General features: G+C 60.2%; 98 protein-coding genes and 2 pseudogenes (1 of these 100 cut by a window edge). 51 read left to right on the forward strand and 49 right to left on the reverse strand.

The genetic code is table 11. The features are described 5' to 3' along the window. The 4 genes from CUN63_RS10060 to putP form a co-directional block, all read right to left on the reverse strand. Positions 1–416 (reverse strand): hypothetical protein (locus CUN63_RS10060; RefSeq protein WP_165353312.1); only part of this gene is annotated, 416 nt, incomplete at its 3' end. Beyond that, positions 416–1,153 (reverse strand): DUF4123 domain-containing protein, encoded by a 738-nt coding sequence (locus tag CUN63_RS10065; protein ID WP_129439101.1) that lies wholly within the window; start codon positions 1,151–1,153, stop codon positions 416–418. The genes CUN63_RS10065 and CUN63_RS10060, both read right to left, overlap by 1 nt. Beyond that, positions 1,143–3,161 carry a type VI secretion system tip protein VgrG gene (locus CUN63_RS10070; protein WP_129439102.1) on the reverse strand — a complete coding sequence of 673 codons (2,019 nt, stop codon included), beginning with the start codon at positions 3,159–3,161 and terminating at the stop codon, positions 1,143–1,145. The genes CUN63_RS10065 and CUN63_RS10070 overlap by 11 nt, the downstream gene beginning before the upstream one ends. Before the next feature lie 380 nt (positions 3,162–3,541). After that, complete coding sequence (gene putP / locus CUN63_RS10075; RefSeq protein ID WP_129439103.1) at positions 3,542–5,026, reverse strand: sodium/proline symporter PutP; 1,485 nt, start codon at positions 5,024–5,026, stop codon at positions 3,542–3,544. Between the two features lie 464 nt (positions 5,027–5,490). Between putP and putA the strand changes: the two genes are divergently transcribed. After that, positions 5,491–9,444, forward strand: a complete 3,954-nt coding sequence (gene putA / locus CUN63_RS10080) for a trifunctional transcriptional regulator/proline dehydrogenase/L-glutamate gamma-semialdehyde dehydrogenase (RefSeq protein WP_129439104.1) — start codon at positions 5,491–5,493, stop codon at positions 9,442–9,444. A gap of 246 nt (positions 9,445–9,690) precedes the next feature. Next, positions 9,691–11,493 carry an acyl-CoA dehydrogenase gene (locus tag CUN63_RS10090; protein WP_129439106.1) on the forward strand — a complete coding sequence of 601 codons (1,803 nt, stop codon included), beginning with the start codon at positions 9,691–9,693 and terminating at the stop codon, positions 11,491–11,493. 132 nt (positions 11,494–11,625) lie between these two features. Here the strand turns inward: CUN63_RS10090 and CUN63_RS32700 are convergent, their stop codons facing one another. The 4 genes and pseudogenes from CUN63_RS32700 to CUN63_RS10105 all read right to left on the reverse strand — a co-directional run bounded on the left by CUN63_RS32700 (position 11,626) and on the right by CUN63_RS10105 (position 14,193). Continuing rightward, positions 11,626–12,471, reverse strand: a complete 846-nt coding sequence (locus CUN63_RS32700) for a methyl-accepting chemotaxis protein (protein ID WP_371928231.1) — start codon at positions 12,469–12,471, stop codon at positions 11,626–11,628. A gap of 21 nt (positions 12,472–12,492) precedes the next feature. After that, positions 12,493–13,563: pseudogene (locus tag CUN63_RS32705) on the reverse strand (cache domain-containing protein); the annotation flags it as partial. Between the two features lie 100 nt (positions 13,564–13,663). Continuing rightward, positions 13,664–13,966 carry a cell division protein ZapA gene (locus CUN63_RS10100; RefSeq protein WP_129439108.1) on the reverse strand — a complete coding sequence of 101 codons (303 nt, stop codon included), beginning with the start codon at positions 13,964–13,966 and terminating at the stop codon, positions 13,664–13,666. Next, positions 13,963–14,193 carry a hypothetical protein gene (locus tag CUN63_RS10105; RefSeq protein WP_008149645.1) on the reverse strand — a complete coding sequence of 77 codons (231 nt, stop codon included), beginning with the start codon at positions 14,191–14,193 and terminating at the stop codon, positions 13,963–13,965. The genes CUN63_RS10100 and CUN63_RS10105 overlap by 4 nt, the downstream gene beginning before the upstream one ends. A 275-nt stretch (positions 14,194–14,468) precedes the next feature. Between CUN63_RS10105 and CUN63_RS10110 the strand changes: the two genes are divergently transcribed. The 4 genes from CUN63_RS10110 to selO all read left to right on the forward strand — a co-directional run bounded on the left by CUN63_RS10110 (position 14,469) and on the right by selO (position 22,957). Next, positions 14,469–16,094 carry a methyl-accepting chemotaxis protein gene (locus tag CUN63_RS10110; protein ID WP_129439109.1) on the forward strand — a complete coding sequence of 542 codons (1,626 nt, stop codon included), beginning with the start codon at positions 14,469–14,471 and terminating at the stop codon, positions 16,092–16,094. Positions 16,095–16,317: 223 nt separating this feature from the next. Continuing rightward, the gene (locus CUN63_RS10115) at positions 16,318–18,060 is read left to right on the forward strand and encodes a potassium/proton antiporter (RefSeq protein WP_129439110.1); all 1,743 of its coding nucleotides are present in this window, start codon (positions 16,318–16,320) and stop codon (positions 18,058–18,060) included. A gap of 34 nt (positions 18,061–18,094) precedes the next feature. Further along, complete coding sequence (gene mscK / locus CUN63_RS10120; protein ID WP_129439111.1) at positions 18,095–21,445, forward strand: mechanosensitive channel MscK; 3,351 nt, start codon at positions 18,095–18,097, stop codon at positions 21,443–21,445. A 48-nt stretch (positions 21,446–21,493) separates the two neighbouring features. Beyond that, positions 21,494–22,957: a protein adenylyltransferase SelO gene (selO, locus tag CUN63_RS10125; RefSeq protein ID WP_129439112.1), complete on the forward strand. Its 1,464-nt coding sequence runs from the start codon at positions 21,494–21,496 to the stop codon at positions 22,955–22,957. A 19-nt stretch (positions 22,958–22,976) separates the two neighbouring features. On the opposite strand, the gene CUN63_RS10130 is transcribed toward selO, so the two are convergent. Continuing rightward, positions 22,977–23,198 (reverse strand): hypothetical protein, encoded by a 222-nt coding sequence (locus CUN63_RS10130; RefSeq protein ID WP_129439113.1) that lies wholly within the window; start codon positions 23,196–23,198, stop codon positions 22,977–22,979. 203 nt (positions 23,199–23,401) lie between these two features. Here CUN63_RS10130 and trxC point away from each other — a divergent pair, with 203 nt between their 5' ends. After that, positions 23,402–23,836, forward strand: a complete 435-nt coding sequence (gene trxC / locus CUN63_RS10135) for a thioredoxin TrxC (RefSeq protein ID WP_129439114.1) — start codon at positions 23,402–23,404, stop codon at positions 23,834–23,836. A 34-nt stretch (positions 23,837–23,870) separates the two neighbouring features. Here trxC and CUN63_RS10140 read toward each other — a convergent pair whose 3' ends face one another. Then, entirely contained in the window at positions 23,871–24,641 is a 771-nt protein-coding gene (locus CUN63_RS10140) for a ParA family protein (protein WP_129439115.1), read from the reverse strand. Positions 24,642–24,995: 354 nt separating this feature from the next. Between CUN63_RS10140 and CUN63_RS10145 the strand changes: the two genes are divergently transcribed. The 21 genes from CUN63_RS10145 to CUN63_RS10245 all read left to right on the forward strand — a co-directional run bounded on the left by CUN63_RS10145 (position 24,996) and on the right by CUN63_RS10245 (position 43,980). Beyond that, a complete protein-coding gene (locus CUN63_RS10145) occupies positions 24,996–25,721 on the forward strand; it encodes a beta-ketoacyl synthase chain length factor (RefSeq protein WP_129439116.1) in 726 nt (241 codons plus the stop codon). Beyond that, positions 25,697–26,509: a 1-acyl-sn-glycerol-3-phosphate acyltransferase gene (locus CUN63_RS10150; RefSeq protein ID WP_129439117.1), complete on the forward strand. Its 813-nt coding sequence runs from the start codon at positions 25,697–25,699 to the stop codon at positions 26,507–26,509. The genes CUN63_RS10145 and CUN63_RS10150 overlap by 25 nt, the downstream gene beginning before the upstream one ends. Continuing rightward, the gene (locus CUN63_RS10155; protein ID WP_129439118.1) at positions 26,487–26,762 is read left to right on the forward strand and encodes a phosphopantetheine-binding protein; all 276 of its coding nucleotides are present in this window, start codon (positions 26,487–26,489) and stop codon (positions 26,760–26,762) included. The genes CUN63_RS10150 and CUN63_RS10155 overlap by 23 nt, the downstream gene beginning before the upstream one ends. A gap of 9 nt (positions 26,763–26,771) precedes the next feature. Continuing rightward, complete coding sequence (locus CUN63_RS10160) at positions 26,772–27,026, forward strand: acyl carrier protein (RefSeq protein ID WP_007992314.1); 255 nt, start codon at positions 26,772–26,774, stop codon at positions 27,024–27,026. Then, positions 27,023–27,568 (forward strand): membrane protein, encoded by a 546-nt coding sequence (locus CUN63_RS10165; protein ID WP_046045640.1) that lies wholly within the window; start codon positions 27,023–27,025, stop codon positions 27,566–27,568. Before CUN63_RS10160 ends, CUN63_RS10165 begins: the two co-directional genes overlap by 4 nt. Further along, positions 27,565–29,247, forward strand: coding sequence for an acyl-CoA synthetase family protein (locus CUN63_RS10170; RefSeq protein WP_129439119.1), 1,683 nt, complete (start codon positions 27,565–27,567; stop codon positions 29,245–29,247). The genes CUN63_RS10165 and CUN63_RS10170 overlap by 4 nt, the downstream gene beginning before the upstream one ends. A gap of 131 nt (positions 29,248–29,378) precedes the next feature. Continuing rightward, positions 29,379–30,113, forward strand: a complete 735-nt coding sequence (locus CUN63_RS10175; protein ID WP_129439120.1) for a glycosyltransferase family 2 protein — start codon at positions 29,379–29,381, stop codon at positions 30,111–30,113. Beyond that, positions 30,110–31,057, forward strand: coding sequence for a glycosyl transferase (locus CUN63_RS10180; protein ID WP_129439121.1), 948 nt, complete (start codon positions 30,110–30,112; stop codon positions 31,055–31,057). Before CUN63_RS10175 ends, CUN63_RS10180 begins: the two co-directional genes overlap by 4 nt. Beyond that, positions 31,038–32,582 carry a histidine ammonia-lyase gene (hutH, locus tag CUN63_RS10185; RefSeq protein ID WP_129439122.1) on the forward strand — a complete coding sequence of 515 codons (1,545 nt, stop codon included), beginning with the start codon at positions 31,038–31,040 and terminating at the stop codon, positions 32,580–32,582. The genes CUN63_RS10180 and hutH (CUN63_RS10185) overlap by 20 nt, the downstream gene beginning before the upstream one ends. Further along, a complete protein-coding gene (locus CUN63_RS10190; RefSeq protein WP_129439124.1) occupies positions 32,575–33,000 on the forward strand; it encodes a thioesterase family protein in 426 nt (141 codons plus the stop codon). The genes hutH (CUN63_RS10185) and CUN63_RS10190 overlap by 8 nt, the downstream gene beginning before the upstream one ends. Beyond that, positions 32,997–33,737 carry an outer membrane lipoprotein carrier protein LolA gene (locus CUN63_RS10195; protein ID WP_256657687.1) on the forward strand — a complete coding sequence of 247 codons (741 nt, stop codon included), beginning with the start codon at positions 32,997–32,999 and terminating at the stop codon, positions 33,735–33,737. Before CUN63_RS10190 ends, CUN63_RS10195 begins: the two co-directional genes overlap by 4 nt. Further along, a complete protein-coding gene (locus CUN63_RS10200) occupies positions 33,727–36,060 on the forward strand; it encodes an MMPL family transporter (protein ID WP_129439126.1) in 2,334 nt (777 codons plus the stop codon). The genes CUN63_RS10195 and CUN63_RS10200 overlap by 11 nt, the downstream gene beginning before the upstream one ends. Next, positions 36,060–37,217: a sodium:proton antiporter gene (locus CUN63_RS10205; RefSeq protein WP_165353313.1), complete on the forward strand. Its 1,158-nt coding sequence runs from the start codon at positions 36,060–36,062 to the stop codon at positions 37,215–37,217. Before CUN63_RS10200 ends, CUN63_RS10205 begins: the two co-directional genes overlap by 1 nt. Continuing rightward, entirely contained in the window at positions 37,204–38,451 is a 1,248-nt protein-coding gene (locus CUN63_RS10210) for an NAD(P)/FAD-dependent oxidoreductase (protein WP_129439130.1), read from the forward strand. Before CUN63_RS10205 ends, CUN63_RS10210 begins: the two co-directional genes overlap by 14 nt. Next, positions 38,448–39,173, forward strand: a complete 726-nt coding sequence (locus tag CUN63_RS10215; protein ID WP_129439132.1) for a class I SAM-dependent methyltransferase — start codon at positions 38,448–38,450, stop codon at positions 39,171–39,173. The genes CUN63_RS10210 and CUN63_RS10215 overlap by 4 nt, the downstream gene beginning before the upstream one ends. After that, on the forward strand, positions 39,173–39,778 hold the full coding sequence (locus CUN63_RS10220; RefSeq protein WP_256657688.1) for a hypothetical protein: 606 nt from the start codon (positions 39,173–39,175) through the stop codon (positions 39,776–39,778). Before CUN63_RS10215 ends, CUN63_RS10220 begins: the two co-directional genes overlap by 1 nt. Then, the gene (locus tag CUN63_RS10225) at positions 39,775–40,971 is read left to right on the forward strand and encodes a beta-ketoacyl-[acyl-carrier-protein] synthase family protein (RefSeq protein WP_129439136.1); all 1,197 of its coding nucleotides are present in this window, start codon (positions 39,775–39,777) and stop codon (positions 40,969–40,971) included. The genes CUN63_RS10220 and CUN63_RS10225 overlap by 4 nt, the downstream gene beginning before the upstream one ends. Beyond that, on the forward strand, positions 40,968–41,429 hold the full coding sequence (locus CUN63_RS10230) for a hotdog family protein (protein ID WP_008149597.1): 462 nt from the start codon (positions 40,968–40,970) through the stop codon (positions 41,427–41,429). Before CUN63_RS10225 ends, CUN63_RS10230 begins: the two co-directional genes overlap by 4 nt. Then, the gene (fabG, locus tag CUN63_RS10235) at positions 41,426–42,154 is read left to right on the forward strand and encodes a 3-oxoacyl-ACP reductase FabG (RefSeq protein ID WP_046045628.1); all 729 of its coding nucleotides are present in this window, start codon (positions 41,426–41,428) and stop codon (positions 42,152–42,154) included. Before CUN63_RS10230 ends, fabG begins: the two co-directional genes overlap by 4 nt. Continuing rightward, positions 42,154–43,380: a beta-ketoacyl-ACP synthase gene (locus CUN63_RS10240; protein ID WP_129439138.1), complete on the forward strand. Its 1,227-nt coding sequence runs from the start codon at positions 42,154–42,156 to the stop codon at positions 43,378–43,380. Before fabG ends, CUN63_RS10240 begins: the two co-directional genes overlap by 1 nt. A gap of 162 nt (positions 43,381–43,542) precedes the next feature. Beyond that, complete coding sequence (locus tag CUN63_RS10245) at positions 43,543–43,980, forward strand: excinuclease (protein ID WP_129439140.1); 438 nt, start codon at positions 43,543–43,545, stop codon at positions 43,978–43,980. A gap of 43 nt (positions 43,981–44,023) precedes the next feature. On the opposite strand, the gene CUN63_RS10250 is transcribed toward CUN63_RS10245, so the two are convergent. From CUN63_RS10250 to CUN63_RS10260, 3 genes are all read right to left on the reverse strand, one after another. Beyond that, a complete protein-coding gene (locus CUN63_RS10250) occupies positions 44,024–44,467 on the reverse strand; it encodes a DUF2846 domain-containing protein (RefSeq protein ID WP_046053969.1) in 444 nt (147 codons plus the stop codon). Between the two features lie 121 nt (positions 44,468–44,588). After that, a complete protein-coding gene (locus CUN63_RS10255) occupies positions 44,589–44,855 on the reverse strand; it encodes a DUF6124 family protein (protein ID WP_129439142.1) in 267 nt (88 codons plus the stop codon). A gap of 346 nt (positions 44,856–45,201) precedes the next feature. Continuing rightward, on the reverse strand, positions 45,202–46,104 hold the full coding sequence (locus CUN63_RS10260; protein WP_129439144.1) for a LysR family transcriptional regulator: 903 nt from the start codon (positions 46,102–46,104) through the stop codon (positions 45,202–45,204). Positions 46,105–46,222: 118 nt separating this feature from the next. Here CUN63_RS10260 and CUN63_RS10265 point away from each other — a divergent pair, with 118 nt between their 5' ends. Beyond that, on the forward strand, positions 46,223–47,497 hold the full coding sequence (locus CUN63_RS10265) for an MFS transporter (protein ID WP_129439146.1): 1,275 nt from the start codon (positions 46,223–46,225) through the stop codon (positions 47,495–47,497). A gap of 179 nt (positions 47,498–47,676) precedes the next feature. On the opposite strand, the gene hemE is transcribed toward CUN63_RS10265, so the two are convergent. The 11 genes from hemE to CUN63_RS10325 all read right to left on the reverse strand — a co-directional run bounded on the left by hemE (position 47,677) and on the right by CUN63_RS10325 (position 63,493). Beyond that, complete coding sequence (gene hemE / locus CUN63_RS10270) at positions 47,677–48,744, reverse strand: uroporphyrinogen decarboxylase (RefSeq protein ID WP_129439148.1); 1,068 nt, start codon at positions 48,742–48,744, stop codon at positions 47,677–47,679. Positions 48,745–48,983: 239 nt separating this feature from the next. After that, on the reverse strand, positions 48,984–50,402 hold the full coding sequence (locus CUN63_RS10275) for an FAD-dependent oxidoreductase (RefSeq protein ID WP_008149580.1): 1,419 nt from the start codon (positions 50,400–50,402) through the stop codon (positions 48,984–48,986). Positions 50,403–50,435: 33 nt separating this feature from the next. Then, positions 50,436–54,881 (reverse strand): glutamate synthase large subunit, encoded by a 4,446-nt coding sequence (gene gltB, locus CUN63_RS10280; protein ID WP_129439150.1) that lies wholly within the window; start codon positions 54,879–54,881, stop codon positions 50,436–50,438. A 352-nt stretch (positions 54,882–55,233) separates the two neighbouring features. Continuing rightward, positions 55,234–56,829, reverse strand: a complete 1,596-nt coding sequence (locus CUN63_RS10290; protein WP_129439152.1) for an SPOR domain-containing protein — start codon at positions 56,827–56,829, stop codon at positions 55,234–55,236. 10 nt (positions 56,830–56,839) lie between these two features. Beyond that, positions 56,840–57,940 (reverse strand): 3-dehydroquinate synthase, encoded by a 1,101-nt coding sequence (gene aroB / locus CUN63_RS10295; protein ID WP_123366938.1) that lies wholly within the window; start codon positions 57,938–57,940, stop codon positions 56,840–56,842. Between the two features lie 151 nt (positions 57,941–58,091). Then, positions 58,092–58,610, reverse strand: a complete 519-nt coding sequence (gene aroK, locus CUN63_RS10300) for a shikimate kinase AroK (protein WP_010464421.1) — start codon at positions 58,608–58,610, stop codon at positions 58,092–58,094. A 4-nt stretch (positions 58,611–58,614) separates the two neighbouring features. Then, positions 58,615–60,705, reverse strand: a complete 2,091-nt coding sequence (pilQ, locus tag CUN63_RS10305) for a type IV pilus secretin PilQ (protein ID WP_129439154.1) — start codon at positions 60,703–60,705, stop codon at positions 58,615–58,617. A gap of 13 nt (positions 60,706–60,718) precedes the next feature. After that, positions 60,719–61,246, reverse strand: coding sequence for a pilus assembly protein PilP (locus CUN63_RS10310; protein ID WP_008149568.1), 528 nt, complete (start codon positions 61,244–61,246; stop codon positions 60,719–60,721). Then, on the reverse strand, positions 61,243–61,866 hold the full coding sequence (gene pilO / locus CUN63_RS10315) for a type 4a pilus biogenesis protein PilO (protein WP_129439156.1): 624 nt from the start codon (positions 61,864–61,866) through the stop codon (positions 61,243–61,245). The genes CUN63_RS10310 and pilO overlap by 4 nt, the downstream gene beginning before the upstream one ends. Beyond that, entirely contained in the window at positions 61,863–62,429 is a 567-nt protein-coding gene (locus CUN63_RS10320) for a PilN domain-containing protein (RefSeq protein ID WP_129439158.1), read from the reverse strand. Before CUN63_RS10320 ends, pilO begins: the two co-directional genes overlap by 4 nt. After that, positions 62,429–63,493, reverse strand: a complete 1,065-nt coding sequence (locus tag CUN63_RS10325) for a pilus assembly protein PilM (protein ID WP_129439160.1) — start codon at positions 63,491–63,493, stop codon at positions 62,429–62,431. Before CUN63_RS10325 ends, CUN63_RS10320 begins: the two co-directional genes overlap by 1 nt. 219 nt (positions 63,494–63,712) lie before the next feature. Here CUN63_RS10325 and CUN63_RS10330 point away from each other — a divergent pair, with 219 nt between their 5' ends. Continuing rightward, positions 63,713–66,154 carry a penicillin-binding protein 1A gene (locus CUN63_RS10330; protein WP_371927075.1) on the forward strand — a complete coding sequence of 814 codons (2,442 nt, stop codon included), beginning with the start codon at positions 63,713–63,715 and terminating at the stop codon, positions 66,152–66,154. 241 nt (positions 66,155–66,395) lie between these two features. Here the strand turns inward: CUN63_RS10330 and CUN63_RS10335 are convergent, their stop codons facing one another. The 3 genes from CUN63_RS10335 to rpmE all read right to left on the reverse strand — a co-directional run bounded on the left by CUN63_RS10335 (position 66,396) and on the right by rpmE (position 68,896). Continuing rightward, positions 66,396–67,664, reverse strand: coding sequence for a malic enzyme-like NAD(P)-binding protein (locus CUN63_RS10335; protein ID WP_033055361.1), 1,269 nt, complete (start codon positions 67,662–67,664; stop codon positions 66,396–66,398). A gap of 183 nt (positions 67,665–67,847) precedes the next feature. After that, positions 67,848–68,648, reverse strand: a complete 801-nt coding sequence (locus CUN63_RS10340; protein ID WP_129439165.1) for a thermonuclease family protein — start codon at positions 68,646–68,648, stop codon at positions 67,848–67,850. Between the two features lie 14 nt (positions 68,649–68,662). Beyond that, a complete protein-coding gene (rpmE, locus tag CUN63_RS10345; RefSeq protein WP_028621753.1) occupies positions 68,663–68,896 on the reverse strand; it encodes a 50S ribosomal protein L31 in 234 nt (77 codons plus the stop codon). Positions 68,897–69,186: 290 nt separating this feature from the next. Between rpmE and CUN63_RS10350 the strand changes: the two genes are divergently transcribed. From CUN63_RS10350 to CUN63_RS10395, 10 genes are all read left to right on the forward strand, one after another. Further along, a complete protein-coding gene (locus CUN63_RS10350) occupies positions 69,187–71,406 on the forward strand; it encodes a primosomal protein N' (protein ID WP_129439167.1) in 2,220 nt (739 codons plus the stop codon). A gap of 221 nt (positions 71,407–71,627) precedes the next feature. Beyond that, entirely contained in the window at positions 71,628–73,364 is a 1,737-nt protein-coding gene (gene argS, locus CUN63_RS10355; RefSeq protein WP_129439168.1) for an arginine--tRNA ligase, read from the forward strand. A 1-nt stretch (position 73,365) separates the two neighbouring features. Then, a complete protein-coding gene (locus tag CUN63_RS10360; protein WP_129439170.1) occupies positions 73,366–74,073 on the forward strand; it encodes an SPOR domain-containing protein in 708 nt (235 codons plus the stop codon). 253 nt (positions 74,074–74,326) lie between these two features. Continuing rightward, positions 74,327–74,857, forward strand: a complete 531-nt coding sequence (gene hslV, locus CUN63_RS10365) for an ATP-dependent protease subunit HslV (RefSeq protein ID WP_007899242.1) — start codon at positions 74,327–74,329, stop codon at positions 74,855–74,857. A gap of 55 nt (positions 74,858–74,912) precedes the next feature. Next, complete coding sequence (hslU, locus tag CUN63_RS10370) at positions 74,913–76,256, forward strand: ATP-dependent protease ATPase subunit HslU (protein ID WP_129439172.1); 1,344 nt, start codon at positions 74,913–74,915, stop codon at positions 76,254–76,256. Between the two features lie 158 nt (positions 76,257–76,414). Then, positions 76,415–76,792 (forward strand): gamma-butyrobetaine hydroxylase-like domain-containing protein, encoded by a 378-nt coding sequence (locus CUN63_RS10375; protein ID WP_008149540.1) that lies wholly within the window; start codon positions 76,415–76,417, stop codon positions 76,790–76,792. Positions 76,793–77,049: 257 nt separating this feature from the next. Further along, entirely contained in the window at positions 77,050–78,729 is a 1,680-nt protein-coding gene (gene phaC / locus CUN63_RS10380) for a class II poly(R)-hydroxyalkanoic acid synthase (protein WP_129439174.1), read from the forward strand. A gap of 155 nt (positions 78,730–78,884) precedes the next feature. Next, positions 78,885–79,739 (forward strand): poly(3-hydroxyalkanoate) depolymerase, encoded by an 855-nt coding sequence (phaZ, locus tag CUN63_RS10385; protein ID WP_129439177.1) that lies wholly within the window; start codon positions 78,885–78,887, stop codon positions 79,737–79,739. Between the two features lie 128 nt (positions 79,740–79,867). After that, positions 79,868–81,550 carry a class II poly(R)-hydroxyalkanoic acid synthase gene (phaC, locus tag CUN63_RS10390; protein WP_129439179.1) on the forward strand — a complete coding sequence of 561 codons (1,683 nt, stop codon included), beginning with the start codon at positions 79,868–79,870 and terminating at the stop codon, positions 81,548–81,550. A 27-nt stretch (positions 81,551–81,577) separates the two neighbouring features. Next, complete coding sequence (locus CUN63_RS10395; protein WP_033055348.1) at positions 81,578–82,198, forward strand: TetR/AcrR family transcriptional regulator; 621 nt, start codon at positions 81,578–81,580, stop codon at positions 82,196–82,198. 175 nt (positions 82,199–82,373) lie between these two features. Here CUN63_RS10395 and CUN63_RS10400 read toward each other — a convergent pair whose 3' ends face one another. From CUN63_RS10400 to CUN63_RS10410, 3 genes are all read right to left on the reverse strand, one after another. Then, complete coding sequence (locus CUN63_RS10400; protein WP_129439181.1) at positions 82,374–83,192, reverse strand: phasin family protein; 819 nt, start codon at positions 83,190–83,192, stop codon at positions 82,374–82,376. Positions 83,193–83,202: 10 nt separating this feature from the next. Next, entirely contained in the window at positions 83,203–83,625 is a 423-nt protein-coding gene (locus CUN63_RS10405; protein WP_129439183.1) for a phasin family protein, read from the reverse strand. 215 nt (positions 83,626–83,840) lie between these two features. Beyond that, positions 83,841–84,116 (reverse strand): polyhydroxyalkanoic acid system family protein, encoded by a 276-nt coding sequence (locus CUN63_RS10410; protein WP_129439185.1) that lies wholly within the window; start codon positions 84,114–84,116, stop codon positions 83,841–83,843. 155 nt (positions 84,117–84,271) lie between these two features. On the opposite strand from CUN63_RS10410, the gene ubiE reads away from it, so the two are divergent. The 11 genes and pseudogenes from ubiE to CUN63_RS32715 all read left to right on the forward strand — a co-directional run bounded on the left by ubiE (position 84,272) and on the right by CUN63_RS32715 (position 92,424). Then, the gene (gene ubiE / locus CUN63_RS10415; protein ID WP_007948968.1) at positions 84,272–85,042 is read left to right on the forward strand and encodes a bifunctional demethylmenaquinone methyltransferase/2-methoxy-6-polyprenyl-1,4-benzoquinol methylase UbiE; all 771 of its coding nucleotides are present in this window, start codon (positions 84,272–84,274) and stop codon (positions 85,040–85,042) included. Further along, entirely contained in the window at positions 85,042–85,665 is a 624-nt protein-coding gene (locus CUN63_RS10420; protein ID WP_129439187.1) for an SCP2 domain-containing protein, read from the forward strand. The genes ubiE and CUN63_RS10420 overlap by 1 nt, the downstream gene beginning before the upstream one ends. Next, positions 85,662–87,266 (forward strand): ubiquinone biosynthesis regulatory protein kinase UbiB, encoded by a 1,605-nt coding sequence (ubiB, locus tag CUN63_RS10425; protein ID WP_129439189.1) that lies wholly within the window; start codon positions 85,662–85,664, stop codon positions 87,264–87,266. The genes CUN63_RS10420 and ubiB overlap by 4 nt, the downstream gene beginning before the upstream one ends. Before the next feature lie 79 nt (positions 87,267–87,345). Beyond that, positions 87,346–87,747, forward strand: coding sequence for a phosphoribosyl-AMP cyclohydrolase (gene hisI / locus CUN63_RS10430; RefSeq protein ID WP_129439191.1), 402 nt, complete (start codon positions 87,346–87,348; stop codon positions 87,745–87,747). Beyond that, positions 87,740–88,072, forward strand: coding sequence for a phosphoribosyl-ATP diphosphatase (locus CUN63_RS10435; protein ID WP_007899279.1), 333 nt, complete (start codon positions 87,740–87,742; stop codon positions 88,070–88,072). Before hisI ends, CUN63_RS10435 begins: the two co-directional genes overlap by 8 nt. A 25-nt stretch (positions 88,073–88,097) precedes the next feature. Continuing rightward, positions 88,098–88,376 carry a twin-arginine translocase TatA/TatE family subunit gene (locus CUN63_RS10440; RefSeq protein ID WP_129439192.1) on the forward strand — a complete coding sequence of 93 codons (279 nt, stop codon included), beginning with the start codon at positions 88,098–88,100 and terminating at the stop codon, positions 88,374–88,376. Positions 88,377–88,386: 10 nt separating this feature from the next. After that, positions 88,387–88,836, forward strand: coding sequence for a Sec-independent protein translocase protein TatB (gene tatB / locus CUN63_RS10445; protein WP_129439194.1), 450 nt, complete (start codon positions 88,387–88,389; stop codon positions 88,834–88,836). Continuing rightward, the gene (gene tatC / locus CUN63_RS10450; protein WP_129439196.1) at positions 88,833–89,627 is read left to right on the forward strand and encodes a twin-arginine translocase subunit TatC; all 795 of its coding nucleotides are present in this window, start codon (positions 88,833–88,835) and stop codon (positions 89,625–89,627) included. The genes tatB and tatC overlap by 4 nt, the downstream gene beginning before the upstream one ends. Continuing rightward, on the forward strand, positions 89,624–90,331 hold the full coding sequence (locus tag CUN63_RS10455; protein WP_129439197.1) for a 16S rRNA (uracil(1498)-N(3))-methyltransferase: 708 nt from the start codon (positions 89,624–89,626) through the stop codon (positions 90,329–90,331). The genes tatC and CUN63_RS10455 overlap by 4 nt, the downstream gene beginning before the upstream one ends. A gap of 176 nt (positions 90,332–90,507) precedes the next feature. Then, positions 90,508–91,566, forward strand: a pseudogene (locus CUN63_RS32710) (methyl-accepting chemotaxis protein); the annotation flags it as partial. Between the two features lie 144 nt (positions 91,567–91,710). Next, positions 91,711–92,424 (forward strand): methyl-accepting chemotaxis protein, encoded by a 714-nt coding sequence (locus CUN63_RS32715; protein ID WP_371928232.1) that lies wholly within the window; start codon positions 91,711–91,713, stop codon positions 92,422–92,424. A 140-nt stretch (positions 92,425–92,564) separates the two neighbouring features. On the opposite strand, the gene CUN63_RS10465 is transcribed toward CUN63_RS32715, so the two are convergent. From CUN63_RS10465 to hutU, 19 genes are all read right to left on the reverse strand, one after another. Next, positions 92,565–93,299 (reverse strand): amino acid ABC transporter ATP-binding protein, encoded by a 735-nt coding sequence (locus tag CUN63_RS10465; protein ID WP_046045596.1) that lies wholly within the window; start codon positions 93,297–93,299, stop codon positions 92,565–92,567. After that, positions 93,292–94,251 (reverse strand): amino acid ABC transporter permease, encoded by a 960-nt coding sequence (locus CUN63_RS10470; protein WP_129439201.1) that lies wholly within the window; start codon positions 94,249–94,251, stop codon positions 93,292–93,294. The genes CUN63_RS10465 and CUN63_RS10470 overlap by 8 nt, the downstream gene beginning before the upstream one ends. Positions 94,252–94,424: 173 nt before the next feature. Beyond that, the gene (locus CUN63_RS10475; protein WP_129445083.1) at positions 94,425–95,222 is read right to left on the reverse strand and encodes a transporter substrate-binding domain-containing protein; all 798 of its coding nucleotides are present in this window, start codon (positions 95,220–95,222) and stop codon (positions 94,425–94,427) included. 287 nt (positions 95,223–95,509) lie between these two features. Beyond that, positions 95,510–98,080 (reverse strand): glucans biosynthesis glucosyltransferase MdoH, encoded by a 2,571-nt coding sequence (gene mdoH, locus CUN63_RS10480; protein WP_129439203.1) that lies wholly within the window; start codon positions 98,078–98,080, stop codon positions 95,510–95,512. Then, positions 98,073–99,902, reverse strand: a complete 1,830-nt coding sequence (locus tag CUN63_RS10485; protein WP_129439205.1) for a glucan biosynthesis protein G — start codon at positions 99,900–99,902, stop codon at positions 98,073–98,075. Before CUN63_RS10485 ends, mdoH begins: the two co-directional genes overlap by 8 nt. A gap of 321 nt (positions 99,903–100,223) precedes the next feature. Next, positions 100,224–100,661, reverse strand: a complete 438-nt coding sequence (gene dtd / locus CUN63_RS10490) for a D-aminoacyl-tRNA deacylase (protein WP_008149496.1) — start codon at positions 100,659–100,661, stop codon at positions 100,224–100,226. Then, on the reverse strand, positions 100,658–101,629 hold the full coding sequence (gene pip, locus CUN63_RS10495; RefSeq protein ID WP_056741134.1) for a prolyl aminopeptidase: 972 nt from the start codon (positions 101,627–101,629) through the stop codon (positions 100,658–100,660). Before pip ends, dtd begins: the two co-directional genes overlap by 4 nt. A gap of 113 nt (positions 101,630–101,742) precedes the next feature. Further along, a complete protein-coding gene (locus CUN63_RS10500; RefSeq protein ID WP_129439207.1) occupies positions 101,743–102,663 on the reverse strand; it encodes an alpha/beta hydrolase in 921 nt (306 codons plus the stop codon). Next, positions 102,663–103,610 (reverse strand): choline ABC transporter substrate-binding protein, encoded by a 948-nt coding sequence (locus CUN63_RS10505; protein ID WP_129439209.1) that lies wholly within the window; start codon positions 103,608–103,610, stop codon positions 102,663–102,665. Before CUN63_RS10505 ends, CUN63_RS10500 begins: the two co-directional genes overlap by 1 nt. A 235-nt stretch (positions 103,611–103,845) precedes the next feature. Then, a complete protein-coding gene (gene hutG, locus CUN63_RS10510; protein WP_129439211.1) occupies positions 103,846–104,649 on the reverse strand; it encodes an N-formylglutamate deformylase in 804 nt (267 codons plus the stop codon). A gap of 10 nt (positions 104,650–104,659) precedes the next feature. Beyond that, a complete protein-coding gene (hutI, locus tag CUN63_RS10515; RefSeq protein ID WP_129439213.1) occupies positions 104,660–105,865 on the reverse strand; it encodes an imidazolonepropionase in 1,206 nt (401 codons plus the stop codon). A gap of 17 nt (positions 105,866–105,882) precedes the next feature. Next, positions 105,883–107,292 carry an amino acid permease gene (locus CUN63_RS10520; protein WP_129439215.1) on the reverse strand — a complete coding sequence of 470 codons (1,410 nt, stop codon included), beginning with the start codon at positions 107,290–107,292 and terminating at the stop codon, positions 105,883–105,885. A 111-nt stretch (positions 107,293–107,403) separates the two neighbouring features. Then, positions 107,404–108,936 carry a histidine ammonia-lyase gene (gene hutH / locus CUN63_RS10525; RefSeq protein WP_129439217.1) on the reverse strand — a complete coding sequence of 511 codons (1,533 nt, stop codon included), beginning with the start codon at positions 108,934–108,936 and terminating at the stop codon, positions 107,404–107,406. A gap of 115 nt (positions 108,937–109,051) precedes the next feature. Beyond that, a complete protein-coding gene (gene hutH / locus CUN63_RS10530; RefSeq protein WP_129439219.1) occupies positions 109,052–110,575 on the reverse strand; it encodes a histidine ammonia-lyase in 1,524 nt (507 codons plus the stop codon). 141 nt (positions 110,576–110,716) lie between these two features. After that, positions 110,717–111,547 (reverse strand): glycine betaine/L-proline ABC transporter ATP-binding protein, encoded by an 831-nt coding sequence (locus CUN63_RS10535; protein ID WP_008149478.1) that lies wholly within the window; start codon positions 111,545–111,547, stop codon positions 110,717–110,719. Next, the gene (locus tag CUN63_RS10540) at positions 111,544–112,395 is read right to left on the reverse strand and encodes a proline/glycine betaine ABC transporter permease (RefSeq protein ID WP_129439221.1); all 852 of its coding nucleotides are present in this window, start codon (positions 112,393–112,395) and stop codon (positions 111,544–111,546) included. Before CUN63_RS10540 ends, CUN63_RS10535 begins: the two co-directional genes overlap by 4 nt. Before the next feature lie 70 nt (positions 112,396–112,465). Beyond that, the gene (locus CUN63_RS10545) at positions 112,466–113,434 is read right to left on the reverse strand and encodes an ABC transporter substrate-binding protein (RefSeq protein ID WP_129439223.1); all 969 of its coding nucleotides are present in this window, start codon (positions 113,432–113,434) and stop codon (positions 112,466–112,468) included. Positions 113,435–113,502: 68 nt separating this feature from the next. Beyond that, the gene (locus CUN63_RS10550; RefSeq protein WP_129439225.1) at positions 113,503–114,975 is read right to left on the reverse strand and encodes a cytosine permease; all 1,473 of its coding nucleotides are present in this window, start codon (positions 114,973–114,975) and stop codon (positions 113,503–113,505) included. A gap of 151 nt (positions 114,976–115,126) precedes the next feature. Next, positions 115,127–115,343: the final stretch of a urocanate hydratase gene (hutU, locus tag CUN63_RS10555; RefSeq protein WP_129439227.1), read on the reverse strand. The gene runs 1,472 nt beyond the window's last position; 217 of the gene's 1,689 nt are visible here — the last part of the coding sequence; the start codon falls outside the window, past its right edge; its stop codon occupies positions 115,127–115,129.

Genomic DNA, 115,343 nt, shown 5'->3' on the forward strand with positions numbered 1-115,343 from the left:
ACTTCGTGGTGAACGTGAACGCGGTAGAACTTGCCGGGTGTACCGGTGAACGTTCCCTTGCCGTTTTTATCGAGGGTGACCGACGTCTTTTCGCCGCTATCGCTGGCAATCACATCGACCTGAATATTCCCCACGGGAATGTCATAAACCGATTCAAACTTGCTCTCGATCTCTAGCTCTCCACCCTTCGGGCATTGCACCACGGAGGAGAAAAAATCGTCGTCGCCACTGCTCACCGCAGTGCTGGCATTGCCGAAACTTATGATTCGCTCCATACCCATCAACGAAGGCAAATCAGCGGCGTGACTGGCCTTGTCCGCCGCTTGGCTGAACCAGTGCTTGAGCTGTTCACGGTAGAGGGTGAGGGTGTCTTTGAAACCGTCGAGCTCCTGCTCGATCCGTATGATCTGATCCATCAGTTCAGCTCCGCCATCAGGTAGTCCACCAAAGCTGTTTTGGGTGCTTGAGGCAGGTCCGGTGTTTCAAGAAAGATCGCGACCTTGTGGCGCAAAACGCTGTCGGAAAACGCCTCAAAAAGATCAGGGCGCTCCTCGCTCAGCCACTTGAGCAAGTTGCTGATTCGGGTGGTTGCGAACTCGGTACCGAGGTGTTTGACCAGCGATTCGGAAACTTCCCACCACGGAAAAACCCGGGAGCTGCTCAGCGCTTGTCCACCGATTTCGAGCGATTGGCCGTTGATCAAACAGCGCCCGATCACCGGCATCAGCTGCGTAGCGTTAACCTCGGCCGACCGAAGAATCGGCAGCAAATAACGCCCATCCCAGAAGCGGAAAAACACCGCATTACCGTTGGGCAAAAGGACTTGAGTGAGGCTGCGAAGATGCTCGACCAGCACTTCTTGAGAGGCCGAAGAAACCGCCAGCCAACCCCAATCGCGAGACTCGGTGTTGGCGACCCACTCCAGAAACTCACTGCCTGCAGCGACGATTCCGACATAGGGCATCACCGGTTCCCACTCGGCGTAAGTGGTGTCGGCCCAGATCGGACTGGGTGCTTGAGCGGAGATCGAACGCTGCCACGCTTTGAACGGTTCAGCGCCGCTCGCATTGCTGAAAACCGCGAACAACTGCTCGGAAGGTTTGAGCGGTTGGCGATCCAGCCAGTTGTGGGGTGACAAGACATCAGGCTGCACAGACACCCTCCTTGCAGCGCTCACATTCCTCACAGAACGGCGCGTCGCTTTTCAGGCTCAGAATCTGTGCGGCACTTAGCAGCGCCGCCGGGGCGGCGACGAGTTTCAATGGGGTATCCGGCAAGGCTGGCGAAGCCGCCATGGCCGGCATTAACGCACCGCCAACCTGAATCGGCACACTGCTGAAGATGCCGCCGGGACCGATGTTGATCCACTGCCCGCCCGCCTGAATCGTCGCGCTGGCCCCGCCGTCGATCACCACTTGCTGGCCGGCGCTGACATGGAATTGCTGACTGGCATTCAGCGCCTGGCTGGTCACGCGAATGTGTCGGTCACCGACCACCACCAGGTGATCATCCAGTTTCACTTCGGTCTGGCGCTGGCCGTGGGTGATGCGTTGCTCGTCGGCCTTCAGCTCATGGCGAGCGGTGCCGGTGACGACAATGCTGCGGGCGTTATCAACCTGCACTTGTTGATCATTCAGCACGTGCTGAGTCCAGTTTCGCTGGGCGCGCAGGTAGATTTCCTCGGCGCCTTTGCGATCCTCGATGCGCAATTCGTTGTAACCGCCGCCACCGGGACTACTCTGGCTGCGGAAAATGCTGCGGGTTTTGTCAGCGGGAAGATCGAGCGGCACCGGGGTTGCGGCGTTTGGCAGGCAACCCATCACCAGCGGTTTGTCGGCATCGGCGTCGACGAATCCCACCAGCACTTCCATGCCGACTCGCGGGATCATCACGCTGCCATAACGGTCGTGCGCCCAGCCGGTGGCGACGCGCAGCCAGCAACTGGCGTGTTCATCGAGCTGACCGTCACGGTCCCAGGCCAGCTGAACCTTGACCCGACCGAACTCGTCGCAATGGATTTCGCTGTCGGCCGGGCCGGTCACCACGGCGGGTTGATAGCCGAGCATGCGTGGTTTTTCCGGCCCGAGCGGAGGGCGAAACGAAACGTCCCACGGTGTTGCCAGAAAGGTATTGCGATAGCCCTGGAAATCATCCGGATTGTCGCTGGTGACTGACTCTTCCAGCACTTGCGGCTGGCGGCCACGGTGCTCGATTTCGGTGATCAACCACAGGTCATTCCATGCCTGACGCGGATGCTCGGCCAGGTGTAGGAAGTGGCCACTGACCAACGCCGATTCGTCGCCACGACCTTCGGCCTGACGGAAGTCGGCGTTGTGGCGTTCGAGTGCTCGTTGGGCCAGATGCCTGCCGTGTTCGCGATCGGTGAATTGACCAGGAAAGTGGTAATCCTCGAGCACCGGTCGCAGCTCACTGTCGAGGCGGCTTTCAAGTTGCAGGCGAGGTTTCTGGAAGTCGTAGTCGCGACGGGTTACGGCTGTCGTCCGGGTTTCCAGTCGCACGTTGAAACGCTTGATGGCCGGCGCATCCGCCGCCATTCCGCTGCCCGGCAGGTATAGCGTCGGCTCGGGCAGACGAGGAAAAACCGTCTGATCATCACCAAATACCAGCAGGTGCCCGTCGATGCTGTGCTGAAAGTGGTAGTGAATGCCGATCTCGGCACACAGCCGCTGGATGAACGCCAGATCGCTTTCGGCGTATTGCACGCAGTACTCACGAGGGGAGTAGTCGCTGCCGAGCCGAAACTCGAAAGCATCGCGCTGGATGCCGTGGTCCTTGAGGATCTGCGCGATGATCGCCGGCACGCTTTTGTGCTGAAAGATCCGCTGATTGATGCGCTGACCGAGGTAAGCCAATCGCGGTACGAGACTGACTTGATAACCCGTCAGACGTTTCCCGGAATCACTTTGCCCGACCCGAAAAATCTGACCATGAATACCGGAACCTTGTGCATCGAAACTCAGAAACGCCTGACGATGCAGCAGGTTTTCGAGTTCGATGTCCGGTCGCTCGCTGACCAGTTCCAGGTCAAAACGGTAGGGTTGGCTGACGGCTTCCGAGCCCGAGAACTCAAGCACCTTGAGCTCATTCTGGACGCCGGCGATCGTCAGCGTGAAACGCGGTTGATTGGCTGGAGCGAACATCCGATGTGTCTCTGCAGAATGAAGGCGGGCGATTCTGCATGAGCAACAAGGGGTGTTGAGGTAGGGACAGGGAAATCAGATTTGCCCTACTTTTTTAGAGATTTATCCTTCAACAATTAGTGTGTTTGGCTACAGACAATTCCTTCAAAAGCACCACTAACCACTGTGGGAGCGAGCTTGCTCGCGATGGCGTCGGGTCAGTCGACCTAATTATTGAATGATCGACCGCTATCGTCGGAACGCCGCCCGGAGCAAGCTCGCTCCCACAGGGAATAGATAGGGATTCGAGATTTGCGTAAGCCAAAAAAAACGACCCGCCTCCAAAAGGAAGCGGGCCGTTTTCATGTTCGGCGAAAGGTCAGAGCATCAGCTCTTCCCCATCACTTATTCAGGCGGAAATCTGCCTCGGCAGCGGCGAAGCGATGAAGCATGCCGTGAGTCGGCTCACCCAGTTTGCTGACGATGTAGATCGCCAGGCTGGCGAAGATGAAACCAGGGATGATTTCGTACAGGCCCAGCAGCTCGAAGTGCTTCCAGACGATTACGGTGATCGCGCCAACCAGAATGCCGGCCAGTGCGCCGTTGCGAGTCATGTCTTTCCAGATCACGGAGATCAAGACCACCGGACCAAACGCTGCACCGAAACCGGCCCAGGCGTAGCTGACCAGACCCAAAACGCGGTTTTCCGGGTTAGCGGCAAGACCGATAGCGATCAGGGCAACCAGCAGCACCATGGCGCGGCCGACCCAGACCAGCTCAACCTGGGAAGCGGTTTTACGCAGGAAGGTTTTGTAGAAGTCTTCGGTCAGGGCGCTCGAGCACACCAGCAACTGGCAGCTCAGGGTGCTCATCACGGCAGCCAGAATGGCCGACAGCAGTACACCGGCAACCCAAGGATTGAAGAGGATTTTCGCCAGTTCGATAAACACGCGTTCGTGGTTTTCGGTCACCGGTGCGGCCAATTCAGGGTGCGCCGAGAAGTAAGCAATACCGAAGAAACCTACAGCGACGGTGCCGCCCAGGCACAGGATCATCCAGGTCATGGAGATGCGACGCGCTTTAGCGATCGACTTGACCGAATCCGCCGCCATGAAACGCGCCAGGATGTGCGGCTGGCCGAAGTAGCCCAGGCCCCAGCCCATCAGCGAAATCACGCCGATGAAGGTGGTGTTTTTCAGCATGTCGAAGTTGCTTGCGTCTTGCGCTTCGATGGCCAGGAACGTGGTGTCGACGCCGCCGGTGGCCAGCAGCACGATGATAGGCGTCAGCAACAGGGCGAAGATCATCAGGGTGGCTTGTACGGTGTCAGTCCAGCTCACGGCCAGGAAACCGCCAACAAAGGTGTAGGCAATCGTCGCCGCAGCACCGGCCCACAGCGCCGTCTCGTAGGACATGCCGAAGGTGCTTTCAAACAGACGGGCGCCAGCCACGATGCCGGAAGCGCAGTAGATGGTGAAGAACACCAGGATCACGACCGCGGAGATGATCCGCAGCAGACCGCTTTTGTCTTCGAAACGGCTGGAGAAGTAATCCGGCAGGGTCAGCGCATCGCCGTTGTGCTCGGTCTGCACGCGCAGACGGCCGGCGACGAACAGCCAGTTCAGGTAAGCACCGATGATCAGGCCGATGGCGATCCAGCTTTCGGACAGACCGGACATGTAGATAGCGCCCGGCAAGCCCATCAACAACCAGCCGCTCATGTCGGAGGCGCCGGCGGACAATGCAGTCACGACGCTGCCCAGGCTGCGACCGCCCAGAATGTAGTCAGAAAGATTGTTGGTGGAGCGATAGGCCATGAAGCCGATCAGCACCATTGCTGCGATGTAGATCACGAACGTGATCAGTGTTGGATTGCTTACGCTCATTAAGTGATGCCCTGGCTTTGTTTTTATGTAGCGGCAGAGTGTGAAACCGCCGACAAACGACAACGTTTGTTCAGACGATTTCGGGGCCCGCGCATTTATGACTGATGTTTCCCCAGGAAAGCCATCAGCCGGTGCACCTGTCTTTTTTGACCGGTTGCACCTTGGGCGCGAATGCTATTCAACAAAGCAAATAAGGTGCAACCAGTTTCGCGAGAATAAGTTGCACCCAGTCGGATTTATCCGGAAAAACCCTGTTTTTGCTCCCTTTTAGCGCAGTCCTGGCAGTTTACTAGAAGCAAAAGCACCAAGCAGGAGCGGTACGTTCGTACCGGAATTTATTTCCTGACGAGCTGCGTATTATTCCGACAAAAAAAGGGTTGCACCCGGTTGCACCTCGACGGTTGCACGGCTAATCTTGCCGCCAGCTGATGCCACGCGGTTGTGGCAAACATGAGGATAAAAATATGGCTACCACCACCCTTGGGGTCAAACTTGACGACCCGACCCGCGAGCGCCTCAAGGCTGCCGCGACCTCGATTGATCGCACGCCGCACTGGCTGATCAAGCAGGCAATTTTCAATTACCTGGAAAAACTCGAGGGTGGTGCAACCCTGACCGAGCTGAGCGGTTTGATCAGCAAAGACGCTGACGACGCCGGCGAAGTCCATGCCGACCACGCGCACCAGTGCTTCCTGGAATTCGCCGAAAGCATCCTGCCGCAATCGGTGCTGCGCGCTTCGATCACCGCCGCTTACCGTCGCCCGGAACCTGAAGTGGTGCCGATGCTGATCGAACAGGCTCGCCTGCCGGCAGCGATGGCCGAAGCCACCAACAAGCTCGCTTCCTCGATTGCCGAGAAGCTGCGCAATCAGAAGAGCGCTGGCGGCCGTGCCGGGATTGTTCAGGGCCTGTTGCAGGAATTTTCCCTGTCGTCCCAGGAAGGCGTGGCACTGATGTGCCTGGCCGAAGCGCTGCTGCGCATCCCGGACAAAGGCACCCGTGACGCGCTGATCCGCGACAAGATCAGCACCGGCAACTGGCACCCGCACTTGGGCAACAGCCCGTCACTGTTCGTCAACGCCGCCACCTGGGGCTTGTTGCTGACCGGCAAACTGGTCGCCACCCACAACGAAGCCGGCCTGACTTCGTCCTTGAGCCGCATCATCGGCAAGAGTGGCGAGCCGATGATCCGCAAGGGCGTCGACATGGCCATGCGCCTGATGGGCGAGCAGTTCGTGACCGGCGAAACCATCGCCGAAGCCCTGGCCAACGCCAGCAAGTTCGAAGCCAAAGGCTTCCGCTACTCCTACGACATGCTGGGTGAAGCCGCACTCACCGAGCACGACGCCCAGAAATACCTGGCCTCGTACGAACAAGCCATCCACTCGATCGGCAAAGCATCCCACGGTCGTGGGATTTATGAAGGCCCGGGCATTTCCATCAAGCTGTCGGCACTGCACCCGCGTTACAGCCGTGCGCAGTACGAGCGCGTGATGGACGAGTTGTACCCGCGCCTGCTGTCGCTGACCCTGCTGGCCAAGCAATACGACATCGGCCTGAACATCGACGCCGAAGAAGCCGACCGCCTCGAGCTGTCGCTGGATCTGCTGGAGCGCCTGTGCTTCGAGCCGCAACTGACCGGCTGGAACGGCATCGGTTTCGTGATCCAGGCTTATCAAAAGCGTTGCCCGTACGTAATCGACTACGTGATCGACCTGGCTCGTCGCAGCCGTCATCGCCTGATGATCCGCCTGGTGAAAGGCGCGTACTGGGACAGCGAAATCAAGCGCGCCCAGGTCGAAGGCCTGGAAGGCTATCCGGTCTACACCCGCAAGGTGTACACCGACGTGTCCTACATCGCCTGCGCCCGCAAACTGCTGTCGGTACCGGAAGTCATCTACCCGCAGTTCGCCACGCACAACGCCCACACCTTGTCGGCCATTTATCACATTGCCGGTCAGAACTATTACCCCGGCCAGTACGAGTTCCAGTGCCTGCACGGCATGGGCGAACCGTTGTACGAACAAGTTGTAGGTAAAGTTCCCGAAGGCAAGCTGAACCGTCCGTGCCGCGTGTACGCACCGGTCGGTACTCACGAAACACTGCTGGCGTACCTGGTACGTCGTCTGCTGGAAAACGGTGCGAACACCTCGTTCGTCAACCGCATCGCCGACCAATCTATTTCGATCCAGGAGCTGGTGGCCGATCCAGTGGCCAGCATCGAGCAGATGGCGACGCTGGAAGGCGGCTTCGGCCTGCCGCACCCGCGTATCCCACTGCCGCGTGATCTTTATGGTGCCGAGCGCGCCAACTCCAGCGGCATCGACATGGCCAACGAACATCGTCTGGCTTCCCTGTCCTGCGCCTTGCTGGCAACCGCTCATAACAACTGGAAAGCCGCGCCGATGCTCGGTTGCGCCTCCAGTACCGAAACACCTGCGCCAGTCCTGAACCCGTCCGATCTGCGTGACGTGGTCGGCCATGTGCAGGAAGCCACCGTCGAAGACGTCGACAACGCGATCCAGTGCGCCCTGAACGCTGCACCAATCTGGCAGGCCACGCCGCCCGCCGAACGTGCTGCGATTCTGGAACGTGCCGCCGATTTGATGGAAGGCGAGATCCAGCCGCTGATGGGCCTGCTGGCTCGCGAAGCCGGCAAGACCTTCGCCAACGCCATCGCCGAAGTACGTGAAGCTGTGGACTTCCTGCGTTATTACGCAGTGCAGGCTCGCAACGATTTCACCAACGACGCCCACCGTCCATTGGGTCCGGTGGTGTGCATCAGCCCGTGGAACTTCCCGCTGGCGATTTTCAGTGGCCAAGTCGCTGCTGCATTGGCCGCCGGTAACCCGGTACTGGCCAAGCCTGCGGAACAAACCCCGCTGGTGGCTGCTCAAGCCGTGCGCTTGCTGCTCGAAGCCGGGATTCCGGAAGGCGTGCTGCAACTGCTGCCGGGCCGTGGCGAAACCGTTGGCGCGCGTCTGGTCGGCGACGATCGGGTCAAAGGTGTGATGTTCACCGGTTCCACCGAAGTCGCTCGTTTGCTGCAACGCAACGTCGCGGGTCGTCTGGATGCTCAAGGTCGCCCGATTCCGCTGATCGCCGAAACCGGCGGCCAGAACGCGATGATCGTCGACTCCTCGGCACTGACTGAACAAGTTGTGATCGACGTGGTGTCTTCGGCCTTCGACAGCGCCGGTCAACGTTGCTCGGCGCTGCGTGTGCTGTGCCTGCAGGAAGATTCCGCTGACCGTGTCATCGAAATGCTTAAAGGTGCCATGGCTGAATGCCGACTCGGCAACCCTGAGCGGCTGTCCGTGGACATCGGCCCGGTGATCGACGCCGAAGCCAAGGCCGGCATCGAGAAGCACATCCAGGGCATGCGTGACAAAGGTCGCAGCGTGTATCAGGTAGCCATTGCCAACACCGAAGAAGTCAAACGCGGCACCTTCGTGATGCCGACGCTGATCGAACTGGAAAGCTTCGACGAGCTGCAACGGGAGATCTTCGGCCCGGTGCTGCACGTGGTTCGCTACAAGCGCAAAGAGATTGATCAGCTGATTGGTCAGATCAACGCTTCCGGCTACGGCCTGACCTTGGGCGTGCACACTCGCATCGACGAGACCATCGCCAAGGTGATCGACAACGTCAACGCCGGTAACGTCTACGTGAACCGCAACATTGTGGGTGCTGTGGTTGGCGTGCAGCCGTTCGGTGGCGAAGGTCTGTCGGGCACCGGTCCGAAGGCCGGTGGTCCGTTGTACTTGTACCGCCTGCTGTCGACGCGTCCTACCGATGCAATCGAACAATCCTTCGCTCGCGGTGATGCCATCGCGGCACCGGATGTTCGTCTGCGTGATGCCATGAGCAAACCGTTGAAGGCCCTGCAAGCCTGGGCTGACAGCAACAAGTTTGCCGACCTGAGCACCCTGTGCGTGCAGTTCGCGGCGCAATCGCAAAGCGGGATCACCCGTGTTCTGGCGGGCCCGACCGGCGAGCGCAACAGCTACGCCATCCTGCCGCGCGAACACGTGCTGTGCCTGGCGGAAGTCGAAGGTGATCTGCTGACGCAACTGGCGGCGGTATTGGCAGTCGGCGGTTCGGCGGTATGGCCGGAAGCTGAATTGACCAAGGCATTGTTCGCACGTCTGCCGAAGGAAGTTCAGGCGAAGATCAAGCTGGTTTCCGACTGGAGCAAGGACGAAGTACTGTTTGATGCGGTTCTGCATCACGGCCATTCCGATCAGTTGCGTGCGGTGTGCCAGCAAGTGGCCAAGCGTGCCGGTGCGATCGTTGGGGTTCATGGGTTGTCCCAGGGCGAGACCAACATTGCGCTGGAGCGTCTGGTGATTGAGCGGGCGTTGAGCGTTAACACTGCTGCGGCGGGTGGTAATGCGAGCTTGATGACTATCGGCTAAACCGCAACAAGACCGGGCGCCCGCTATGGACGCCTGGAATGCAAAACCCCTTGTGGGAGCGGGCTTGCTCGCGAAGGCGGTCGATCATTCAACATTGATGTTGAATGTAATGGCCTCTTCGCGAGCAAGCCCGCTCCCACATTTGATTAGCGGTGCCCGGACTCCACCATCACGCTCATCAATCATCCTGTTCAGCCTCTATTCCCACGCCTAGACTCGGCCCATTCCAAAAAAAGGTAGGCCGCCATGTCCGAGACGTTGCTCAGTTCCCGCAATCTGGCTTTCGAGCTGTATGAAGTCCTCGATGCCGAAGGCCTGACCCAGCGTGAGCGTTTCGCCGAGCACAACCGCGAGACCTTCGATGCTGCCATCGGCACCGCCCGCACCATCGCCGAGAAGTTCTTCGCGCCGCATAACCGCAAGGGCGACGAGAACGAACCGCGCTATGAGGACGGTCAGGCGATTCTGATTCCGGAAGTGAAACCGGCGGTGGATGCCTTCCTTGAAGCCGGTTTCCTCAACGCGGCACGCAGTTTCGATGCAGGCGGCATGCAACTTCCTACGCTGTTGTCCCAGGCCTGTTTTGCGCATTTCCAATCAGCCAACGCGGCGTCGACCTCTTATCCGTTCCTGACCATGGGCGCGGCGAATCTGATCGAGAGTTTCGGCACCGAAGAGCAGAAACAGCGCTTCCTGCAACCAATGATCGACGGACGCTTCTTCGGCACCATGGCGCTGACCGAACCGCATGCCGGCTCGTCGCTATCGGATATTCGTACCCGTGCAGAGCCGGCGTCTGACGGCACGTACCGACTCAAGGGCAACAAGATCTTTATCTCTGGCGGTGATCACCCGCTGTCGGAAAACATCGTGCACATGGTGCTGGCCAAGCTGCCGGATGCACCAGCTGGCGTGAAAGGGATTTCGCTGTTCATCGTGCCCAAGTTTCTGGTCAACGATGACGGCAGTCTGGGCAAACGTAACGACGTACTGCTGGCCGGGTTGTTCCACAAGATGGGCTGGCGCGGCACTACGTCCACCGCGCTGAACTTCGGCGATAACGGCGAGTGTGTCGGCTACCTCGTGGGCAAGCCTCATCATGGCTTGAGCTACATGTTCCAGATGATGAACGAGGCGCGAATCGGCGTCGGCATGGGCGCGGTGATGCTCGGTTACGCCGGTTATCTGTATTCCCTGGAGTACGCACGCGAGCGCCCGCAAGGTCGCGTGCCGGACAGCAAGGACCCGAATACCGCGCCAGTGGCGATCATTCAGCACGCCGACGTCAAACGCATGTTGCTGACCCAGAAAGCGTACGTCGAAGGCTCGTTCGACCTCGGGTTATACGCGGCGCGACTGTTTGACGACACCACGACGCTTGAGACTGAAGCTGAGCGCAAACAGGCCCATGAACTGCTGGATTTGCTGACGCCGATCGTCAAATCCTGGCCATCGGAGTTTTGCCTGAAGGCCAACGAACTGGCGATCCAGATACTCGGCGGCCACGGCTACACCCGCGAATACCCGGTGGAGCAGTATTACCGCGACAACCGTCTGAACCCGATCCACGAAGGGACTCACGGCATTCAATCGCTGGACTTGCTGGGCCGCAAACTGGCACAGAACGGTGGTGCGGGGCTCAAGCAATTGATCCGTCTGATTGCTGATACCGCCGAGCGCGCTCAAGCGTATGAATCGTTGACCGCGCTGCGTGAGCCGCTGGAAAAATTGGTGGCGCGTCTGCAAACCGTGACCATTGGTTTGCTGACGGATTTGGGGCAAGGCAAGGTTAATAGCAGCCTGGCGAACTCGGCGCTGTACCTGAAAGTGTTCGGGCATACGGTGATTGGCTGGCGCTGGCTGGAGCAGGCGATTCGCGCTGAGGAAGGGTTGGCCAAAGGGAATGTGGCGGATGTGAGCTTCTATAAAGGCAAGTTGCAGGCGGCGCGGTATTTTCTGACGTGGGAAGTGCCGGGTTGCCATCATGAATTGGCGATTCTTGAGGCTCGGGATGATGTGTGCCTTGGGATGCAGGATGAGTGGTTCTAACCAGAGCCCTTTTGTGCTGCTGAAATCCCTTCGCGAGCAAGCCCGCTCCCACAGTTGACCGCGTTGCCTGATGCATCGCGGATCAAATGTGGGAGCGGGCTTGCTCGCGAAGGGGCCCGCACTGACTACACATCAACTCAGCTTGAAACTGCCCATCTGCCGCGCCAAATCATCCGCCAACCGCTGCAACGTCTGACAGTCTTCACGGCAAGCCCTGACTTCCCCTGCCGTCGCCCGGGCCAAATCAGAAATCCCCTGCACGTTCCGGTTAATCTCTTCCGTCACCGCCGACTGCTCTTCCGTCGCCGCCGCCACCTGATGGTTCATGTCGCTGATGCGCTCGACCTGTCCGGTAATCGCCGTCAACGACGCCCCGGTGCGCTGGCTCGACTCAACCCCCGTGCCCGTCGCCGCTTGCCCGGAATGCATCGACGACACCGCGTTCTCCGCGCCTTGCTTGAGGCTGCCAATCATCTGCTGAATCTCATCAGTCGACGACTGCGTCCGCCGCGCCAACGTCCGCACTTCATCCGCGACTACCGCAAACCCACGCCCCATGTCCCCGGCCCGCGCCGCTTCGATGGCCGCGTTGAGCGCCAACAAGTTGGTCTGCTCGGAAATCCCGCGAATCACTGCCAGCACCTGATCGATGGATGCCACCTGATGGGCCAACTCGCCCACCGCACTGGCAGCGAGGCCGATTTCATCGGACATGCTTTCAATATGCCGGATCGACCCGCCCACCACTTCCCGCGCCTGCATCGCCTCATCCCGGGCGGTTTGCGAAGCCACGGCTGCATTACCGGCGTTCTGGGCGATTTCCTGTACGGTCAGGCCCATTTCGTGGACGGCGGTGGCGACCATGTCGGTCATTTCCTGCTGCCGGCCGGAACGCTCTGCGGTGTTGTCCACCACCCGCGCCACTTGGCCGACTGCCGTGCGTAAACGCTCGCTGGTGGTCAGCACTTCGCCGATCATGTCGCGCTGACTTTCCAGGAATCGATTGAAGCCACGCGCCAGGTCGCCCAGTTCATCGGCGCGACTGGAATCTAACCTGTGGGTCAAATCTCCCCCACCGCTACCGATGGCTACCAGCGCTGCTGTTACCTGACGGATCGGCCGCACCAATCCCCGGGCCAGCAACACCACCAGCAACAGGCACACCAGCGCCACCGCCAGGCCGATGCCGCTGCTCATCCACATGGCGCGACGGGCTTCAGCGTAGATTTGCGACTGTGGCACTTCGGCCACCAGCGTCCAGCCCAGATCACGCAACGGCAGGCTCAACGCCAGATAATCTTCGCCGTCGCGGACAAAGCTACTGTTGGTGGCAACTTTTTGACCCATCACCGCTTGTGCGGCAGTTGCACCAATTTGTTCGGCCAACGTGCGTTTGCCGCTGAATTGCGCCTCGGGATGAACCTGGATCAAACCGTCGGAACGCACGAGATAGACCTTGCCGCGCTCGCCGAAGTTGAAATTGTGGATCAGCTCCGACAGCTCTTTCATGCTCAGGCCAAGCCCGGCAACGCCCACGACTTTGCCGGCCTGCTCGACTTTGAGGTCGATGAACAGCGCCAATTCTCCAGTCGCGGTGTCATTGTCGATATTGAGGGTGCGCGGCTGGTTGCTGTCGAGGAACGAATAGAACCAGGCGTCTTTGGGGTTGGAGCGGCTGAGGGTCCGGTCCAGGCCTTTTTCGGTGAAGTAGTGGTTTGAAGCAGTGCCTATCATCAGCGCGGTAAAGGCTTTGTGCTCGGCACGGATGCCTTCCAGATAGGTAACGAAGGTGTTGGTCTGGGCACTGTTTTCACCCCCGGCCAACCAGTCGCGCACCATGCTATTGCTGGCGATGTCCTTGGCGGCGGTGAGGGGTTGAACGAGGATTCGCTCGATGTCGTTGCGCATCGCTTCGATGCTCGACGGCAGCGCTTGTTCGACCAGATAGCGCTCGGCGAGGCGGTTGACCACGAGGGTATAAATGCCAACCACGATCAGAATACTGACCAGCAGGGCGGTGCCCATGCTCAGGATCAACTGCCATTGAATACTGCGTCGCCAGAACTGCATGGAGCACCCCCAAAGAATAAGAGGCTGAAACACTGCAACAGCCGTGCCGATTGTATACAACGCAAACGACAATTTATTCTTTGGTTGTGCGCAAAGCCGATCAGGCCTGATTGATCGTCTTGGAGATCACTTCAACCGTGGCGCTGACTTGCTCTTGGTAACGGTCGAGTTCCTGCTTGTGCTGTTTCTGCATTTCGATCTGCTGGGAGCACAGATTCATTGCCGCCAGCACCAACAAGCGGTCACCGATCAGTGTCGGGTACTTCTTTTTGGTGTCAGCCAGGGCAGCCTTCAGCATTAACGCGGCGTCCAGCAGGGTTTGTTCTTCCCCGGCCGGCGCCTTGATCGAATAGTCCTCCCCCAGGATCGAGACGACTTTTACCCCTGCGGCGCCGTGATTCATGCGCTGACTGGGCCGGCGCTGACGCGCTCAACCAGGGCCTGGATGCGTGCAGCGGTGGCACCTTGTTTCTCTTCCTGTTCCATCAGGCTCAGCTGCAGGCTTTCGTTTTCATCCTTGGCCTGGGCCAGTTCTGCGCTCAGGGTTTGGTTAGTGCCGAGCAGGGTCTGGTTCTGTTGCACCAGGTCGCTGACCAGCTGTTCCAATTGGCTTAGGGATGCTTCCAACATTTTGATTTTCCAAGCATTTTCAAAGGGCGCGTACGATAAAGAAAAGTCACCACGGATGCCAGGGTTATTGGGGCGCAAGGCCTTGATTTTCCTGGCGGGTGACCTTCCTCGCGAACTTTAAAGACTGTGATTGGCGGATCTGGTTCCTGCACTTCGTCGCCGGAGCCTTTGTGCGACAAAAACGCGCAGGGCCTCAAGACTTTAGTCGTATGACCGATAAGTCACCCATACGTCAGTCTCAGCGCCGCACGGATGCGCTCTTTTCGGTAAACACCATGTCCCTTCGTAATATGAATATCGCGCCACGGGCGTTCCTCGGTTTTGCCCTGATTGGCGGTTTGATGCTGGTTTTGGGGGTATTTGCCTTGAACCAGATGAGCAAGATTCGCGACGCCGGTGAAGACATCGCCTCCATGAGTGTGCCGAGCATCAAGAGCCTCGACGAATTCACTCAGCTGACACTGCGCCTGCGGGTGCTGTCCTACCGTTTGCTGGTGAACCGCGAACCGGACGTGCAGCAGAAAACCTTCGAGCTGTTTGACTTGCGTAATCAGCAGATCCGCGACGCTCAACGAGTCTACGAACCGCTGATCGACGGCCCGCAGGAACGCGCTGCTTACGATCAATACGTGCAGTTGCTGGCGCAGTATCGCCAACTCGAAGATCGGATGAAGACGCTGTCGCGCAACAACCAGGTCGACGAACTGCGCACCATGCTCAACAGCGAATTGCTCTCCAACTCCGAAGCGGTCAACTCGGCCCTGGCAAAGTTGCTTGAGATCAACACCCGACAGATCGAAGCAACCGACACCCTTGCCGGTGAGCAATATTCGACGTCTCTCAATCTGGTGATCATTTTGCTGGTCATCGCCAGCGGCCTGACCCTGCTTTTCGCCTGGTTGCTGACCAACAGCATCACCAAGCCAATCGCCAACGCCCTGAGCGCTGCCGAAGAAATTGCTGAAGGCAACCTGACTCGCCCGATCACAGTAGACGGTGAGGACGAAGCCGGCCGCTTGCTGCTGGCCATGTCGAAGATGCAGGACAAGCTGCGCGACACCCTGCAACGGATTTCCGGTTCCGCCACGCAACTGGCGTCGGCCGCTGAAGAGCTCAACAGTGTCACTGACGAAAGCGCTCGTGGCCTGACCCAGCAGAACAACGAAATCGAACAGGCCGCCACCGCGGTCAACGAAATGACCAGCGCCGTGGAAGAAGTCGCGCGCAATGCCGTCAGCACGTCCGAAGCCTCGAAAAATGCCACCACTTCCGCCGGTGATGGTCGTGACCTGGTGCAGGAAACCGTCAGCGCCATCGAACGCATGAGCGCCGATGTGCAGAGCACCGCGACCCTGATTGGCGATCTGGCCAATGAGTCCCGTGACATCGGCAAAGTGCTGGACGTGATTCGCGGCCTGGCTGACCAGACCAACTTGCTGGCATTGAACGCAGCCATCGAAGCAGCCCGTGCCGGTGAGGCCGGTCGTGGTTTTGCCGTAGTAGCAGATGAGGTCCGTGCCCTGGCGCATCGCACCCAGCAGTCGACCAGCGAAATCGAACGCATGATCGGCAGTATCCAGAGCGGTACCGAACACGCGGTGGATTCGATGCGCAACAGCACCGAGCGTGCTGAATCGACCTTGAACATCGCCCGTGGTGCAGGCATGTCGCTGGACACTATTAATAGCGCGATCGTCGAAATCAACGAACGCAACCTGGTGATCGCCAGCGCCGCCGAAGAGCAGGCACAGGTGGCCCGCGAAGTGGATCGCAACCTGGTGAATATTCGTGATCTGTCGGTGCAGTCGGCGACCGGGGCTAACCAGACCAGTGCTGCGAGCAATGAGCTGTCGCGATTGGCGCTGGACCTGAACAACATGGTTGGGCGGTTTAGCCTCTAAACGAAGATCGCGTCACTGCCGAAAAGATCGCAGCCTCGTTTCACTCGACAGCTCCTACAGGTTTACGCGGATCCTTTGTAGGAGCTGTCGAGTGAAGCGAGGCTGCGATCTTTTGATCTGCAAAACCTTTTTGACAGCATCACATTTCAACAGGTTAGAATCGCTGGCACGCAGACTGCATGGTCAGTTTGCGCCCGCCTTTCAGCTTTCTGGAGTACTGCCTTTGAATGCGACGACCATCAACAGCCTGTTCTTGATCGGCGCGTTGCTGGTAGGTGCAAGCATTCTGGTGAGCTCACTTTCGTCGCGCCTCGGTATCCCGATTCTGGTGATCATCCTCGCGGTGGGCATGTCGGCCGGCGTCGATGGCGCCGGCATTATTTTCGATAACTACCCAACAGCTTATCTGGTCGGCAACCTCGCCCTGGCCGTCATCCTGCTCGACGGCGGCTTGCGCACCCGGGTTTCCAGCTTCCGCGTGGCGTTATGGCCGGCGCTGTCGCTGGCGACGGTCGGGGTGTTGATCACCACCGGGCTGACCGGCATGGCCGCCGCGTGGCTGTTCAACCTGAACCTGATCCAGGGCCTGCTGATCGGCGCTATCGTCGGCTCCACCGACGCCGCGGCGGTGTTCTCGCTGCTCGGCGGCAAAGGCCTGAACGAACGGGTCACCGCCAGCCTCGAGATCGAGTCGGGCAGCAACGACCCGATGGCGGTGTTCCTCACCGTGACCCTGATCGACATGCTCGCCAGCGGCCAGACCGGTCTGCATTGGAGCCTGCTCGGGCACTTGATGCGTGAGTTCGGTATCGGTGCCGTCATCGGCCTGGGCGGCGGCTGGGTCATGTTGCAGCTGGTCAACCGTATCCACTTGGCCACCGGCCTTTATCCGATTCTGGTCATTGCTGGCGGACTGGTCGTGTTTGCCCTGACCAACGCCTTGCACGGCAGCGGCTTTTTGGCGGTTTACCTGTGCGGCCTGGTCATCGGCAACCGCCCGGTGCGCAGCCGCCACGGCATTTTGCACATGCTCGATGGCATGGCCTGGCTGGCGCAAATCGGCATGTTCCTGGTACTGGGGTTGCTGGTGACGCCCCACGACTTGCTGCCGATTGCCCTGCCCGCTCTGGGCCTGGCGCTGTGGATGATTCTGTTTGCGCGGCCGTTGTCGGTGATCGTTGGCCTGCTGCCCTTCAGGGCGTTCCATGGGCGCGAGAAGGCGTTCATTTCCTGGGTCGGGTTACGTGGCGCGGTCCCGATCATTCTGGCGGTGTTCCCGCTGATGGCCGGCCTGCCCAACGCCCAGCTCTATTTCAACCTCGCGTTCTTTATCGTCTTGGTGTCACTGCTGGTGCAGGGCACGAGCCTGCCGTGGGTGGCGAAGCTTTTGAAAGTGACCGTTCCGCCGGAGCCTGCGCCGATCTCCCGCGCAGCTCTGGAAGTGCACGTCACCAGTGAGTGGGAGCTGTTCGTTTATCGCCTCGGTGCCGAGAAATGGTGCATCGGCTCGCCCCTTCGCGAGCTGAAAATGCCCGAAGGCACCCGGATTGCGGCACTGTTTCGTGGCCAGCAACTGCTCCATCCGTCGGGTAGTACGGTGCTCGAAGTCGACGATTTACTGTGCGTAATCGGCCATGAACACAACCTTCCGGCCCTCGGAAAACTCTTCAGTCAGGCACCGCAACGGGGCCTCGATTTGCGCTTCTTCGGCGACTTCGTACTCGAAGGAGACGCCCAGTTGGCCGCGGTTGCGGCGCTGTACGGGTTGAAAGTGGATGGCATCGATCCGGACATGTCGCTCGGCCACTTCATTGCCCATAAAGTGGGCGGTGCACCCGTAGTCGGCGACCAGGTGGAGTGGAACAACACCATTTGGACCGTCGCGGTCATGGAAGGGAACAAGATCGGTAAAGTGGGCGTCAGATTCCCCGAAGGAAGTCGCCCCGGTCCGGGCTTGTTCCTCTAAACTCCACACTTCGTCTCGTTTTCGATCGGTCTCTATGTCAACCCTGCGCACCTTTTTCATCATGGCCCTGCTGGGCTTGAGTCTTTCTGTCGGTACATTGCAAGCGGCCGAACCGCCGTCCAGCGAAGCCGTGCAGGCGAACCTGGACAAGATCGCCGACCGCAAACTGCCGGAAGTCGATCAGAAAGCCCTGCAGAGCATCCTGCAAAGCACGCTGACACAGCTCAACAACCAGCGTGATTACGAGCAGAAACTGGCCGATCTCAAGCAGCAACTGGCCAGCGCCCCGAAGCAAAACATCGAGAACCAGCGGGAACTGACCAAGCTCAAAGCCTCCAAAGTGCTGCCAGTACCGCAGCGCTATGCCAAAGAGCCTATTCAGCAACTGGAGCAAATGCTCACCGAGCGCTCCACCCAGCAAAGCGATCTGCAGAAAGCCTTGGCTGACGCCAACAGTCTGGTGATTACTGCCCAGACCCGCCCCGAGCGCGCACAGGCCGAAATTTCCACCAGCCAGACACGCATCCAGCAGATCAACAACATCCTCAAGGCCGGCAAGGACGCCGGCAAGACCTTGACCCCTGAGCAACGCGACCTGCTCAACGCCGAACTCGCGGCACTGAATGCCCTGATCCCGTTGCGTCGCCAGGAACTGGCTGGCAACAGCCAGTTGCAGGACTTGGGCAAAAGCCAACATGACTTGCTCTCGGAAAAATCCGATCGTCTGGATCAGGAAATCCAGGAGCTGCAAAACCTGATCAACCAGAAGCGCCTGGCCCAGTCCCAGGAAACGGTGACGCAGCAATCCATCGAAGCGCAGAAGTCCGGCGGCAGCAGCCTGCTGGCTACCGAAAGCGCGGCCAACCTGAAGCTTTCGGACTACCTGCTCAAAAGTACTGACCGCCTCAACGAAGTCACCCAGCAGAACCTGCAGACCAAGCAGCAACTGGACAACGTGACCCAGAGCGATTCGGCGCTGGACGAGCAGATCAACGTGCTCAAGGGCAGCCTGCTGCTCTCCAAGATTCTCTACAAACAGAAACAGGCCCTGCCACTCCTCAAGCTCGACCGCGACCTGGCCGACCAGATCGCCGACATTCGCCTCTATCAATTCGAAGTCAGCCAGCAACGGGAACTGCTCAGCAACCCGGCGACCTACGTCGACAACCTGCTGTCGACTCAGCCTCCCGAGCAAGTCACCCCGCAGCTGCGCAAGAGCCTGCTGGAACTGGCCACGACCCGCGCCGACCTGCTGGAGCGGCTGAACCGCGAACTCAGCGCGGTGCTCAACGAATCCATCACGTTGCAACTCAATCAGAAGCAACTGCTGAGCACCGCGCAAAGCCTGCGGGCGACCCTCGATGAGCAAATGTTCTGGATTCCCAGCAACAAGCCGCTGGACCTGGAATGGATGCGCGCCGTACCGGAGCGCCTGGAACGTCAGGTCACCACGCTGCCATGGGCTTCCAGCCTGAGCGAATTAAGTGACGGCCTGACCCAACGGCCTCTGCTGTTCCTGCCCTTGGCACTGTTGATCGGTGCCCTGCTGTGGCGGCGCAAAAGCCTGTATGCCCGACTGAGCAAGGTTCACCAGGACATCGGCCACTTCAAGCGCGACAGCCAGTGGCACACGCCGCAGGCAATCCTGATCAACATTCTGCTGGCGATGCCGGTCTCCCTGGGCCTGGCCTTGTGTGGCCTGGCCTTGCAAATCGACGCCCGCGGACAGAACGCGAACATGGGCGCGGCACTGTTGCAAATGGCCCAGGCCTGGCTAGTGTTCTACACCGCTTACCGGGTCCTCGCGCCGGGCGGCGTGGCCGAACTGCATTTCCGCTGGGAAAAACCTCAGGTCGAATTCCTGCAGGGCTGGGTCCGTCGACTCGGACTGGTGGTTATGGCGTTGGTCGCGGTGGTGGCAGTCGCCGAGCTGCAACCCGCGACCCTGGCCGATGACGTACTCGGCATGCCGGTGGTGCTGACCTGCTACGCGTTGATGGCCTGGCTGCTCAGCCGCCTGCTGATCAGCAGCCCGACTCACCAGAACGCTTCGCTGTTCCGCAAGGCCGTGGGGATCATGTTCACCATCCTGCCTGTCGCGCTGTTCGTGGCGGTGTGCTTTGGCTACTACTACACCGCGCTGAAGCTCAGCGACCGGTTGATCAACACCCTTTACCTGCTGATGTTCTGGCTGGTGATCGAGGCCACCTTCGTGCGCGGCCTCAGCGTTGCGGCACGACGCTTGGCCTACCAGCGCGCCCTGGCCAAACGCCAGGCCGCGAAAGAGGCCGGTGACGGTGAAGCGGTCATCGAAGAGCCAACCCTGGATATCGAGAAGGTCAACGAACAGTCCCTGCGCCTGATCCGCCTGGCACTGCTTGGTGGTTTCATCGCGGCGTTGTACTGGGTCTGGTCGGACCTGATCTCTGTGTTCTCGTACCTGGATAACGTCACCCTCTACGAATACACCAGCGGCACCGGCGCCAACATGAGCATGGTGCCGATCAGCATTGGCGACATGCTCGGCGCTCTGATCATCATCGGCATCACCTTCGCCCTCGCGCGCAACTTGCCGGGGTTGCTGGAAGTGTTGGTGCTGTCGAAGCTGAACCTGGCTCAGGGCAGTGCCTATGCCACCACCACCTTGCTGTCTTACGTGATCGCTGGCGTCGGTTTCGTCTCGACCCTGTCGACACTCGGCGTGAGTTGGGACAAGTTGCAATGGCTGGTGGCGGCGCTGTCGGTGGGGCTCGGCTTCGGGATGCAGGAAATCTTCGCGAACTTCATCTCCGGGATCATGATCCTGTTCGAACGTCCGGTGCGGATTGGCGACACCATCACCATCGGCAACCTGTCCGGCACCGTGAGCAAGATCCGCATCCGCGCCACGACCATCACCGACTTCGACCGCAAGGACATCATCGTCCCGAACAAGACGTTCATCACCGGGCAACTGATCAACTGGTCCCTGACCGACACCATCACCCGAGTGACCCTCAAGCTCGGTGTCGATTACGGCTCGGACCTGGACCTGGTCAAGGAGTTGCTGCTCAAGGCTGCCCGTGAAAACCCACGTGTGCTGAAGGATCCCGAGCCTCATGTGTACTTCCTGAACTTCGGCGAAAGCACCCTCGACCATGAGTTGCGCATGCATGTGCGCGACCTCGGCGACCGTAACCCGGTGCTTGATGAGGTCAACCGCTTCATCAACCGCGAGTTCAAGAAACATCACATCAACATCTCGTTCCGGCAGATGGAGGTTTACCTCAAGAACATCCAGGGTCAGGAATACAGGATGGTGCCCGTCGATCCGGAAGCCAAAACCATCGTGCCGCTGGTTGATGGCAAATCGCCGCAAGAGCCACCACCGGCCAAGCTCGACTAAGCGGCTTATCCCTAGCAGAATGCTCGGACATTCTGCTGGAGATGGCCCTTGAAAGCCCTCGACGAACTGACCTTCGATAATCGTTTCGCCCGCCTGGGCGATACGTTTTCCGCCCACGTGCTTCCCGAGCCGATCGACAACCCGCGCCTGGTGGTGGCCAGCCCCGCCGCCATGGCGCTGCTCGATCTCGACCCTACCGAGGCCGAAACCCCGGAGTTCGCCGAACTGTTCAGCGGCCATAAGCTCTGGGCTGACGCGATACCGAGGGCGATGGTCTACTCAGGTCATCAGTTCGGTTCCTACAACCCGCAGTTGGGCGATGGTCGCGGTCTGTTGCTGGGCGAGGTCTACAACGAGGCCGGCGAGCATTGGGACTTGCACCTCAAGGGTGCCGGCCAGACGCCCTTTTCGCGCATGGGTGATGGGCGGGCGGTGCTGCGGTCCTCGATCCGCGAATTTCTTGCCTCCGAAGCGCTGTATGCCCTGAACATCCCGACCACCCGCGCCCTATGCGTGATCGGCTCCGACACGCCGGTGTGGCGCGAGAAGCAGGAACGAGCGGCCATGGTCCTGCGCATGGCGCCGAGCCATGTGCGTTTCGGGCATTTCGAATATTTCTACTACACCAAACGTCCCGAGAAACAGAAAGAACTCGGCGACCACGTGCTGGCCATGCATTTCCCGGAATGCCTGGAACAGCCGGAACCGTACCTGGCGATGTTTCGCGAAATCGTCGAGCGCAATGCCGAGCTGATCGCCAAATGGCAGGCCTATGGTTTCTGCCACGGCGTGATGAACACCGACAACATGTCGATCCTCGGCATTACCTTCGATTACGGCCCGTTCGCCTTCCTCGACGACTTCGACGCCCACTTCATCTGCAACCACTCCGATGATCAGGGCCGTTACTCCTTCAGCAATCAGGTGCCGATCGGCCAGTGGAACCTCAGCGCCCTCGCTCAGGCCCTGACGCCGTTCATCAGCGTCGAAGCCCTGCGTGAAACGCTCGGCCTGTACTTCCCGCTGTACCAGGCCCATTACCTGGACCTGATGCGCCGCCGCCTCGGGTTCACCACGGCCGAAGACGATGACCAGAAACTGCTGGAGCACTTGCTGCAACTGATGCAGAACAGTGGCGTCGACTACAGCCTGTTCTTCCGCCGTTTGGGGGAAGAATCACCGGAACTGGCCGTCGCCCGCTTGCGCGATGACTTCGTCGACATCAAAGGCTTCGATGCCTGGGGCGAGCTCTACATCGCCCGGGTGACGCGTGAAGGCGAGGTGGATCAAGAACAACGCCGCAAACGGATGCGCGCCGTCAATCCGCTGTACATCTTGCGTAACTACCTGGCACAGAAAGCCATCGATGCCGCGGAGAGCGGCGACTATTCAGAGGTTCGTCGGCTGCACGCGGTGCTGAGTAATCCGTTCGAGGAGCAGCCGGGGATGGAGAGTTATGCCGAGCGGCCGCCGGAGTGGGGCAAGCATCTGGAGATCAGTTGTTCGTCTTGAGGGTAGAACACTGAAAAATTCAGATTGGCATTGATCGGTGCGCACGGTCATAGGCTTCGACATGGTCGCCTATGATCGACACCAAACCCTCCAGCGGATGAAATTCATCGCTGCCCATCATTCCCAGTAACTCATCCCGAGACTCGACCAACCGATCGTATTCAGCTTCGGATTCAGGACGTTTCAACAACCATGACACGGATGGCCAATGTTCAATGGCTTGCTTGACGAGTTCACTCATTTTCGTACCTGTTTGGTTGCTATCGGAAAGTGCGAGTGAAGATTAAGAGTTGAATCAATCGCTATCTAGCAGACCGAGTCACCCTGACCTGTAGGTCACCTCTCTAATTGCAGAAGGCTCCTGCCTACATATCTCTGACTTGATAAACAGGGGCTTTGCCTCCAGATCCATCGCATCGACTGCCAACTTTCGAAGAGCCAACCATGACCGACCCACTCCTCATCCCCTGCCCCCACTGCAACGGCCTCAACCGCATCCCCGCCGAACGCCTCAACGACCATCCAAAATGCGGTCGCTGCAAAGCCGAAGTTCTGCTGAATAAACCCTTTGAGTTAAAGCAAAGCGATTACCCCAGCCAGATCAAAGGTGATCTGCCGTTGCTGGTGGACGTTTGGGCGGACTGGTGTGGACCGTGCAAGTCGTTTGCGCCAGTGTTCGAGCAGGCGGCGGTGCAATTGGCGGGTAAGTGTCGACTGGCCAAACTGGACAGCGAGGTGAACCAGCAGTTGTCGGCGCAGTTGGGGATTCGCTCGATTCCGAGTCTGATTTTGTTCAAGAACGGCCGGGAAGTGGCGCGTCAGAGCGGCGCCTTCCCGTTACCGCAATTGATGAGCTGGTTGCGTAGCCAAGGGATTTAGAACTACCACAGTGGTTCGGTGTTGTTTGCAGGAATCAGGTGTTTTCGAGGAGGTTGTGCAGATCGACGAATTGCTGCGTCAGTTTATGCCGAGGATCGAGGTGAATCAGCGGCGTGTTGGCCTGGTGGGATTCGCGCATGCGCACCGAGCTGCCCAAATACACCGGTAATACCGGCAGGCCTTCGGCGATCAATTCATCGAGGATTTGCTGAGGCAGACTGGCGCGAGCCTGGAACTGGTTGACGACAATCCCTTCGACTTCCAGCCCTTCGTTGTGGTCGTCCTTCAATTCTTCGATTTCCGCCAACAGGCCGTACAGCGCCTGACGCGAAAAGCTGTCGCAGTCGAAGGGGATCAGCACACGATCAGCGGCAATCAACGCAGATACCGCATAGAAATTCAGCGCTGGCGGGGTATCGAGGTAGATCCGATCGTAATCGCCGTCCAGTTCCTCGAGCAATTTGCGCAGCTTGTTGATCTTGTGTTTGGCCTCAAGCTTGGGCTGCAAGTCAGCCAGCTCGGAAGTGGCAGTGATAACGTGGAGGTTGTCGAACGGGGTTTCGTAGATATCGACCTGGTTTTTCTTGGAGAACGGTCCGGATGACAGGGTCTGTTTGAAAAAATCGGCGATCCCCATCGGAATGTCACCACCGGTGAGGCCCGTCAGGTACTGAGTGGAGTTGGCCTGGGCATCGAGATCCACCAACAGCGTGCGATAACCCTCGCTGGCACTGACCGCAGCCAGATTGCAGGCAATGCTGGATTTGCCTACGCCACCTTTCTGATTGAATACCACGCGCCGCATGTCAAAACCTCCGTGTATCAAAGAATGATCGAGTGTAGTAGTCCACCGCGCTGCTTAGCTACCTCGCCGGCATAGGGACTACACAGTCATCGGCAATCTCTCAATAAAAAAGCCGCTAACTCTGCCGTTGACCACTGACAGAGCCGACAGACATGCCCACCACGATGTGGATAATGGCCAAACGACAGCCATGCACGAACCAACCGGTACATTTCATTGAGCAAAATGTAACCATCATTTGCTACGCGCCCGCCGCAACGGGATAATGCGCGCCACTCGGCGCTAAGCGCTACGTCAGGTAGTTCGCGTTTTTTGCGACTCTCCGCGTCAAGGAAGCCCGCAAGGGCGGGATGAATGTCTGTGATCAATTTCAACATCGCCCAATGGCGCGCGTGGGCCCCTGGGCTCGAAAGCGTGGACGATTGGCAGGCCTGGAGCCGACAACCGGTCGTGCTTGCGAGCAGCGATGCCGCACCCGACGTCTCGTTTCTGCCGGCCATGCAGCGCCGGCGACTCAGTCGTCTCGCGCGGATGGCGTTCAGTGTCGGCTGGCCCTTGGCCGATGGCCGCCAGGACCTACCGTTGGTCTTTATTTCTCGCCACGGCGAAACCCCGCGCACCTTCGATATCCTCAGCGATCTGGCTGCCGATCAGCCGCTGTCGCCGACTCAATTCAGCCTGTCCGTGCACAACGCGATCATAGGCCTGTGGTCGATCATGCGCGGCGAAACCAGCGAAATGACTGCCCTCGCTGCAGCCGGCGATGGCCTTGAACACGGCATGCTAGAGGCCGCGGCTTTGCTTTCCGAGGGCGCTCCCGCGGTACTGCTGATCGTCACCGAAGAGCAACCGCCCGAGGCCTACTCGACCTGGATCGACGACGTGCCGTTCCCTTACGCGGTCGGCCTGCTGATCACCCCCGGAAACGACTGGCAGTTGTCCCTGAACAGCGCCTCGGATGAGTTGTCCAAAGCCCACTGGCCCCATGCCCTGAACCTATTGAGTACCCTGCTCGGCCAGCAGACAACCTGCCAACATGCCTGGAAAAATCGTGTATGGACCTGGCAACGCAACCTGTAACCGAAAAAAACCGCGACGCCTATTACTGGCGCCTGCTGGCTACCGCCGCAAGCTTCACCCTGTTCGGGTTGGGCGGGCTGTGCCTGCGGCTTGTGGTTTTCCCGCTACTGAACTGCCTGCCCGGCGATGCCCGGACCCACCGGCGGCGAGCGCGGCACACCGTCGCCCGCCTGTTCTGGTTTTTTGTGCGGTTCATGGCTCGCACCGGTGTGCTGACTTACGACATCCAGGGCGCCGAAAAACTCGGTCGACCGGGGCAAATGATCATTGCCAATCACCCGTCGCTGATTGATGTGGTGTTCCTGATCGGCCTGGTGCGCCACGCCAACTGCGTGGTCAAGAAAAGCCTCTGGGAGAACCCTTTTACCCGCGGCCCGCTGCGCTGCATCGAATACATCAGCAACGACGGCAGTATGGACATGCTCGATGCCGCTGCCGACGCGCTGAAAAGCGGCCAGACCCTGATCATCTTTCCTGAAGGCACCCGCACTCGGCCCGGTCAGGCGCCAGCCTTCCATCGGGGTGCTGCGGCAATCGCTCTGCGGGGTGCGAAAATCCTCACCCCGGTGATTATCAAGGTCAGCCCGACCACGTTGACCAAGGCCGAGCCCTGGTATCGGATCCCCAAACGCCGTGTGCACTTCAGTTTCCGTGTCGGGGCCGATATAGACCCACAAGCCTTCGCCTCGCAGGGCCCTGCTCCTCAGGCCTCGCGTAAGCTCAATGACTATTTGCATCATTACTACATTAAGGAGCTCGCCGAAGATGAGCGATCTGCACACTCTTAGTCTCAAGCAGGAAATCAAAGAACTGATCATCGACGCCCTGGGCCTTGAAGACATCAGCGCACAAGACATCGGCGACGACCAGACGCTGTTCGGCGAAGGCTTGGGCCTGGATTCGGTAGACGCTCTGGAACTCGGCCTGGCAATCCAGAAAAAGTACGGCATCAAAATCGACGCCGACGCCAAAGACACCCGCAATCACTTCAGCAACGTGGCGAGCCTTGCGGCGTTCGTCACTGCAAAACAGGCAGCTTGAGACCGGACCATGCAAACTCGTGACGACATTTTCAACACCCTGCGCGATGCTCTGGTCGAACTCTTCGAGCTGGACCCCGAGCGCGTGAGCCTCGAATCCAACCTGTATCAGGACCTGGAAATCGACAGCATTGACGCGGTCGACCTGATCGATCACATCAAACGCCAGACTGGCAAGAAAATCGCTGCCGAAGAGTTCAAATCGGTGCGTACCGTCAGCGACGTGGTCGAGGCGGTCTACCGTCTGGTTCAGCCGGCCGCATGAGCCGACTGATCGGCCTCGGCCTGCTGCTGGCGGGCCTGCTGTACCCCTTTGCGGTGTATTTCGGCATGGAGCACTTTGCCCCGTGGCAGTTCGGTCTGCTGCTGGGCAGCCTGTGGCTGGCCCGGGCACTGCTCGGTACGCGCAAGCCCGGCAGTCTGTGGATGGCGATCACCGCGATCACTTTTTGCCTGTTGCTGGCGTTGTTCGACAGCCCGCTGCTGCTGCGCTGGTACCCGGTGCTGATCAGCGCGTTCATGCTCGGGCTGTTTGGCCTGAGCTTGATCGTTGGCCCGCCAATCATCGAACGCCTGGCGCGTTTGCGCGAACCGCAACTGCCGGCCAAGGCGATTGTTTATACCCGCCAGGTGACGATCGTCTGGTGCGTGTTTTTCTTCTGTAACGGTTTGCTCGCCGCCGCCCTGACCCTCTGGGCGCCGCTGAGTTGGTGGATGTTGTACACCGGCCTGATTTCCTACGGATTGATGGGCCTGCTATTTGCCATTGAATGGCTTATACGACAACGGGTACGAGGCCACCCATGAATTGGATAAAACTTGAGCAATTGTTGCTCAAGGCACAACCGGAACGTGCCGTGACGGCCGAACCGGCACTGAATCACGCACAGCTTTGCGAACAGGCTTTAAGCCTCGCCGCGGGCCTGCAAGCCCAGGGTGCACGGCGTATTGCCGTGCACCTTGAGGACGCCGCTGACCTGACGATTGCCCTGCTGGGTGCCTGGCGTGCCGGGGTCAGCGTGCTGCTGCCCGCAGACCTGCAAGCCCAGACTCGCCAGCGCTGGTCGACCGAAGTCGATCTGTGGCTGACCGATCAGGCCGATGACGCACACCTGAGCGATTACCGGCATCCGCCGTTGATGGCGGCCGCACTGGATCTGGATCGCTGTTCGCTGAGCCTGTGCACGTCCGGCTCCAGTGGCGAGCCCAAGCGCATCGACAAAACCCTGCGCCAACTGGCCAATGAAGTCGAAGCGCTGGAACTGCTCTGGGGCGCCGATCTTGGTACGGCTTGCATCATCGGCAGCGTCGCCACTCAGCATATTTACGGATTGTTGTTTCGAGTGCTGTGGCCGCTGTGCGCCGGGCGCTCGTTTGTGCGCAAGCAGCTGGCATTCCCTGAAGATCTGCAGCGCGCCAGCCGCGAACACCCGGTATTCGCCTGGGTCGCCAGCCCGGCGCTGCTCAAGCGCATGGGCGACAACCTCGACTGGCCCGCATTAAGTGCGGTTCGCCGGGTATTTTCCTCCGGCGGCGCCTTGCCGGCCGAGGCCGCACAAAGCCTGCATCAACGCCTGCAGCAGTGGCCGACGGAAATCCTCGGCAGCTCGGAAACCGGCGGCATCGCCTGGCGTCAGGGCGACGATCTCTGGCAGCCCTTTGCTGACATTGAATTGAGCCAGGACAGCGACGGCGCCCTGCTCATTGCTTCGCCGTACTTGGCGCCCGGGCATATCGAACACACCGCGGATGCCGCGCGAATCGCTGCCGACGGCCGATTCGAACTGCTCGGACGGCTGGACCGGATCGTCAAACTGGAAGAAAAACGTATCTCACTACCGATGCTGGAACAGGCCCTGATGGCCCACGACTGGGTCGCCGAAGCGCGTCTTGGCGTGGTTCAGGAAAACCGCGCTTCATTGGGTGCGCTGCTGGTGCTGACCGAGTCAGGCCTGCATGCGTTGCGCAATCAGGGTCGACGCACCCTCACGCAAGAATTGCGTCAGCATTTGAGCCAGCATTGCGAAGCCCTGGCGCTGCCACGACGCTGGCGCCTGCTGCGGCAACTACCGCTGAACGCACAGGGCAAACTGCCCCAGGCCATCGTTGAAGCCCTGCTGCTGGCGCCGCGCCCAAAGGCGCCGGAAGTGCTGGATCAGGTCGAAGTCGATGGCGAGTGGAGCCTGCAACTGGCGGTACCACCCGACCTCGCCTACTTCAGCGGCCACTTCCCCCAAACGCCGGTATTGCCCGGCGTGGTGCAAGTGGAGTGGGCGTTAATGCTGGGCCAGCAATTGATGGACCTGCCGGAAAAATTCGCTGGCATGGAAGTGCTGAAATTCCAGCAACTGGTGCGCCCCGGCGATGAAGTCCAGCTGCACCTGCGCTTCGATCCGACGCGCAGCAAGTTGTATTTCGCCTATCGCAACGAGACCGCGACCTGCTCCAGTGGGCGGATCTTGCTGGAGGCCTCAAGCGATGCATAACTTTGGTGAGTGCTGCGCACTCAATCGCGAGCAAGCTCGCTCCCACAGGGGATTCGTGGTTAACAGAGATCCAATGTGGGAGCGAGCTTGCTCGCGATGCAGGCACCTCGGTCCTTCAGGTGAACACCAACATGCATAACCCCTGCGCAATCATCCCGGTCTACAACCACGAAACCGCCATCACCACGGTGGTTGATGCGGTACTCGCCAGCAGCCTGCCATGCATTCTCGTGGACGACGCCAGTAGCCCGGCCTGTGCAAAGGTCCTCGATCAACTGGCCCAGCGCGACAAGGTGTTCCTGATCCGGCTCGCCGCCAACCAGGGCAAGGGTGGCGCGGTCATGACCGGTTTTCGCGAAGCCTCGCGCCTGGGCTTCAGCCATGCCTTGCAGGTGGACGCCGACGGTCAGCATGATCTGCAAGACGTCCGGACCTTCATCGAACTGTCACGCGCCCATCCCGAGGCGGTGATCTGCGGCTATCCGCGATACGACGCCAGCGTGCCGAAAGGTCGCTTGTACGCCCGTTACCTGACTCACGTCATGGTCTGGATCAACACCCTGTCGTTGCAGATTCGCGATTCCATGTGCGGCTTCCGTGTCTATCCGTTGCCACCGACCCTGGCGCTGATCGATTCGGCGAAGATCGGCAAGCGCATGGACTTCGACTCGGACATTCTCGTACGACTGGCCTGGCGCAATCTCCCCATGCAATGGCTGCAAACCAAAGTCCATTACCCGCTGGATGGCGTCTCGCATTTCCGCCTGTTCTACGACAACGTACTGATTACGAGCATGCACACCCGGTTGTTCTTCGGCATGTTGCTGCGGGCGCCAGTGATTCTCTGGCGACGGTGGCGGGCATGAGCACTGACGCGGATAAAAAGCACTGGGCTGACCGCGAAGAGCGCGGCAGCTTCTGGCTGATGAAATTCACCGCACTCTGCGCCAAAGTGCTGGGCCGGCGGCTGCTGAGCCCGCTGCTGTACGGCATCGTTCTGTACTTTTTCCTGTTCGGGCGCAGCGCCCGTCACAGCGCCTGGCAATACCAGCAACGGCTCGCCGACTGGAGTGGTCGCAACGAATTGCGCCCGACCCATTGGCGAGTGTTCGGCCAGTTCATGGCCTTCGCCGACTCCATGCTCGACAAGCTCGACGTATGGAACGGCAAGTTGAGCATCGAGCAGATTGAAATCATCGACCCGGCCTTACTGCGCAATCAACTGCGCGGCACCCGCGGGCAGATGCTGGTGGGCGCCCATTTGGGCAATCTTGAGGTCTGCCGTGCTTTGGCGGAGATCGGCGAAAAAGTCACGATGAACGTGCTGGTACACACCAAGCACGCCGAACACTTCAACCGCTTGCTCGGCGAAGCCGGCGCGACCAATCTGCGGCTGATTCAGGTCAGCGAGCTGGACCCGCTGATCATGCTGCAACTCCATGAACGCCTGGAGCGCGGCGAGTGGCTGGCGATTGCCGGCGACCGCGTGCCGCTGCACGGTGGACGCAGCGTGACCGTGGATTTCCTCGGCCATCAAGCCGCGTTCCCTCAGGGGCCATGGTTGCTGGCCGGTCTGCTGAAATGCCCGATCAACCTGATGCTGTGCCTGAAGAAGCCGACGGGCGACTATCGACTGACCCTCGAACCGTTCGCCGAGGCCGTGGTGTGGAAGCGCAGCGACCGCGAGCAGGTCATTCATCAGTGGGCCTCCCGCTATGCCGAACGCTTGGGTCACTATTGCCTTGAAGCGCCCCAACAATGGTTCAACTTTTACCCTTTCTGGAAGACCGATGACGACGCCAACGCTTGAGCCGGTAACCTTCGGCGAACTCCCTTTGCGCATCGAAGACGTGCTGGCCCTGGCCAACCGTCAGGTGCCGACGCAGTTGCAAGGCGACCCTGCGTACCGCGAGCGTATCGCCAAGGGTGCGCGATTCCTGGACTCCCTGCTGGACAAGGAAGGCGTGATCTACGGCGTGACCACCGGTTACGGCGATTCTTGCGTGGTCGCGGTGCCGCTGCATCACGTCGAGGCGTTGCCCCGTCATTTGTATACGTTCCACGGCTGCGGTCTGGGCAAACTGCTCGATGCACAAGCCACTCGTGCGGTACTGGCGGCGCGTTTGCAGTCGCTGTGCCACGGCGTGTCCGGGGTGCGTGTGGAACTGCTGGAACGCCTGCAAGCCTTCCTCGAACACGACATTCTGCCGCTGATCCCGGAAGAAGGTTCGGTGGGTGCCAGCGGTGATCTGACGCCGTTGTCTTACGTCGCCGCGACCTTGTCCGGCGAGCGTGAAGTGATGTTCCGTGGTGAACGCTGGCAAGCTGCCGACGTACACCGCGAACTGGGTTGGGAACCGCTGGTACTGCGCCCGAAAGAAGCGCTGGCGCTGATGAACGGCACCGCTGTCATGACCGGTCTCGCGTGCCTGGCCTACGCCCGCGCCGATTACCTGCTGCAACTGGCCACGCGCATCACCGCGTTGAACGTGGTCGCCCTGCAAGGCAACCCCGAGCACTTCGACGAGCGCCTGTTCGCCACCAAACCGCATCCGGGGCAGATGCAAGTCGCCGCGTGGTTGCGCAAGGATCTGGCGATCGACGCGCCGACCGCGCCGCTGCATCGCCTGCAAGACCGCTATTCCCTGCGTTGTGCACCCCACGTCCTCGGCGTATTGGCCGACAGCCTGAACTGGCTGCGCTCGTTCATCGAGATCGAGCTCAACAGTGCCAACGACAACCCGATTATCGACGCCGAAGCCGAGCGCGTGCTGCACGGCGGGCACTTCTACGGCGGCCACATTGCGTTCGCCATGGACAGCCTGAAAAACCTGGTAGCCAACGTCGCCGATCTGCTCGATCGTCAACTCGCCCTGCTGGTGGACGAGCGTTACAACCATGGCCTGCCAAGCAACCTGTCCGGCGCCACCGCTGACCGGGCGATGCTCAATCACGGCTTCAAAGCCGTGCAGATCGGCACCAGTGCCTGGACCGCCGAAGCGCTGAAAAACACCATGCCGGCCAGCGTCTTTTCGCGTTCCACCGAGTGCCACAACCAGGACAAAGTGAGCATGGGCACCATCGCCGCCCGCGATGCGATCCGTGTGCTGGAACTGACCGAACAGGTTGCCGCTGCCACCCTGCTGGCCGCCAACCAAGGCGTCTGGCTGCGCAGCAAGGCCGAGGATGCCCGTCCATTGCCGCCCGCCCTGGCCGCCATGCACGAGGAGTTGGCCAAGGACTTCCCGCCGGTCATCGAAGACCGCGCGCTGGAAGGCGAACTGCGCCTGTGCCTGAAGCGTATTGCCGAGCAACACTGGAGGCTGCATGCGTAGCAAGGGAGTGCTTCACACCGATACGGAAATCCTCGTGCCGTTCTTTGATGTCGACACCATGAACGTTGTCTGGCACGGCCATTACATCAAATACCTGGAAGTCGCCCGCTGCGCGCTGCTGGACAAGATCGGCCACAACTACACGGCCATGGTCGAGTCGGGTTACGCGTGGCCAGTGATCGATCTGCAATTGCGTTATGTGCGCGGCGCCGTGTTCGGCCAAAAGCTGAACGTGCGCGCCAATCTGGTGGAATGGGAGAACCGTCTGAAGATCAGCTACCTGATCAGCGATTTGGAAACCGGCGAACGCTTGACCCGCGCCAGTTCCGTGCAGGTCGCCGTCGACATGAGCAGCCGCGAAATGCAGTTGGCCTCACCCAAGGTTTTCAGCGACGCTGTTGAAAGGATGCTCGCATGAACCTGCTGAAAACCCTCTGTAGCAGCTGCCGAGCCCGCGAGGCTGCGTTCGGCGGCGAAGCCGTCGCAAAACCTGCACATGCGGTACATCAGAAGAAACCCAGGGCGACTGCTGCGCAGCCGAACGCAGGCTTCGCCAGCTGCTACAGGATCGTGGCGGCGCTGGTATTAGCGCTGGGGTTTTCTTCGCTGGCGCAGGCTTTTGACTTGCAGCAGTTGAGCGATCAACTGGCCAAGCCAGACGTGATCCACGGCAATTTCATTCAGGAAAAACGCCTGCGCGCCCTGCCTCAGCCGCTGACCAGCAAGGGCACTTTCGTCCTCGCTAAAGACCACGGTTTGCTCTGGCTGTTGAAAACCCCGCTGCAACAGGACTACCGCATCAGCGCCAAAGGCATTGCCCGGCGTGACGCCAACGGTTGGCAAATGCTGCCGAGCAAGAGTGCCGGCGCCGAGCAGAACCGTTTGTTCCTCGCCGTACTGCAAGGCGACAGCAGTGGGCTGCAACGGGATTTCGAGCTTTCACTGAGCGGCGATGCCCAGAACTGGAAGCTGACGCTGACCCCGCGCTCCATGCTGCTCAAGCAGGTGTTCACTCAGATCAACATTGCCGGCGGCGAACTGGTGCACAGCATCGAGCTGCTCGAAACCCAAGGCGACAGCACGCTTTTGCGCATGCAGGACAGCACCCGCTTCCAACCGTTGAGCGACGCGGAGCAACACGACTTTGCCGAGTGAACGGAGTCTTCCGCGGCTGTTTCTGATCCTGCTGCTGGCGGTGTTCGCGCTCGCCGGTTGGCAATGGCGTGACGGCGCCCCGCTGTCGGCCAACCTGATGGAACTGGTGCCAGGCACGGCGCCGGACGCGCTGGAACTGCGCGCCGAACAACGCATGCAAGAACCGCTGAACCGCGAAATGCTGGTGCTGGTCGGCCACACCGATCGCCAGCAAGCCGTCGCGATGGCGCAGAAACTGGGTGAGCAATGGCAGGCGAGCGGCTTGTTCGAAAAGGTCCAGTGGAACCTGCAAGCCGACCTGCCGGCGCTGCGCACTCAATTGCTCAATGGCCGACTGGCAATGCTCTCAGCGGCCGACCGACAGCAACTGATCGAGCATCCCGATACCTTTATCCAGCAGCGAGTACAAGCGCTGTTCGACCCCTTCACCGGTTTCAGTCTGGTGCCGAGCCAGGATGACTGGCTGGGCCTGACCGGACGTATCCAGAATAGCCAGCCGCAGCACGGTTCGGTGCAACTGGACATCGGCAGCGGTGCGCTGGTCGCCGATGCCGACGGCAAGAGTTGGGTGTTGCTGCGCACGCGCACCACGGGCAACGCCTTCGACATGAACCTGCCGCTGCAAGTGGCCGACCTGCTCCAGCACAGCCGTGAACAAGCCGCTCAGGCAGACGTTCAACTGCTTGCCGCCAGCGGCTTGCTCTATGCGGCCAGTGGGCAAAAGCAAGCCACTCGGGAAATGACCTGGGTCGGGGGCGGCGCCACGGCGGGCATTCTATTGCTGTTGCTGCTGGCCTTCCGGCGCTGGCGGGTGTTGCTGGCCTTCGTTCCGGTGCTGGTCGGCATGCTCTTCGGTGCGGTGGCCTGTGTGGCGGTGTTCGGCCATATGCATGTGATGACGCTGGTGCTCGGTTCGAGTCTGATCGGCGTGGCGGTCGATTACCCGCTGCATTACCTGTCCAAGAGCTGGAGCCTGAAACCCTGGCACAGCTGGCCGGCCCTGCGCCTGACGTTGCCGGGCCTGACGCTGAGCCTGATCACCAGTTGCATCGGTTACCTGGCCCTGGCCTGGACACCGTTCCCGGCGCTGACCCAAATTGCCGTGTTCTCTGCCGCCGGTTTGCTCGGCGCTTATTTGTCCGCGGTGTGCCTGCTGCCGGCGCTGCTCAAGGGCACAGATTTGCGGCCAGCGCAGTGGCCGCTGCGGGTGTCCGAGTTTTTGCTGGGGCGCCGTGAAGCGTTGCTCAAACTCGCGAGTACGCCGGTGCTGCTGGCGCTGCTGATTGCCTTTTGTGTGGGCGGCCTGTTGCAGCTCGACACCAAAAACGACATTCGCCAGTGGGTCGGTGCACCGCAGCACCTGACTGACGAAGCACAAACCATTGCACGCATCACCGGCTATCAACCCACCAGCCAGTTCTTCCTGGTGCGCGCCGCCAATCAACAGCAACTGCTGGAACGCCAAACCGCGCTGAACGAGCGGCTGGATCAGTTGGTCAACCTGGAAAAACTCCAGGGTTATCTGTCGCTCAATCAATTGGTCAGCCAACCCACCGAACAGCGGCAAGTGCGCGAAGCGTTGAACAAGTTGCCGCAATTCTGGCAACCGCTACTCGATGTCGGCGTGCCGGCCGAGGCGCTGCAAGCAGAGCTCACGAAGTTGCAGGCACTGCCCACCGAAGACATCGACGCGGCGCTGGTCGGTCCGTTGGCGGAACCCTACCGCGCGCTGTGGCTGGGACCGACCGATGACGGCGTAGCGGCGATGGTCAGTCTGCAAGGCCTGAACAACCCCTCTCTGCTACGCGTCCAGGCGCTGGATTTGCCGGGCGTGGAACTGGTGGATCGCCTTGGTGAGTTGAACAAAGTGTTCGCCGACACCCAGATCAGTGCCGCAGAGTTGAAACTCGCTTCCAGTGTGCTGATCGTGCTGGTGCTGATCCTGCCGTTCGGCTTCGGCGGCGCGCTGCGGATCGTCGCCCTACCGCTGCTGGCTGCGCTGTGCAGCCTGGCCAGTCTCGGCTGGATGGGGCAACCGCTGACGCTGTTCAGTCTGTTCGGCCTGCTGCTGGTGACGGCCATCAGCGTCGATTACGCGATCCTCATGCGTGAACAGGTCGGCGGCGCTGCCGTGAGCCTGCTGGGCACCTTGCTGGCGGCGCTGACCACGTGGCTGTCGTTCGGCTTGCTGGCGGTGTCCAGCACGCCGGCGGTGAGCAATTTCGGTCTGTCGGTGAGCCTGGGTCTGGCCTTCAGCTTCATTCTTGCGCCGTGGGCCGGACGCCAGGTTCACGCCGCCCCGGTCACGGAGTCAGCCACATGATGATCGCCGTGTTCTGGGTCATGGCCCTGGCGCTGTTCGCCGTGGCCACCCGTGTCGGTCGTCACTTCGGCGTAATCCCGATCGTCAGCCAGTTGCTGCTGGCCACCTTCGGCCTGCCGCTGCTGATGTACTTCTGGATCGAACCCCAGTGGCAATTGAGCGGCGCCGCACTGGTCGCGCCGGCCTGGCTGAAAAACCTCTACAGCCTGAGCTTTGCGTTGTTGCTGGGGCACATTCTCAGTGACGTGATTGACCTGCGACTCGACCGTCAGAGCCTGAAAATCGCCCTGCCGAGTTTCTCCCTTCCGTTTGCCTGCGGCCTCGCGACAGCGGTCTGGCTGTTACCGCCGCAACCGTGGATCAGTTCACTGGCGGTCGGTCTGGTGTTCGCCATCACCGCGATCCCGGTGTTGTATCTGTACCTGCGGCACATCAAGTACCCGCCTGCCGCTACCCGGCGACTGGTGCAGACCGCGATCCTCATCGACCTCACTTGCTGGACCCTGTTCGCCATCGCCCAGGGCAGCCTGCACCTGAGCAGCCTCTTGCTGCCGCTGGCCGGCGCCTGCCTGCCGTTGCTGCTGCGTCTGCTCCGATTGCGCCAACCGTTGCTGCACAGCGGTTGCTTCTTCGCACTGCTGGTCGTGGCGGAACACTTCAAGCTCAATGCGCTGATTTTCGGCATCGGTTACCTGCTGTGGATGGCCGCGCTCAAAGTGCCGCTGGTGCTGCCGTTGCCGGTGATCTGGATGAGTCATTTGCAGACGTATATCGCGATCCCGCTGATCCTCACGTTCGGCATCGTGCAAATCAACGTCCACGCGGCCATGGCCAGCCTTGGCTGGGTCCAACTGAGCGCACTGCTGCTGTTCCCGATTGCCAGTAAACTGCTGGGCAACTGGCTGGGCCTCGGCTGGGCCGGCGCCTCGTTTGAAGGCGCCAGTCGCTGGCGGGAAAGTGTCTTGCTGAATATTCGTGGCTTGAGCGAGATCGTCTTTCTCAACCTGCTGCTGCAACAACAACTCATCAGCCCGGCGCTGTACTTCGCGCTGATGGTGATGGGCCTGATCGCGACACTGCTGCCGGCACTCGCCGGCATGCACCGACCCCCTCTGAACATCGCCATCCCGGCAAGGAGCCCCCGTGCCAACAGTTGAAATGGAACATCGCCAGGTCGTGGTGATCGGTGCAGGTCCATCGGGCGCCATCGCCGCCGCGCTGCTCAAGCGCAAGGGTCACGACGTATTGATGATCGAACGCCAGCATTTCCCACGGTTTTCCATCGGTGAAAGCCTGTTGTCCCACTGCCTGGATTTTGTCGAAGAAGCCGGCATGCTCGAGGCGGTGAACGCCGCCGGATTCCAGTTGAAAAACGGTGCGGCATTCGCCTGGGGCGAGCAATACAGCGCCTTTGATTTCGGCGAGACTTTCAGCAACGGCAAGCCGACCACCTTCCAGGTCCTGCGCGCCGATTTCGACAAGCTGCTGGCCGATCAGGCCGCGCTGCAAGGCGTCGACGTTCGTTACGGCGAAGCCATCGTCAGCGTCGATTTCACCCTGCCGAAACCGCAGCTCGACGTGCTTCGCGAAGACGGCAGCCAGTACCGCGTCGAAGCCGATTTCGTGCTGGATGCCAGCGGCTACGGGCGTGTGCTGCCACGCTTGCTCGACCTTGAAGCACCGTCGGATTTCCCGGTGCGCCAGGCCGTGTTCACCCACGTCGAAGACCACATCGACAACCCGGCCTTCGAGCGGGAAAAAATCCTCATCACCACTCATCCGATCCACCGCGACATCTGGTTCTGGACCATCCCGTTCAGCAACGGCCGTTGTTCGGTGGGCGTGGTTGCGGCAGCCGAACACTTCGAAGGCCGCATGGAGAATCTGGACGATTGCCTGCGAGGGTTTATCGCTGAAACCCCAAGCCTGGCCGGCGTGTTGAACAACGCCGTGTGGGATACGCCGGCTCGAACCATCGGCGGCTACTCGGCCAACGTCAAAACGCTCCACGGGCCAGGCTTTGCCTTGCTTGGCAACGCGGCGGAATTTCTCGACCCGGTGTTCTCCTCTGGCGTGACCATCGCCATGCGCTCGGCGAGCATGGCCGCCGCGGTTCTGCATCGCCAACTGCAAGGCGAACGTGTCGATTGGCAGACTGAGTTCGCCATCCCGCTCAAGCGCGGCGTCGACACGTTCCGTTGCTACGTTGAAGGCTGGTACGCCGGGACGTTCCAGGATGTGATTTACCATGAGGGCGGCTCGCCCGATATTCGCCGCATGATCAGCTCGATCCTCGCCGGTTATGCCTGGGACGAGCGTAATCCGTTCGTCGCCGAACCCAAGCGCCGGCTGCGGATGCTCTCGGAGCTCTGTGCAAGGGACGCCACATGAGCTACTTGAGCGACACCTACGTCGAAGAAACCCGTTTCGGTTTCTGGTTCCTGCGCAGCCACACCTGGCAGCACCATGTACTGCGAGTGGCAATCACCGATTTGCGTAGCCTGTTCAGCGAAACCCCGCCGAGCAACCCGGTGCTGCTGGATGCCGGTTGCGGTCAGGGCAAATCGTTCCAGTACCTGCGCCAGACCTTTGCCCCCCAGCGCCTGATCGGTCTGGACGCCGACCCTCACAGCCTGAACCTGGCCGGCGAAGAAGCCGTCCGTCAGGGCATGGCGGTGGAGTTGACCGGCAGCGACTGCGCGAGCATCAACGTCCCGGACGCCAGCGTCGACCTGCTGTTCTGTCACCAGACCTTCCACCATCTGGTGCAGCAGGAACAGGCTCTGGCCGAGTTCTACCGCGTGCTCAAGCCCGGTGGCTATCTGCTGTTCGCCGAATCGACCGAGGCTTACATTGATACCTGGGTGATCCGCTGGTTGTTCCGTCATCCGATGCACGTGCAGAAGAGCGCCGCCGGGTATCTGGACATGATTCGTCAGCAGGGTTTCGAACTCGGCCCGGAAAACGTGTCTTATCCATACTTGTGGTGGAGCCGCGCCAAGGATTTCGGCCTGTTTGAACGCTTGGGTCTGCGCCAGCCAAAGCCCTTCGGCCAACGGGAAGAAACCTTGGTCAATGTGGTCGCGCGCAAACCTCTTGAAGGTGCTGTTTGATGTCTAGCGTAATTCAAACCTGTGGGAGCGGGCTTGCTCGCGAATGCGATGGGCCAGCCACCTCCAATGCTGGATGTGCCAACGCCATCGCGAGCAAGCTCGCTCCCACAGGGTGTGCGGTGGTGCTGCGCTTCCTGCTTTTGGGTTGCGTCCTGTTGCTGAGCGCCTGCGCCAGTCGGGCGCCGCTGCCCGAGCAAACCCCGAACCTGTCGTTGCCGCTGCAATTGCACATCCAGCGTCTGGTGGCCGATCAACGGCAGGACTGGGTGCTGGTGATACAGCGTGAAGGCCTAGGCATTCGCTGGTCGATGATGGACTTGCTGGGCATTCCACAGGCACGTCAGAAACTGGTCGACGGCGAGTGGCAGGCTGACGGTCTGCTGCCGCCCAATCCGGAAGCGCGAGAGCTGTTCGCCGCGCTGCTGTTTGTGCTGACCCCCAAAGATGAACTGTCGGGCAACTATCCCGCCGCGTGGCAGCATGGCTCGCAACGATCCTTGCCAGCGCACTGGGAAGTCCGCTACTCACAACCCATGAGCTTTGAATTGAACCTGCCCAAAGGCCCGAAATATCAAGTCACGCCGCTCAGCGGGGACGCGCCATGACGGCCTACCTGAATGCCCTCGGGGTGATCTGCGCCCTGGGCCGTGACAAGTCCGAAGTCGCTCGCAACCTGTTTGCCGGTGACTGTTCGGGCATGCGCAATGAGGCTGGCTGGGTGGCGGAACGGTCGTTGCCCGTGGCCGCGGTCCGCGGCGAACTGGCGCCGATCCCGGCTGAGCTTGCGCCGCAAGACACTCGTAATAATCAATTGCTGCTGGAAGCCGCGCTGCAAATTCGCGAAGACATCGACCAGGCGATCCAGACCTACGGCCGCGACCGCATCGGTATCGTTCTGGGCACCAGCACCTCGGGCATCGACGAAGCCAGTCGCGGCCTGGCCCATTACATCCGCGAGCATCAGTTCCCGGCCGATTACGACTATCAGCAACAGGAGCTCGGCGCTCCGGCGAACTTCCTTGCCGACTGGCTGCAACTGAGCGGCCCGGCCTATGTGATCTCCACGGCCTGCACCTCCAGCGCCCGAGCGCTGATGAGTGCTCAGCGACTGCTGGACCTGGGCATTTGCGATGCGGTGCTGTGCGGCGGTGTCGACAGCCTGTGCAAGCTGACCCTCAATGGGTTCTCGGCGCTGGAAGCGGTGTCCGGGCAACGCTGCAACCCGTTTTCTGTGAACCGTAACGGCATCAACATTGGCGAAGCGGCGGTGCTGTTTTTGATGAGCAAAAATGTCGGCGACAGCCAGCCGATTGCCCTGCTCGGCAGTGGCGCCAGCTCCGATGCGCATCACATTTCTGCGCCGGAACCGACCGGCCGTGGCGCCCTGCAAGCGATGCGCAAAGCCTTGAGCCGAGCACAACTGCAACCGCAACAGATCGATTACCTGAACCTGCACGGCACCGCCACCCAACACAACGACGCCATGGAAAGCCTGGCGGTGGCGACGTTGTTCCCGACGGGTGTGCCGTGTTCGTCGACCAAACCCATGACCGGCCACACCCTCGGTGCGGCCGGCGCTCTGGAAGCGGCGTTCTGCTGGTTGAGCCTGAGTGCAGGCAATCGCGAGCACGCCCTGCCGCCTCACGTCTGGGACGGCCAACCGGATCCCAAATTGCCAGCTCTGAATTGGGTGACCCCGGCCGATCGCCTGACGTCCATTGCACCTCGCTATCTGATGAGCAATTCCTTTGCCTTCGGTGGTAACAACGTCAGCCTGATTATCGGAGACGCCCCATGATTGACTGGCCGATCGCCGAACTGCTGCCGCACGCTGGCGACATGATCTTTATCGAGCAGATCCTGTCGTTCGATGACGAGCAGATTTACACCCGCCTCACGGTCAAACCCGATGGCCTGTTCAACCGCCCGGACGGCAGCCTGCCGGCCTGGGTCGGCATCGAACTGATGGCCCAGAGCGTCGCCGCCTACGCCGGTTGCCATGCGCGCCAGCGTGGCGATGCGGTGGAGCTGGGGTTTCTGCTCGGCACCCGCAAATTCGAATGCAACGTCGAGCACTTCCCTGCTGGCACCGAGCTGACCATCCACGGCATCCGCTCGCTGGAAGACGACAACGGCATGGGCGTGTTCGAATGCCACATCACCGCGCCCGGCATTCACGCCACCGCTCGTCTGAACGTGTTCCGTCCGCCTCAGGCTGCTCAATACCTTCATGAAACCCAAGGAACCCAGCCATGACTGAATCCGTACTGATCACCGGTTCCAGCCGTGGCATCGGCCGCGCCATCGCTTTGCGTCTGGCCCAGGCCGGGCATGACATCGTGCTGCATTGCCGCAGCGGCCTGGCGGACGCTGAAGCCGTGAAGGCCGAAATCGAAGCCTTGGGGCGCAACGTGCGCATTCTGCAATTCGACGTGTCCGATCGCGCCAACTGCAAAGCCATTCTCGAAGCCGACGTGGAAACCCACGGCGCCTATTACGGCGTGGTGCTGAACGCCGGCCTGACGCGCGACGGTGCTTTTCCGGCCTTGAGCGAAGATGATTGGGACGTGGTGATGCGCACCAACCTCGACGGTTTCTACAACGTGCTGCACCCGGTGATGATGCCGATGATTCGTCGTCGCGCGGCCGGGCGGATTGTTTGCATCACCTCGGTTTCCGGGTTGATCGGCAACCGTGGCCAGGTCAACTACAGCGCTTCCAAGGCCGGTTTGATCGGCGCGGCGAAGGCGTTGGCGATCGAGTTGGGCAAGCGCAAAATTACCGTTAACTGTGTCGCACCCGGCTTGATCGACACCGCGATGCTCGATGAAAACGTGCCGGTGGAAGAAATGATGAAAATGATCCCCGCACAACGCATGGGCACCCCGGAAGAGGTGGCCAGCGCGGTGAATTTCCTGATGTCGGCGGAAGCGTCGTACATCACCCGGCAGGTTCTGGCCGTCAACGGAGGCCTGTGCTGATGAAGCGCGTCGTCGTCACCGGCATGGCCGGCATCACCTCGCTGGGTAGCGATTGGGACACCATCGCCGCTAACTTTGCGGCCCACCGCAGCGGCATACGCCGCATGGACGAGTGGGATCGTTTCACCGAACTCAACACGCGCCTCGCGGGGCCGATCGACGACTTCAAAGTGCCGAGCCACTGGACCCGCAAGCAATTGCGCAGCATGGGCCGCGTCTCGCGCCTGGCGGTCGGCGCGGCAGAACAGGCATTGGCCGATGCCGGGCTGTTGGGTGACCCGTCGATCAAGGACGGGCGCATGGGCGTTTCCTGCGGCTCATCCACCGGCAGCACCGACGAGATCAAGGCGTTCGGCAACATGCTGCTCAACTCGGTGGCCGAGGGCCTGAACGCCAACTCCTATGTGCGCATGATGCCGCACACCACGGCGGCGAATATCAGCATCTTCTTCGGCATTACCGGCCGATTGATCCCGACCTCCAGCGCTTGCACCAGCGGCAGTCAGGGCATCGGTTATGCCTACGAGTCGGTCAAGTTTGGTCGCCTGCCATTGATGCTCGCCGGCGGTGCCGAAGAACTGTGCCCCACCGAAGCCATGGTCTTCGATGCGCTCTACGCCACCAGCCTGAAAAACGATGCGCCGCAAACTTCCCCACGCCCCTACGACAGCGGCCGCGATGGCCTGGTGATCGGCGAAGGCAGCGGCATGCTGGTGCTCGAAGAACTCGAACACGCATTGGCTCGCGGTGCGCACATCCACGCCGAACTCGTCGGTTTCGGCAGCAACGCCGACGGCCAGCACGCCACCCGCCCAGAGCAGGTCACCATGCGCCGGGCCATGGAGCTGGCGCTGGAAGACGCCGGGCTGAAGCCTTCTGACATCGGCTACGTGAACGGTCACGGCACCGCGACTGAACAGGGCGACATTGCCGAAACACTGGCAACGAGCGCGTTGTTCGGCGAGCACATGCCGATCAGCTCGCAAAAGAGCTTCCTTGGCCACACCCTCGGAGCCTGCGGTGCGCTGGAATCCTGGTTCAGCATCGAAATGATGAACCGCGACCTGTACGTCCACACCCTCAACCTCGACGACGTCGACCCGCACTGCGGCAAACTCGATTACCTGCGCGGCGAGTTCCGGCAGATGAGCAACCAGTACGTGATGAACAATAATTTTGCGTTTGGTGGGGTTAATACTTCGCTGATCTTTCGGCGTTGGTCGTAACAGGGAAGTAGGTGATTGATCATTCCCACGCAGGAGCGGGGGAAGGATCAGTCAATCCCATCTACACTCGCTGAATCAGACCGCATGCACCCAGCCTGCTCGAACCGAAAACGCTGATACGTCGCATGACTCGCGGTTCTCTTTCACGTCAAGGAGATGACCATGCAAGTGAAAGCCCTGATCGCCGCGTTACTGTTCGGCCTGCTGCCCAGTGCCAGCCAGGCGACCAATCTGATGTACATGCCTTTTGAGACAGTCCTGTCCAATGCGATCCGCGCCGGGCGGCTCGATGGCAGCGTGAGGTTCTACCTGGCCGGCAACGGACCGACGGAGCACCTTCAAGTGTTGCGCACGAATGTCGTCAGCGACTGGCCCACCAATGCCTCCAACAAGAGCGATTTCGATGCCTGTGAGTGGGCAGTGCAATCGACGTTGATCGAGTTGCAAGCAGAGGCAAAGCGAGTCGGGGCGAATGCTGTGACCAACATCGTGAGTTATTACGATCAGCATGTGCGCCAAGACCTGAACACCTATGAGTGCCGGGCCGGAGTGTTTGTGGCGCGAGTAGCGTTGCGCGGGGATTTGGTACAGGTGCAGTGAACGGGACCACCCCCGCGATTTACGCAGGGGGTCGCCCAGTCGCTTACTGAGCTTGAATCAATTTGCTTTCAGCGACGCCAGCGCGGCCTGTCTTGTCGTCGACGACTTGCAGGTTGTTGCGCGCCTTGATGAAGCCCACTTTCACTTCCTGCCAGACAAAGTAGTTCTTGCCGGCTTCTGCGGTGAGTTTCAGTTCAGAATCGTTTTCCGCCGAAGACACCAGGGTCTGTTGACCGGCCGGGACGGATAACATCAGGTAAGACTTGGCGACGGTTTGCCCTACTGGCTTGCCATTGAGTGCCACCGGCATTTTCACGCCTGCACCCATACTCTCGTTGCGATAAACGTAGATATTGGCTTTGTCCGGGGTGACCTGAAAGGTCTTGGCCTGAGCGTCCTGGCTTTCATCCGCCATTTTTACCGAAGCACAACCACCGGTCAGAGCGGTCAACGCCAGCAAAGCGGTGAAGGTTAACTGCTTGAACATCCTGTATCTCCATTGTTTTGATGAGTCCCACGACAGTTGTCGGCCGTACCCAACAAAACCTTGAAGCTCAATGGCATCGTAACCGCCCCTCTGATCTTCCTGCGCTGATCAGTTACGTCGCTCAGCGTGGATCGAGGTTATCCAGCACCCGGTTCACCGCCAGTTCTCCCAGCATGATCGACTGCTGAATCCCCAGCAGTGTGTTGCTTTGTGATCCTTTCAGGTACCTCGCGAAATCGCTCGCCATGACATTCGCTGATGCCAGCGATTCACAGGCGTATTCCAGAAGGGTTTGATTGTCGACTTCGGGGGCGATGAGGAAGATTGTACTGGGTTGGCGTGGAGCGTCCGGATCGGTGCCCGGTGGATTTTCTGTTGTATTGGTCATGCTTCGGCCTCCAAAAAAGTGGAGCCGTCACCGAGTGTTATTAAACAAAAGGGTGGCAGCTGTACGCAGGTTAGTAGACCGGGGACACACGAAACCGGCGCGCCCGAAGGCGCCCTGCGCATAGCTGCCATCAAGGGCAGGTATAGAAATACCTGCCTATCTGGAGCGCAAATGCGCTTCGTATGACCACGGGCTACTAAACCCGATCACTGACAATCAGTGACGCGAATCAAGTTACCGACGGCCCCCAAGGCGCACAAGCCGGCGGATTCTGGGCTAGTCGTAGGCCCTGCCGCAAGGCGCTGTAGCCTCCCGGAATATAGCTTCGGAAATGTCCGACAAGACATCACGATTTCAGCGGCTCAACCTTACGCGTCAACAACTCCACAAACGCCCTGGCCATTGGCGACTTCTGATCCTTACGCTGCACCAGCCACACTGCCGACACCGCCTCTGGATCGAGCAGAGGCCGATAGACCACCCCTTCGATGCGCATCCGCTGATAGGACGCCGGCAGCACGGATACACCCAACCCCGCCGCCACCAGACCAATGATCGTCATCGCCTCGCCCGCCTCCTGTGCAAAGTGCGGACTAAACCCCGCATCCCGCGCCAGGCTGAGCAATTGCGCGTACAGACCACTGCCATAACTGCGTGGGAAAAATACGAAGGGTTCGAGCGCCAGAGCTGACAGAAACAAGCCTTCTTCGCTACCGGTCACCAACGGATGCTTCGAGCTGAGCACCGCCACCAGCGGCTCACGCATCAACTCCACCACGCTGAGCGAGTCCGGCAACCCAAGCGGCCGCATGATCCCGACTTCAATCGACTCATCCACCAACGCATCGGCGACCTGGGTGCTGCTCATCTCCCGCAGGTTCAGGTGCACCGCCGGAAATCGTTGGCGAAACGAAAAAATCGCCTGTGGAATGGTCGAGTTGAACGGCGCCGACGAGGTGAAGCCGATCTTCAGTTCGCCCAATTCACCCAACTGCGCACGCCGTGCAACATCCGCCGCCTTGTCGACCTGCGCCAACACCAGCCGCGCCTCTTCCAGAAACAGCCGACCGGCTTCACTGAGTTCGACCCGACGATTGGTCCGCTCGAACAACCGCGCGCCCACCTCTTGCTCCAGCGCCTGAATCTGCTGGCTCAGGGGTGGTTGCGAGATGCCCAGCACCTGGGCGGCGCGGCCGAAGTGCAGTTCTTCGGCAACAGCAATGAAGTAGCGCAGGTGACGCAATTCCATGAAAACTCCATTAGGTCGTTAAACCTATCAAACAGGTCGAACAATATATTGGATTGAATCATTAGGCAGCTATATGCTTTTTTCATTGCCTGACCGGCTGCGTCCTCCGAGGTCCGAAGTGAAAACTGCTGTCGCTCCACTTGCCCATGAAGTTCCGCCCGCAGCGGTGGACGATGTTGTCGCCGAACTAAAGGAGATCTACATCGAAAAAGGCACACCGATGTTCATGCGCACGGTGTTGGCGCTGTTCTCCGGCGGCTTCGCGACCTTCGCTCTGCTGTATTGCGTGCAGCCGATGATGCCGCTGCTGTCCCATGAGTACTCCATCAACGCGGCGCAGAGCAGTCTGATCCTGTCGGTCGCCACCGGTATGCTCGCCATTGGTCTGCTGATCACCGGCCCGATTTCTGATCGCATCGGGCGCAAACCGGTGATGGTCGCCGCGCTGTTCGCCGCCGCGCTCTGCACAATCGCCAGCTCAATGATGCCGAACTGGCACGGTGTATTGGTGATGCGCGCGCTGATAGGGTTGTCGTTGAGCGGTCTGGCAGCGGTCGCCATGACTTACTTGAGCGAAGAGATCCATCCACAGCACATCGGTCTGGCCATGGGTTTGTACATCGGCGGCAACGCGATTGGCGGGATGTGCGGACGCTTGATCACTGGCGTGTTGATCGACTTCGTCAGCTGGCACACGGCGATGCTGGTGATCGGCGGCCTGGCGCTGATCGCGGCGGCGGTGTTCTGGAAAATTCTTCCCGAGTCGCGCAACTTCCGCGCCCGTTCATTACACCCGCGCAGCTTGATTGACGGCTTCACCATGCACTTTCGCGACGCCGGCCTGCCGCTGCTGTTCCTTGAAGCTTTTGTGCTGATGGGCGCGTTCGTCACCCTCTTCAACTACATCGGTTATCGCCTGCTGGCCGAGCCGTACCACATGGATCAGGCCTTCGTCGGGCTGCTCTCGGTGGTGTATCTGTCGGGTATCTACAGCTCAGCGAAAATCGGCTCGTTGGCCGACAAACTAGGCCGGCGCAAAGTGCTTTGGGCGACGATCGTCCTGATGCTCGCAGGCCTTGCACTGACCATGTTGACGCCGCTGCCGGTGGTGATCATCGGGATGCTGATCTTCACCTTCGGCTTTTTCGGCGCCCATTCGGTGGCGAGTAGCTGGATTGGGCGTCGGGCGATCAAAGCCAAGGGGCAGGCGTCGTCGCTGTACTTGTTCAGCTACTACGCAGGGTCGAGCATCGCCGGGACGGCGGGCGGGGTGTTCTGGCACATGGGGGGGTGGAACGGGATCGGGTTGTTCATTGGCGGGTTGCTGGTGATTGCGCTGCTGGTGGCGTTGAAACTGGCGAAGTTGCCACCGCTGGAAAATGTGAAGGCGTGACGCACAACCCTGTGGTAGCGGCGGTGCGACTTGCTCGCGAAAGCGGTGGGTCAGTCGGCATCGATGTTGAATGATCAACCGCTTTCGCGAGCAAGCCCGCTCCCACATTGACCGTGTACGATCTGGTACCTCATACAAAAACGCCCGGCACAAGCCGGGCGTTTTTTATTGGGCGACGATCACTCGTGATACTGCGCCGACAGTTCATGCACCGCGCGCAGGAAGGCGCCGGCGTGTTCCGGGTCGACTTCAGGCGTAATGCCATGGCCGAGGTTGAACACGTGACCGCTGCCTTTGCCATAGCTGGCGAGGATGCGGCCGACTTCGGTACGAATCGCTTCCGGCTTGGCGTACAGCACGGTTGGGTCCATGTTGCCTTGCAGCGCGACTTTGCTGCCGACGCGATCACGGGCGTTGCCGATGTCGCAGGTCCAGTCCAGGCCGAGGGCATCAGCGCCAGCATCGGCGATGCTTTCGAGCCACAGGCCGCCGTTCTTGGTGAACAGAATGACCGGCACCTTGCGCCCTTCGTGTTCGCGGATCAGGCCGCTGACGATTTTGCGCATGTAGGCCAGGGAGAATTCCTGGTACGCCGCCGCCGAAAGGCTGCCGCCCCAGCTGTCGAAGATCTGCACCGCTTGCGCGCCGGCCATGATCTGGCCGTTGAGGTAGCTGGTGACCGTCTGCGCGAGCTTGTCCAGCAGCAGGTGCAAGGCTTGCGGGTTGTCGTAGAGCATGGTTTTGGTCTTGCGGTAGTCTTTCGACGAGCCGCCTTCGACCATGTAGGTGGCCAGGGTCCATGGGCTGCCTGCGAAGCCGATCAGCGGCACGCGGCCGTTCAGTTCGCGGCGGATGGTGCTGACCGCGTCCATGACGTAGCCCAGGTCTTTGTGCGGATCAGGAATCGGCAGCGCTTCGATGTCAGCCATCGTGCTGATGACTTTCTTGAAGCGCGGACCTTCACCGGTTTCGAAGTACAGGCCTTGGCCCATAGCGTCCGGGATGGTCAGGATGTCGGAGAAAAGGATCGCCGCGTCCAGTTGTGGGTAGCGGTCGAGCGGCTGCATCGTGACTTCGCAAGCGAACTCCGGGTTCATGCACAGGCTCATGAAGTCACCGGCCTTGGCACGGCTGGCGCGGTATTCCGGCAGGTAGCGACCGGCCTGACGCATCATCCAGACAGGCGTGACGTCTACGGGTTGCTTGAGCAGGGCGCGAAGGAAACGGTCGTTCTTCAGGGCAGTCATGTCGGCATCCGGAAAAAAAGTGCGGGCATTTTCTCAGAGCGCGACGCAAAAGGCACGGCAAGAGCCGTGCCTTTTGTCTATCGGGTCAATTTGTCGCGGTGAATGCGGTCGTCCTGACATCCAGAAACCAATGTGGGAGCGAGCTTGCTCGCGATGAGGGCTTCACATTCAACATCTCTGCTGACTGATCCACCGCTATCGCGAGCAAGCTCGCTCCCACAGGGTTTTGCAGCGTTTGGTTAGACGCCCAGGTAATCCAGGATCCCTTCGGCGGCATTACGGCCTTCGAAGATCGCCGTCACCACCAGGTCAGAACCGCGAACCATGTCGCCACCGGCGAAGATTTTCGGGTTGCTGGTCTGGTGCTTGTACTGACCTTGCTCCGGGGCTACAACGCGGCCCTGGCTGTCGGTCTGGATGCTGTGCTGTTCGAACCACGACGCCGGGCTCGGACGGAAACCGAACGCGATGACCACGGCATCAGCCGGGATGATCTCTTCGGAACCCGGAATCGGCTCGGGGCTGCGACGACCACGGGCGTCCGGTTCGCCGAGACGGGTCTCGACCACCTTCACGCCTTCGACGCGGTCTTCACCGACGATCGCGATTGGCTGGCGGTTATAGAGGAATTTCACGCCTTCTTCCTTGGCGTTTTTCACCTCTTTGCGCGAGCCCGGCATGTTCGCTTCGTCACGACGATAAGCGCAGGTCACCGACTTGGCGCCCTGGCGAATCGACGTACGGTTGCAGTCCATCGCCGTGTCGCCGCCACCCAATACCACGACCTTCTTGCCTTTCATGTCGACGAAATCTTCCGGCGACTTTTCAAAGCCCAGGTTGCGATTGACGTTGGCGATCAGGAAGTCGAGCGCGTCATGCACGCCCGGCAAATCTTCACCGGCAAAGCCGCCCTTCATGTAGGTGTAGGTGCCCATGCCCATGAACACGGCATCGTATTCTTCGAGCAGTTGCTCGACGGTCACGTCCTTGCCCACTTCGGTGTTCAGGCGGAACTCGATGCCCATGCCGGTGAAGACTTCGCGACGATTGCTCAGCACGGTCTTTTCCAGCTTGAACTCGGGGATGCCGAAGGTCAGCAGACCGCCGATTTCCGGGTTCTTGTCGAACACCACCGGGGTCACGCCGCCGCGTACCAGCACGTCGGCACAGCCCAGGCCTGCCGGGCCTGCGCCGATCACCGCAACACGCTTGCCGGTCGGTATGACCTTGGACATGTCCGGGCGCCAGCCCATGGCGAACGCGGTGTCAGTGATGTACTTCTCGACCGAACCAATAGTCACCGCGCCGAAACCGTCGTTGAGGGTGCAGGCACCCTCGCACAGACGATCCTGCGGGCACACCCGGCCGCAGACTTCCGGCAGGGTGTTGGTCTGGTGCGACAGCTCGGCAGCCTGGAGGATATTGCCCTCGGCCACCAGCTTCAGCCAGTTCGGAATGAAGTTGTGCACCGGGCACTTCCATTCGCAATACGGGTTACCGCAACCCAGGCAGCGGTGGGCCTGATCGGCCGAATGCTGGGGTTTGAAGGGTTCGTAGATCTCCACGAACTCTTTCTTGCGTTGACGCAACAGTTTCTTCTTCGGATCCTTGCGCCCGACATCGATGAACTGGAAGTCGTTATTCAGACGTTCAGCCATTGTTAAAACCTCATCAAACTCTTCAGGCGCATATCACTGCGGGTTGGCACGGGTGCTGGAAAGCAACGATTTCAGGTTGGCAGCCTTGGGCTTGACCAGCCAGAAACGACGCAGATAGTCATCGAGGTTTTCAGCGAGGTTACGACCCCACTCGCTGTCGGTTTCCTCGACGTATTCGTTCAGCACGCGTTGCAGGTGGCTGCGATAGGCTTCCATCGCCTCACCGCTGATCCGCTGGATTTCCACCAGTTCGTGGTTGACCCGGTCAACGAAGGTGTTGTCCTGGTCGAGCACGTAGGCGAAACCGCCGGTCATGCCTGAGCCAAAGTTGTAACCGGTCTTGCCCAATACGCAGACGAAACCACCGGTCATGTACTCGCAGCAGTGATCGCCCGTGCCTTCCACTACGGTGTGAGCACCGGAGTTACGCACCGCAAAACGCTCGCCCGCGGTACCGGCGGCGAACAGCTTGCCGCCAGTGGCGCCGTACAGGCAGGTGTTGCCGATAATGGCGCTGTCCTGAGTCTTGTAGACGCTGCCCTTCGGCGGAACGATGACCAGTTTGCCGCCGGTCATGCCTTTGCCGACGTAGTCGTTGGCGTCGCCTTCCAGGTACATGTTCAGGCCGCCAGCGTTCCACACACCGAAGCTCTGACCGGCCGTCCCTTTGAAGCGGAAGGTGATCGGCGCATTCGCCATGCCTTGGTTGCCGTGTTTGCGAGCGATTTCACCGGAGATCCGCGCGCCAATCGAACGGTCGCAGTTGCAGATATCCAGGGCGAAATCAGCGCCGCTCATGTCGTTGATGGCCGAAGTGGCCATGTCGACCATTTTCTCGGCCAGCAGGCCTTTGTCGAACGGCGGGTTGCGGTCGACCTGGCAGAACTGAGGCTTGTCCGCCGGGATGTGATCGCTGCCCAGCAATGGCGTCAGGTCCAGGTGTTGCTGCTTGGCGGTCTGACCTTCGAGGATGTCCAGCAGATCGGTACGACCGATCAGCTCTTCGAGGGAGCGCACGCCCAGCTTGGCCAGCCACTCACGGGTTTCTTCGGCGACGTAGGTGAAGAAATTCACCACCATGTCGACGGTCCCGATGTAGTGATCCTTGCGCAGCTTCTCGTTCTGAGTCGCGACGCCGGTGGCGCAGTTGTTCAGGTGGCAGATACGCAGGTACTTGCAGCCCAGCGCGATCATTGGCGCGGTGCCGAAGCCGAAGCTTTCAGCGCCGAGGATGGCAGCCTTGATCACGTCGAGGCCGGTTTTCAGGCCGCCGTCGGTTTGTACCCGGACTTTGCCGCGCAGGTCGTTGCCGCGCAGAGTCTGGTGGGTTTCGGCCAGGCCGAGTTCCCACGGAGCGCCCGCGTATTTGATCGAGGTCAGCGGCGATGCACCCGTGCCGCCATCGTAGCCGGAGATGGTGATCAAGTCCGCGTAGGCCTTGGCCACACCGGCGGCGATGGTGCCGACGCCCGCTTCTGCAACCAGCTTCACCGAAACCAGCGCCTTCGGGTTGACTTGTTTCAGGTCGAAAATCAGCTGCGACAAGTCTTCGATCGAATAGATATCGTGGTGCGGTGGAGGCGAGATCAGGGTCACGCCCGGCACTGCGTAACGCAGTTTGGCGATCAGACCGTTGACCTTGCCGCCTGGCAGCTGACCACCTTCGCCGGGCTTGGCGCCCTGAGCGACTTTGATCTGCAACACTTCAGCGTTGACCAGGTATTCCGGGGTCACACCGAAACGGCCAGTCGCAACCTGTTTGATTTTCGAGCTCTTGATGGTGCCGTAACGCGCCGGGTCTTCGCCGCCTTCGCCGGAGTTGGAACGCGCACCGAGGCGGTTCATGGCTTCGGCCAGGGCTTCGTGAGCTTCCGGCGACAAGGCGCCGAGGGAGATGCCCGCGGAGTCAAAGCGCTTGAGCACCGACTCCAGCGGTTCGATCTCGCTGATGTCCAGAGGCGTGTCCAGGGTTTTGACCTTGAACATGTCACGGATCATCGACACCGGGCGGTTGTCCACCAGCGCCGTGTATTCCTTGAACTTGCTGTAGTCGCCCTGCTGCACAGCGGCTTGCAGGGTGCTGACCACGTCCGGGTTGTACGCGTGATATTCGCCACCGTGGACGAATTTCAGCAAACCGCCCTGCTGGATTGGCTTGCGCGGGCTCCAGGCTTCGGCAGCCAGGGCTTTCTGCTCGGCTTCGATGTCGACGAAACGCGCGCCCTTGATGCGGCTTGGCACGCCACGGAAGCTCAGGTCGCAGACTTCTTCAGACAGGCCGATGGCTTCGAACAACTGCGCACCGCGGTACGACGTGATGGTCGAGATACCCATCTTCGACAGGATCTTCAGCAGACCTTTGGTGATGCCTTTGCGGTAGTTCTTGAACACCTCATAGAGGTCGCCCAGGACTTCACCGGTGCGGATCAGGTCGCCCAGCACTTCGTAGGCCAGGAACGGATAGACCGCCGAGGCGCCGAAACCGATCAACACTGCAAAGTGGTGTGGGTCGCGAGCGGTGGCGGTTTCCACGAGGATGTTGGAGTCGCAACGCAGGCCTTTTTCGGTCAAGCGGTGGTGCACCGCGCCGGTGGCCAGGGAAGCGTGGATCGGCAACTTGCCCGGGGCAATGTGACGGTCACTCAGCACGACCTGGGTACGACCGGAGCGCACGGCTTCTTCAGCCTGATCGGCGACGTTGCGGATCGCCGCTTCGAGGCCGACGCTTTCGTCGTAGTTGAGGTCGATGATCGCGCGCTCGAAGCCCGGACGATCGAGGTTCATCAGCGAGCGCCACTTGGCGGGGGAAATGACCGGCGAGCTGAGGATCACGCGCGAGGCGTGTTCCGGCGACTCCTGGAAAATGTTGCGCTCGGCACCGAGGCAGATCTCCAGCGACATGACGATGGCTTCACGCAGCGGGTCGATCGGCGGGTTGGTGACCTGCGCGAACTGCTGACGGAAATAGTCGTACGGCGTGCGCACGCGCTGGGACAGCACGGCCATCGGCGTGTCATCGCCCATCGAGCCAACGGCTTCGTAGCCTTGCTCGCCGAGCGGACGCAGCACCTGATCACGTTCTTCGAAAGTGACCTGGTACATCTTCATGTACTGCTTGAGCTGATCGACGTCGTAGAACGCCGAACCGTGGTCGTTGTCTTCCATGGTCGCCTGAATGCGCAGGGCATTCTTGCGCAGCCATTGCTTGTACGGATGACGGGACTTCAAGCGGTTGTCGATGGCGTCGGTATCGAGGATCTGGCCGGTTTCAGTGTCCACGGCGAAGATCTGGCCCGGGCCAACGCGGCCCTTGGCGATCACGTCTTCAGGCTGGTAGTTCCAGACACCGATTTCCGAGGCCAGGGTGATGAAGCCGTTTTTGGTGGTGACCCAACGCGCCGGACGCAGACCGTTACGGTCGAGCAGGCACACTGCGTAGCGACCGTCGGTCATTACCACGCCGGCCGGGCCGTCCCACGGTTCCATGTGCATCGAGTTGTATTCATAGAACGCACGCAGGTCCGGGTCCATGGTTTCAACGTTCTGCCACGCAGGCGGAATGATCATCCGCACGCCACGGAACAGGTCGATACCACCGGTGACCATCAACTCGAGCATGTTGTCCATGCTGGAGGAGTCAGAACCGACACGGTTGACCAGCGGGCCGAGTTCTTCCAGATCCATCAGATCGTTGGTGAACTTGGTGCGACGGGCCACGGCCCAGTTGCGGTTACCGGTGATGGTGTTGATCTCGCCGTTGTGGGCGAGGAAGCGGAACGGCTGAGCCAGCGGCCATTTCGGCAGGGTGTTGGTCGAGAAGCGCTGGTGGAACACGCAAATCGAGGTTTGCAGGCGCTGGTCGCTGAGGTCTGGATAGAAGGCGGTCAAATCCGCCGGCATCATCAGGCCTTTATAAATGATGGTCTTGTGCGAAAAGCTGCAGACGTAGTGATCGGCGTCGGCGGCGTTGGCCACGGACGAGCGACGACGGGAGGTGAACAGCTTGACGGCCATGTCCTGATCGCTCAGGCCATCACCGGCGATGAACACTTGCTCGATCTGCGGCAGGCGCTCAAGGGCTAGGCGACCGAGGACGCTGGTGTCGATCGGCACTTTGCGCCAGCCGACGAGGGTCAGGCCAGCAGCGAGGATCTCGCGGTTCATGTTCTCGCGAGCGGCTTCGGCTTTGACCGGGTCCTGGTTGAAGAAGACCATGCCCACCGCATATTGCTTGGGCAGTTCGACGCCGAAGGTTTCCTGGGCGATGGCTCGCAGGAACACATCCGGCTTTTGAATCAGCAGACCGCAACCGTCACCGGTCTTGCCGTCGGCGTTGATCCCACCGCGGTGGGTCATGCAGGTCAGGGCCTCGATGGCCGTTTGCAAAAGGGTATGACTGGGCTCGCCCTGCATATGGGCTATCAGGCCGAAACCGCAGTTATCCTTGAATTCATCTGGTTGGTACAGACCTGCTTTCATAGACACTTTCTCACCAGGCTGCCTCTTGTCGAGGCAAATTTCTTTTCAATTCAACCACTTACCATCCGCGCCGAACGTACGCCAGCTTTGCGGGGGCAAAAGGGAGGTCATTGTACACACCGACACAGAGGCTCACAAATTTGACGACGAAATGTCGCAAATCTATGTCGCATTTGTGAAAGGTTTAAAGCGATATGCTGTGCTAGTCAAAACTTTTTTAATTTTGACCGCAACGACTCAAAGACTACTGTGACGCAGACACCACAAGGCACGCGGTCTGTAGAGACAGCATGCTACTTGCGGAAAATTTTGAGGTGCCGGGAGAGGCGGCCTGGGTAAGGCCGCCGAATCATCAGCGAGCTGTAGCCAGTTCCTGTTGGACGCTGGCGACGGAGCGAGGCCAAGGTTTACCAGCCTGAACCTTCGCTGGCAAGGCCTTGATGGCGGTAACGGCTGCATCGCGGTTGGCGAAGCTACCGTAAGTGATGACGTAAAGCGGCTTGCCGTTGAGGACTTTCTTGAAATAACGGTACTCGCCGCCCTGCTCCTTGACGAAGGATTGCGCGGCCGCTTCGGAACTGGTGCCGAGGATCTGCACCACGTAGTTACCCGGTGCTTGCCCTGCGTACCAGGTGCCGCCAGCGGCTTTGGCCACAGCGGCTGGTTTCTCGGCAGGCTTGGCAGCAGCAGCGGCGGCGGGCTTGGCTGGCGCTGGAGCTGGCTTCACGGCAGGCGCAACCGGGGCTGGCTTGGCAGTCGCGACCTGAGTCGGCGCAGGCACAGGTTTGGTGGCTGGCGTCGGTGCGGGACCGGCCGACAGACCTGCTGGAGGCGCGGTAGTGGTCACGGTCGGCGGCGTAGCGCTCGAACCTTCGACCGGCACGCCGTCGTCGCCTTCGGTGATGCCACCGGCGGCTTCGGCCAACGGACCACGCATGACCGGCTGCGAGTTGCCGACCAGCGGCAATGGCATCGGTTGCGAGTTACCGGCGAATTCGACGGCAGGCGCGCCGCCGCTGTTAGGTTGCGGCGTGCCCTGGCCGAGTGGCAGTTGCGCCTGTTCGTTGACAGGTGCGCCAGTGGTCGGTGCTTTGCTGCGACCCGGCATCAACCAGGCGGCGGCTACCGCGACCACGACAACGGCGGAAATCGCCAATACGTGTTTCTTCGGCATGTTGAACCCCATACTTGGACGCTTCACCGCTGAGCGGCTGGCAATCATGGCTTCGATCATTGCATCGCGGGCAACCTGGTTGATGGTGCCAGGCCAACCGTCGGAGCTTTCGTGAATATCAGAGATCTGATCTGCGGTGAAAAGTTCGATACCCCGGCCGGCGCCTTCGAGCCGCTGGTCCAGATATTCGCGGGTTTCTTCTTCGGTGTAAGGCTGCAATTCGATGACGTGGAAACGCTCTTCCTCGAGGCTCAGCGCCTCCAGTTGAGCAATCAGCGACGACTCGCCGAACAGGAACACATGCGGGCGACCTTCCGGTGCACCGGCGGCCAGGGCCAGCAAGGCTTCCAGCGCGGATTCGTCGAGTTGCTCGGCGTCATCCACCAGCAAATAGACTTCCTGCCCCGTCAACGCAAGTTGCACCACTTGAGCCAGAATCGCGCCGATCTCGGCCTGGGCAACGTTCAGCGCCTGAGCCACCTGACGCAGCACGCCGGCCGCATCACCGGCACCACGGGCGGAAACCACCACGCTCTGCACCGACTGCTTGTTGGTGCTGGCCACCAGGGCCTGACGCAACAGCGTCTTGCCACTGCCTTGCGGGCCGGTGACGACCAGCAGCAACTGACTGTAGCGTGCCAGGTGATGCAGTTGCCCCAGCACCGGTTTGCGCTGGGCCGGGAAGAATTTGAAGCCAGGCACCCGTGGAGAAAAAGGGTCATGACTCAACTGGTAATGGCCGAGGAAAGCCTCGTCGGCGTGCAAACTAGTCATCGGGATCTTATTAACCTTTAAGCTGAGCCAGAGCGCGGTAATCCGCTCCCAGCGTGGCCTGTAAAACCTCTTTCGGATAATCGTCGGTCACCACCGCTTCGCCCATGTGGCGCAACAGCACCAGGCGCAAACGACCGTCGATCACTTTCTTGTCAATTGCCATGTGTTCGAGAAAATCGGCTTCAGTCATCTCTTCAGGCGGGATGACCGGCAGGCCGGCACGCTGGAACAGACGAATGCCGCGATCGCGCTCTTGCTCGCTGATCCAGCCCAGGCGCGCGGACATTTCCAAGGCCATTACGGTGCCAGCAGCGACCGCCTCACCATGTAGCCAGACACCATAGCCCATGTGGGTTTCGATGGCGTGACCGAAGGTGTGACCCAGGTTGAGCGTGGCGCGAACACCGGTCTCCCGTTCGTCGGCACCCACCACCGCAGCCTTGGCCGCGCAAGAGCGCTCGATGGCATAAGTCAGGGCGACCTGGTCCAGGGCGCGCAGACGATCGACGTTGTCTTCAAGCCAGGTCAGGAACGGCTCGTCGCAGATCAGCCCGTACTTGATGACTTCAGCAAGCCCGGCGGACAGTTCGCGGGCCGGCAGGGTATTGAGGGTAGCGGTATCAATCAGCACCACGTTCGGCTGATAGAAAGCGCCAACCATGTTCTTGCCCAGCGGATGGTTGATCCCGGTCTTGCCGCCCACCGAAGAGTCGACTTGCGACAGCAGCGTGGTCGGGATCTGGATGAAATCGACACCACGCTGGTAGCAGGCGGCAGCAAAACCGGCCATGTCACCAATCACACCGCCACCGAGGGCGATGACCGTGGTACGGCGGTCGTGCCGCGCGGTCAGCAGACCGTCGAAAATCAGTTGCAGGGTTTCCCAGGTCTTGAAGGCTTCGCCGTCCGGCAGCACCACGGAAACCACCGAGAACTGTGCGAGGCTGCGGGTCAGACGCTCGAGATAGAGCGGCGCAACGGTCTCGTTGGAGATGATCGCCACTTGCCGTCCGCGTATATGCGGGGCCAGCAGCTCAGGCTGATCCAACAAACCTTCGCCAATATGAATCGGGTAGCTGCGCTCGCCTAGATCGACCTTGAGTGTCTGCATGTGTCCCCACAGTGAAGATGGAATCAGGCGTCCTGCCTTGAGTTAACGAATGTCCACGGCGTCTGCTGGTGTGACGCCGTTCGGTAGCCATCCGCCACAACCTTGAGCGGCCATGACAGGACGCCGAGGATAGCGCATTTCGCGCTGCGCTTTAACGGGGAGGTAGCTGCTGCAAGCGTTCGAGAATATCGAGTACGACCATTCGCGGCGGCCGCTCATCGGTTTCCACCACCAGATCGGCGATTTCCCGATAAAGCGGATCGCGGATCGCCAGCAGATCCCGAAGGGTCTTGGCCGGATCGGCAGTACGCAACAGGGGTCGATTGCGATCACGGGAAGTGCGACCCACCTGCTGCTCGACAGACGCATGCAGATAGACCACCCGCCCCCCGGCGTGCAGCGCCCGACGATTGGCCTCGCGCATCACCGCGCCGCCACCGGTCGCCAGCACCACGCCGTCGCAGCCGCACAGCTCGGCAATCATCGCCTGCTCGCGGTCACGAAAGCCCGGCTCGCCTTCCTTATCGAAAATCCACGGGATATTGGCGCCCGTGCGCAATTCAATTTCCTTATCGGAATCTTTGAACGGCAGGCGCAGCTCTTTGGCCAGCAACCGGCCGATGGTGCTTTTTCCAGCCCCCATCGGTCCAACAAGAATCAAATTTCGCACAGAATCAATGGCTCACAGCAATCGCCTGGTTATTCATGATACGCGGAGTGAGAAATACCAGCAGCTCGGATTTTTTCTCCGAAACCACGTCACGCCGGAAAAGGCGGCCAAGATACGGCACATCACCGAGAAATGGCACCTTATCTACAACCTTGCTCTGAGTATTTGAGAAAACCCCGCCAATCACGATGGTCTCACCGTCGTTGACCAGGACCTTGGCATTGACCTCGTTTTTCTTGATCGGCGGTACATCCTGCACCTTGTTCAGGTAGTCCGGTTCGTCCTTGGTGACCTTGACCTCCATGATGATCCGGTTGTCCGGGGTGATCTGCGGCGTCACCTCCAGAGACAGCGAAGCCTCCTTGAACGACACCGAGGTAGCGCCGCTGGAGCTGGCTTCCTGATAGGGAATCTCCGTGCCCTTGAGGATTTTCGCGGTTTCCTTGTCCGAGGTGACCACCTTGGGCTGCGAGACGATTTCGCCGTTGCCGGTCTTCTCCATCGCCGTCAGCTCAAGATCCAGCAGCACATTGTCGGTGATGAACGCGATGCCGAGCCCCGAGGTGTTGGCGGCGGTACCCAGGTCGACGAACGGCGAGTTGGTGCTGGTGCTGCCAGGCGTACCGATGGTCGACGAAGCATTAGCCCCATTATTGCTGACGCCCGAGGTGTTCCAGTTGCCCTTGTTCTGCAACGAACCACCCCAACGCACGCCGAGGCTTTTGTCATAGTCGACGTTGGCTTCGACGATGCGCGCCTCGATCATCACCTGACGCACCGGGATATCCAGTTGCGAGACGATACGGCGCAGTTCATCGAGGCGATCCTGGGTCTGGTAGGCAATGATGTTGTTGGTCCGCTCATCCACCGTGATCGAGCCCCGCTCGTCGGCTTTTGCCTCGGCACTGGTCACCGACTGGAACAGCTTGGCGATATCGGCAGCTTTGGCGTAGTTGACCTGCAACAGTTCGCGACGCAGGGGCGCCAGGTCAGCAATCTGCTTCTGCGACTCAAGCTCCTGGCGCTCGCGGGCAGCGATTTCATCGGCCGGCGCCACCAGCAAAACGTTGCCGATCTTGCGCTTGTCCAGGCCCTTGGTTTTCAACACCAGATCCAGCGCCTGATCCCACGGTACGTTCTGCAAACGCAGCGTGATGCCGCCCTGCACTGTGTCGCTGGCCACCAGATTGAGGTTGGTGAAATCGGCAATCAGTTGCAGCACCGAACGCACGTCGATGTCCTGGAAATTCAGCGAGAGCTTTTCGCCGGTGTAGGCGAAACGCTCGGTGTTGCGTTTCTGCAAGTCATCGACGGTCATCGGCCGGATGCTGACGGTCAGCTTGTTGTCGGTCTGGTAAGTCGAATAATCGAAGGCGCCGCTGGGCTCAATGCTGATCGTGGCCCGATCGCCCGTGGCGCTGGCGTTGACGAACTGCACCGGCGTGGCGAAATCCTTGACGTCCAGACGTACACGCAACGGCTCAGGCAATTGAGTCCTGGCGAAACCGAGGATGATCTTGCCGTCGCGCTCCTGAATGTCCGGGGCGATGGAGGGATCCGACAGATCGATGACCACATTGCCTTCGCCCTGAGTGCCGCGCTGGAAATCCACACCCCGGATGGCCTTGCCCACTGGCGTATAGGCTTTCGCCGGGGCTGGCGTTGCCGTCGCGGCGCGCGGTGTTTTGGGCGCCGGGCTGGAGGCCGTTTTGTTGGCACCTTGGCCGACCACCACGAACAGCGTGTTGCCTTCGACCCGTGCGTTATACGGCGTCAACTGGGTCAGATTGATGATCAGTCGCGTACGGTCCTTGGCTTCCACCACCGTGGCGCTGCGGGCATTTCCGCCGCCCAGGTCACGATTTTTGCTTTTTAGCTGACTGACGACGCCAGGCAGATCCAGCGCGATCCGTGCAGGCGATTCCGTGGTGTAACCGTGGGGCGGCGGTGGCGGCCCATCGAACGACAACTTCAACTCGACGCGGTCCCCCGGCAGCGCGGCGACATCCAGCGCTTTGAGGTTGGCCGCTAGTACCATCGGCGACAGCAACGCTATCCATAGCGAAATACCGAAGGTTGAGAAAATCCTGTTCATTATTCGAGTTCCACTATGAGTGCTCTTTCAAAGGGATGGTCCGCGGCCGCTCCAGCCAGGCGCCTTCGCCGTCGGGAACGATTTCGACCACATCGACCTGCGAGCCACTGATGGCGACGATCCGCCCATCGTTACGCCCCAGGTAATCGCCGACTTTCAACCGATGCACCCCGCCCGCCCCGCGCAACAGCGCAAAGGAGCCGGTCGCATTGGCGATCGTTCCGACCATTTCAAACTGCTCGATGTTGAAACCTTCGAGGTACTGCTTGACCCGATTCGGATCAGGTTTGACGTTGCGCGAGCCGTGTTTCTGGCCGGCCAGATCGACTCTGATCTGTCGGGAAAACGGGCTTCGCAGGTTGGCGGCACTGTAGGTGAATGTTGGGTAAGACCGAAATGTCGGCGTTGGTTCAATCTTGCCGGGCGCACGTAAACGCATTTCGTTCATGTACGCGTCCAGGTCGCTGAAGTCATTGTCGCTGCCGCAACCAGCCAGGCCGGCGACCAACACAACCATCGAAAAACAACGAATCGGGCTCATTTTTGCAGCCCCTTGTCGTTGTAGCGGTAGGTCTTGGCGAGGATGCTCATACGCAACTTCGGACCACCCTCCGGGTTGGCCGGCGCAAGGTCGAAGTCATGCAGGGTGACAATCCTTGGCAGCCCGGCGACGCCGCTGACGAAGGTGGCAAGGTCGTGATAGGCACCGGTGACGGTGATCTGGATCGGCAACTCGATGTAGAACTGCTGCGTGTTCTCCGACAGCAGTTTGATCTCTTCGAACTCCAGGCCACTGCCCAGGCCGGTGCGAGTGATGTCCTCCAGCAGACCGGGCACTTCGGTGTCACTGGGCAATTGCCGTAGCAGTACGCCAAAGGAGTTCTCCATTTCCTTCATCTGCTGCGTATACAGCTCCAGATTCGCCGCCATATGGGCTTTGTTGGCGAATTGCTCCTTGAGGGTCGACTCTTCCTCGCGCTTGAGTTTGAGGTGGCTTTGAAGGTCGCTGATGGAAAAACTGTAGCCCAGCGAAAGCACCAGGATCATGAGCAGGACTCCCGCCAGTGCCTTGATGGCTGGCGGCCAGGAACCCATGTTATTGGTGTCCAGGTCGTTGATGTCGATCTTGCGCAGGCCTTCGAACCAGTCAGACAGCCTCATTTGCCGCCCTCCGCAGCGGCGGGCTGAGTCTGACGAACGGTCAGCTGAAAGACGTTGGCCTGATCCAGCTGACCGGCGGTCGTCGCTTTGACTTCCGTGAGGGTGGGCGCATCAAACCAATCGGACGCATCCAGATTGCGCATCAGGTCTGACACACGATTGTTGGACTCCGCCGCTCCGGTGATGGACAAGGACTTGCCGACCATTTTCACCTCGGTGAAATACACGCCGTCAGGCAGCGTACGTGCCAGTTGATCAAAAATACGCCCGCTGATCGGCCGGTTGCCTTGCAGGTCCTGGATGATGCGCATGCGCTCGACCAGTTGCTGGCGACGGGCCTTCAAATCGCTGATCTGTTTAATCCGCTCATCGACCATGGCAATCTGTTTGCCGATGTAATCGTTACGAGCCACTTGCCGATCGATAGCGCCACTGATGGCCTGGTTCGCGATCAGCACCGCCCCCACTGACCCCACCAGCACACCGACCAACACCAGCAAAAAGCGTTTGCGGCGGACTTCACGCTGCTCTTCGCGCCAGGGTAAAAGATTGATCCGCGCCATCAGTCGAAACTCCTGAGGGCCAGCCCGCAGGCGATCATCAGTGCCGGCGCATCGCTGGCCAGGGCACCGGCGTTGACCTTGCTGCCCAAGGTCATGTCGGAGAATGGGTTGGCCACTTGCGTTGGTGTACCCAATCGTTGCTCGATCAACCGATCAAGCCCCGGGACCGACGCGGTACCGCCGGCCAGCAGAATGTGATCAACCGAGTTGTACTGACCGGAGGCGAAGAAAAACTGCAATGAACGCGACACCTGCTGCACCAGCGCATCGCGAAACGGCTGCAACACCTCGCTGACGTAATCGTCCGGCAAACCACCCTGTTTCTTCGCCAGCCCCGCCTGTTCAAGGGTCAGGCCATAACGTCGCTGGATTTCCTCCGTCAGCTGACGACCGCCGAACAATTGTTCGCGGGTGTAGATGATCCGCCCCTGGTGCAGCACGCTCAGGGTGGTCATGGTGGCGCCGATATCGACCACCGCTACCGTCAGACGCTCCTGAGAAGCAGCCAGTTGGCTCGCCAGCAATCCGTAGCAACGCTCTAGCGCATAGGCCTCGACGTCGACCACGCGGGCTGTCAGGCCGGCCAGGGCCAGGACCGCTTCCCGCACCTCGACGTTTTCCTTGCGACAGGCCGCCAGCAGCACATTGACTCGCTCGGGGTTGCGCGCAGAAACGCCCTGGACCTCAAAGTCGATGGCCACTTCGTCCAATGGATAAGGGATGTATTGATCGGCCTCGATCTTCAGCTGGTTTTCCATTTCGTCGTCGGAAAGACCGGCGTCCATCTCGATGGTCTTGGTGATCACCGCCGAACCGGCCACGGCCACGGCGACGTTCTTGAGGTTGGTTCTGGCCTTGAGCAGCACGCGCGCGAGTGCCTGCCCTACGCCTTCGAGCTCGGCGATATTTTTCTCGACCACCGCGTTGGTGGGCAAAGGTTCCACCGCATAGGCCTCGACCCGATAGCGGTCGCCTTGGCGGCTTAGCTCCAGAAGCTTGACCGACGTGGAGCTGATGTCGATCCCCAGAAGCGTGTTGGCCTTTTTATTGAAGAGTCCTAGCACTACCAATTCCCTATGACTATCCGTGTCTTACGGACTCTGTAATATCCGTTGCGTTCAAACCACCCGTCTTGACAGCAGCGCAAATGACGCCCTCGACGGAAAAATGCTTATAATGCCCAGCGTTTTTTTCCGGTTTTTACTTTCAAGCGCGGGTCGTTCCCTGTTTATCTGAACCCTGATGCCAAATTCATTCTTTGCCCTGGATGTCCAAAAGCCTTGATTCGTCTGCTGAAATTTTTCGGTTGGTCCATCGTCGCCGTTTTCTGCGGACTGCTCCTCGGTCTTAGCGGCGCCTTTCTCTACCTTAGTCCGGGTTTGCCATCCGTGGAGGCGCTGAGAAGCATCCAGTTGCAGATTCCTTTGCGGGTCTTCAGCAGCGACAACAAGCTGATCGCAGAATTTGGCGAAATGCGCCGCACACCGATCCGGTTCGCCGACATTCCCCCCAATTTCATTAATGCGTTACTAAGTGCTGAAGACGACAACTTCGCCAATCACTACGGTGTCGACCCCAGCAGTCTGATGCGCGCGGCCACCCAGTTGGTAAAAAGCGGACACATTCAGTCCGGCGGCAGCACCATCACCATGCAGGTGGCGAAGAACTTCTTCCTGACCAGCGAACGCAGCTTCTCGCGCAAAACCACCGAAATCCTCCTGGCTCTGCAGATTGAACGGCAGCTGACCAAGGACGAGATTCTTGAGCTGTACGTCAACAAGATCTATCTGGGCAACCGCGCCTACGGTATCGAGGCCGCCGCACAGGTTTACTACGGCAAGTCGATTCGTGACGTCAGCCTGGCGCAGATGGCGATGATCGCCGGCCTGCCAAAAGCCCCTTCGCGCTTCAACCCGCTGGCCAATCCGGCCCGCAGCAAGGAACGTCGCGACTGGATCCTTGGGCGCATGTACAAGCTCGGAAAAATCACCGAAGCCGACTACACCACCGCGATCAACGAGCCGCTGAACGCCAGTTATCACGTGCCGACCCCGGAAGTGAATGCGCCGTACATCGCTGAAATGGCCCGCGCCGAAATGGTCGGCCGTTATGGCAGCGACGCCTATACCGAGGGTTTCCGCGTCACCACCACGGTGCCGAGCAACCTGCAGGAAATGGCCAACACCGCGGTTCACGAAGGGTTGATGACCTACGACCAGCGTCATGGTTATCGCGGCCCCGAGTCGCGCCTGCCGGGCAAGACTCGCGAGGCCTGGACAACCGAGCTGACCAAACAGCGCACCATCAGCAGCCTTGAGCCCGCCATCGTCACCCAGGTCGACAAGACCGGCCTGCAAGTGATGACCCGTACCGGTGACGAACACGTCGGCTGGGACAGCATGAAATGGGCGCGCCCATTCCTCAACACCAACAGCATGGGTGCCAACCCGAAGCAGCCTTCGGACGTCGCCCAGGTCGGCGACCTGATTCGTGTGCAACGCCAGCCGGACAACTCGCTGAAATTCAGCCAGATCCCGCAGGCTCAGGGCGCACTGGTTTCCCTTGATCCGCAAAACGGTGCCATTCGCTCCCTGGTCGGCGGCTTCGCCTTTGAACAGAGCAACTACAACCGCGCCATGCAGGCCAAGCGTCAGCCGGGTTCGAGCTTCAAACCGTTCGTCTACAGTGCCGCACTGGATAACGGCTACACCGCCGCCAGCCTGGTGAACGACGCACCGATCGTGTTCGTCGACGAGTACCTGGACAAGGTCTGGCGTCCAAAGAACGACACCAACACCTTCCTCGGCCCGATCCGTATGCGTGAGGCGCTCTACAAGTCGCGCAACCTGGTGTCGATCCGCTTGCTGCAGGCGCTGGGCGTTGACCGCACCATCGACTACATCAGCAAGTTCGGCTTCAACAAGCAGGACCTGCCGCGCAACCTGTCCCTGGCCCTGGGCACCGCGACGCTGACGCCAATGGAAATCGCCACCGGCTGGAGCACCTTCGCCAACGGCGGCTACAAGATCAGCCCCTACATCATCGACAAGATCGAAAGCCGCAATGGCGACACGCTGTTCGTCGCCAACCCGCCGAGCGTCCCGAAAGGCAACGTCGCCACCGACGGCATCGCCGCCCCTGTCGCGGCTAACGCTTTCACCGTCAACGCAACCCCGGGCGAAGCCTTGACCGCTCAGCCAGCGCCACAAACGCCGGCCGTGGCCGAACGCATCGTCGATGGCCGTACCACTTACATCCTCAACAGCATGCTCGAGGACGTGATCAAACTCGGCACCGGCCGCCGCGCCCTGGCCTTGGGCCGCAGCGACATTGCGGGCAAGACCGGTACCACCAACGAGTCCAAGGACGCCTGGTTCTCTGGGTACAACGCCGATTATGTGACCACTGTCTGGACCGGTTTCGACCAGCCTGAAAGCCTGGGCCGCAAGGAATTCGGCGGCACCGTCGCCCTGCCGATCTGGATGAGTTACATGGGCGCCGCACTCAAAGGCCTGCCGCCCCATACGCAGGCAGAGCCGGAAGGCATCCTCAGCCTGCGAGTCGACCCGGTCAGCGGCCGTGCAGCCACCCCAGGCACGCCAGGCGCCTACTTCGAGCTGTTCAAGGCCGAAGACACGCCACCGTCAGCGAACGAGCTGGGCAACGGCACTGCGCCGGGCAGCCCACTGCCTGCGGATGAAGCGGCGCCGATCGATTTGTTCTGATCGCCTGAAGCTGCAAAAAGCCCCGCCTTCCAAAGAAGAGCGGGGCTTTTTATTGTGGCGCCTGTCAGACCGCCATCGTCGGATCGCCGCCCGGAACAAGCTCGCTCCCACATTGGAATGCGTACCCCTGTGGGAGCGGGCTTGCTCGCGAAGAGGCCAGCACAACCGCTGCAAAACCCACAGGCAAAAAAAAGCCCCGACTCGCAAGAGCCGGGGCTTTGTGTTGAAGCGCTACAACGACTTAGCCGTTGAACACGTCATCCACGCTTTTCAGCGGGTAGTTCTTCGGATACGGCAGGGTCGCTACGCCGGTCTCGATCGCAGCCTTGGCCACGGCATCGGAGATCACGGTGATCAGACGGGCATCCATTGGTTTCGGAATGATGTACTCACGACCGAATTCCAGTTTGATGCCGCCGTAGGCGTCGCACACTTCCTGAGGAACCGGCAGCTTGGCCAGTTCACGCAGGGCGTTGGCCGCAGCCACTTTCATTTCTTCGTTGATGCGCTTGGCGCGAACGTCCAGGGCACCACGGAAGATGAACGGGAAGCCCAGCACGTTGTTGACCTGGTTCGGGTAGTCCGAACGGCCGGTCGCCATGATCACGTCATCACGAGTGGCGTGAGCCAGTTCCGGGGAGATTTCCGGGTCCGGGTTGGAGCACGCGAACACGATCGGGCTGGCCGCCATGGACTTCAGGCCTTCAGCGCTCAGCAGGTTCGGGCCGGACAGACCAACGAACACGTCCGCGCCTTTCAGGGCGTCGGCCAGCGTGCGTTTTTCAGTCGCGTGAGCGAAAACAGCCTTGTACTGGTTCAGGTCGTCACGGCCGGAGTGGATCACGCCGGTACGGTCAACCATGAAGATGTTTTCGATGTTGGCACCCATGCTCACCAGCAATTTCATGCAGGAGATGGCGGCAGCACCGGCGCCCAGGCAGACGATTTTGGCGTCAGCGAGGGTTTTGCCAGCGATTTCCAGGGCGTTGATCATGCCGGCCGCAGTAACGATCGCGGTGCCGTGCTGGTCATCGTGGAATACCGGAATGTCGCACTGCTCGATCAGAGCGCGTTCGATCTCAAAGCACTCAGGCGCCTTGATGTCTTCCAGGTTGATGCCACCGAAGGTGATGGAGATGCGCTTGACGGTGTCGATGAAGGCTTGCGGGCTTTCGGAGTCGACTTCGATGTCGAAAACGTCGATGCCGGCGAAGCGCTTGAACAGCACGCCTTTACCTTCCATCACTGGTTTGGAAGCCAATGGGCCGAGGTTACCCAGGCCGAGAATTGCGGTGCCATCGGAAATGACTGCAACCAGATTGCCCTTGCCGGTGTACTTGTAGGCGAGTTCAGGGTCGCGGGCGATTTCGCGGACTGGTTCGGCTACACCGGGGCTGTAGGCCAGCGACAGGTCGCGGGCGGTAGCGGTGGCTTTGGTGAGCTCGACGCTCAGCTTCCCTGGACGAGGATGGGCATGATATTCGAGAGCGGCAGTTTTCAAATCAGACATATGGGCATTCCGCTTTTTACTGTGGGACAGACGGACCGCCGAGGATACTCGTGTCGCAAAGTCCCTACAAGACTGACCGGTCACCCCTGTCAAGCACCCGGCCCTACGACTTTGGACCAAGAGCCGCGGAACACAAGGGATTGACCGTTCACAATCTACATTAAAAATGTCTACAATTTTTTATCACTGCGCCATCTGAAGCATCGCCGGGTCGGTCAATGGCAGAAGCCAGCGCGCCTGCCCTTCTTTCAGTCCGCCACGCCGCGAACGGTCCAGTACCCAGCCGCGCGCCTCTATCTGCTTGCCCTTCAACCGCTCAAGATCCGCAATATCGAACTGGCCCAACACATTGGGTGCAACGCGCAGTACAACCGAATCCTGCAACTCGATCCAAACCCCGCCGCGATTGCGCTGAACCTTGCTCACACGACCGCTGAGCACAGCGAAACCGGAAGCGCTGATCTGCTCCGCTTTCAGTACAGGGGATTGACGCCACAACCCGAGTCCGGCCTGACGGGCGCTGTGTTCCGCCGCTTGCTGGCAGTCGACCAGATCGACATTCGGCGCGACTGCCACCTGGAAACCGAGTCCTTCAGCGAGCATCTGCGCTTCAAGGTTGGCGCCATCGGCGCTGTAGACATGGGCCAAGGTACGGCCGTAATGGTCTTTGCTTTCTTTACCGGGCAATAAACCGACCCGTCCGTCGCTGGCAGCCACCAGTGCTTCCAGGCGTTGGCGTGCCGCCACCGCGAACGGCTCGTCGGAGCGGCCTTTCTTGCCCAGTTCCGGCGTATTCAAACCGATCATGCGCACGCTGCGACCATCGCTCAGACGCAGCGTGTCACCATCCACCACCCGCTGCACCGCAATGGATGTCAGCCCGCTCGGCGCCGGGCAGAAGGCCTGGGCAGCGGAAAGCCAAATCGCAGACATAAAAAAGGCGCCCGCAAGGGACGCCTTTTTCATCAGCAAGGTAAAGCCCATGGGGCTTTGCAACCTTACTCTGCAGCAGCAGGAGCTTTGGCTTTGCCAAAAGCACCGAAACGGTCTGCGAAGCGCTGTACACGGCCGCCAGTATCCAGAGTCTTCTGCTTACCGGTGTAGAACGGGTGGCACTCGTTGCATACGTCAGTACCCAGTGGCTTGCACAGGTTCGAACGAGTTTCGAACTTGTTGCCGCAGCTGCAAGTTACTTCGATGGTTTCGTACGCTGGATGGATATCGGCTTTCATGGTGTATTCCTCAGGCTAGTGTGCCGCCACTCAACACTATTGTTGAATACCGCACATAATTAGGCCGCGGATTCTACCAGACAATGCCATTCACGCAAGCTGTCACTGAGACCGACCGTCTGCTAGGCTCCCGGCCTAATACGCGCCCTTTGTGGGAGCGGGCTTGCTCGCGAATACGGTGTGTCAGGCAACGATGATGTGTCTGATCCACCGCATTCGCGAGCAAGCCCGCTCCCACAATTAATAGGCGTCCGACTTCTTTTACTGCCCGCTTATCGAGATCACCCCGCGTGCCCAACGCCATTCTGCGCCTCGCCCTGCCCTCGCCCCTGCGCCGCCTGTTCGATTACCGTGCCCCGGCCGGTGTCCTGCGCGCCCAGTTGCACCCCGGCATGCGCTTGCGGGTGCCGTTCGGCCGGCGGGAGATGATCGGGATTTTGGTGGAGGTCACCGACACCAGTGAAGTCCCGGCAGAGAAGCTCAAGCCGGCCCTGGCACTGCTCGATGCCACGCCGCCCCTGCCGCCAGCGCTGTTCAAACTGTGCCTGTGGACGTCTCAGTACTACCAGCACAGCCTCGGCGACACCTTGAGCTGGGCGCTGCCGGTGTTGCTGCGTCAGGGTGAACTGGCCGAAGCACGGCAGGAGCGCTTCTGGTCCGCCGCGCCCGGCGCCAGCCTTGATGACCCGCGCATCGCTCGCGCCCCGCGTCAACGGGAGGCACTGGCGACTCTGGCCCAGCATCCCCACGGCGTCGCCCATCAGTTGCTGAGCAAACTGATGCTGAGCAAGGACAGCCTGGATTTGCTGCTGGCCAAGGATCTGGTGCAAGTCGAAATCCGCAAACACGCCCCCGACGCCCGCCACGAACACTGGCTGGCGCAACCGGAATTGCCGCTCAACCCCGAGCAGCGTGCGGCCTATGAGGCGATTCGCGCAGGGTTCGACAGTTATCACGCGTTCCTGCTGGCCGGCGTCACCGGCAGCGGCAAGACCGAAGTCTATTTGCAACTGATCCGCGAAACCCTTGAGGCCGGCAAGCAGGCGCTGGTACTGATCCCGGAGATCAACCTCGGCCCGCAGACCCTGGCGCGTTTCGAGCAGCGCTTCAATGCACGCATCGCGCTGATCCACTCGGCGGTCAACGACCGCGAACGCCTCGAAGCCTGGCTCGCCGCCCGGGACGGTGACGCCGACATTATTATCGGCACCCGTTCGGCGCTGTTCACGCCGATGAAGAACCCCGGCCTGATCATCATCGATGAAGAGCACGACGGCTCCTATAAACAGCAGGAAGGCCTGCGCTATCACGCCCGCGACCTGGCATTGGTCCGCGCACGCCAGGAAAACATCCCGATTGTCCTCGGCTCCGCCACGCCTTCACTGGAAAGCCTGCACAACGCCTACACCGGTCGATACGGACTCTTACGCTTGAACGAGCGTGCCGGTGGCGCCAAACAGCCGCGGTTCCTGCGCCTGGACGTGAAAAGTCGTCCGCTGGACAGCGGCATTTCCGGGCCGATGCAGCAGGCCATCGGTCAGACGCTGGCCGCTGGCCAACAAGTGTTGGTGTTCCTCAACCGTCGCGGTTTTGCGCCCACGCTGCTGTGCCATGACTGTGGCTGGATGTCAGAGTGTCAGCGCTGCGATGCGCGAATGACCGTGCACCAGCGCTCAGGCGAACTGCGTTGTCACCATTGTGGCTACGTCGAACGCGTCCCTCGGCATTGCCCGAAGTGCGGCAAGGTCGATTTGCGGCCTGTCGGCGCCGGCACCGAGCGCGCCGAAGAACGATTGGGGATTTTGTTTCCGGACGTCCCGGTGCTGCGGGTCGACCGCGATAGCACTTCGCGCAAAGACGCCATGAATCAAATGTTCGCGACCATTCAGAAGGGCCAGCCCTGCATTCTGGTGGGCACGCAAATGCTTGCCAAAGGGCATCACTTCCCGCGGGTGACGCTGGTGTCGATTCTCGATGCCGACGGCGGGCTGTTTTCCGGCGACTTCCGCGCCAGTGAGCGCATGGCGCAGTTGATCGTCCAGGTTGCCGGACGCGCGGGCCGGGCTGAAGAGCCGGGCAAAGTGATCATCCAGACCCACTTGGCCGACCATCCGCTGCTGGTGCAATTGACTGAACAGGGTTATTTCGCCTTTGCCGAACAGGCGTTGAGCGAACGTCGCTCGGCGGGGTTACCACCGTTTGCGCACTTGGCGCTGCTGCGGGCCGAAGCGCACAAACCGGGGCAAGCTGAAGGTTTTCTTGATGAGGCGTGCAGCGAGGCCGAGCGTTTGCTGGCCGAACAGAACCTGACCGGGATTGAACTGCTCGGGCCGGTGCCTGCACCGATGGAACGCCGGGCCGGGCGTTATCGTGCGCAGTTCTTGCTGCAAGCGACGGCTCGGGCGCCGCTGCATCGACTATTAAGCAGCTGGCTGCTGGTGTTGGAGCAGATGCCGAGCGGGCGGGCGGTGCGTTGGTCGCTGGATGTCGATCCCGTGGATTTGTATTGATTGGTCGATCGCTATCGCGAGCAAGCTCGCTCCCACAGGGGATCTGCGGCGCTCACCCGATCAATGTGGGAGCGAGCTTGCTCGCGAAGAGGCCCTAATAGTCACCACATATCCATAACCTGCCCGCTATAGTTGGCAAGCCCGTCTTCGCAACGGATAATGCCCAGTTTTTCCACTAGCGCATCCAGGCGCCGCCGCGCTTGCGGTCGAAAGAGAACACCATGAAAGACACCATTCGCCAGCTGATCCAACAAGCCATCACCCAACTCGTCAACGAAGGTGTGTTGCCTGAAGGCCTGTCGCCGGCGATCCAGGTGGAAAACTCCCGTGACAAGACTCACGGCGATTTCGCCAGCAACATCGCGATGATGCTGGCCAAACCGGCCGGCATGAAGCCGCGCGACCTGGCAGAGAAAATCATCGCCGCGCTGCCGGCTGATGAAAACGTCACCAAGACCGAAATCGCCGGTCCCGGCTTCCTGAACTTCTTCCAGAACACCCAAGCCCTGGCCACTCGCCTGGACGCCGCCCTGGCCGACGCCCACATCGGCGTGCGCAAGGCCGGCCCGGCGCAGCGCACTGTCGTCGACCTGTCGGCACCGAACCTGGCCAAAGAGATGCACGTCGGCCACTTGCGCTCGACCATCATCGGCGACGGCGTTGCCCGGGTGCTGGAGTTCCTCGGCGACGAAGTCATCCGGCAGAACCACGTCGGCGACTGGGGCACCCAGTTCGGCATGCTGATGGCGTACCTCCAGGAAAACCCGATCACCAGCGACGAGCTGTCGGACCTGGAAAACTTCTACCGCGCGGCCAAACAACGCTTCGACGAATCCGAAGAGTTCGCAGATCGCGCCCGTGGCTTGGTGGTCAAGCTGCAAGCCGGCGACCCGGACTGCCTGGCGCTGTGGACCAAGTTCAAAGACATCTCGCTGTCGCACTGCCAGAAAATCTACGAACTGCTGAACGTCAAACTGACCATGGCCGACGTGATGGGCGAAAGCGCCTACAACGACGACCTGATCAACGTGGTCAACGACCTCAAGGCCGCTGGCCTGCTGGTCGAGAGCAACGGCGCCCAGTGCGTGTTCCTCGACGAGTTCAAGAACGCCGACGGCGACCCGCTGCCGGTGATCATCGTCAAGGCTGACGGCGGTTACCTCTACGCCACCACCGACCTGGCGGCCGTGCGTTACCGCAGTGGCAAGTTGAAGGCTGATCGCGCGCTGTACTTCGTCGACCAGCGTCAGGCCTTGCACTTCCAGCAAGTATTCCAGGTCGCGCGCCTGGCCGGTTTTGTGACGCATCCGATGGACATGGAACACATGGGCTTCGGCACCATGAACGGTAAAGATGGCCGTCCGTTCAAGACCCGTGATGGCGGCACCGTGAAGCTGATCGACCTGCTGACCGAAGCCCAGGAACGTGCCTACAACCTGGTGAAAGAAAAGAACCCTACACTTGCCGAAGACGAACTGCGCAACATCGCCAAGGTCGTGGGCATTGGCGCGGTGAAATACGCCGACCTGTCCAAGCACCGCACCAGCGACTACAGCTTCAACTTCGACCTGATGCTGAACTTCGAAGGCAACACCGCGCCGTACCTGCTGTACGCCTACACCCGCGTGGCCGGCGTGTTCCGCAAACTCGGCAAGGACTTCAGTGAAGTCGAAGGCCAGATCGTCCTCGAAGCTGCGCACGAACACGAATTGGCGGCGAAGCTCGCGCAGTTCGGCGAAGTGCTGAACAACGTTTCCGACAAAGGCACGCCGCACATCCTGTGCACCTACCTGTACGATGTCGCCGGCCTGTTCTCCAGTTTCTATGAGAACTGCCCGATCCTCAGCGCCGACACCCCGGCGCAAATGCAGAGTCGTCTGCGCCTCGCCGCGCTGACCGGTCGCACACTCAAGCAAGGCCTGGAACTCTTGGGTCTGGAAACTCTGGAGCGTATGTAAGTTGGCTGCCAAGAAAAAACCTGCACCCAAGCGTGGCGCCAGCCGTTACCAAGCTCCTGCAAAGCAACCGATCCCGGGCTGGCTGTGGATGGCCATCGGCCTGACAGTCGGCGCGTTTATTGTGTTCCTGATGAAACTGGAACCGGGCAAGGGCAGCGAGAGCGTCAAGCGCGAGAAGATCGAGCAGCAGAAAGCCACCAAGATCTCCGAGGCCAACAAGACCCCGCCGAGCCCGACGCAACCGGTGAAGCCGAAGTACGACTTCTACACGTTGCTGCCGGAATCGGAGGTCATCGTGCCGCCGGATGCCGTGCCGGAGAAAACCCTGCCGACGCCACAAGTGCCGGCCATTCCGACGACGCCGGTTACGCCAGAGCAAGCGGCGAAGATCGATACCGCGCGCGCTCAGGCAGCACTGGCCGGGATTACTCCGCCACCTGCGCCACCGGTGTCCAAAGCGGCGCCAGTGACCAAGTTCTTCCTGCAGGCCGGTTCGTTCCGCAAGGAAGCTGACGCGGACAAGGTTCGGGCGCAGATCATCTTGCTCGGTCAGGCTGTGGCGGTTGAATCCGGCACCGTGAAAGACGAAACCTGGTATCGGGTATTGGTCGGACCGTTCAGCAACCGCGAGCAACTGACCACCGCTCAGAAACAACTGTCCGGCGCAGGGTTCAGCAACCTGTTGTTACAACAACGCCAAAGCCGCTAACCCTCTGCCACCGCAGCTCCCGCAGGAGACACGAATCCTGTAGGAGCTGCCGCAGGCTGCGATCTTTTCAAGGTTTGCAGGGTGTTCCGTCTTACCCATCATCAAGACCAAGATCAAAAGATCGCAGCCTTCGGCAGCTCCTACGCGCCTCGCACCATTCGTCCCCTCTCCCTTCCTACAGTTGAAATACGCTCCACCACCCCCATATGAGTTGGCATAAGGCATTTTCGCCCCGCTGCGTGGAGACTCTCCCTTGACCACCATCGTTTCAGTTCGCCGCCACGGCAAAGTCGTCATGGGCGGCGACGGCCAGGTTTCTCTCGGCAATACCGTGATGAAAGGCAACGCGAAGAAAGTTCGCCGCCTGTACCACGGCCAGGTGATCGCCGGCTTTGCCGGGGCCACCGCTGACGCCTTCACCCTCTTCGAGCGTTTCGAAGGCCAGCTTGAGAAACATCAGGGCCACCTGGTTCGCGCCGCTGTCGAACTCGCCAAAGAATGGCGCACTGACCGCTCCCTCAGCCGCCTCGAGGCCATGCTCGCGGTCGCGAACAAAGACGCCTCTCTGATCATCACCGGCAACGGCGACGTGGTCGAACCCGAAGAAGGTCTGATCGCCATGGGTTCCGGCGGCGGCTACGCCCAGGCCGCCGCCAGCGCGCTGCTGAAGAAAACCGATCTGTCGGCCCGGGAAATCGTCGAAACCGCCCTCGGCATCGCCGGCGACATCTGTGTATTCACCAACCACACCTTCACCATTGAGGAGCAGGACCTCGCTGAGTAAGCCTGTTTTGGCCACCACGCCACGGCTCACTTTTACCTGAGGACCGCCAATTATTATGTCCATGACTCCCCGTGAAATCGTCCACGAACTCAATCGCCATATCATCGGCCAGGACGATGCCAAGCGCGCCGTCGCCATCGCGCTGCGTAACCGCTGGCGCCGGATGCAGCTGCCTGAAGAGCTGCGCGTTGAAGTCACGCCAAAAAACATCCTGATGATCGGCCCGACCGGTGTCGGTAAAACCGAGATTGCTCGTCGCCTGGCGAAACTGGCCAACGCACCGTTCATCAAAGTTGAAGCGACCAAGTTCACCGAAGTCGGCTATGTCGGCCGCGACGTTGAATCGATCATTCGTGACCTGGCCGACGCAGCGATCAAGCTGCTGCGCGAACAGGAAATGACCAAGGTTCGCCACCGCGCCGAAGACGCCGCCGAAGAACGCATCCTCGACGCCCTGCTGCCCCCGGCACGCATGGGCTTCAGCAGCAACGACGACGCCGCACCGTCGGCCGACTCCAACACCCGTCAGCTGTTCCGCAAGCGCCTGCGCGAAGGTCAGCTGGATGACAAAGAGATCGAAATCGAAGTCGCCGAAGTGACCGGTGTCGATATCTCCGCGCCACCGGGCATGGAAGAGATGACCAACCAGCTGCAGAGCCTGTTCGCCAACATGGGCAAGGGCAAACGCAAGAGCCGCAAGATCAAGGTCAAGGAAGCACTGAAACTGGTGCGTGACGAAGAAGCCGGCCGCCTGGTCAACGAAGAAGAGTTGAAGGCCAAGGCGCTGGAAGCGGTCGAGCAGCACGGCATCGTGTTCATCGACGAAATCGACAAGGTCGCCAAGCGCGGCAACACCGGTGGCGTAGACGTGTCCCGTGAGGGCGTACAGCGCGACTTGCTGCCGCTGATCGAAGGCTGCACCGTCAACACCAAACTGGGCATGGTCAAGACCGACCACATCCTGTTCATCGCGTCCGGTGCGTTCCACCTGAGCAAGCCGAGCGATCTGGTGCCTGAGCTGCAAGGTCGCCTGCCGATTCGTGTCGAACTCAAGGCCCTGACGCCTGAAGATTTCGAACGCATTCTCAGCGAGCCGCACGCGTCGCTCACCGAGCAGTATTGTGCCCTGCTGAAAACCGAAGGCCTGGTGATCGAATTCCTGCCGGACGGCATCAAGCGTATTGCCGAGATCGCCTGGCAGGTCAACGAGAAGACCGAGAACATCGGTGCCCGTCGCCTGCACACGCTGCTTGAGCGTCTGCTTGAAGAGGTGTCGTTCAGCGCCGGTGATCTGGCCAGCGCCCACGACGACAAGGCGATCCTGATCGACGCCGATTACGTCAATAGCCACCTCGGCGAATTGGCGCAGAACGAAGACCTGTCCCGTTATATCCTGTAAGCCATACTTACAAGTGAGCGCGGACCTGTGGGAGCGGGCTTGCTCGCGAAAGCGGTCTGACATTCAACATTGATGTTGAATGTTATGGCCCCTTCGCGAGCAAGCCCGCTTGCTCCCACATTTGAACCGAGCTCGCCCACACAAATGGATTGCCGGTCATGACCCAACTCCCCACCGATATCAAACTGCACAAAGCCTCGAAAACCCTGTCGCTGAAATACGCGTCCGGTGAGGAACATCACCTGCCCGCCGAGTTCCTGCGCGTGCACTCTCCTTCCGCCGAGGTCCAGGGCCACGGCAAACCTATCCTGCAATTTGGCAAGATCGGCGTAGGCCTGACCAAGGTAGAACCGGCCGGTCAGTACGCACTGAAATTGACCTTCGACGACGGCCACGACAGCGGCCTGTTCACCTGGGAATATCTGTACCAGCTGGGCGTGCGCCAAGAGGATCTCTGGAACGATTATCTTGCCGAACTCAAAGCCGCTGGAAAGACCCGCGATCCGAACGAATCCATCGTCAAGCTGATGCTCTAGCTCAGGCCTTTCGCTCATTAGAGGGCATTTTCTAATTCCATCTGTTTGAATGCTCCGCTTCCGGGCCGACGATTGGCCTGCTTGCGAAAAAAATTAAACTCGGGTAACCAATGGAGCTGGCAAGGTACCTGCAGTGCTCTCTGAACTAAAAAGCAGCGATGCAGAATTAACGGTCACCCGAGCAGTAGTACCTGGCATTGGCTGTGGACTGCACAGCTGGACCCAGGTACTCGTCTCAGGACAATGGAGCGTCGTAGATGAGTAACAAGAATAACGATGACTTGAAGTATCAGGCCTCGGAAAACACCTTGGGGCTGAATCCTGTCGTTGGGCTGCGTGGAAAGGATCTACTGGCTTCTGCTCGAATGGTGCTAAGGCAGGCCATCCGACAACCGATTCACAGCGCCAGGCATGTCGCCCATTTCGGTCTTGAACTGAAGAACGTGTTGTTCGGCAAGTCCGAGCTTCTACCGACAAGCGATGACCGTCGCTTCGCCGATCCGGCCTGGAGCCAGAACCCGCTCTACAAACGTTACTTGCAGACTTACCTGGCGTGGCGCAAGGAACTCCACGACTGGATCGGCGACAGCAACCTCTCGCCCAAGGACGTCGCTCGCGGGCATTTCGTGATCAACCTCATGACCGAAGCCATGGCCCCGACCAACAGTGCGGCCAACCCGGCGGCGGTCAAACGCTTCTTCGAAACCGGCGGCAAAAGCCTGCTCGACGGCCTGTCCCATCTGGCCAAGGACCTGGTGCACAACGGCGGTATGCCGAGCCAGGTCAACATGGGCGCGTTCGAGGTCGGCAAGAGCCTTGGCGTCACCGAAGGCGCGGTGGTGTTTCGCAATGACGTGCTGGAATTGATCCACTATCGGCCGACCACCGAGCAGGTGCATGAGCGCCCACTGTTAGTGGTGCCACCGCAGATCAACAAGTTCTATGTTTTCGACCTGAGCCCGGACAAGAGCCTGGCGCGCTTCTGCCTGCGCAACAACATGCAGACGTTCATCGTCAGCTGGCGCAACCCGACCAAGGAGCAGCGCGAGTGGGGTCTGTCGACCTATATCGAAGCGCTCAAGGAAGCAGTCGACGTGGTCACCGCGATCACCGGCAGCAAAGACATCAACATGCTCGGCGCCTGCTCTGGCGGCATCACCTGCACTGCCCTGCTGGGCCACTACGCCGCGATCGGCGAGAACAAGGTCAACGCCCTGACGCTGCTGGTCAGTGTGCTGGATACCACCCTGGACAGCGACGTGGCACTGTTCGTCGACGAGCAAACCCTCGAATCCGCCAAGCGCCACTCTTATCAGGCCGGCGTACTGGAAGGCCGTGACATGGCGAAAGTTTTCGCCTGGATGCGCCCCAACGACCTGATCTGGAACTACTGGGTCAACAATTACCTGCTGGGCAACGAACCGCCGGTTTTCGACATCCTGTTCTGGAACAACGACACCACACGGTTGCCCGCAGCGTTCCACGGCGACCTGATCGAGTTGTTCAAAACCAACCCTTTAATCCGTCCTGATGCACTGGAAGTGTGCGGCACACCGATCAATCTGAAGCAGGTCACTGCCGACATCTTCTCCCTGGCCGGCACCAACGACCACATCACCCCGTGGAAGTCCTGCTACAAGTCGGCGCAACTGTTCGGTGGCAAGGTTGAATTCGTGCTGTCCAGCAGCGGGCATATCCAGAGCATTCTGAACCCGCCGGGCAATCCGAAATCGCGCTACATGACCAGCACAGAGATGCCGGTCAAGGCTGAGGAGTGGCAAGAGAACTCCACCAAGCACACCGATTCCTGGTGGCTGCACTGGCAGGCATGGCAAGCCGAGCGTTCGGGCAAGCTGAAGAAGTCTCCGGGCAGTTTGGGCAACAAGGCTTATCCGGCGGGCGAAGCTGCACCGGGCACCTATGTGCATGAGCGATAACTGACACACCTCGCCCTCCTGTGGGAGCGGGCTTGCTCGCGAAAGCGATTGATCATTCAACAGTGATGTCTACTGACCTGACGCATTCGCGAGCAAGCCCGCTCCCACAGGGGATCGGGGGTGAAATTGAGACAGTGACCCACAGGGCCTGAAGCATGCCGCAACCGTTCATATTTCGTACCGTCGACCTGGATGGCCAGACCCTCCGCACGGCGGTACGCCCCGGCAAGCCTCACTTGACGCCCTTGCTGATTTTCAACGGCATCGGCGCCAACCTGGAGCTGGTGTTTCCGTTCGTCGCGGCGCTGGATCCCGACCTGGAAGTCATCGCCTTCGACGTCCCTGGTGTCGGCGGTTCGTCGACTCCAAGGCGACCGTATCGCTTTCCAGGCCTGGCGAAACTCACGGCGCGGATGCTCGACTATCTCGACTACGGGCAAGTCAATGTGATTGGCGTGTCGTGGGGTGGCGCCCTGGCCCAGCAGTTCGCTTACGACTATCCTGAGCGCTGCAAGAAACTCGTTCTGGCGGCCACGGCGGCTGGCACGGTGATGGTGCCGGGCAAGCCGAGAGTCCTGTGGATGATGGCCAGTCCACGACGCTACATCCAGCCGTCTCACGTGATTCGCATCGCGCCGATGATCTATGGCGGCGCGTTCCGTCGCGATCCAACCCTCGCCGCCAGCCATGCCGCCAAGGTCCGCTCGGCAGGCAAACTCGGTTACTACTGGCAGCTGTTCGCCGGCCTCGGCTGGACCAGCATTCACTGGCTGCACAAGATCCACCAGCCAACCTTGGTACTGGCCGGTGACGACGATCCACTGATTCCGTTGGTCAACATGCGGTTACTGGCCTGGCGGATTCCCAACGCCCAGTTGCACATCATCGATGACGGGCATCTGTTTTTGATTACCCGGGCCGAAGCAGTAGCACCGATCATCATGAAGTTTCTCGAGGAAGAACGTCAGCGTGCCGTGATGCATCCGCATCCGGCGCCATTGGGCGGCTAATCGGCCCTGGCTTTTGTTACAAAAAGGGGTCGGGAAGACGCAGCGCCGCGCAACATTCCGCAACAGCGTCTATGGTGTTCTGGTTCGGTGTATCTGTATTTGGCCTGAAGACGAAGGAGTGTTGATTCATGCGCGAAAAACCAGCGAGGGAATTTTTGCCCACTCCCGCCGCGTTCATCAACGCACAGAGTGCGATTACCGGCCTGCGTGGTCGGGATCTGTTTTCCACCCTGCGCAGCGTTGCCGCACATGGTTTGCGCAACCCGGTGCACACCGCCCGACACGCCTTGAAGCTGGGCGGTCAACTGGGCCGCGTACTGCTGGGCGAAACCCTGCACCCGACCAATCCGCAAGACAACCGCTTTGCCGACCCGGCGTGGAGCCTCAACCCTTTTTATCGCCGCAGTTTGCAGGCCTACCTGAGCTGGCAGAAGCAGGTCAAACACTGGATCGACGACAGCAACATGACCCCGGACGATCGCGCCCGGGCCCACTTTGCGTTCGCCTTGCTCAACGACGCCATGGCACCGTCCAACAGCCTGCTTAATCCGCTGGCGATCAAGGAGATCTTCAACTCCGGCGGCAACAGCCTGGTGCGAGGTATCAGCCACCTGGTCGACGACTTCCTGCACAACGACGGCTTGCCCAGACAAGTCACCAAGCAAGCTTTCGAGGTTGGCAAAACTGTCGCCACCACTACGGGCTCCGTGGTGTTTCGCAATGAGCTGCTGGAGTTGATCCAGTACAAGCCCATGAGCGAAAAGCAGTATTCCAAACCGCTGCTGGTGGTGCCGCCACAGATCAACAAGTACTACATTTTCGACCTGAGCCCGCACAACAGCTTCGTCCAGTTCGCCCTGAAGAACGGCCTGCAGACCTTCATGATCAGCTGGCGCAATCCGGATGTGCGTCATCGCGAATGGGGGCTGTCGACGTACGTTGAAGCCGTGGAAGAAGCGATGAATGTGTGCCGGGCGATCACCGGCGCTCGCGAAGTCAATCTGATGGGCGCCTGCGCTGGCGGGCTGACCATCGCCGCCCTGCAAGGTCACTTACAGGCCAAGCGACAACTTCGGCGGGTTTCCAGCGCGACCTATCTCGTGAGCCTGCTCGACAGTCAGATGGACTCGCCTGCGACCCTCTTCGCCGACGAACAGACGCTTGAAGCAGCCAAGCGTCGCTCCTATCAGAAAGGCGTGCTGGATGGTCGCGACATGGCCAAGATCTTCGCCTGGATGCGCCCCAACGATTTGATCTGGAACTATTTCGTTAACAACTACCTGTTGGGCAAGGAGCCGCCGGCGTTCGACATCCTTTACTGGAACAACGACAACACACGTTTGCCGGCAGCCCTCCATGGCGACTTGCTGGACTTCTTCAAACACAACCCGCTGAGTCATCCGGGAGGTCTGGAGGTGTGCGGCACGCCGATCGACTTGCAGAAAGTCAACGTCGACAGCTTCAGCGTCGCGGGCATCAATGACCACATCACCCCGTGGGATGCGGTGTATCGCTCGACCCTGCTGCTGGGTGGCGAGCGACGGTTCGTGTTGTCCAACAGCGGCCATGTACAGAGCATTCTCAACCCACCATCAAACCCGAAAGCCAACTTCGTCGAGAGCACGAAGCTGAGCGGTGACCCACGGGCCTGGTATTACGACGCCAAGCAAGTCGACGGCAGTTGGTGGACTCAGTGGCTGGGCTGGATTCAAGAACGTTCAGGCGCGCTAAAAGAAACCCACATGGCGCTCGGCAACCAGAACTATCCACCGATGGAGGCAGCACCCGGTACTTACGTGCGTGTGCGCTGACGTTCAACGAACCATTAAGAAGACTGGATGAAAACCCGCGACCGGATTCTCGAATGTGCTTTGCAGTTGTTCAATCAGAAGGGCGAGCCGAACGTCTCCACCATGGAAGTTGCCAACGAAATGGGCATCAGCCCGGGCAACCTCTACTACCACTTCCATGGCAAGGAACCGTTGATTCTCGGGCTGTTCGAGCGCTTCCAGGCCGAACTGGCGCCCCTGCTCGATCCACCGGCCGATGTGGAACTTGCACCAGAAGATTACTGGCTGTTCCTGCACCTGATCGTTGAGCGCCTGGCCCATTACCGGTTTCTGTTCCAGGACCTGTCGAACCTCGCCGGGCGCTTGCCGAAACTGGCCAAGGGCATACGCAACCTGCTCAACGCGTTGAAGCGCACACTGGCTTCGTTGCTCGCACGATTAAAGGCTCAGGGGCAATTGGTCAGCGACACCCAGGCGCTGGGGCAGCTGGTGGAACAGATCACCATGACGCTGCTGTTTTCGCTGGACTATCAGCGGATTCTTGATCGCGAGGGTGAGGTGAGATTGGTGGTGTACCAGATCATGATGCTGGTGGCGCCGCATTTGTTGCCGCCGATCAAGGTGGCGACGGAGCAACTGGCCCTTCAATACCTCGAAGAACACGAATAACCCCTGTGGGAGCGGGCTTGCTCGCGAAAGCGGTTTATTATTCAAAAATGATGTCGACTGACCAACCGCTTTCGCGAGCAAGCCCGCTCCCACAGTGGATCTGCGGTGTTCATTAATCTATGCATAAAAAAACGCCCGACCTTTGCAGGCCGGGCGTTTTCTTGAGCCCTGAAAATCAGGACTGACTGGTTGGCGTCGAAGGAGCTGGCGCGACAGTCGGGGTTACAGCAGGGATCGGCGCAGTAGCGGAGTTCGATGCACTGACCGGGGCCGGGGTTGCCGGTTTGGCGGCAGCCACTGCTGGTTTTGGTGCAGCCGCTTTCGCAGCTGCCGGCTTTTTCACCGCTGGTTTCTTCGCTGCGGCAGGTTTGGCCGCTGGCTTGGTAGCGGGTTTGGCCGCTGCAGTTTTGGCAGCCGGTTTAGCGGCTGGTTTTGCTGCTGCTTTGGCCGCTGGCTTGGCTGCTGCAGGTTTCGCTGCGGCAGTTTTGGCCGTTGGTTTAGCGGCAGCTTTAGCCAGTGGTTTGGCAGCCGACTTCGCCGCAGGTTTGGCCGCCGCGGTTTTCGCCGCAACAGGCGCCACCTTGGCACCGGTGAGTCTTTCGATTTGCTTGGTCAGGGTATCGACCTTGCTGTGCAGCGCTTTGACTTCATTGCGGCTCGGTACACCCAGGCGCGAAATGGCGCTGTTCAGACGCTTGTCGAAAGCCCCTTCCAGCTCATCCCACTTGCCCAGTGCGCGATCTTTCACGCCGCTGATGCGCGACTTGGCCGACGAAGCAGAGTCCTTGGCAGCATCGACTTTCTTGCCGACAGCGCTCTTGGTGAGCTTCTCGGCTTTCTCGCCGTCTTTAACCAATGTATCGAAGAGTTTGCTGCCGTCAGTGTCGATCTTCGAGTACACGCCTAGACCAGCCAGCCAGATTTTGCGGGAGTAGTCTTCGACTTTCCCGATCCACGAGCTGCCTTCTTTTTCAGTATTCTTTTTGCCAGCCATCCCGTTCTCCTTAAGATTTACGCGCGACGCGTTCGAGCAATGCCGTCAGCTCATCGAGCTTGGCAGAGAGTGTCTCAACGTCATGTTTAGACGGAATGCCGATACGATTCAAGGTACTTGCGACACGCGAGTCAAAAGCCTTCTCGACCTTGTCGAGCTGAACTTCGACCTTACCTTTGAAAGTAGTGACTTCACTCTTGGCTTCATCGATCTCGGCATTGGCCGCTTCAAGTTTCTCGGCAACTACTTTTTTGCCTTGCTTTTCAACAACTTGACCAGCCTTGATCAACTCTTGAAAGTACTCGCTGCCCTCTTGGCCGACCTTGGTGTAGGCACCCAGGCCTGCAAGCCAGATCTTGCGGGCATAAGATTTAACGTCGCTCAGAGCAGTCGTCGAAGCGTCGATTTTTTTCTTCAAAATAACTTTGGCCATGGTGCACCTCACGCGCAGAAGGTTTGAGGAACTGCCCGCGAAAGAGTCGGGCTCAGGCACAAAGTAGTGAGAATAATTAGAAACGGCACCCTAACAACTGACATGAATCGGTGGTGCCTTTTGGAAAAGATCGCAGCCTCGTTTCACTCGACAGCTCCTACACCGTCGCCCCTGTAGGAGCTGTCGAGTGAAACGAGGCTGCGATCTTTTCGGCATCACGCCAACGCTTTATCGAGGGCCTTTTCGATTTCCGATTTGATGGTGCCGCTCATGGCCGACATCAACAGGCCAAGTTCGACATCGACCTTGATCGAATCCTCGCCCACATACACCGCGCCTTTCACACCGGAACGCTTGAGGTTCAGGGTGTCGCCGGACCATTGCGGCTCCAGGCCATATTGCTCGGACAGTTTTTGCGCCAACTTGTCGGCCTTCTCGCGGGCCGCTGCCTTACCCAGGCCGTGGGAACGCTCAACACTAATACGGGCCATCGAATGACTCCTGCTTTATGAATACTTTCCTGAAGCATCTTGACCGCTACTGCGGCAAAACGTCCCGGTGGTTACCTATCTTACCTGCAGCCTTGCCAAGACAAAGCAGGCCACCGGGATTAGAATGTCCCGCATTCTCTTTTGGTGACAGCGATATGACTGATCAGCGCAAAGGCAGCGATGCCGAACCCACCACTCACTTCGGCTTCAAAAACGTTCCGGAAAGCCAAAAAGCGGAAAAAGTCGCTGAGGTTTTCCACTCGGTAGCCGCCAAGTACGACTTGATGAACGACCTCCTGTCGGGCGGCATGCACCGTCTGTGGAAGCGTTTCGCGATCGAGCTGTCGGGCGTTCGCACCGGTAACCGCGTGCTGGACATCGCCGGCGGTACCGGCGACCTGACCAAAAAGTTCTCGCACCTCGTTGGCCCGACCGGCCAGGTCGTGTTGGCCGACATCAACGAATCCATGCTCAAGGTCGGTCGTGACCGCCTGCTGGATCTGGGTGTGGCCGGCAACGTCGAATTCGTTCAGGCCGATGCTGAAAAGCTGCCGTTCCCGGACAACCATTTCGACTGCGTGACCATCGCTTTCGGCCTGCGCAACGTTACGCATAAAGAAGACGCCCTGCGCTCGATGCTGCGCGTGCTGAAACCGGGCGGCCGTTTGCTGGTGCTTGAGTTCTCCAAGCCAACCAACGCGCTGATGTCCAAAGCCTACGACGCCTACTCGTTCGCCTTCATGCCACTGATGGGCAAGCTGATCACCAACGACTCGGAAAGCTATCGTTACCTGGCCGAATCGATCCGCATGCACCCGAATCAGGAAACCCTGAAGTCGATGATGGTCGAGGCCGGTTTCGACCGCGTGACCTACCACAACATGACCGCAGGCATCGTCGCCCTGCACCGCGGCATCAAACCCTGATGTTGCTAGCCGGCCTGCTCGCCAGCGTTGAACTCGGTCTGAACCGGGTGCTGCGTCTCGACAGCACGGCGCTGCCGCGGCTGGCGCATTTGAGTGGCAAGGTGATTGCGGTCGACTGCCGCAGTCCGGCGCTGCAAGTGTTCATCCTGCCCAGCGACGAAGGCTTGATGCTGGCGTCCCACTGGGAAACCGGCGCCGACTGCACCTTGCGCGCACCGGCCTCCAGCCTGCTGAAACTGGCCATGAGCAAGGACAAAACTTCGGTCCTGCATGCTCCTGAAGTCGAACTCGACGGCGACAGCGGCGTGCTGCTGGAGCTGGCAGCGATCCTTCAGGACCTTGAACTGGACTGGGAGTACGAACTCTCGCGCTGGCTGGGACCTGTCGCCACGCAACTGCTCGGCGGTCACCTGCGTAGCCGCGCACGCTTTTATCAGCAAGGGTTCGCCAGCCTGAATCAGAACCTTGGCGAGTACCTGGCCGAAGAATCGCGCACCCTCGTCGGCCAGCGCGAAGCCGAAGCCCGTTTCAGTGAACTGGACCAGATCAAACTCGACCTGGAACGTCTCGAGGCGCGTTTTGAGCGCCTTTCCCGATCCCTCGACCCAAGCGATAACGCATGAAGCTGCTTGCCGTCCGCCGTTTGTTGCGCATCCAGCGCGTTGTGATTCGCTACCGCCTCGATGACCTGTTGTTCGCCCTGCCACTGCCGTGGTTTCTGCTGGCGCTGCGCTACGCCTTGCCGTGGCGCTGGTTCCCGCGCAAGACGCTGGACCTGAGCCGTGGCGCGCGATTGCGCTTGGCGTTGCAGGACTTGGGACCGATTTTCATCAAGTTCGGGCAAATCCTGTCCACCCGCCGCGACTTGCTGCCGGAAGACATCGCCGATGAGCTGATGAAACTGCAGGACCGCGTGCCGCCGTTCGACTCGCAAGTGTCGGTGAAGTTGATCGAAGAACAACTCGGCAAGAAAATCAGTGAAGTCTTCAGCCGTTTCGACGTAGAGCCGCTGGCTTCCGCCTCGGTGGCGCAGGTGCATGCCGCGCAGTTGAAAACCGGCGAAGAAGTGGTGGTCAAGGTCATCCGCCCGGGCCTCAAACCAATCATCGCGCAGGATCTGGCGTGGCTGTTCATCCTCGCCCGCGCCGCCGAAAAGCTTTCGGCCGACGCGCGCCTGCTGCACCCGGTGGACGTGGTCCTGGACTACGAAAAAACCATCTACGACGAACTCGACCTGCTGCGGGAGGCGGCCAACGCCAGCCAGTTGAAGCGCAACTTCGAAGGCTCGCCGCTGCTGTACGTGCCGCAAGTCTATTGGGACTGGTGCCGGCCGAAAGTGCTGGTGATGGAGCGCATCTACGGCATTCAGGTCACCGACCTGACAACCTTGGCCGACCAGCGCACCGACATGAAAATGCTCGCCGAACGTGGCGTCGAGATCTTCTTCACCCAGGTGTTCCGCGACAGCTTCTTCCACGCCGACATGCACCCCGGCAACATCTTCGTCAGCACCGTGAACCCGTGGAGCCCGCAGTACATTGCGATCGACTGCGGCATCGTCGGCAGCCTGACCCCGGAAGACCAGGACTACCTGGCGCGCAACCTGTTCGCGTTCTTCAAGCGTGACTACCGTCGTGTGGCGCAATTGCACATCGATTCGGGCTGGGTGCCGGCGGAAACCAAACTCAACGAATTCGAGGCGGCGATCCGCACCGTGTGCGAGCCGATCTTCGAAAAACCGTTAAAAGATATTTCTTTCGGCCAGGTGCTGATGCGCCTGTTCCAGACCGCCCGGCGCTTCAACATGGAAGTGCAGCCGCAGCTCGTATTGCTGCAAAAAACCCTGCTGAACATCGAAGGCCTGGGTCGTCAGCTGTACCCGGACCTCGATTTGTGGAACACCGCCCAGCCGTTCCTCGAACGCTGGATGCGTGAGCGCGTCAGCCCCAAAGCCTTGCTCGGCAACGTGCAGAGCCAGTTCGAGCAGTTGCCGCACCTGGCCAACATGGCCCGCGACCTGCTCGAGCGCATATCCCAGCCTCACGCCTACGACCCGCCACCACCGTGGCACCGCCGCAAGGACGATTGGCTGCTGCGACTGCTCGGCTGTGCACACCTGGCCGGCGGCACCATACTCGCTGCCGGTGGGCCGCTGAACGAACTGGGCCATTGGCCGGCCGGCATCATGGTGGCCGTCGGCTTGTATCTGGTCGTTCGCCGATAGCCAGCGCTCCCGCGCGCTGGCACACTGTTTCAACGCCTGCCCGACTAATGAAGTGTCGGGCCCGCTGTCGGAGTCGAAGATGAAAAACTGGCTGGACGAGATCAAGTGGGACGCCGATGGCCTGGTGCCGGCGATTGCCCAGGATCACAAGACTGGGCGCGTCCTGATGATGGCCTGGATGAACCGTGAAGCGCTGGAACTGACCGTTGCCGAGGACCGCGCCATTTACTGGTCACGTTCCCGCGGCAAGCTGTGGCGCAAAGGCGAAGAGTCCGGCCATGTGCAAACCCTGCATGAGATGCGTCTGGACTGTGACGCCGACGTGATCATCCTGATGGTCGAGCAGATCGGCGACATCGCTTGCCATACCGGCCGTCAGAGCTGCTTCTACCGCGTCTTCGAGAACGGCGACTGGAAAACCGTCGACCCGGTCCTGAAAGATCCGCACGCCATCTATAGCGCAGGACACACCCATGAGTGACACTCTGACCCGTCTGGCCCAAGTGCTGGAAGAGCGCAAAGGCGCCGCCGCCGACAGCTCGTATGTCGCCAGCCTGTACCACAAGGGCCTGAACAAGATTCTGGAAAAAGTCGGCGAAGAGTCGGTCGAAACCATCATTGCCGCCAAGGATGCCGCCATCAGCGGTGACTGCAGCGATGTGATCTACGAAACCGCCGATTTGTGGTTCCACAGCATGGTCATGCTCGCCCAACTGGGGCAGCATCCACAGGCTGTACTCGATGAACTGGACCGTCGTTTCGGTCTGTCCGGACACGCCGAGAAAGCCTCGCGCCCGTCCGCCTGAACAACTATTAGAGAGGAGCAGCAACATGGGCATTTTTGACTGGAAACACTGGATCGTCATCCTGGTTGTTGTCGTGCTGGTGTTCGGCACCAAGAAACTGAAAAACCTGGGCACTGACGTGGGTGAGTCGATCAAGGGCTTCAAAAAAGCCATGAACGATGAAGACAAGCCAGCTGACCCGACGGTAACCCCGGCCCAACCGGTTCCACCCGTTCAGCCACAGACCACACAGTCTGTGAACCAGCCGCACACCATCGATGTGCAGGCGCAAAAAGTCGAAGAGCCGATCCGCAAAGACGTGTGAGCACTGACTAATGTTTGGTATCAGCTTCTCTGAACTGCTGCTCGTCGGCCTCGTGGCCCTGCTGGTGCTGGGCCCTGAGCGTCTGCCGGGTGCTGCGCGCACCGCCGGCCTGTGGGTCGGCCGTCTGAAGCGCAGCTTCAACGCGATCAAACAGGAAGTTGAACGTGAAATCGGTGCCGACGAGATTCGTCGGCAGCTGCACAACGAGCACATTCTGTCGCTGGAACAGGAGGCGCGGAAGATTTTCACGCCGACTCAGCAGGAGGCTACACCGGTTCAGCCGGTTGAACCGGTGGCGGAGCAGACGATTCATGCTCCAGTCGCCGAGCCAGCACCTGTGGTAGCGGCTGTCGAATCCGCGCCCGTTGTTGCAGTGCCCCCGGTTGAACCCGTTACGCCTGCGGCTGCGCCTGTTGCGCCGACCCCACATGACCCAACATTGCCGCCGCGAGCCCCATGAGCGATCTCCCTGAAAACGACCAGCACATGCCGCTGGTTTCGCACCTCACCGAGTTGCGTACCCGTCTGCTGCGTTGTGTAGCGGCGATCTTCATCATCTTCGCCGGGTTGTTTGCCTTTACCCAGCAGATCTACACCTTCGTCTCCACGCCGCTGCGCGCGTACCTGCCGGCCGGCGCGACGATGATCGCCACCGACGTGTCGTCGCCGTTCCTGACGCCGCTGAAGCTGACCATGATGGTCTCGCTGTTCCTGGCGATCCCGGTGATCCTGCATCAGATCTGGGGCTTCATCGCACCGGGCCTGTACAAGCATGAGAAGCGCATCGCGGTGCCATTGTTGATGTCCAGCATCGTGCTGTTCTACACCGGCATGGCGTTCGCCTATTACCTGGTGTTCCCGTTGATCTTCAAGTTCTTCGCCGCCGCCACCCCGGCCGGCGTGGAAATGATGACTGACATCACCAGCTACCTCGACTTCGTCATGACGCTGTTCTTCGCCTTCGGCGTGGCGTTTGAAATTCCGGTGGCCGTGGTGCTGCTGGTGTGGATCGGCGTGGTCGACGTCAAATACCTGAAGAAAATCCGCCCGTACGTGGTCATCGGCTGCTTCGTGGTCGGCATGATCCTGACGCCACCGGACATCTTCTCGCAGACACTGTTGGCGGTACCGATGTGGCTGCTGTTTGAAATCGGCATCCTGTTCGGGAGCCTGATCAGCAAGCGCGGCGAGCACCCTGACGACCAACCGGCCGACGATCACAACGACCAGCCACCAGCGACTCAACCGTGAACCTGCTGCTGCTCGAAGAGGCCGACTTCATTGCGGCCGACCGGGCGATCCTGCGTGATCGCCGGTTGACGCACATGCAAGAAGTCCACCGCTCGGTTGTCGGCGACAGCCTGCGGGTCGGGCGTATCGGCGGGCTAATGGGTTCGGCCGAACTGCTGCGCCTGGACGCCGATGAAGCCGAATTGCGCGCCACCCTCGACCAGCCAGCACCCGCCAAGCTGCCACTGACCCTGATACTGGCCCTGCCACGCCCGAAAATGCTGCGTAGGGTGTTTCAGACCGTGGCGGCCATGGGTGTACCACGAATCATTCTGGTGAACAGCTATCGCGTCGAGAAGAGCTTCTGGCAAACCCCGTTCCTGGAGCCCGAGGCGATTCGCGAGCAGTTGATCCTCGGCCTCGAACAGGCCCGGGACAGTGTGTTGCCGGAAATCGTCATTGAGAAACGCTTCAAGCCGTTCGTCGAAGACCGTCTGCCGGCAATCACCGAGGGCACCCTCGGCCTCGTCGGCCACCCCGGCCATTACCCGCCCTGCCCTCGTGGCCTGGCCGAACCGGTGACCCTGGCCATCGGCCCCGAAGGGGGCTGGATTCCTTACGAAATCGACCTGCTCGGCAAGGCCGGCCTGCAACCGGTACAGCTCGGCGACCGAATCCTGCGGGTCGAAACCGCCGTCACTGCGCTGCTCGCCCGCCTCTTCTGACACCGCACCACCCTGTGTAGGAGCTGCCGAAGGCTGCGATCTTTTGATCTTGATCTGTGCCGATCTCGCGGCTGCCAGGATCAAAAGATCGCAGCCTTCGGCAGCTCCTACAGATTCTCGTCATCCGGCCGATACAGTTCCCATAAAACCAATGAGTGGTCCTGGGGAGTAGCAGCATGTACCGATGGCTAGCCGAGAAACTGGGGAACGTCAGCGTCAATCGCAAACTGGGTGTCGGCTTCGGTCTGGTGCTGCTTCTTACCTTGTTGATCACCTTCACCGGCTGGACCGGCCTGAGCGGCGTGATGAGTCGCGGCGATAAGCTGGGGTTTATTGCCAGCCTCAATGACCTGACCAAAGACCTGCGCGTGGCCCGCCTGGAATACGAAATGCGTCGGGGCGAACAAGGCCCCGGTGCGGTCAACGACCTGCTTGGCCAACTCGATACCGGCCTGAAAACCGCACGCACGTTGATCGAACAACCGGCCGACGTGGCGATGATCGACCAGCAACTGGCCGCCGTCAGTGAGTACAAACAAGCCTTCACCGCCATGACCCAGGCCGGCGCCACCCGCGAAGACGCCCGCGGCAAACTAGGCGCCACCGCCGACAACGCCGTGGCCCGTGTCGCCGACGTCGAAAAATCCATGCTGCAAGGTGACAGCGTCGCCGATTTCAACAGCGTGATCGACCTGAGCAAACTGATCCAGCAAGCACGCTTCCAGGTGCGCGGTTACACCTACAGCGGCAAAACCGAAGCCGAGCAACCGGCGCTGGACGCCATCGACAACGCGCTGAAAAACCTCGAAAGCCTGCCCTCCAAACTGCCGGAACAGCACATCGCCAACCTGCAGCAGGCCACTGACTCGCTCAAGGCCTATCGCGCCGCCGTCAGCCAGTTCCGTGACTCTCAGGTTGCCAGCGCTGCCGCGCTCAAACGCATGGCCGTACAAGGCGACATCCTGTTCGACGCCAGCAAAAAACTCACCGTATCGCAAACCATCGTCCGTGACACCGACGCCGCGCACGCCAAAAACCTGCTGCTGCTGGCCACCGCCCTGGCGCTGGCCTTCGGCATGCTTGCCGCGTGGGCCATCACTCGCCAGATCGTGATTCCCCTGAGCCAGACCCTCAAAGTGGCGGAGCGCGTTGCTGCCGGCGACCTGACCCAAAACCTTATCTCTGAACGTCAGGACGAACTCGGTCAGCTACAGCGCGCCATGCAAAGCATGACCCTGGGCCTGCGCGAGTTGATTGGCGGCATCAGTGACGGCGTCACGCAAATCGCCAGTGCCGCCGAACAGCTGTCGGCAGTCACCGAGCAGACCAGCGCCGGGGTCAACAGCCAGAAGGTCGAAACCGACCAGGTGGCCACCGCCATGAATGAAATGACCGCCACCGTGCAGGAAGTCGCGCGTAACGCCGAAGAAGCCTCCGAAGCCGCCGTCGCCGCCGACCAGCAGGCCCGCGAAGGTGACAAAGTGGTCGGCGAAGCCATCGCCCAGATCGAGCGCCTGGCCAAAGAAGTCGGCAACTCCACCGAGGCCATGGATCATCTCAAACGCGAAAGCGACAAGATCGGCAGCGTGCTCGACGTGATCAAATCCGTGGCCCAGCAAACCAACCTGCTGGCCCTCAACGCCGCCATCGAGGCCGCCCGTGCCGGTGAGGCCGGACGTGGTTTTGCGGTGGTCGCCGACGAAGTCCGCAGCCTGGCCCAGCGTACCCAGAAGTCAACCGAAGAAATCGAAGAGCTGATCGTCGGCCTGCAAACCGGCACCCAGCAAGTGGCGACCATCATGGACAACAGCCGCAGCCTGACCGACAGCAGCGTCGAACTGACCCGCCGCGTCGGTGGCTCGCTGGAAAGTATTACCCGCACCGTCTCGGCGATTCAGTCGATGAACCAGCAGATCGCCGCCGCGGCCGAGCAGCAGAGCGCGGTGGCCGAAGAGATCAATCGTAGCGTGCTGAACGTGCGCGACGTGTCCGAGCAGACCTCGGCCGCCAGTGAAGAGACCGCGGCGTCTAGCGTTGAGCTGGCGCGGCTGGGGACGCATCTGCAGATGCTGGTGGGACGGTTCAAGGTTTAAGGTGATACGAATGCCTCGGTTCGCTTGGGACCGAGGTGATGCCATCGCGAGCAAGCTCGCTCCCACAGGGGATATGTGTCGATCACAAAACCAATGTGAGAGCGGGCTTGCTCGCGAATGCGGTTCCGCAGGCGCTGAGGTTAGAGAACCTGGCGCAAGAAGGCCTGAGCCCGCGGATCCTTCGGTGCATCGAAGAATTCGGCCGGTGAAGCGTCTTCCAGCAATTTACCGTGATCGAAAAACAGCACCCGATCCGCCACTTCCCGGGCGAAGCCCATTTCGTGGGTGACGCAGACCATGGTCATGCCTTCCACCGCCAGGGTTTTCATCACGTCCAGCACTTCGCCGACCATTTCCGGGTCGAGCGCCGAGGTCGGCTCATCGAACAGCATGACCTTCGGCTCCATCGCCAGTGCCCGGGCGATGGCCACGCGCTGCTGCTGACCACCGGAAAGACGCGACGGAAACTCGTTGGCTTTCTGCGCAATGCCGACTTTCTCCAGCAACGCCAAGGCCTTGGCCTCGCGCTCCTTCTTGCCGCGCTTGCGCACGACTTTCTGGGCCAGACAAAGGTTTTCCAGCACGGTCATGTGCGGGAACAGGTTGAAATGCTGGAACACCATGCCGACTTCACGGCGGTAGGCATTCACATCGGTTTTCGGGTCGGCCAGTTGCAAGCCGTCGATGCTCACCGAACCCGAGTCGAATTCCTCGAGGCCATTGAGGCAGCGCAGGAAGGTCGACTTGCCGGAACCGGACGGGCCAATCACCACCAGCACTTCGCCCTTGGCCACGTGCGTCGAGACGTTATCCACTGCGCGAACCACGTGGCCGCGGGTGTCGAAAACTTTTACCAGATCGCGGACTTCAATCACTTTGCGCGAGCCTCCGCTCAAGCCGGCTGGCGATTTTCGACAGCGGCAGGTTGATCAACAGGTACAGACCGGCCACGCAGAACAGGATTTCGAACGGCGAGAACGAGGTGGTGATGACTTCGCGACCGCTTTTCAGCAGTTCGGTAATGGCGATCACCGACACCAGCGAGGTGTCCTTGACCAGACTGATGAACTGGCCGGCCAGCGGTGGCAGCACTCGTTTGAACGCTTGCGGCAGCACCACGTGGCGCATCGACTGACCAGCGCTCAAACCCAGGGAGCGCGCGGCTTCGTTCTGGCCACGGGCGATGGATTGAACGCCGGAACGGATGATTTCCGCCACATAAGCGCCGGTGAACAGCGATAGCGCGGCGATCCCGGCGAACTCCCGGGAGAGGTTCATCACGGTGCCGATGAAGAAGTAGAAAATGAAGATCTGCACCAGCAGCGGCGTACCGCGGACCAGTTCGACGTAGATTGTCGAGAGATCGCGCAGGGTCGGATTGTTCGACAGTCGGCACAGACCCGTGGCGAGGCCGATCAGCAGACCGAGCACACCTGAAACCACGGACAACCACAAGGTGGTCCAGAGCCCCCACATCAGCGGTCCGGCGGCCCAATGGCGGGTCACGCCAATCACGTCGCCTTCTGCCACGTCATCACCTTGGGCGACTTGCAGGCTGCTATCGTCGACGGTCAGGTGCTGCTCTGTACCGGCATCATTGCGCAGGGTGACTTCAGCCTTGTCGCCCTTGCGCACCAGTTCGCTGACGGTGGAGATATCGGCGGCACGCTGGGATTCTTCGGCGTGATAGGCGAAGTATTGCGGCACACGGTTCCAGCGCCATTCGTAGGACATCAGCGAGGTGGCGTAATACAACGCGCCGGCCAGGCCGATCAGCAGCAGCACGGTTAAAACGTGCCACGGCCATTGGGCTTTTTTCTGTTTCATCTGTAAGCAGATTCCGAAATTTGTGTCGCCAAGGAGGACGCCATCGCGAGCAAGCTCGCTCCCACAGGGTCTGTGCCGGACACAAAGGTTGTGTTCACATCGATCAACTGTGGGAGCGAGCTTGCTCGCGATTGAAGCGGCGTGGTGTTACTGATACACCGCAGCAGAAATCCTTATTCCATGTCCTTGAGCCAAGCGGTGTCTTTGAACCACTTGTCATGGATGCGATCGTAGGTGCCGTCTTCGTGGATCTGACGCAGGTAGTTATTGATGAAGTTGAGGCTGTCGTAGTCACCCTTCTTCAGAACGAAGGCCAAAGGCTCGTAGGTGAACGGCTTGTCGAGGAACACCAGTTTGCCGGCACCGACCTTGCTCACCGCCACGACGTTGTAAGGCGCGTCGTAGATAAAGGCATCGGCCTTGCCGTTGACCACGTCGAGCACGGCTTCCTGCTCGTTGTCGTAGCCGTGGTAGTTGGCCTTGGATATAAGCTTCTTGGCGACCATCTCGCCGGTGGTGCCAAGCTTGGAAGTGATGCGGTAGTCGGCGGTGTTCAGGTCTTTATAGGACTTGATGGTGCGTTCCAGTTCCTTGCGGATCAGCAGGGTCTGGCCCACCACGATGAACGGTTCGCTGAAGTTCAGGCGCAGGTTGCGTTCCTGGGTCAGGGTCATGCCGCTGCCGATCATGTCGAACTTGTCGGTGAGCAAGGCCGGAATAATGCCGTCGTAGCCGGTGGAAACCATCTCCAGCTTGACGCCCATGGCCTTGGTCATGGCTTTGAGGATGTCGACTTCGAAGCCGATGATCTCGCCACGCTTGTTGGTCATTTCGAACGGCATGTAGGTCGGGTCCATGCCGACTTTCAGCGTGCCGCGCTTGACCGCGTCATCGATGGCACCGGCGTGCGCCGCGTTGACTGCAACCAATGCCGTGACGCCGACCAGCAGCATCGAGAGATACTTCTTCATCATCAAGTCCCCAAAACCATCGCGTTGTGAGGCGCGCAAACCGCAGGTTTTCCTTGGAAAACCGGCAGATACGAACAGAAAGTTGTCCGGGCGCACCAATTCGGGGACGGATGCTAACGCACTCGTTCGTTTGCACAAGGGTTTGGGTGGGATTTGTTGTTTCGGAGGACGGAAAGCAAAAGATCGCAGCCTTCGGCAGCTCCTACAGATGTACACCCTGTAGGAGCTGCCGAAGGCTGCGATCTTTTTGAAGCGCCCCCGATCTCAAAGGATGCGGGGGGATTTCATCAGGCCAACTGAGGCTGCACACTCAGCGGTTTGAGCGGCAACAGCGGCGCATGGGGATCGGCCTTCACCGATTTACGCCACGCCTCCAGCCACTCGGGGTGAGCTTCGTTCCAGATCTGCTCATGCAGACGACCCAGTGCTACCGGGTCACTGAGCAGTTCCACGCGCTCATTGTTGTTCAGACCCTCAGGCCCGGCTTTCAGCGCATGACGCACCCGTTCGATCCGCAGCCACTCGATCGGCTCGGCCTGACGGTGACGGGACGTCGCCAGCGAGCACGCCAAGGCGTTCTGCTGTGGATCGACCACCGAGCGGACGAAGCCGTCGTTCAGCGCATGCCAACGGTTTTCGTGGGTGTACTGGTCGGTCGCCAGCAACGCCTGTGGCGGATTGTATTCCTCAGGGATCAGGAACAGGCTTTCGTCACGGGACTTGAGGCCCAGGCCGACTCGACTGGAAATCACCGACACCGGAATCGACAGCATCAACGAACCGACGATCGGCACCAGCCACCAGAGGAAGCTCGGGTTCAGCCAGATCACCAGCAGGGCCCAGAAGAAGCCCAGCAAGGTTTGCGGACCGTGGCGTTTGACCGCTTCGCTCCATGGCGTGGAGTCGTCGTCACGTTGCGGCGAGTTCCAGGTCGCGGCCCAGCCGAGGAACGCGGCGAGCACGAAGCGGGTGTGGAAAATCATCCGCACCGGCGCCAGCAGCATGGAGAACAGCATCTCCAGCAGCATCGACAACGTCACCTTGAACTTGCCACCGAACTCTTTCGCGCCCTTGGCCCAGATCAGGATGATGCTCAACAACTTCGGCAGGAACAGCAGCACGACGGTGGTCGAGAACAGCGCGATCGCCTTGTCCGGGTGCCATTGTGGCCACAACGGATAGAGCTGGCGCGGCTCAAGGAAGTACTGCGGCTCCATCAGCGTGTTGACCGCCAGCAGCGCCGTCGACAGCACGAGGAAGAAGAACCACAACGGCGCCGACAAGTAAGACATCACGCCCGTCAGGAACACCGCACGGTGCACCGGGTGCATGCCTTTTACCAGGAACAACCGGAAGTTCATCAGGTTGCCGTGGCACCAGCGACGGTCACGCTTGAGTTCGTCCAGCAGGTTCGGCGGCAACTCTTCGTAGCTGCCCGGCAAGTCGTAGGCAATCCACACGCCCCAGCCGGCACGGCGCATCAGCGCCGCTTCAACGAAGTCGTGGGACAGAATTGCACCGGCAAACGCGCCTTTACCGGGCAACGGCGCCAGGGCGCAGTGCTCGATGAACGGCTTCATGCGGATGATCGCGTTGTGGCCCCAGTAGTGGGATTCGCCCAACTGCCAGAAGTGCAGACCGGCGGTAAACAGCGGACCGTACACGCGGGTGGCGAACTGCTGCATGCGTGCATACAGCGTGTCCATGCCAGACGCGCGCGGCGCGGTCTGGATGATCCCGGCGTCCGGGGTGGCTTCCATCAAGCGCACCAGACTGGTCAGGCAATCGCCGCTCATCACGGAGTCCGCGTCGAGCACGACCATGTACTTGTAATCACCGCCCCAACGACGGCAGAAGTCGTCGAGGTTGCCGCTTTTACGCTTAACGCGACGGCGACGGCGGCGATAGAAGATCTTGCCGAAGCCCTTGGCTTCACGGCAGACGTCCAGCCAGGCTTGTTGCTCGGCAACGCAGATATCGGCGTCGTTACTGTCGCTGAGGACAAAGAAGTCGAAGCGATCCAGGTTGCCCGTGGCCGCAACCGACTCGAAGGTCGCCCGCAACCCGGCAAACACCCGAGGCACGTCTTCGTTGCAGATCGGCATCACCAGTGCGGTGCGCGCGTCCTTGGGGATCGGCTCGTTACCGGCGCTTTTACCAGAAATGCGGTATTTGTCATGGCCTGTGAGCAACTCGAGGAAGCCCATCAGTGCCGTCCAGAAACCGGCCGACACCCAGCAGAACAGAATCCCGAACAGAATCAGGATGCTGGTTTGCAGCGCATACGGCAGTACTTGCGTAGCCGTTTGCGACAGCGGTTGATGCAGCACTTCGTTCAGGTCGACGAACGACCAGCCTTGGTACGGCATGATGCCTTTCATGTACCAGCCAGCAACGATGGTCTGGCCGAGCATCAGTATCAGCAGAATGTAGCGACGGATCGAACCGACGGTGCGCCAGCGAGCCGCCGGCAGCACATTTTCATCCTTCGGCGGGGCCGGCGGATTGGTGCGACCGGTCAGACGACGCCAGCCACGCACCAGAATGTTGGTGCGCCACGGCTCCGGCACGACTTTGGTCCGACGAATCGGCGGGGTTGCCCGCAGACAGACCCGGCCGCTGGCGTCGAGCACCAGCATTTCAGCGTCTGCCAGTTCTTCGGCGGTGTTCAGGGTCAGGCGACGACCCACCGAAGCTTGAGCAGCCTCGGTCGGCGCGTCGAACGTCGAGGACGAAAGGCGTTCATGCAATTCGCTGAAAGACTGGCAGCCCGCGAGTTCCGCGCGCTGCTCGTCGGTCATTGGTAGATGCGCCAGATACTCGGCAAGAGTCTCTGGCTGTACTTGAGAATTACTCATCGGCAGGCAACTGGTAGCTCCAGGTCTCGGTCAGGACTTCTTCAGTCGGTGCCGATTCCGGTGTGGCTGGGGCCGCGTCGGCAGCGACTGGCTGCTTGGCGTCTTTGTTGTCCTTGTCCTTGGAATCTACGGCTGGCATGGCTCCAACCTGCTTGGTCTCAGCTTGCTTGGTTTCCTTGGCTTCCTTGGCTTCCCTGTCCAGCTTCTCCTGCTGCCGGGCGGCAATCTTGTCGGCCTTGGCGACGGACGAATTGGACGCGGGTACCGATGTTTTGGCCAGGTCGGCAGGCACGATGTTCTCGACCAGTGCAGCACGCATCTCGGTAGGCTTGCCCGGATCCTTGATCTTCATCCGTAACGTCAGGCGCCAGCCCTTGGTTTCAGGGTTGTAACGTACGCTGTTCTCGACCAACTCGGCATTCTCGCCAACGCTGACCTGACTGCGAACGTCCGCAGTTTCCGGCAATGCCGCAAGGGACGGGCCTTCGAAGTCCACCAGATAAGCAACGCTACCGTCCGGCTGACGAATCAGGTTGGACTGTTTAACGTCGCCCGTAGAACGCAGGGTCTGTTGAACCCAGGCGCTGTCCGGTGCGTGAAGTGCAGCTTCGTCGATGGTCCAGTGCATGCGGTAAGCAACATCCAGGGACTGGCCAGGCTCAGGCAGTTTTTCCGGACTCCAGAACGCAACGATATTGTCGTTGGTTTCGTCCGCAGTCGGAATCTCTACCAGATCGACGGAGCCCTTGCCCCAATCGCCTTCTGGTTCGATCCAGGCACTTGGGCGCTTGTCGTAGCGGTCGTCGAGGTCTTCGTAGTGGCTGAAGTCGCGGCCACGTTGCAGCAGGCCGAAACCGCGCGGGTTCTCGATCGAGAAGTTGCTCACCGCCAGGTGTTTCGGGTTGTTCAGTGGGCGCCAGATCCATTCGCCATTGCCGGCATGGATCGACAGGCCGCTGGAGTCGTGCAATTCGCGACGGTAGTTCAGCACTTTCGACGGCTGATTGGCACCGAACAGGAACATGCTGGTCAGCGGCGCAACGCCAAGCTTGGTGACCTTGTCACGCAGGAACATCTTGGCCTTGACGTCGACAACGGTGTCGCTGCCCGGACGCAGGGTCAGGCGATAGGCACCGGTAGCGCGTGGCGAATCCAGCAGGGCGAAGATCACCAGGTGCTTGTCACCCGGCTTCGGCTGTTGAATCCAGAACTCGGTGAAACGCGGGAATTCTTCGCCGGACGGCAACGCGGTATCGATGGCCATGCCGCGAGCGGACAAGCCATAGGTGTGACCCTTGCCGACAACGCGGAAGTAACTCGCGCCGAGCATGGTCATGATTTCGTCTTGCTTGTCAGCCTTGTTGATCGGGTACAGCACACGGAAACCGGCATAACCCAGTTGTTCGGTGGCTTTAGGATCGAACTTCACGTCGCCGAAATCGAAACGACTTGGGTCGTATTTGATCTCTTCGACGGTGTTAGCTGTGATTTCGTTGATTTTCACCGGCGTATCGAAATGCATACCCTGGTGATAGAACGACAGCTTGAACGGGGTTTTCTGATCGGCCCACTCGGCTTTTTCGGTCAGGAAGCGAATTTTTTGATAGTCCGCAAATTTCATCTCGCGGAACTCGTTCGGCAGGTTACTGCGCGCAGCTTCGTATTTCTGCCCGGCCAGCTCTTTTGCCTTGACCGATACATCATCCAGATTGAATGCCCAAAGCTGACCGGCGCTGAGCAGGCAGAGCAGTGCAGAGCCCGCTACCAGAGCGCTTCGTAACCGTTTGGCAGACAATTTTGCATTACAGGGACTAACAATCACGAGCAACCCTCGCCGAAAACAGATCAAAAAACCAACGGCCAGTTAAAGTGCCTGAGAGGAATACGGCATGGAAAAACCGACCCTACAGACCACTCTTGCCAAGTTGGCGAGCATTGTTCCGACTCCTATGGGGCTAAATGATTCCCCAAGAGGTCCAGGACAAGTCTCTACCTAAGTCAAAATGGACCAACGAACGCTGATCCCCGTAGCGCGCGATTATCTAGTAGGCCGCGTTACAACGCATCAGGGGTAACAAAGTATTTATCGCGAAAAACGCCTGTTTTCAGTCGAAAAGCCCTTAAAAACATGTTTCAAGCGCTTTCAGGTCTGTAACAGGAAGGTTACCGGGCCGTCGTTGACCAGGTGCACCTGCATATCCGCGCCGAATCTACCTGATGCCACAGTGCCATGCACCTGTTTCGCCTTACCTAATAGATAGTCGAAAAGCTCCTCGCCCAGGGCCGGAGGGGCAGCGGTCGAAAAACTCGGACGCAACCCGCTCTTGGTATCGGCGGCCAGGGTGAACTGTGAGACCAGCAGCAACCCACCGCCTACATCCGCCAAGGACAGATTCATCTTGCCCTCGGCGTCACTGAACACACGATAGTTAAGCAGTTTCTGCAGAAGTTTGTCGGCGCTGGCCCGAGTATCCTCGGGCTCGACCGCCACCAACACCAGCAAACCCTGATCGACGGCGCCAACCACCTCCCCCGCTACCTCGACTCGCGCGCCACGCACGCGTTGCAGCAGGCCCTTCATGCTTCTTCAGGGGCCAGGTCGAGCAGACGATGGGCCATCTGATCGGCGGCGCGAACCAGTGCGTCAGTAATGCCAGGTTCGGAGGCGGCATGGCCGGCGTCACGGATCACCTGCAATTCACTGTTCGGCCAGTTCTGATGCAGCTCCCAGGCGTTATCCAGCGGGCAGATCACGTCGTAGCGACCGTGGACGATCACGCCAGGCAAATGGGCGATCTTGCCCATGTCGCGGATCAGCTGGTTGGGCTCAAGGAACGCATTGTTGGTGAAGTAGTGACATTCGATGCGGGCAATCGACAGTGCGCGCTGTGGCTCGGAGAAACGATCGACCACCATCGGGTTCGGGCGCAGGGTGGCGGTCCGGCCTTCCCAGGTGGACCAGGCCTTGGCCGCGTGCATCTGGGCAATCTGATCGTTGCCGATCAGGCGTTTGTGGAAAGCCGAGAGCAAGTCTTCGCGCTCGTCCAGCGGGATCGGCGCGATGTAGTCCTGCCAGTAATCGGGGAACAGACGACTGGCGCCACACTGGTAGAACCACTCGATTTCCTGCGGACGGCAGAGAAAAATCCCGCGCAGAATCAGACCGTGCACACGCTCCGGGTGGGTTTGCGCGTAGGCAAGTGCCAGGGTCGATCCCCATGAACCGCCGAACAACACCCATTTATCGATGCCAAGGTGCTGGCGAATTCGCTCAAGGTCGGCGACCAGATCCCAGGTGGTGTTGTTCTCCAGGCTGGCGTGGGGCGTGGAACGACCGCAACCGCGCTGGTCGAAGGTCACAATGCGATACAGGTTCGGATCGAAAAACCGACGACTCTGGGCATCACACCCGGCGCCGGGGCCGCCGTGGATGAACACCACCGGCAAACCTTCCGGCGAACCGCTTTCGTCGACATACAGCGTGTGGGTTTCATCGACGGCCAGATCGTGCCGGGCGTGGGGTTTGATCTGCGGGTACAAAGTCTGCATTGCGCGCTCCGTAAGGGGTCGAGGTCATCCCTGGGGGGACTTCTATGATTCTGCCGTCCGGCATCATAAACCCGAATTACGCCAATGAGCATGCCTTGCAGAGTCAGAGTTTCTCAGCCTGTTTTTTCAGACAAATAGCCGAGCAGCGTTTCATAGAGTGCGTCGACCTCGGCGACCTGCCCCCGAGCCCGCAAACAGCCGTGAACCAACCCCTCCCCGTAATAAAGCGTCGCTGCCACGCCTGCTGCATTCAGTCGCTCGGCGTAGAGCATGCCGTCATCGCGCAGCGGGTCGAATTGTGCCACGGCGATCAAGGCCGGCGGCAACCCACTGAAATCCTCGGCGAGCAACGGCATCGCATAGGCACTTGGCTGCCCAGTACCGCGCAAGTACAGGGCGTGATAACAATCCAGGTCGCTGCTGCTGAGCAAGGGAGCATCGACGCATTCGCTGCGCGACGGCAATCGGTGATCACCGCCCAGCCCCGGATAAATCAGCACCTGCGCAGCCGGCAATGGCTCGCCCGCATCGCGCAACGCCAGACACAACGCCGCCGCAAGGTTGCCACCGGCGCTGTCCCCGACCACCAGCGTTCGCTCGGGATCGAGCCGGAATGGCCCGGTCCGTAGTGCGCGCCAGACACCCAGACAATCCTCGAACGCCGCCGGAAACGGATATTCCGGTGCCAACCGATAATCGACGGCGATCACCAGCACGCCGAGCGTCGACGCCAGTTCGGCGCAGATGAAGTCGTGGGAATCCAGCCCCCCCACCACCCACCCACCGCCGTGCAGATACACGATGCACGGACAACCGCTGGTCGGTGGCGAAACCGGCGGCTGATAAGACCGCACCGGCACGCCGGCCAATTCAAAATCGACCACATACAGCCCGGCGGGACGTGACGGAGTGAACGCCCGGCACATGTCGCTATAAGCCTGGCGCAAACCACCGAGACTGCTGTCGGTGCTGTTGAAGCTGACGGTTTTCTCGACGAAAGCCGCCATTTGCTCGGATAACGGATAGGAACTCATCAAAGTTTCAAACTGGTCTGAACGGTCGCCACGCCATCCTTGCCATCAAAACTGCTGACACCGGCAAGCCAGCGCTGAAGATCCTCGGGATGATCACGTAGCCATTGTCTGGCAACATCCTGCGGCGTTTTACGCTCCATGATCGGCACCATCAACTGGCTTTCCTGGGCCGCGGTGAAGGTCAGGTTTTCCAGCAGGCGATTCACATTCGGGCAGCGCTGGGCGTAGTCCGGGGCGGTCACGGTGGAAACGGTGGCGGCGCCTTCGTTCGGGCCGTAAACGTCTTCGCTGCCGGTCAGGTAGGCGATCTTCATGTTGATGTTCATCGGGTGCGGGGTCCAGCCGACGAACACTACGAATTCCTTGCGATTCACCGCCCGCTGAACGGCGGCAAGCATGCCGGCCTCACCCGACTCGATCAGCTTGAAATCCTTCAAGCCAAATTGATTGGTCTCGATCATGGTTTTGATGGTGGTGTTGGCGCCACTGCCGGGCTCGATGCCGTAGATCTTGCCGCCGAGTTGATCCTTGAATTTGGCGATATCGGCGAAGGTTTTCAGGCCCGCTTCGGCGACATATTCAGGTACGGCGAGGGTTGCCTGAGCGTCGGCCAGGCTCGGTTTGTCCATGACCTTCACCTGATTGGCAGCCAGGAACGGCGCGATGTTTTTGTCCATCGCCGGTTTCCAGTAACCGAGGTAGATGTCCAGACGCTTGTCGCGGATGCCGGCGAAGATGATTTGCTGCACGGCGCTGGTTTGCTTGCTTTCGTAACCGAGGCCGTTGAGTAACACATCGGCCATGCCGCTGGTGGCGATCACGTCGGTCCAGTTGACCACGCCCATGCGCACGGCCTTGCAGGAAGCGTCGTCACTGGCCAGAACGCTGGTGCTCAGCAGAGCAGTGCCGCAGAGGATTGAGAGACAGCGGGTGAACAGTCTTTTCATCGGGATTATCTCGTACGGCAGCGGATTATTGTGGGCCGGTGTCTTTGTGCACCGTGCCCAGAACATTACGCAGCGTCGAGAGGGTAAAAGCGAACTGTGGCGACCGTGTTTTGCACAGTGGCGACAGCACCAAAAAGATCGCAGCCTTCGGCAGCTCCTACAGGATCGAGTTTTCACACGACCAATGTAGGAGCTGCCGAAGGCTGCGATCTTTTGATCTTTTGATCTTTTGATCTTATGCGCTGTAGTGCTTTTGGGCCCAGGTCAGCAGCCCTTGCAGCAATTCCTTGAGCACCACCTGCGTCGGCGCCGCCAGATCCGGGCGATAACGGAACGGCTCGAACTCTTCCATGTAGGTGCACTGGCCCAACTCCAGTTGCACGGCATGGATGTTCTTGGCCGGATTGCCGTAATGGCGAGTGATGTGGCCGCCCTTGAAGCGACCGTTCAGCACATGGCTGTACTCGCCGTGGCGCGCGCAGATGGCTTCCAACTGAGTGGCCAACTGTGGATCGCAACTGGCACCGTTGAAGGTGCCAAGGTTGAAGTCCGGCAGTTTGCCGTCGAACAGATGCGGGATGATCGAGCGGATCGAGTGCGCATCGAACAGCAGCGCGTAGCCAAACTCAGCCTTCAGTCGCGCCAGCTCGCTCTGCAAAGTGCGGTGGTACGGCGTCCAGATCTGCTCCAGGTAAGTCGCTCGTTCCGCCGCCGACGGCTCCATACCCTCACGGAACAACGGAGTACCGTCGAACAGCGTCGCCGGGTACAGACCGGTGGTCGCGCCGGCATACAAAGGCTTGTCGTCAGACGGTCGATTCAGGTCGATGACAAAACGCGAGTACTCGGCGGCCAAGGTGCTGGCACCCAGCTCGGCAGCAAATTCGTATAGCTGCGGGATATGCCAGTCAGTGTCGGGCAGGCTTTTCGCGTCGGGGATCAACCCGGCTTCGACCGTCGGGGTCAGGCGCAGGCCGGCGTGGGGCATGCTGATCAGCAGCGGCACGCGACCTTGTTTGAAGTTCAGAACCTTATCCACAACCGTTCTCCTAAATGCTCACTTCAACGCCGTGACGCACGACGCGTTTTTCCAGGTCACCGCCCAGCCAATACGAGAGGTCGGCCGGACGATCGATTTGCCAGGCGACGAAATCTGCACACTTGCCGACTTCCAGCGAACCGTGGGTTTCAGCCATGCCCAGTGCCGTGGCGGCATGAATCGTTGCACCAGCCAAGGCTTCTTCCGGGGTCATGCGGAAACAGGTGCACGCCATGTTCAGCATCAAACGCAACGACAGCGCCGGTGAGGTGCCTGGGTTGAGGTCGGTAGCGATGGCGATTTTCACGCCGTGTTTGCGCAAAGCTTCCATCGGCGGCAATTGGGTTTCCCGCAGAAAGTAGAACGCGCCGGGCAGCAACACCGCGACGGTGCCGGACTTGGCCATGGCGATGGCGTCGTCTTCGGTCATGAATTCCAGGTGATCGGCCGACAGTGCGTGGTAACGCGCCGCCAGACTCGAGCCATGCAACGACGACAACTGTTCGGCGTGCAGCTTCACCGGCAGACCAAGTTGTTGTGCGGCGATGAACACCCGCTCGACCTGCGCCGGCGAAAACGCCAGGTACTCGCAGAACGCGTCCACCGCATCCACCAGCCCTTCGGCGGCCAGGGCCGGGAGCATCTCGGCGCAGATGTGATCGATGTAGTCGTCGGCACGATCCACGTATTCCGGCGGCAAGGCGTGAGCGGCCAGGCAGGTGCTGCGCACGCTGACCGGGAACTCGGCGCCGAGACGGCGGATGACCCGCAAGATCTTGCGTTCGCTGGCCAGGTCCAGGCCGTAGCCGGATTTCATCTCGACGGTGGTCACGCCGTCGCGCATCAGGCTCTTCAGACGCTTGGCGGCGCTGGCGAACAGTTCATCTTCAGTGGCCGCGCGAGTGGCGCGCACGGTGCTGGCGATGCCACCACCGGCCGCTGCGATTTCTGCATAGCTGACGCCTTGCAGACGCTGCTCGAATTCACCGCTGCGGTTACCGCCGAACACCGTGTGGGTGTGGCAGTCGATCAGGCCCGGCGTCACCCAGGCCCCTTTAAGATCATTGACTGCCGGGTACTCGCCCGACGGCAGTTCAGCGCGTGGGCCGATCCACTCAATGTGCGCTCCTGACGTCACGATGGCCGCATCCTCGATGATCGAGTAGGCGCCTTGCGCCATGGTTGCGACGTGGCAGTGTTGCCAGAGAGTTTTCATCCGTGGCCTCCGTTAGGTTATCGATGAGAAAAAGAAGGTTCCCGCTCCACCGGTACTGCCTTCCCTGCCGCCGGTTTCACCCACGTCAGGTAGGCCAGCACCAGCAATACAATCCAGACCACGCCGACGATCAGAGCCGCCTGGGTGTCCGGGAAATAGCCCAACACGCCAAAGATGAACAGCATGAAGGCAATCGCCGCCATCGGCGCATAAGGCCAGAACGGTACCGGGAATTTCAGTTGGGCGACCTGCTCGGCACTCATGGAGCGACGCATGGCCACTTGGGTGAACAGAATCATCAACCAGACCCACACCGTCGCAAAGGTGGCGATAGAGGCGATCAACAGGAACACGTTTTCCGGAATCAGGTAGTTCAGCAGCACGCCCAGCAGCAGCGCGACGCTCATCACCACCACGGTCATCCATGGCACACCGTTGCGCGACAAGCGGGCGAAGCCTTTGGGCGCATGCCCTTGCTGGGCCAGACCGTACATCATGCGGCCAGCGCCGAAGATGTCACTGTTGATCGCCGAAACCGCTGCCGAGATCACCACGATATTGAGAATGGTCGCCGCCGAGCTGATCCCCAGGTTGTCGAAAATCTGCACGAATGGACTGCCTTGGCTGCCAATCTGCTGCCATGGAAAGATCGACATCAGTACGAACATCGTCAGTACGTAGAACAGCAGGATACGCAACGGTACGGCATTGATCGCCCTGGGCAGCACGTGTTGCGGGTCTTTGGCTTCACCGGCGGTCACGCCGATGATTTCAATGCCGCCAAACGCAAACATCACCACCGCGAACGAAGCGATCAAGCCGCCCACGCCATTGGGCATGAAGCCGCCATGGCTCCAGAGATTGCTGATGTCGGTCGCCTGGGCGCCGGGCGCCGTGCTGATGCCGAACAGCATGATGCCGAAGCCACCGAGGATCATCGCGACGATGGCCGCGACCTTGAGCAGCGACAGCCAGAACTCCATTTCACCGAAGACTTTGACGTTGCACAGGTTCAAGCCGCCGACCACCGAAACGATGCCCAGTACCCAGATCCACCGGGCGACTTCCGGAAACCAGAAGCCCATGTAAATACCGAATGCGGTGACGTCGGCCATGCCGACGATGACCATTTCAAACGCGTAGGTCCAACCGAGGATGAAGCCCGCCATCGGCCCAAGATAAGTGCTGGCGTAGTGGCCGAAAGAGCCCGCCACCGGGTTGTGCACCGCCATCTCACCGAGGGCGCGCATGACCATGAACACCGCCGCACCACCGATCAGGTAAGCGAGCAGGACCGCAGGACCGGCCATTTGAATGGCCGAGGCAGAACCGTAAAACAGCCCGGTGCCGATCGCCGACCCCAGTGCCATGAAGCGAATATGTCGGGCAGAGAGCCCGCGTTTCAAACCTTTTGCTGGCTGTTGCATTGCTCGTCCTTAATTATTTTTATTGGAGGAAATGATCGAATCGCGAGCAGGCTCGCTCCCACATTGGATTGCGTAACCCCTGTGGGAGCGGGCTTGCTCGCGAAGAGGCTATTACAGGCTAGGCAACAACTTCGCCGAAACCAGCTCGTTCAGGCAACGAGTCGCCAGAAGCTCGCTAGCCGCATTGATGTCCGGTGCAAAGAACCGATCCTTCTCATAGAACGGCACTTCAGCACGCAGGATGGCGCGAGCCTTTTCCAGCTTGGTCGAAGTCTTCAGACCGTCACGCAGGTCCAGACCCTGACAAGCCGCCAACCATTCCACCGCGAGAACGCCGCGCGTGTTTTCGGCCATTTCCCACAGACGCTTGCCGGCAGCCGGCGCCATGGAAACGTGGTCTTCCTGGTTCGCCGACGTCGGCAGGCTGTCCACCGAGTGCGGATGGGACAACGCCTTGTTCTCGCTGGCCAATGCCGCAGCAGTCACCTGGGCGATCATGAAGCCGGAGTTCACGCCGCCATTGGCCACCAGGAACGGCGGCAGTTGCGACATGTGCTTGTCCATCATCAGCGAGATACGACGTTCGCTCAGGGACCCGATTTCAGCGATGGCCAGGGCCATGTTGTCGGCAGCCATGGCGACCGGTTCGGCGTGGAAGTTACCGCCGGAGATCACGTCGCCTTCAGCGGCGAATACCAGCGGGTTGTCCGAAACGGCGTTGGCTTCGATGGCGAGCACTTCGGCGGCCTGACGGAACTGGGTCAGGCAAGCGCCCATGACTTGCGGCTGGCAGCGCAGGGAGTACGGGTCCTGGACCTTTTCGCAGTTCTGGTGCGAGTCGGACACTTCGCTGCGCTCGCCCAGCAGGTCGCGGTAAGCGGCAGCGGCGTCGATCTGGCCTTTCTGGCCACGAGCGGCGTGGATGCGCGCGTCGAACGGCGAGCGCGAGCCCAGCACGGCTTCAACAGTCATACCACCAATGGCCAGGGCGCCAGCAAACAGGTCTTCGCCTTCGAACAAACCACGCAATGCATAAGCGGTAGAAACCTGAGTGCCGTTGAGCAGCGCCAGACCTTCTTTGGCAGCCAGGGTCAGCGGAGTCAGACCGGCGACTTTCAGCGCTTCGATGGCTTCCATCCACTCGCCTTTGTAGCGAGCTTTACCTTCGCCCAGCAGCACCAGCGACATGTGGGCCAAAGGCGCCAGGTCACCGGAGGCACCGACCGAACCTTTCAATGGAATGTGCGGGTAAACCTCGGCGTTGATCAGGGCGATCAGCGCGTCGATCACTACGCGACGAATGCCGGAAAAACCGCGGCTCAGGCTGTTGACCTTGAGCACCATGACCAAGCGAACCAGCGCGTCGCTGATCGGCTCGCCGACACCGGCGGCGTGGGACAGCACCAGCGAGCGCTGCAGGTTTTCCAGGTCTTCGCTGGCGATACGGGTCGAAGCCAGCAGGCCGAAACCGGTGTTAATGCCATAAGCGGTGCGGTTCTCGGCGAGGATCTGTTCCACGCAGGCAACGCTGGCTTCGATCTGGGCCGAGGCACTGTTGTCGAGGGTGATTTTGACCGGTTGCTGATAAACATCACGCAGTTGGGCAAGGCTCAGTTGGCCTGGAATAAGGTTTAACGCAGTCATTTCTATGCTCCTTTTGAGAGTTTCTATTAACTCACCAGACGCTCCGGAGATGTCCGTTGTCCGTCGCGCCTCGCCTTCTGGGGAGCCGCGCCTTGGCACGCTGGTGTGGTGGAAATCAGTTCAGGTTCGGTAACACTTTGTGCAGCAAAATCGGGTCTTTCAAAACGGCGGCGGCACTGGCGATGTCCGGTGCCAGCCAGCGGTCCTGGTCGTAGGCCGGGACTCGCTCGCGCAGCAGACGCCAGGCGGCATCGGTGCCGGCGCCGAAGCGTTGTTCTTTCAAGAATTCAAACGCCTGAGCCGCCAGCAGGTACTCGATGGCGAGGATCTGCGTGCAGTTTTCCAGGGCGCGATGCAGCTTCAACGCGGCGTTGGTGCCCAGGCTCAGGTGGTCTTCCTGCAGGCCCGAGGTGACGTAGTTGTCGAGTACGGCCGGTTGCGCCAGCTGACGATTTTCCGCACACAGCGAAGCGGCGACGTACTGGACGATCATCATCCCGGAGTTCACCCCCGGGTTGGCCACCAGAAACGCCGGCAGACCACTGACGTGAGGATTGATCAAGCGATCCAGCCGACGTTCGGCGACGGAGCCGATTTCAGCCATGGCGATGGCCAGCAAATCCGCCGCCAAGGCTACGGATTGACCGTGCGGGTTGGCCTGGGACACCACCCTGAAGTCGTCCGGCGTACCCAGCAGCATCGGGTTGTCGGTGACCGAGTTGAGTTCGGTTTCGATCTGCTTTTTCGCGTGTTCAAGCTGATCGCGAGCGGCGCCGTGAACTTGCGGAATCGAGCGGATGCTCAGCGCATCCTGAGTACGAATGCCTTTGCTGCTGGCAATCACTTCACTGCCATCGAGCAACGCCCGCAGGTTGATGCCGACTTGCTGCATGCCTGGATGCGGTTTGAGCGCGATGATCTCGGCATCGAACGCGGCAATTTGACCGCGCTGGGCTTCGAAGCTCATGGCGCCGATCACGTCGGCCCATTGCACCAGACGCGTCGCGTCGGCCAGCGCCAGGCAGCTGAGGCCGGTCATGCACGGCGTGCCGTTGACCAGGCACAAGCCATCTTTGGCACCGAGCTGAACCGGTTGCAGACCTTCTTCGGCCAGGGCTTGCTGCGCGGAAACGATCTGCCCGCGATAGCTGACATTGCCGACACCCAGCAGCGCGATGCTGATGTGGGCCATGTGGGTCAGGTAACCCACCGAACCTTGGGATGGCACTTGCGGGGTGATGCCGCGGTTGAGCAGCGCCAACAGGGCTTCGACCACCCGGCGATGAATGCCGGATTTGCCATGGCTATAGTTGCGAATGGCGGCGCAGATGATTGCGCGGGTCTGTTCGTCGGCCAATGGCGCGCCGACGCCACAGGCGTGACTGAGCAGGGTGTTGCGCGACAATTGGCTGAGTTGCTCGTCTTTGAGCGAGACATTGCACAGCGCGCCGAGGCCGGTGTTGACGCCATAGGCGCGCTCGCCGCTGACGACGATGCGCTGGACGATCGCCTGGGCATTTTCGATCCGTGCCCAGGTCTGTGGCGACAGCTCAAGCTGTGCGCCGTGGCGGGCTACGGCGACCACATCCTGCCAACGCAACGGGGCGTCGGCGATAACGATTTTTTCAGCCTGGGACATCTTCAACCTCGTGCGTACAACTTGAATATTGATGCAGCTTTGCTGGCCTCTTCGCGAGCAAGCCCGCTCCCACAGGGGTACGCATTCCAAATGTGGGAGCGAGCTTGCTCGCGAAGAGGCCAGCACAAACACCGCAAACCTTTAAACCACCGCAGCCCGACGCTGTACGAACCGGTCCACATACTCATCCGCCGGCGAATGCAGGATCTCTCTTGGCGTACCCACCTGAATCAGGCGGCCATCCTTGAGAATCGCAATGCGGTTGCCGATACGCACGGCCTCGTCGAGGTCGTGGGTGATGAAGACGATGGTCTTGTGCAGGGTCTTTTGCAGTTCCAGCAACTGGTCCTGCATCTCGGCGCGAATCAGCGGGTCGAGGGCACTGAAGGCTTCGTCCATCAGGATGATGTCGGTGTCCGCCGCCAAGGCGCGAGCCAGGCCCACACGCTGACGCATGCCGCCCGAGAGCTGATGCGGGTATTTGTTTTCGTAGCCCTTGAGGCCCACGGTGTTGATCCAGTGCAGCGCGCGCTCGGAGCACATTTGCTTGGTCTCGCCACGCACTTTCAGGCCGTAGGCGACGTTATCCACCACGGTCTTGTGCGGCAGCAGGCCGAAGCTCTGGAACACCATGCTGATCTTGTGCCGGCGAAATTCGCGCAGGGCTTCCATGTCGTATTGCAGGATGTCCACGCCGTCCACCAGGATCGCGCCGCTGGTCGGGTCGATCAGGCGATTGAAGTGGCGCACCAGCGTCGACTTGCCGGAACCCGACAGCCCCATGATCACGAAGATCTCGCCGGTGCCGATGCTCAGGGACAAGTCGTTCACGCCGACCACACAGCCGGTTTCGGACAGCACCTGATCTTTGGTTTTGCCCTGGCCGATCATGGCCAGCGCATCCTTGGAACGGTTGCCGAAAATCTTGAAGACGTTTTTGACTTCGATTTTGCTGATGGCTTCGTTGTTCATTTGCTCACCTCATGCCGTGCCCGACCATACGCCTGAGTAATACGGTCGATAACCACTGCCAGAATCACGATCGCCAGACCCGCCTCAAGACCACGTCCGACGTTGAGGGTCTGAATCCCCACCAACACGTCTTCACCCAGGCCACGGGCACCGATCATCGAGGCAATCACTACCATCGACAGGGCCATCATGGTGGTCTGGTTGATCCCGGCCATGATGCTCGGCAGGGCCAGCGGAAGTTGCACGCCAAACAGTTGTTGCCAGCGGTTGGCACCGAAGGCGTTGATCGCTTCCATCACTTCGCCGTCAACCTGGCGAATACCCAGATCAGTCAGGCGGATCAGCGGTGGTGCGGCGTAGATCACGGTGGCGAAAATCGCCGGGACCTTGCCCAGGCCGAACAGCATCAACACCGGGATCAGGTACACGAAACTCGGCATGGTCTGCATGATGTCCAGCAGCGGCATCAATATCGAACGCAGGCGATTGCTGCGCGCCGAAAGAATGCCCAGCGGAATGCCGATCATCACCGAAATGATGGTCGCCACCATCATCAGCGCCAGGGTCTGCATCAGCTTGTCCCAGAGGCCGACCGCGCCCACCAGGAACAACAAGCCAACGATCACGGCGGTGGTCACGACTTTGCGGGTCGCGTGCCAGGCAACGCCCGCCACGATCGCCAGCATCAGCCACCAGGGTGCCGCACGCAGCAGCCCTTCAAGATTGACGATGGCCCACAACAGGGTGTCGGAGATTTGCCGGAACACGTCGCCGTAGTTGGTGACCAGCGAATCGACCCAACTGTTGACCCAGTCGGCGATGGAAAAGGTAAAGCTTTCGGGAAACATAAGAGGCTCTCAATCAAGGGGTTGCGATCAAGCATCCGACTGCCGCTCAGGGCAGTCGGAGAAACTCAACCTACAAGGCCGCGTCGATCTTTTTGGCTGCGTCTTCGCTCACCCATGCGTGCCAGACTTCAGGATGTTCCTTGAGGAAGATTTTCGCCAGTTTTGGTGACTCGATCCGCTCTTTGGCCATGCGCCCGAGGTTCTGGTTGAGCAGGTCGATTGGCAGGTTGACCTTCTCCAGCACCGCCACCAGTTCCGGGGCTTGCTCGTGGAAGGTTTTGGACAGGCCGACCTTGATGGTCACGCGCTTGTCCACGCCTGGTTTCTCTTCGAGTTTCACCAGATCAACCTGGCCCATCAGCGGGGTTGGCGACCAGTAGTAGAACAGGATCGGCTCGCCACGTTTGTAGCTCGACAGCACCGCGGCATCCAGCGCCGGGCCGGTGCCCGGACGGAAGTTGGTGTAGGTGCTTTCCAGGCCGTAGCTTTTCAGCATTTCACTGTTGTCCAGCTCACAGGTCCAGCCGGCCGGGCAGTTGTAGAAACGACCCTTGGCTGGCTCTTCGGCGTCCTTGAACACCGCGGAATACTTGCCCAGGTCAGCAATGTTTTTCAGGTCTGGAGCCTTTGGTTCCAACTTGCGCTTGGCGTCGCCTTCGATCACGTAACGCGGCACGTACCAGCCTTCGACAGCACCCACGACAGGCGCGCCGACACCGACGACCTTGCCGGCCTTCTCAGCCTTGTTCCAGACTTCGCTACGGCCGACCCATTCTTCGGCAAACACTTGAATGTCATTGCTGCTCAGGGCGTTTTCCATGGTGATGGAGTTGCCCGGCAGGCTGTCGGTCTTGCAGTCGTAGCCTTTCTCCAACACGACTTGCAGCACGTCGGTCAGCAGCATGGCACTTTCCCAGTTCAGGCCGGCGAACTTCACCGGTTTGCCCGACTCGCACCAACCCGCCGCCTGAGTGGCGCCGGCGCTGGCCAGCAGGCCCATGGAAAGCAATGTGGTCAGCAGGGTCTTGTTCGATTTCATTGTGTGACGCTCCTAATCATGAGTTGGCTTACGGCAGTCAAGAGGCATCCAGCCCTGTCCACGTCCAATCAGGCCTGCGCCGCAGCGCGACCGGCCCCGCTTGTTTTAGGTTGTGCAACGCTGTCCTGCTCGACCGGCAGAATCAGTTGATCGGGTACCGAGCCATGCCATTTTTTTGCGCACACGTAATACAGGGCTGCGGGCAGCACCAGACCGATGATCCAGGAGATATCCACATCACCCAGAGCGGCCACCAGCGGACCGGTATAAAACTTGGAGGAGATAAACGGCAGTTGCACCAGCACACCGAAGACATAGACGCTGATACCGAGGACGTTCCAACGGCCGTAGCGACCGTTCGGATCGGCCAGCGCCGGCACGTCATAGCGCTCGCGAGTGATGCAGTAGTAGTCCACCAGGTTGATCGCGCTCCATGGCGTAAAGAACGCCAGCAGGAACAGGATGAAGGACTTGAACGCACCGAGGAACGAGTGCTGACCGAGCAACGCCATCAGGGTCGCAGTACCGACGATGACCAGCACGAAGACCAGACGCTGCAAGCGCGTTACCTTCAGCTCACCACGGAAACCGCTGATGATGGTCGCAATGCACATGAAGCTGCCATAGGAGTTCAGCGTGGAGATGGTGACCTTGCCGAACGCGATGCTGAAGTACAGCAGCGCAGCGGTGGCACCGGTACCGCCCAAACCAACGATGTACGCCACTTCGTGGCCGGCAAATTGCCCGTTGGCCGAAGCCGCGGCAAACACACCGAGGATCATCGCCACCTGTGCGCCAATCACCGAACCCGCACCCGCTGCGAAAAAGGTTTTCACCGAGGACGTCTTGCTTGGCAAGTAGCGAGAATAGTCCGCCACGTACGGGCCGAAGGCGATCTGCCAGGACGCCGCGAGCGACACCGCCAGCAGGAAGCTGCTCCAACTGAAGTGGCGGATTTGCAGAAGCGCGCCAACGTCGGTCTGACTCATCAGACGGCTGAACAGGTAAACGAAGGCGATCACACCAATAACACTGGCAACACGGCCAATCCAATGGATCACTCGATAACCGAGCACCGTGACCAGCACGATGACACTGGCGAAAATCAGGATGCCGACGCTGTCGCTGACGCCAAACAACTGGCCCAGCGCCTGGCCGGAAAGCACGGTTCCCGTTGCGGTGAAGCCGAGGTACATCAGACACACCAGCACGATCGGGATGGCCGCGCCATACACGCCGAACTGTACCCGGCTGGAGATCATCTGCGGCAGGCCAAGCTTGGGCCCTTGCGCGGCATGCAGCGCCATTACGCCACCGCCGAGCAGTTGACCGATCAACAGACCGATCAACGACCAGAACACGTCACCGCCCAGCACCACGGCCAGGGCCCCGGTGACAATCGCGGTGATTTGCAGGTTGGCACCCATCCACAGGGTGAACTGGCTCAACAGACGACCGTGTCTCTCCGCTTCCGGGATGTAGTCGATCGAACGTTTCTCGATCAACGGTTTACTGCCTGCACGATCGCTGTTAACAGCCATGATTCAACCTCTGTGGATTGTTATTGGAATTCGCTCGGTCCCTGTAGGAGCTGTCGAGTGAAACGAGGCTGCGATCTTTTGATCTTGATCTTCGGCGTCAGTAACGACGCCAAAAGATCGCAGCCTGCGGCAGCTCCTACAGGGTTTTGCATTATTTGCCGGTAATCATCGGCAGGTTCAGCCCCTGCTCCTTGGCGCAGTCGATCGCGATCTGGTAACCCGCATCGGCGTGACGCATGACACCGGTAGCCGGGTCGTTGTGCAGGACGCGAGCGATACGCTCGGCCGCTTCGTCAGTACCGTCGCAGACAATCACCATGCCCGAGTGCTGGGAGAAGCCCATGCCGACGCCGCCGCCGTGGTGCAGG

The organism is Pseudomonas sp. ACM7 (genome assembly GCF_004136015.1).
GTDB lineage: Bacteria > Pseudomonadota > Gammaproteobacteria > Pseudomonadales > Pseudomonadaceae > Aquipseudomonas > Aquipseudomonas frigoris.

Excerpts from the sequence above, each read along its gene's own strand:
- CUN63_RS10070 (WP_129439102.1), bottom strand. The coding sequence starts at position 3,161 with ATGTTCGCTCCAGCCAATCAACCGCGTTTCACGCTGACGATCGCCGGC.
- putP (WP_129439103.1), bottom strand. The coding sequence starts at position 5,026 with ATGAGCGTAAGCAATCCAACACTGATCACGTTCGTGATCTACATCGCA.
- putA (WP_129439104.1), top strand. The coding sequence starts at position 5,491 with ATGGCTACCACCACCCTTGGGGTCAAACTTGACGACCCGACCCGCGAG.
- CUN63_RS10090 (WP_129439106.1), top strand. The coding sequence starts at position 9,691 with ATGTCCGAGACGTTGCTCAGTTCCCGCAATCTGGCTTTCGAGCTGTAT.
- CUN63_RS32700 (WP_371928231.1), bottom strand. The coding sequence starts at position 12,471 with ATGATCGGCGAAGTGCTGACCACCAGCGAGCGTTTACGCACGGCAGTC.
- CUN63_RS10100 (WP_129439108.1), bottom strand. The coding sequence starts at position 13,966 with ATGAATCACGGCGCCGCAGGGGTAAAAGTCGTCTCGATCCTGGGGGAG.
- CUN63_RS10105 (WP_008149645.1), bottom strand. The coding sequence starts at position 14,193 with ATGTTGGAAGCATCCCTAAGCCAATTGGAACAGCTGGTCAGCGACCTG.
- CUN63_RS10110 (WP_129439109.1), top strand. The coding sequence starts at position 14,469 with ATGTCCCTTCGTAATATGAATATCGCGCCACGGGCGTTCCTCGGTTTT.
- mscK (WP_129439111.1), top strand. The coding sequence starts at position 18,095 with ATGTCAACCCTGCGCACCTTTTTCATCATGGCCCTGCTGGGCTTGAGT.
- CUN63_RS10130 (WP_129439113.1), bottom strand. The coding sequence starts at position 23,198 with ATGAGTGAACTCGTCAAGCAAGCCATTGAACATTGGCCATCCGTGTCA.
- trxC (WP_129439114.1), top strand. The coding sequence starts at position 23,402 with ATGACCGACCCACTCCTCATCCCCTGCCCCCACTGCAACGGCCTCAAC.
- CUN63_RS10140 (WP_129439115.1), bottom strand. The coding sequence starts at position 24,641 with ATGCGGCGCGTGGTATTCAATCAGAAAGGTGGCGTAGGCAAATCCAGC.
- CUN63_RS10145 (WP_129439116.1), top strand. The coding sequence starts at position 24,996 with ATGTCTGTGATCAATTTCAACATCGCCCAATGGCGCGCGTGGGCCCCT.
- CUN63_RS10150 (WP_129439117.1), top strand. The coding sequence starts at position 25,697 with ATGGACCTGGCAACGCAACCTGTAACCGAAAAAAACCGCGACGCCTAT.
- CUN63_RS10155 (WP_129439118.1), top strand. The coding sequence starts at position 26,487 with ATGAGCGATCTGCACACTCTTAGTCTCAAGCAGGAAATCAAAGAACTG.
- CUN63_RS10160 (WP_007992314.1), top strand. The coding sequence starts at position 26,772 with ATGCAAACTCGTGACGACATTTTCAACACCCTGCGCGATGCTCTGGTC.
- CUN63_RS10165 (WP_046045640.1), top strand. The coding sequence starts at position 27,023 with ATGAGCCGACTGATCGGCCTCGGCCTGCTGCTGGCGGGCCTGCTGTAC.
- CUN63_RS10170 (WP_129439119.1), top strand. The coding sequence starts at position 27,565 with ATGAATTGGATAAAACTTGAGCAATTGTTGCTCAAGGCACAACCGGAA.
- CUN63_RS10175 (WP_129439120.1), top strand. The coding sequence starts at position 29,379 with ATGCATAACCCCTGCGCAATCATCCCGGTCTACAACCACGAAACCGCC.
- CUN63_RS10180 (WP_129439121.1), top strand. The coding sequence starts at position 30,110 with ATGAGCACTGACGCGGATAAAAAGCACTGGGCTGACCGCGAAGAGCGC.
- hutH (WP_129439122.1), top strand. The coding sequence starts at position 31,038 with ATGACGACGCCAACGCTTGAGCCGGTAACCTTCGGCGAACTCCCTTTG.
- CUN63_RS10190 (WP_129439124.1), top strand. The coding sequence starts at position 32,575 with ATGCGTAGCAAGGGAGTGCTTCACACCGATACGGAAATCCTCGTGCCG.
- CUN63_RS10195 (WP_256657687.1), top strand. The coding sequence starts at position 32,997 with ATGAACCTGCTGAAAACCCTCTGTAGCAGCTGCCGAGCCCGCGAGGCT.
- CUN63_RS10205 (WP_165353313.1), top strand. The coding sequence starts at position 36,060 with ATGATCGCCGTGTTCTGGGTCATGGCCCTGGCGCTGTTCGCCGTGGCC.
- CUN63_RS10215 (WP_129439132.1), top strand. The coding sequence starts at position 38,448 with ATGAGCTACTTGAGCGACACCTACGTCGAAGAAACCCGTTTCGGTTTC.
- CUN63_RS10220 (WP_256657688.1), top strand. The coding sequence starts at position 39,173 with ATGTCTAGCGTAATTCAAACCTGTGGGAGCGGGCTTGCTCGCGAATGC.
- CUN63_RS10225 (WP_129439136.1), top strand. The coding sequence starts at position 39,775 with ATGACGGCCTACCTGAATGCCCTCGGGGTGATCTGCGCCCTGGGCCGT.
- CUN63_RS10230 (WP_008149597.1), top strand. The coding sequence starts at position 40,968 with ATGATTGACTGGCCGATCGCCGAACTGCTGCCGCACGCTGGCGACATG.
- fabG (WP_046045628.1), top strand. The coding sequence starts at position 41,426 with ATGACTGAATCCGTACTGATCACCGGTTCCAGCCGTGGCATCGGCCGC.
- CUN63_RS10240 (WP_129439138.1), top strand. The coding sequence starts at position 42,154 with ATGAAGCGCGTCGTCGTCACCGGCATGGCCGGCATCACCTCGCTGGGT.
- CUN63_RS10245 (WP_129439140.1), top strand. The coding sequence starts at position 43,543 with ATGCAAGTGAAAGCCCTGATCGCCGCGTTACTGTTCGGCCTGCTGCCC.
- CUN63_RS10250 (WP_046053969.1), bottom strand. The coding sequence starts at position 44,467 with ATGTTCAAGCAGTTAACCTTCACCGCTTTGCTGGCGTTGACCGCTCTG.
- CUN63_RS10255 (WP_129439142.1), bottom strand. The coding sequence starts at position 44,855 with ATGACCAATACAACAGAAAATCCACCGGGCACCGATCCGGACGCTCCA.
- CUN63_RS10260 (WP_129439144.1), bottom strand. The coding sequence starts at position 46,104 with ATGGAATTGCGTCACCTGCGCTACTTCATTGCTGTTGCCGAAGAACTG.
- hemE (WP_129439148.1), bottom strand. The coding sequence starts at position 48,744 with ATGACTGCCCTGAAGAACGACCGTTTCCTTCGCGCCCTGCTCAAGCAA.
- CUN63_RS10275 (WP_008149580.1), bottom strand. The coding sequence starts at position 50,402 with ATGGCTGAACGTCTGAATAACGACTTCCAGTTCATCGATGTCGGGCGC.
- gltB (WP_129439150.1), bottom strand. The coding sequence starts at position 54,881 with ATGAAAGCAGGTCTGTACCAACCAGATGAATTCAAGGATAACTGCGGT.
- CUN63_RS10290 (WP_129439152.1), bottom strand. The coding sequence starts at position 56,829 with ATGACTAGTTTGCACGCCGACGAGGCTTTCCTCGGCCATTACCAGTTG.
- aroB (WP_123366938.1), bottom strand. The coding sequence starts at position 57,940 with ATGCAGACACTCAAGGTCGATCTAGGCGAGCGCAGCTACCCGATTCAT.
- pilQ (WP_129439154.1), bottom strand. The coding sequence starts at position 60,705 with ATGAACAGGATTTTCTCAACCTTCGGTATTTCGCTATGGATAGCGTTG.
- CUN63_RS10310 (WP_008149568.1), bottom strand. The coding sequence starts at position 61,246 with ATGAGCCCGATTCGTTGTTTTTCGATGGTTGTGTTGGTCGCCGGCCTG.
- pilO (WP_129439156.1), bottom strand. The coding sequence starts at position 61,866 with ATGAGGCTGTCTGACTGGTTCGAAGGCCTGCGCAAGATCGACATCAAC.
- CUN63_RS10320 (WP_129439158.1), bottom strand. The coding sequence starts at position 62,429 with ATGGCGCGGATCAATCTTTTACCCTGGCGCGAAGAGCAGCGTGAAGTC.
- CUN63_RS10335 (WP_033055361.1), bottom strand. The coding sequence starts at position 67,664 with ATGTCTGATTTGAAAACTGCCGCTCTCGAATATCATGCCCATCCTCGT.
- CUN63_RS10340 (WP_129439165.1), bottom strand. The coding sequence starts at position 68,648 with ATGGGCTTTACCTTGCTGATGAAAAAGGCGTCCCTTGCGGGCGCCTTT.
- rpmE (WP_028621753.1), bottom strand. The coding sequence starts at position 68,896 with ATGAAAGCCGATATCCATCCAGCGTACGAAACCATCGAAGTAACTTGC.
- argS (WP_129439168.1), top strand. The coding sequence starts at position 71,628 with ATGAAAGACACCATTCGCCAGCTGATCCAACAAGCCATCACCCAACTC.
- hslU (WP_129439172.1), top strand. The coding sequence starts at position 74,913 with ATGTCCATGACTCCCCGTGAAATCGTCCACGAACTCAATCGCCATATC.
- CUN63_RS10375 (WP_008149540.1), top strand. The coding sequence starts at position 76,415 with ATGACCCAACTCCCCACCGATATCAAACTGCACAAAGCCTCGAAAACC.
- phaC (WP_129439174.1), top strand. The coding sequence starts at position 77,050 with ATGAGTAACAAGAATAACGATGACTTGAAGTATCAGGCCTCGGAAAAC.
- phaZ (WP_129439177.1), top strand. The coding sequence starts at position 78,885 with ATGCCGCAACCGTTCATATTTCGTACCGTCGACCTGGATGGCCAGACC.
- phaC (WP_129439179.1), top strand. The coding sequence starts at position 79,868 with ATGCGCGAAAAACCAGCGAGGGAATTTTTGCCCACTCCCGCCGCGTTC.
- CUN63_RS10395 (WP_033055348.1), top strand. The coding sequence starts at position 81,578 with ATGAAAACCCGCGACCGGATTCTCGAATGTGCTTTGCAGTTGTTCAAT.
- CUN63_RS10400 (WP_129439181.1), bottom strand. The coding sequence starts at position 83,192 with ATGGCTGGCAAAAAGAATACTGAAAAAGAAGGCAGCTCGTGGATCGGG.
- CUN63_RS10405 (WP_129439183.1), bottom strand. The coding sequence starts at position 83,625 with ATGGCCAAAGTTATTTTGAAGAAAAAAATCGACGCTTCGACGACTGCT.
- CUN63_RS10410 (WP_129439185.1), bottom strand. The coding sequence starts at position 84,116 with ATGGCCCGTATTAGTGTTGAGCGTTCCCACGGCCTGGGTAAGGCAGCG.
- ubiE (WP_007948968.1), top strand. The coding sequence starts at position 84,272 with ATGACTGATCAGCGCAAAGGCAGCGATGCCGAACCCACCACTCACTTC.
- CUN63_RS10420 (WP_129439187.1), top strand. The coding sequence starts at position 85,042 with ATGTTGCTAGCCGGCCTGCTCGCCAGCGTTGAACTCGGTCTGAACCGG.
- ubiB (WP_129439189.1), top strand. The coding sequence starts at position 85,662 with ATGAAGCTGCTTGCCGTCCGCCGTTTGTTGCGCATCCAGCGCGTTGTG.
- hisI (WP_129439191.1), top strand. The coding sequence starts at position 87,346 with ATGAAAAACTGGCTGGACGAGATCAAGTGGGACGCCGATGGCCTGGTG.
- CUN63_RS10435 (WP_007899279.1), top strand. The coding sequence starts at position 87,740 with ATGAGTGACACTCTGACCCGTCTGGCCCAAGTGCTGGAAGAGCGCAAA.
- CUN63_RS10440 (WP_129439192.1), top strand. The coding sequence starts at position 88,098 with ATGGGCATTTTTGACTGGAAACACTGGATCGTCATCCTGGTTGTTGTC.
- tatB (WP_129439194.1), top strand. The coding sequence starts at position 88,387 with ATGTTTGGTATCAGCTTCTCTGAACTGCTGCTCGTCGGCCTCGTGGCC.
- tatC (WP_129439196.1), top strand. The coding sequence starts at position 88,833 with ATGAGCGATCTCCCTGAAAACGACCAGCACATGCCGCTGGTTTCGCAC.
- CUN63_RS32715 (WP_371928232.1), top strand. The coding sequence starts at position 91,711 with ATGAATGAAATGACCGCCACCGTGCAGGAAGTCGCGCGTAACGCCGAA.
- CUN63_RS10470 (WP_129439201.1), bottom strand. The coding sequence starts at position 94,251 with ATGAAACAGAAAAAAGCCCAATGGCCGTGGCACGTTTTAACCGTGCTG.
- CUN63_RS10475 (WP_129445083.1), bottom strand. The coding sequence starts at position 95,222 with ATGAAGAAGTATCTCTCGATGCTGCTGGTCGGCGTCACGGCATTGGTT.
- mdoH (WP_129439203.1), bottom strand. The coding sequence starts at position 98,080 with ATGAGTAATTCTCAAGTACAGCCAGAGACTCTTGCCGAGTATCTGGCG.
- dtd (WP_008149496.1), bottom strand. The coding sequence starts at position 100,661 with ATGAAGGGCCTGCTGCAACGCGTGCGTGGCGCGCGAGTCGAGGTAGCG.
- pip (WP_056741134.1), bottom strand. The coding sequence starts at position 101,629 with ATGCAGACTTTGTACCCGCAGATCAAACCCCACGCCCGGCACGATCTG.
- CUN63_RS10500 (WP_129439207.1), bottom strand. The coding sequence starts at position 102,663 with ATGAGTTCCTATCCGTTATCCGAGCAAATGGCGGCTTTCGTCGAGAAA.
- CUN63_RS10505 (WP_129439209.1), bottom strand. The coding sequence starts at position 103,610 with ATGAAAAGACTGTTCACCCGCTGTCTCTCAATCCTCTGCGGCACTGCT.
- hutI (WP_129439213.1), bottom strand. The coding sequence starts at position 105,865 with ATGAAAACTCTCTGGCAACACTGCCACGTCGCAACCATGGCGCAAGGC.
- CUN63_RS10520 (WP_129439215.1), bottom strand. The coding sequence starts at position 107,292 with ATGCAACAGCCAGCAAAAGGTTTGAAACGCGGGCTCTCTGCCCGACAT.
- hutH (WP_129439217.1), bottom strand. The coding sequence starts at position 108,936 with ATGACTGCGTTAAACCTTATTCCAGGCCAACTGAGCCTTGCCCAACTG.
- hutH (WP_129439219.1), bottom strand. The coding sequence starts at position 110,575 with ATGTCCCAGGCTGAAAAAATCGTTATCGCCGACGCCCCGTTGCGTTGG.
- CUN63_RS10535 (WP_008149478.1), bottom strand. The coding sequence starts at position 111,547 with ATGAACAACGAAGCCATCAGCAAAATCGAAGTCAAAAACGTCTTCAAG.
- CUN63_RS10540 (WP_129439221.1), bottom strand. The coding sequence starts at position 112,395 with ATGTTTCCCGAAAGCTTTACCTTTTCCATCGCCGACTGGGTCAACAGT.
- CUN63_RS10545 (WP_129439223.1), bottom strand. The coding sequence starts at position 113,434 with ATGAAATCGAACAAGACCCTGCTGACCACATTGCTTTCCATGGGCCTG.
- CUN63_RS10550 (WP_129439225.1), bottom strand. The coding sequence starts at position 114,975 with ATGGCTGTTAACAGCGATCGTGCAGGCAGTAAACCGTTGATCGAGAAA.